At 30.4% G+C, this 94,759-nt stretch carries 86 protein-coding genes, 5 tRNA genes and 3 pseudogenes (2 of these 94 cut by a window edge); 45 read left to right on the forward strand and 49 right to left on the reverse strand.

Annotated features, from left to right (window positions below; translation table 11 throughout):
- Positions 1–1,641, forward strand: partial view of an acyl-CoA dehydrogenase family protein gene (locus PG912_RS10530; RefSeq protein WP_275687500.1) — the 3' portion only. The gene continues 156 nt to the left of window position 1, outside the view; the window shows 1,641 of its 1,797 coding nt (coding positions 157–1,797); the start codon falls outside the window, past its left edge; it ends in the stop codon at positions 1,639–1,641.
- Positions 1,642–1,962: 321 nt separating this feature from the next.
- Here the strand turns inward: PG912_RS10530 and PG912_RS10535 are convergent, their stop codons facing one another.
- Complete coding sequence (locus tag PG912_RS10535) at positions 1,963–2,163, reverse strand: hypothetical protein (RefSeq protein WP_260586805.1); 201 nt, start codon at positions 2,161–2,163, stop codon at positions 1,963–1,965.
- 208 nt (positions 2,164–2,371) lie between these two features.
- Here PG912_RS10535 and PG912_RS10540 point away from each other — a divergent pair, with 208 nt between their 5' ends.
- The 5 genes from PG912_RS10540 (at position 2,372) to PG912_RS10560 (ending at position 6,957) form a co-directional block, all read left to right on the forward strand.
- Positions 2,372–3,001, forward strand: coding sequence for a helix-turn-helix domain-containing protein (locus tag PG912_RS10540; protein ID WP_275687501.1), 630 nt, complete (start codon positions 2,372–2,374; stop codon positions 2,999–3,001).
- 81 nt (positions 3,002–3,082) lie between these two features.
- A complete protein-coding gene (locus PG912_RS10545; RefSeq protein WP_275687502.1) occupies positions 3,083–3,514 on the forward strand; it encodes an amidohydrolase family protein in 432 nt (143 codons plus the stop codon).
- A gap of 80 nt (positions 3,515–3,594) precedes the next feature.
- Positions 3,595–4,395 carry an amidohydrolase family protein gene (locus PG912_RS10550; RefSeq protein ID WP_408648418.1) on the forward strand — a complete coding sequence of 267 codons (801 nt, stop codon included), beginning with the start codon at positions 3,595–3,597 and terminating at the stop codon, positions 4,393–4,395.
- A 355-nt stretch (positions 4,396–4,750) separates the two neighbouring features.
- Complete coding sequence (locus PG912_RS10555; RefSeq protein WP_275687503.1) at positions 4,751–6,595, forward strand: PLP-dependent aminotransferase family protein; 1,845 nt, start codon at positions 4,751–4,753, stop codon at positions 6,593–6,595.
- Between the two features lie 2 nt (positions 6,596–6,597).
- Positions 6,598–6,957, forward strand: a complete 360-nt coding sequence (locus tag PG912_RS10560; protein ID WP_275687504.1) for a cupin domain-containing protein — start codon at positions 6,598–6,600, stop codon at positions 6,955–6,957.
- A 208-nt stretch (positions 6,958–7,165) separates the two neighbouring features.
- Here the strand turns inward: PG912_RS10560 and trxB are convergent, their stop codons facing one another.
- Positions 7,166–8,104: a thioredoxin-disulfide reductase gene (gene trxB, locus PG912_RS10565; protein ID WP_275687505.1), complete on the reverse strand. Its 939-nt coding sequence runs from the start codon at positions 8,102–8,104 to the stop codon at positions 7,166–7,168.
- Between the two features lie 175 nt (positions 8,105–8,279).
- On the opposite strand from trxB, the gene PG912_RS10570 reads away from it, so the two are divergent.
- The 3 genes from PG912_RS10570 to PG912_RS13835 all read left to right on the forward strand — a co-directional run bounded on the left by PG912_RS10570 (position 8,280) and on the right by PG912_RS13835 (position 9,121).
- Positions 8,280–8,354: transfer RNA gene (locus tag PG912_RS10570), tRNA-Pro, on the forward strand.
- Between the two features lie 307 nt (positions 8,355–8,661).
- Entirely contained in the window at positions 8,662–8,886 is a 225-nt protein-coding gene (locus PG912_RS13830; protein ID WP_376741008.1) for an Arm DNA-binding domain-containing protein, read from the forward strand.
- Positions 8,887–8,932: 46 nt separating this feature from the next.
- Positions 8,933–9,121: a phage integrase SAM-like domain-containing protein gene (locus tag PG912_RS13835; RefSeq protein ID WP_408648390.1), complete on the forward strand. Its 189-nt coding sequence runs from the start codon at positions 8,933–8,935 to the stop codon at positions 9,119–9,121.
- A gap of 284 nt (positions 9,122–9,405) precedes the next feature.
- Here the strand turns inward: PG912_RS13835 and PG912_RS10575 are convergent, their stop codons facing one another.
- Both PG912_RS10575 and PG912_RS10580 read right to left on the reverse strand, forming a co-directional pair.
- Positions 9,406–9,552: a hypothetical protein gene (locus PG912_RS10575; RefSeq protein ID WP_275687506.1), complete on the reverse strand. Its 147-nt coding sequence runs from the start codon at positions 9,550–9,552 to the stop codon at positions 9,406–9,408.
- A 314-nt stretch (positions 9,553–9,866) separates the two neighbouring features.
- Positions 9,867–10,001: a hypothetical protein gene (locus PG912_RS10580; RefSeq protein WP_275687507.1), complete on the reverse strand. Its 135-nt coding sequence runs from the start codon at positions 9,999–10,001 to the stop codon at positions 9,867–9,869.
- Positions 10,002–10,392: 391 nt separating this feature from the next.
- On the opposite strand from PG912_RS10580, the gene PG912_RS10585 reads away from it, so the two are divergent.
- From PG912_RS10585 to PG912_RS10605, 5 genes are all read left to right on the forward strand, one after another.
- On the forward strand, positions 10,393–12,813 hold the full coding sequence (locus tag PG912_RS10585) for a TonB-dependent receptor (protein ID WP_275687508.1): 2,421 nt from the start codon (positions 10,393–10,395) through the stop codon (positions 12,811–12,813).
- Between the two features lie 29 nt (positions 12,814–12,842).
- The gene (locus PG912_RS10590) at positions 12,843–14,114 is read left to right on the forward strand and encodes a hypothetical protein (RefSeq protein WP_275687509.1); all 1,272 of its coding nucleotides are present in this window, start codon (positions 12,843–12,845) and stop codon (positions 14,112–14,114) included.
- A 114-nt stretch (positions 14,115–14,228) separates the two neighbouring features.
- On the forward strand, positions 14,229–14,840 hold the full coding sequence (locus PG912_RS10595; protein ID WP_275687510.1) for a DUF4230 domain-containing protein: 612 nt from the start codon (positions 14,229–14,231) through the stop codon (positions 14,838–14,840).
- Complete coding sequence (locus PG912_RS10600) at positions 14,841–15,206, forward strand: MmcQ/YjbR family DNA-binding protein (RefSeq protein ID WP_275687511.1); 366 nt, start codon at positions 14,841–14,843, stop codon at positions 15,204–15,206.
- 1 nt (position 15,207) lies between these two features.
- Positions 15,208–15,756, forward strand: a complete 549-nt coding sequence (locus tag PG912_RS10605) for a 5-formyltetrahydrofolate cyclo-ligase (protein WP_275687512.1) — start codon at positions 15,208–15,210, stop codon at positions 15,754–15,756.
- Positions 15,757–15,806: 50 nt separating this feature from the next.
- Here PG912_RS10605 and rho read toward each other — a convergent pair whose 3' ends face one another.
- Complete coding sequence (rho, locus tag PG912_RS10610; protein WP_275687513.1) at positions 15,807–17,531, reverse strand: transcription termination factor Rho; 1,725 nt, start codon at positions 17,529–17,531, stop codon at positions 15,807–15,809.
- Positions 17,532–17,730: 199 nt separating this feature from the next.
- Between rho and PG912_RS10615 the strand changes: the two genes are divergently transcribed.
- The 4 genes from PG912_RS10615 to PG912_RS10630 all read left to right on the forward strand — a co-directional run bounded on the left by PG912_RS10615 (position 17,731) and on the right by PG912_RS10630 (position 21,764).
- A complete protein-coding gene (locus PG912_RS10615) occupies positions 17,731–18,168 on the forward strand; it encodes a DUF4293 domain-containing protein (RefSeq protein ID WP_275687514.1) in 438 nt (145 codons plus the stop codon).
- Positions 18,169–18,394: 226 nt separating this feature from the next.
- Positions 18,395–19,045 carry a response regulator transcription factor gene (locus PG912_RS10620; protein ID WP_275687515.1) on the forward strand — a complete coding sequence of 217 codons (651 nt, stop codon included), beginning with the start codon at positions 18,395–18,397 and terminating at the stop codon, positions 19,043–19,045.
- A gap of 238 nt (positions 19,046–19,283) precedes the next feature.
- Positions 19,284–19,952, forward strand: a complete 669-nt coding sequence (locus PG912_RS10625) for a hypothetical protein (RefSeq protein WP_275687516.1) — start codon at positions 19,284–19,286, stop codon at positions 19,950–19,952.
- A gap of 528 nt (positions 19,953–20,480) precedes the next feature.
- Positions 20,481–21,764, forward strand: a complete 1,284-nt coding sequence (locus tag PG912_RS10630) for an ATP-binding protein (protein ID WP_275689046.1) — start codon at positions 20,481–20,483, stop codon at positions 21,762–21,764.
- Here PG912_RS10630 and PG912_RS10635 read toward each other — a convergent pair.
- Positions 21,750–22,244, reverse strand: coding sequence for a metallophosphoesterase family protein (locus PG912_RS10635; protein WP_275687517.1), 495 nt, complete (start codon positions 22,242–22,244; stop codon positions 21,750–21,752). The genes PG912_RS10630 and PG912_RS10635 overlap by 15 nt on opposite strands.
- A 167-nt stretch (positions 22,245–22,411) precedes the next feature.
- Between PG912_RS10635 and truA the strand changes: the two genes are divergently transcribed.
- The 4 genes from truA (at position 22,412) to PG912_RS10655 (ending at position 26,101) form a co-directional block, all read left to right on the forward strand.
- Positions 22,412–23,146, forward strand: coding sequence for a tRNA pseudouridine(38-40) synthase TruA (truA, locus tag PG912_RS10640; protein WP_260586829.1), 735 nt, complete (start codon positions 22,412–22,414; stop codon positions 23,144–23,146).
- A gap of 50 nt (positions 23,147–23,196) precedes the next feature.
- Positions 23,197–24,903 carry an ABC transporter ATP-binding protein gene (locus PG912_RS10645; protein ID WP_275687518.1) on the forward strand — a complete coding sequence of 569 codons (1,707 nt, stop codon included), beginning with the start codon at positions 23,197–23,199 and terminating at the stop codon, positions 24,901–24,903.
- Between the two features lie 79 nt (positions 24,904–24,982).
- Positions 24,983–25,345: a hypothetical protein gene (locus PG912_RS10650; protein WP_260586831.1), complete on the forward strand. Its 363-nt coding sequence runs from the start codon at positions 24,983–24,985 to the stop codon at positions 25,343–25,345.
- A 309-nt stretch (positions 25,346–25,654) separates the two neighbouring features.
- Entirely contained in the window at positions 25,655–26,101 is a 447-nt protein-coding gene (locus tag PG912_RS10655) for a hypothetical protein (protein WP_275687519.1), read from the forward strand.
- A 47-nt stretch (positions 26,102–26,148) separates the two neighbouring features.
- Here PG912_RS10655 and cdaA read toward each other — a convergent pair whose 3' ends face one another.
- Both cdaA and folP read right to left on the reverse strand, forming a co-directional pair.
- Positions 26,149–26,931, reverse strand: coding sequence for a diadenylate cyclase CdaA (gene cdaA / locus PG912_RS10660; RefSeq protein ID WP_260586833.1), 783 nt, complete (start codon positions 26,929–26,931; stop codon positions 26,149–26,151).
- A 34-nt stretch (positions 26,932–26,965) separates the two neighbouring features.
- Positions 26,966–27,787, reverse strand: coding sequence for a dihydropteroate synthase (folP, locus tag PG912_RS10665; RefSeq protein ID WP_275689047.1), 822 nt, complete (start codon positions 27,785–27,787; stop codon positions 26,966–26,968).
- 80 nt (positions 27,788–27,867) lie between these two features.
- Here folP and PG912_RS10670 point away from each other — a divergent pair, with 80 nt between their 5' ends.
- The 4 genes from PG912_RS10670 to PG912_RS10685 all read left to right on the forward strand — a co-directional run bounded on the left by PG912_RS10670 (position 27,868) and on the right by PG912_RS10685 (position 30,551).
- Positions 27,868–28,413: a DUF1599 domain-containing protein gene (locus PG912_RS10670; protein WP_260586834.1), complete on the forward strand. Its 546-nt coding sequence runs from the start codon at positions 27,868–27,870 to the stop codon at positions 28,411–28,413.
- A gap of 16 nt (positions 28,414–28,429) precedes the next feature.
- Positions 28,430–29,407, forward strand: a complete 978-nt coding sequence (locus tag PG912_RS10675; RefSeq protein ID WP_275687520.1) for a DoxX family protein — start codon at positions 28,430–28,432, stop codon at positions 29,405–29,407.
- A gap of 64 nt (positions 29,408–29,471) precedes the next feature.
- On the forward strand, positions 29,472–29,843 hold the full coding sequence (crcB, locus tag PG912_RS10680; RefSeq protein ID WP_275687521.1) for a fluoride efflux transporter CrcB: 372 nt from the start codon (positions 29,472–29,474) through the stop codon (positions 29,841–29,843).
- Positions 29,844–29,846: 3 nt separating this feature from the next.
- Positions 29,847–30,551: a crotonase/enoyl-CoA hydratase family protein gene (locus PG912_RS10685; protein ID WP_275687522.1), complete on the forward strand. Its 705-nt coding sequence runs from the start codon at positions 29,847–29,849 to the stop codon at positions 30,549–30,551.
- A gap of 28 nt (positions 30,552–30,579) precedes the next feature.
- On the opposite strand, the gene PG912_RS10690 is transcribed toward PG912_RS10685, so the two are convergent.
- A complete protein-coding gene (locus PG912_RS10690) occupies positions 30,580–31,188 on the reverse strand; it encodes a DUF1684 domain-containing protein (protein WP_260586838.1) in 609 nt (202 codons plus the stop codon).
- Positions 31,189–31,611: 423 nt separating this feature from the next.
- Here PG912_RS10690 and PG912_RS10695 point away from each other — a divergent pair, with 423 nt between their 5' ends.
- From PG912_RS10695 to PG912_RS10750, 12 genes and pseudogenes are all read left to right on the forward strand, one after another.
- Positions 31,612–31,842 carry a hypothetical protein gene (locus tag PG912_RS10695; RefSeq protein ID WP_058884388.1) on the forward strand — a complete coding sequence of 77 codons (231 nt, stop codon included), beginning with the start codon at positions 31,612–31,614 and terminating at the stop codon, positions 31,840–31,842.
- 411 nt (positions 31,843–32,253) lie between these two features.
- Positions 32,254–32,327, forward strand: a tRNA-Thr gene (locus tag PG912_RS10700).
- Between the two features lie 103 nt (positions 32,328–32,430).
- Complete coding sequence (gene udk / locus PG912_RS10705; protein ID WP_260586899.1) at positions 32,431–33,036, forward strand: uridine kinase; 606 nt, start codon at positions 32,431–32,433, stop codon at positions 33,034–33,036.
- Positions 33,037–33,120: 84 nt separating this feature from the next.
- Positions 33,121–33,354, forward strand: a complete 234-nt coding sequence (locus PG912_RS10710; RefSeq protein ID WP_333780656.1) for an FtsB family cell division protein — start codon at positions 33,121–33,123, stop codon at positions 33,352–33,354.
- Positions 33,354–34,703 carry a methylmalonyl-CoA mutase subunit beta gene (locus tag PG912_RS10715; RefSeq protein WP_275687523.1) on the forward strand — a complete coding sequence of 450 codons (1,350 nt, stop codon included), beginning with the start codon at positions 33,354–33,356 and terminating at the stop codon, positions 34,701–34,703. Before PG912_RS10710 ends, PG912_RS10715 begins: the two co-directional genes overlap by 1 nt.
- Positions 34,696–36,758, forward strand: a pseudogene (scpA, locus tag PG912_RS10720) (methylmalonyl-CoA mutase). The gene PG912_RS10715 and the pseudogene scpA overlap by 8 nt, the downstream one beginning before the upstream one ends.
- A 4-nt stretch (positions 36,759–36,762) precedes the next feature.
- Positions 36,763–37,641: an archaetidylserine decarboxylase gene (gene asd / locus PG912_RS10725; RefSeq protein WP_275687524.1), complete on the forward strand. Its 879-nt coding sequence runs from the start codon at positions 36,763–36,765 to the stop codon at positions 37,639–37,641.
- Between the two features lie 106 nt (positions 37,642–37,747).
- A complete protein-coding gene (gene ccsB / locus PG912_RS10730; protein ID WP_275687525.1) occupies positions 37,748–40,894 on the forward strand; it encodes a c-type cytochrome biogenesis protein CcsB in 3,147 nt (1,048 codons plus the stop codon).
- 57 nt (positions 40,895–40,951) lie between these two features.
- Positions 40,952–41,467 (forward strand): DUF2892 domain-containing protein, encoded by a 516-nt coding sequence (locus PG912_RS10735; protein WP_275687526.1) that lies wholly within the window; start codon positions 40,952–40,954, stop codon positions 41,465–41,467.
- A 44-nt stretch (positions 41,468–41,511) separates the two neighbouring features.
- Positions 41,512–43,416 carry a polysaccharide biosynthesis protein gene (locus PG912_RS10740; RefSeq protein ID WP_275687527.1) on the forward strand — a complete coding sequence of 635 codons (1,905 nt, stop codon included), beginning with the start codon at positions 41,512–41,514 and terminating at the stop codon, positions 43,414–43,416.
- Positions 43,417–43,440: 24 nt separating this feature from the next.
- Positions 43,441–44,193, forward strand: coding sequence for a polysaccharide biosynthesis/export family protein (locus PG912_RS10745; RefSeq protein WP_275687528.1), 753 nt, complete (start codon positions 43,441–43,443; stop codon positions 44,191–44,193).
- Between the two features lie 6 nt (positions 44,194–44,199).
- On the forward strand, positions 44,200–46,563 hold the full coding sequence (locus PG912_RS10750; RefSeq protein WP_275687529.1) for a GumC family protein: 2,364 nt from the start codon (positions 44,200–44,202) through the stop codon (positions 46,561–46,563).
- A 41-nt stretch (positions 46,564–46,604) separates the two neighbouring features.
- Here PG912_RS10750 and PG912_RS10755 read toward each other — a convergent pair whose 3' ends face one another.
- The gene (locus PG912_RS10755; RefSeq protein ID WP_275687530.1) at positions 46,605–47,315 is read right to left on the reverse strand and encodes a tyrosine-protein phosphatase; all 711 of its coding nucleotides are present in this window, start codon (positions 47,313–47,315) and stop codon (positions 46,605–46,607) included.
- A gap of 171 nt (positions 47,316–47,486) precedes the next feature.
- On the opposite strand from PG912_RS10755, the gene PG912_RS10760 reads away from it, so the two are divergent.
- Positions 47,487–48,341: an N-acetylglucosamine kinase gene (locus tag PG912_RS10760; RefSeq protein WP_275687531.1), complete on the forward strand. Its 855-nt coding sequence runs from the start codon at positions 47,487–47,489 to the stop codon at positions 48,339–48,341.
- Here PG912_RS10760 and PG912_RS10765 read toward each other — a convergent pair.
- Together PG912_RS10765 and gldJ are read right to left on the reverse strand one after the other, a co-directional pair.
- The gene (locus tag PG912_RS10765) at positions 48,338–49,591 is read right to left on the reverse strand and encodes a UDP-N-acetylmuramoyl-tripeptide--D-alanyl-D-alanine ligase (protein ID WP_275687532.1); all 1,254 of its coding nucleotides are present in this window, start codon (positions 49,589–49,591) and stop codon (positions 48,338–48,340) included. The genes PG912_RS10760 and PG912_RS10765 overlap by 4 nt on opposite strands.
- Positions 49,592–49,651: 60 nt before the next feature.
- The gene (gene gldJ / locus PG912_RS10770) at positions 49,652–51,361 is read right to left on the reverse strand and encodes a gliding motility lipoprotein GldJ (RefSeq protein WP_275687533.1); all 1,710 of its coding nucleotides are present in this window, start codon (positions 51,359–51,361) and stop codon (positions 49,652–49,654) included.
- Between the two features lie 300 nt (positions 51,362–51,661).
- Between gldJ and porV the strand changes: the two genes are divergently transcribed.
- From porV to PG912_RS10795, 5 genes and pseudogenes are all read left to right on the forward strand, one after another.
- Positions 51,662–52,735: a type IX secretion system outer membrane channel protein PorV gene (porV, locus tag PG912_RS10775; RefSeq protein ID WP_275687534.1), complete on the forward strand. Its 1,074-nt coding sequence runs from the start codon at positions 51,662–51,664 to the stop codon at positions 52,733–52,735.
- A gap of 92 nt (positions 52,736–52,827) precedes the next feature.
- A pseudogene (gene cdd, locus PG912_RS10780) lies at positions 52,828–53,311 on the forward strand (cytidine deaminase).
- Between the two features lie 167 nt (positions 53,312–53,478).
- Positions 53,479–54,543, forward strand: a complete 1,065-nt coding sequence (locus PG912_RS10785; protein WP_275687535.1) for a 3-oxoacyl-ACP synthase III family protein — start codon at positions 53,479–53,481, stop codon at positions 54,541–54,543.
- Positions 54,544–54,605: 62 nt separating this feature from the next.
- Positions 54,606–56,141, forward strand: coding sequence for a glutamine-hydrolyzing GMP synthase (guaA, locus tag PG912_RS10790; RefSeq protein ID WP_275687536.1), 1,536 nt, complete (start codon positions 54,606–54,608; stop codon positions 56,139–56,141).
- A gap of 20 nt (positions 56,142–56,161) precedes the next feature.
- Positions 56,162–58,006 (forward strand): amino acid ABC transporter substrate-binding protein, encoded by a 1,845-nt coding sequence (locus PG912_RS10795; RefSeq protein ID WP_275687537.1) that lies wholly within the window; start codon positions 56,162–56,164, stop codon positions 58,004–58,006.
- 51 nt (positions 58,007–58,057) lie between these two features.
- Here the strand turns inward: PG912_RS10795 and rfbB are convergent, their stop codons facing one another.
- The 34 genes from rfbB to PG912_RS10965 form a co-directional block, all read right to left on the reverse strand.
- The gene (gene rfbB, locus PG912_RS10800; RefSeq protein WP_260586854.1) at positions 58,058–59,104 is read right to left on the reverse strand and encodes a dTDP-glucose 4,6-dehydratase; all 1,047 of its coding nucleotides are present in this window, start codon (positions 59,102–59,104) and stop codon (positions 58,058–58,060) included.
- 1 nt (position 59,105) lies between these two features.
- Positions 59,106–59,972 (reverse strand): dTDP-4-dehydrorhamnose reductase, encoded by an 867-nt coding sequence (gene rfbD / locus PG912_RS10805; protein WP_275687538.1) that lies wholly within the window; start codon positions 59,970–59,972, stop codon positions 59,106–59,108.
- A gap of 2 nt (positions 59,973–59,974) precedes the next feature.
- A complete protein-coding gene (gene rfbC / locus PG912_RS10810) occupies positions 59,975–60,529 on the reverse strand; it encodes a dTDP-4-dehydrorhamnose 3,5-epimerase (RefSeq protein WP_260586857.1) in 555 nt (184 codons plus the stop codon).
- A 320-nt stretch (positions 60,530–60,849) separates the two neighbouring features.
- The gene (gene rfbA, locus PG912_RS10815; RefSeq protein WP_275687539.1) at positions 60,850–61,725 is read right to left on the reverse strand and encodes a glucose-1-phosphate thymidylyltransferase RfbA; all 876 of its coding nucleotides are present in this window, start codon (positions 61,723–61,725) and stop codon (positions 60,850–60,852) included.
- A 75-nt stretch (positions 61,726–61,800) separates the two neighbouring features.
- Positions 61,801–62,937: an aminotransferase class I/II-fold pyridoxal phosphate-dependent enzyme gene (locus tag PG912_RS10820; protein WP_275687540.1), complete on the reverse strand. Its 1,137-nt coding sequence runs from the start codon at positions 62,935–62,937 to the stop codon at positions 61,801–61,803.
- A gap of 5 nt (positions 62,938–62,942) precedes the next feature.
- Positions 62,943–63,590, reverse strand: a complete 648-nt coding sequence (locus PG912_RS10825) for an acetyltransferase (protein WP_275687541.1) — start codon at positions 63,588–63,590, stop codon at positions 62,943–62,945.
- A gap of 10 nt (positions 63,591–63,600) precedes the next feature.
- Positions 63,601–64,206, reverse strand: a complete 606-nt coding sequence (locus PG912_RS10830; RefSeq protein ID WP_275687542.1) for a sugar transferase — start codon at positions 64,204–64,206, stop codon at positions 63,601–63,603.
- Between the two features lie 4 nt (positions 64,207–64,210).
- Positions 64,211–65,347, reverse strand: coding sequence for a glycosyltransferase family 4 protein (locus PG912_RS10835; RefSeq protein WP_275687543.1), 1,137 nt, complete (start codon positions 65,345–65,347; stop codon positions 64,211–64,213).
- On the reverse strand, positions 65,340–66,434 hold the full coding sequence (locus PG912_RS10840; protein ID WP_275687544.1) for a glycosyltransferase: 1,095 nt from the start codon (positions 66,432–66,434) through the stop codon (positions 65,340–65,342). The genes PG912_RS10835 and PG912_RS10840 overlap by 8 nt, the downstream gene beginning before the upstream one ends.
- Before the next feature lie 9 nt (positions 66,435–66,443).
- Entirely contained in the window at positions 66,444–68,384 is a 1,941-nt protein-coding gene (gene asnB / locus PG912_RS10845; RefSeq protein WP_275687545.1) for an asparagine synthase (glutamine-hydrolyzing), read from the reverse strand.
- Between the two features lie 13 nt (positions 68,385–68,397).
- Positions 68,398–69,267 carry a glycosyltransferase family 2 protein gene (locus PG912_RS10850; RefSeq protein ID WP_275687546.1) on the reverse strand — a complete coding sequence of 290 codons (870 nt, stop codon included), beginning with the start codon at positions 69,265–69,267 and terminating at the stop codon, positions 68,398–68,400.
- 7 nt (positions 69,268–69,274) lie between these two features.
- A complete protein-coding gene (locus PG912_RS10855; RefSeq protein WP_275687547.1) occupies positions 69,275–70,027 on the reverse strand; it encodes an EpsG family protein in 753 nt (250 codons plus the stop codon).
- A 23-nt stretch (positions 70,028–70,050) separates the two neighbouring features.
- The gene (locus PG912_RS10860; RefSeq protein ID WP_275687548.1) at positions 70,051–70,347 is read right to left on the reverse strand and encodes a hypothetical protein; all 297 of its coding nucleotides are present in this window, start codon (positions 70,345–70,347) and stop codon (positions 70,051–70,053) included.
- An 8-nt stretch (positions 70,348–70,355) separates the two neighbouring features.
- On the reverse strand, positions 70,356–71,465 hold the full coding sequence (locus PG912_RS10865; RefSeq protein ID WP_275687549.1) for a glycosyltransferase family 4 protein: 1,110 nt from the start codon (positions 71,463–71,465) through the stop codon (positions 70,356–70,358).
- Entirely contained in the window at positions 71,462–71,671 is a 210-nt protein-coding gene (locus tag PG912_RS10870; RefSeq protein ID WP_275687550.1) for a glycosyltransferase, read from the reverse strand. The genes PG912_RS10865 and PG912_RS10870 overlap by 4 nt, the downstream gene beginning before the upstream one ends.
- Positions 71,658–72,560: a glycosyltransferase gene (locus PG912_RS10875; RefSeq protein ID WP_275687551.1), complete on the reverse strand. Its 903-nt coding sequence runs from the start codon at positions 72,558–72,560 to the stop codon at positions 71,658–71,660. The genes PG912_RS10870 and PG912_RS10875 overlap by 14 nt, the downstream gene beginning before the upstream one ends.
- Positions 72,561–73,538, reverse strand: a complete 978-nt coding sequence (locus PG912_RS10880) for a polysaccharide pyruvyl transferase family protein (protein WP_275687552.1) — start codon at positions 73,536–73,538, stop codon at positions 72,561–72,563. It abuts the gene before it with no gap.
- Complete coding sequence (locus PG912_RS10885) at positions 73,535–74,812, reverse strand: hypothetical protein (RefSeq protein ID WP_275687553.1); 1,278 nt, start codon at positions 74,810–74,812, stop codon at positions 73,535–73,537. The genes PG912_RS10880 and PG912_RS10885 overlap by 4 nt, the downstream gene beginning before the upstream one ends.
- Entirely contained in the window at positions 74,805–76,319 is a 1,515-nt protein-coding gene (locus PG912_RS10890; RefSeq protein ID WP_275687554.1) for a lipopolysaccharide biosynthesis protein, read from the reverse strand. The genes PG912_RS10885 and PG912_RS10890 overlap by 8 nt, the downstream gene beginning before the upstream one ends.
- 23 nt (positions 76,320–76,342) lie before the next feature.
- Positions 76,343–77,278 (reverse strand): Gfo/Idh/MocA family protein, encoded by a 936-nt coding sequence (locus PG912_RS10895; protein WP_275687555.1) that lies wholly within the window; start codon positions 77,276–77,278, stop codon positions 76,343–76,345.
- On the reverse strand, positions 77,278–78,564 hold the full coding sequence (locus tag PG912_RS10900; RefSeq protein ID WP_275687556.1) for a nucleotide sugar dehydrogenase: 1,287 nt from the start codon (positions 78,562–78,564) through the stop codon (positions 77,278–77,280). The genes PG912_RS10895 and PG912_RS10900 overlap by 1 nt, the downstream gene beginning before the upstream one ends.
- 9 nt (positions 78,565–78,573) lie before the next feature.
- On the reverse strand, positions 78,574–79,557 hold the full coding sequence (locus PG912_RS10905; protein WP_275687557.1) for an SDR family oxidoreductase: 984 nt from the start codon (positions 79,555–79,557) through the stop codon (positions 78,574–78,576).
- A gap of 109 nt (positions 79,558–79,666) precedes the next feature.
- Positions 79,667–79,741, reverse strand: a tRNA-Val gene (locus tag PG912_RS10910).
- 36 nt (positions 79,742–79,777) lie between these two features.
- Positions 79,778–79,852, reverse strand: a tRNA-Val gene (locus PG912_RS10915).
- A gap of 36 nt (positions 79,853–79,888) precedes the next feature.
- Positions 79,889–79,963: transfer RNA gene (locus PG912_RS10920), tRNA-Val, on the reverse strand.
- A 61-nt stretch (positions 79,964–80,024) separates the two neighbouring features.
- On the reverse strand, positions 80,025–81,233 hold the full coding sequence (locus PG912_RS10925; RefSeq protein WP_275687558.1) for a bifunctional folylpolyglutamate synthase/dihydrofolate synthase: 1,209 nt from the start codon (positions 81,231–81,233) through the stop codon (positions 80,025–80,027).
- Positions 81,234–81,252: 19 nt separating this feature from the next.
- Positions 81,253–82,263, reverse strand: a complete 1,011-nt coding sequence (locus PG912_RS10930) for an NAD-dependent epimerase/dehydratase family protein (protein WP_275687559.1) — start codon at positions 82,261–82,263, stop codon at positions 81,253–81,255.
- Complete coding sequence (locus PG912_RS10935) at positions 82,263–83,588, reverse strand: UDP-glucose dehydrogenase family protein (RefSeq protein ID WP_275687560.1); 1,326 nt, start codon at positions 83,586–83,588, stop codon at positions 82,263–82,265. Before PG912_RS10935 ends, PG912_RS10930 begins: the two co-directional genes overlap by 1 nt.
- A gap of 38 nt (positions 83,589–83,626) precedes the next feature.
- Positions 83,627–84,454 carry an energy transducer TonB gene (locus PG912_RS10940; protein ID WP_275687561.1) on the reverse strand — a complete coding sequence of 276 codons (828 nt, stop codon included), beginning with the start codon at positions 84,452–84,454 and terminating at the stop codon, positions 83,627–83,629.
- Positions 84,455–84,516: 62 nt separating this feature from the next.
- Complete coding sequence (locus PG912_RS10945; protein ID WP_260586876.1) at positions 84,517–84,909, reverse strand: ExbD/TolR family protein; 393 nt, start codon at positions 84,907–84,909, stop codon at positions 84,517–84,519.
- Positions 84,909–85,589: a MotA/TolQ/ExbB proton channel family protein gene (locus tag PG912_RS10950; protein ID WP_275687562.1), complete on the reverse strand. Its 681-nt coding sequence runs from the start codon at positions 85,587–85,589 to the stop codon at positions 84,909–84,911. Before PG912_RS10950 ends, PG912_RS10945 begins: the two co-directional genes overlap by 1 nt.
- Positions 85,590–85,729: 140 nt before the next feature.
- A complete protein-coding gene (nhaD, locus tag PG912_RS10955) occupies positions 85,730–87,127 on the reverse strand; it encodes a sodium:proton antiporter NhaD (protein WP_275687563.1) in 1,398 nt (465 codons plus the stop codon).
- A gap of 15 nt (positions 87,128–87,142) precedes the next feature.
- Positions 87,143–88,375 carry a Glu/Leu/Phe/Val dehydrogenase dimerization domain-containing protein gene (locus tag PG912_RS10960; protein ID WP_260586879.1) on the reverse strand — a complete coding sequence of 411 codons (1,233 nt, stop codon included), beginning with the start codon at positions 88,373–88,375 and terminating at the stop codon, positions 87,143–87,145.
- Between the two features lie 197 nt (positions 88,376–88,572).
- On the reverse strand, positions 88,573–89,628 hold the full coding sequence (locus tag PG912_RS10965) for an anhydro-N-acetylmuramic acid kinase (RefSeq protein ID WP_275687564.1): 1,056 nt from the start codon (positions 89,626–89,628) through the stop codon (positions 88,573–88,575).
- Positions 89,629–89,718: 90 nt separating this feature from the next.
- On the opposite strand from PG912_RS10965, the gene PG912_RS10970 reads away from it, so the two are divergent.
- Entirely contained in the window at positions 89,719–90,861 is a 1,143-nt protein-coding gene (locus PG912_RS10970; protein WP_275687565.1) for an acyl-CoA dehydrogenase, read from the forward strand.
- Between the two features lie 285 nt (positions 90,862–91,146).
- Here the strand turns inward: PG912_RS10970 and PG912_RS10975 are convergent, their stop codons facing one another.
- From PG912_RS10975 to pta, 3 genes and pseudogenes are all read right to left on the reverse strand, one after another.
- On the reverse strand, positions 91,147–91,932 hold the full coding sequence (locus PG912_RS10975; protein WP_333780658.1) for a tRNA pseudouridine synthase A: 786 nt from the start codon (positions 91,930–91,932) through the stop codon (positions 91,147–91,149).
- Positions 91,933–91,934: 2 nt separating this feature from the next.
- Positions 91,935–93,116, reverse strand: coding sequence for an acetate/propionate family kinase (locus PG912_RS10980; protein ID WP_275687567.1), 1,182 nt, complete (start codon positions 93,114–93,116; stop codon positions 91,935–91,937).
- A 2-nt stretch (positions 93,117–93,118) separates the two neighbouring features.
- Positions 93,119–94,759 (reverse strand): annotated as a pseudogene (gene pta / locus PG912_RS10985) (phosphate acetyltransferase) (it continues 456 nt past the right edge of the window).

Genomic DNA, 94,759 nt, shown 5'->3' on the forward strand with positions numbered 1-94,759 from the left:
GAAAAGAAAGATTATGCTTTAACCGAAGAGACTATGCGTAAAGCTGGTGCTTTAGGTTTCTTAGGTGTTTCAGTTCCTGAAGCTTATGGCGGATTAGGAATGGGATTTGTTTCTACCATGTTAACTTGTGATTATATTTCAAGTGGAACAGGTTCTTTTAGTACTGCTTTTGGTGCACATACAGGTATTGGTACTATGCCAATTACTTTATACGGTACCGAAGAACAAAAACAAAAATTTGTTCCTGCTTTAGCAATGGGTGAGCGTTTTGGTGCTTACTGTTTAACAGAGCCAGGTGCTGGATCGGATGCTAACTCTGGTAAAACTACTGCTGAGTTAACTGAAGACGGAAAAAACTATAAAATTAACGGTCAAAAAATGTGGATTTCTAATGCAGGTTTTGCAGAAGTGTTCATTGTATTTGCTCGTATTGGTGACGATAAAAATATTACTGGATTTATTTTAGAATATGATAAAGCAAATCCTAACGGGGTAACTTTAGGTGAAGAAGAACACAAATTAGGTATTCGTGCATCTTCTACACGTCAAGTATTTTTTAGTGATACTTTAGTTCCTGTTGAAAACATGTTATCTGTTCGTGGTGGTGGATTTAAAATTGCCATGAATGCATTAAACGTAGGACGTATTAAATTAGCAGGAGCTTGTTTAGATTCTCAAAGAAGAATAATTACTCACGCTACACAATATGCCACTGAACGTAAACAATTTAAAACACCTATTGCAGAATTTGGAGCTATTAAATTAAAATTAGCAGAAATGGCTGCTAATGCTTATGTAGGTGAATCTGCATCATACAGAGCTGCTAAAAACATTGAAGACAGAATTGCTATTCGTGAATCTGAAGGAAACTCTCATCAAGATGCTGAATTAAAAGGTGTTGAAGAATACGCTATTGAATGTTCTATCTTAAAAGTTGCTGTTTCTGAAGATGTACAATCTTGTGCTGACGAAGGAATTCAGATTTTCGGAGGAATGGGATTCTCTGAAGAAACTCCAATGGAATCTGCTTGGAGAGATGCTCGTATTGCTCGTATTTACGAAGGAACTAACGAAATTAACAGATTACTTTCTGTTGGTATGTTAGTAAAGAAAGCAATGAAAGGTCATGTTGATTTATTAGGACCAGCAACAGCTGTTGGTAACGAATTATTAGGTATTCCTTCTTTTGATACCCCTGATTATTCTGAGTTATTTGCTGAAGAAAAAGAAATCATCGCGAAGCTTAAAAAAGTATTCTTAATGGTTGCCGGTGGTGCCATTCAAAAATATGGTCCTGAATTAGAAGAGCACCAACAATTATTAAATGCTGCTTCTAATATTTTAATTAAAGTGTACATGGCAGAATCTGCAATTTTAAGAACTGAAAAGAATGCAAAGCGTTCTGGTGAAGCTTCTCAAAAAGAGCAAATTGCTATGACGCAATTATATTTATATAATGCAGTAGATGTTATCATCAAAAATGCTAAAGAAGGAATCGTTTCTTTTGCTGAAGGTGATGAGCAACGTATGATGTTAATGGGACTTAAGCGTTTTACAAAGTATGCAAACTACCCTAACGTAGTTGAGTTACGTAATACAATTGCAGAAAAATTAAAAGCAGAAAATAAATACTGTTTCTAATAATAAATTACAGTTTACATATTGTAAGCTGTTAAAAAACTTCTATAACTTTATAGGTTTTAGAATTTAGTTGTTTGTTTAAAAGACCGTCAAATTAATTTTTGGCGGTCTTTTTGTTTTGACATATCAAAAACTTATATTACTTTTAAATTCATAAAAAAAACTTCCTATTTAAACTTAAAGCTGAACAAGCTAAAAGTAAATTAAGTGAAATAAAACTAGGCATATAACGTATTATCATTTAATTTCAACTCTAAATACCACTATTATACAATCGATGAAAATCTCATTTTTAGAAATTTTTGCACTTATTGCTATACTTCATTGTTTTACGCTAAGTTTAATTATTTTATTATCAAAATTTTTTAAAAGTCCAAATAATAAATTTTTAGGAATTACTTTGTTAATAATAGCAATTGTAGGATTGAATAATTGGTTTTGGGATATAGGAACCAATCCTGCAATTATAAATATTACAGATTTTCTTCTTTGGCAGTTTCTGTACCCTTTAACATATTTCATTTTTTTTTATAAAACATCAAGTTTGTTTATAATAAAACCTGTCAAATTAACGATTCTATTTATTCCTTTTTTAATTCTTAGTTTATCAAATACTATTATATCTTTTAGTACAGTACTTCATTTATATAATCTCCCTATATTAATTGAAAATAATATTTATTTATTTTACAAGTGTATCAGTCTTATATCTATAATTTTTCCACTTTATATGATTATACTTTCATATAAATACACTTTCATAAAAAAAAGCAATCGAAACGAAAAATGGTTAAAATATCTTTGGATAATATTTTCACTGATAATATTTTATGGAGTATTATTAGAAACATATCGATTTATATATTCAGAGAAACTACCATTAACTTATTTATGGTCCTTTTGCTCGGTATTTATTTATTGGTTAATTTACAAAGGCCTATATCAGTTTAAATTATCAAATGATCAATACGAAATACGTACTATCTTAAAAAAAAGACCAAGTAAATCTTCCGATTTTAAAGTTAATGAAAATCCACATTTTCAAAAATTAGTAATTTTACTTGAAGAAAATAAAATACATCATAACCCTAATTTAAGTAGAGATAAAGTAGCTGAAGAACTTGAGATAAGTAGTGGATACCTCTCTCAAATTATAAAAAGCAATACATCATATAGTTTTACAGAGCTTGTTAACTCTTACCGAGTAAAGAGTGTAAAAGAAATGATTAAGAGTTCAACTTTTAATCAATACAGTTTACTTTCTATTGGTTTAGAATGTGGATTCAATTCAAAAACATCTTTTTATACAAACTTCAAAAAAGAAACAGGGTTAACTCCCAATGAGTTCAGAAATAAATAGGTTCTATATTCTTAAAAGTTACTAAAACCGAACTTCAAAAAATAAATAAGCACTTAATTTTGTCCATAAATATTAAAAATTATGCACACACTTAAGAACAATTTATTTCTCTTATTTTTTATTTCAATATTCATTTGCAATGCTCAGACAAAAGTAATTTCTTTTGAGAACGTGAATGTGATACCAATGAATACCGAAACTATTCTTCTAAACCATAGAGTGATTATAAGTAATGGTAAAATCTTAAAAATAGAACCTGCTTCTCAGAAAACTACAAAAAAGATAGACATTAAAATAGAAGCCTCTGGTAAATACTTAATTCCAGGATTAGTAGAAACTCACTATCATTTACAAAATAATATTGAAAATGAATTTAAACTCTTAATTGCAAACGGTATTACATCCGCCAGAAATATGGCTGAGTACCCTGGTCAAGATCACATTAAAATAAGAGAAAATTCTAAAAAAAGAGAATCTTATCACCTCATTATTATACCACAGGATCGTATCTGAAAAGAAAAGATTTAAGCACAATAGATGCCGTTGAAAAAGTAATTAATCAACATAAAGAAAAAGGTTATGATTATTTAAAAATTGCAGATAATTTACCCAAAAATATTTATTTAAAATTATTAGAACTTGCTCAAAAAGAAAACATTGAAGTTGTAGGTCATGGTCAACGAAGATTGCCTTTAGAATTTTCTTTAAGAATGAAATCTATAGCTCACGTAGAGGAATTTATGAACATTTTTAATAGTGAACAAAAAACCTCAATAGATTTCCTTGAAAAAGCTGTAAAAGAGATTAAAACAAGTGGCATTTATGTATCTCCTACTTTAGGAATCTTCCAAATGATAAGTCGTTATTCAGATAAAAAAAAGTTCTCTATACTTATTGAAGATGACAATTTAAAATACCTTCCGAATCATTATTCAAGTTATTGGAAATCTGACAAAATAAACTATAGAACAAATTCATGGTTTACCACAAAAGAATCATTAGCGAGACTTGAAAAAGAATTAAAATGGCAAAAAGATTTCACATTAAGACTACACAATAAAGGAGTGCCATTAATGGCTGGAAGTGATACTTATGGATTATTTCTTCCTGGTTTTTCACTTCATCATGAATTAGAGCTGATACATAGCTCAGGTCTGTCAACATACGAAACCTTAAAAACAGCAACTGTAAACCCAGCTCGTTACTTAAATACTATTGCTCTAAGCGGTACAATTACTGAAGGAAAACTAGCAGATATAGTTCTTTTGGATAAAAACCCTTTAGAAGATATTAAAAATACAAAAACAATTTTAGGTGTCGTTATTAAAGGAAAATGGCTCAATAGAAAAAAACTAAATGAAATGCTACTAGAAGTTGAAAATTCTAATAATTAAATCTTAACGATACTTAAACTTTCTCTTATTTTGAGGTTTTTTTTCTGTTAAACGAAAATAAAACTCAAAATTTGTTGAAACACCAAGTAACAGCTGTATTGAAAATAATAATTTTATATACACATCACTTAAAGCTTACATTAATTTGTAAGCTTTTTATTTTTTATAAGTCTTCGTCCTACTAAAAAATCAGAAACCACTATTAAAATACACTGTTATAAATGTTAAAGAATTGTAAGTAACTTTCTTTTATTTGACTACTTAAGCAATGGAGAAAAAGTGTAACAAAATATCTAGTAACTTTTTTAAAAAAATCTAATTAACCTATCTTGCCATCTATTAAAAGGCGAATATTATGCGAGACAATAAAATGCTAAATTATATTAAAGAGGTGTTAAAAAACATGCCAACTGGTTGGTTGAGTACAACAACACATCGACTAGATATTTATGATGAAAAACTGGCTAAAACACAGTTTTTAGAACAGTTTGAAATTTTATTTACTAACAACAATTCTGAATCGATCGCATTAAATGAATTACCTACGGCGTATGATTATATTCGATTAGGGCATCCATTATCTTGTGTTTTAGAATGGGGAATTGCAAGCTTAAACAATCTAAAATCAGAAAATGTAATCAGTTTTGACTCTAAAACGATACCTGTTTTAGCTATTCTAAGAAAAAATTTAATTGCCAATAAAAATACACAAATTTGTTATTCGGGTAAATTACCAACTTGTTTCGATACTGAAATAATCAGAAATATTTACGGTTATAAATTTGAGTTAAAAAAAGTTAATAACGCAAATGAGGTTTCTGAATTTAACGGAAGTACTGTTTTTGTTTCTCAACAAGAAAAAATAACAGCAAATGGTCTTAATACAAATGTTGATTTTTTCATCAATATTTATGAAAACCTTGGAAGTACTTTACTTATTAATGGTGAACAAAATAACGCTTACATTTCGGATATTCAGCATGTAAGAAGAAGGGAAACTATTGCCATGACTCCAGCTAATTCTTTGGTTGTTTTACAATCGTTCGTTAAACAAGTTGTTATTAATAATAGTAAAAATACAGTTGACACCAACAAAACAGCTGTTTTAAACTCAATTAACACCATTACTGGCACAACCACAAAAGCACTTGTTGCTTCAAGCGGATTATCCATTCAATATGCTATTTTAATGGGATTGGTTCACGATGCTCTTGAAAAACACGAAGGAAAGACGATTCAAATTATTGTTCCTCCAAATTGTTATGGTGGTACCAATGACCAAGCAAGACGTGTTGCCGCCTGTATAAAAAATGTAACAGTTGTTGATTTACCTGTTGATGGGGATAACGATATGGTGCAAAGTATTGAAATTGTTTTAGCTGAAGCTGCATCTCAAGATGCAATACCATATATTATTGCCGAAATACCTACCAACCCAAGAGTTGAAGTTCCTGACCTTATCAAATTAAAAGAAGTTTTAAGTAAGCAACGTACAATATCTACTGGGGCTATCGCTATAGATCCTGTTTTTATATTAGATCAAACATTTTGTCCGAATGTTCATTTTTTAGGTGAAAATGAAATTCTATCAACAGTAAGAACAATTTCTTTTGCTAGTGGATCTAAATTTCCAAGTGGCGGAAAATGCACGGCAGGTTACTGTGTAGGAAATGAAAAAACTACTACTTTAATTGATAAAATAGCAATTCATCTTACACTTTGCGATAACGAAGCTACAGCGCTTCAATATGAAATATTAGCGAAGCAATTACCATCAATGAATCAACGAATTATTGATGCTTATAAAAACACACGAGAATTTGTGAATTTTATTCAGGATGTTTTACCGGCTGCTAAAATAAATTTTGTTTCAGATGAATTAGCTAGTGAAGGATTTACACCTTCTGTTTTTTCTTTAGATCTTCCAACAAAAGGAAATAACGATGAAGAAAGAGAAATTTATAAAAGGGAATTAAACTTAAAGTTAATCAATTTAATGATTAGTAAAATTCCTACTGAAAGTAAATATTGTGTAAGTTACGGACAGTTAAAAGGTTGTTATTGGACGATTCCTGCTACCTCAACACAAGGAACCACTAAAGAAGGTGATAAAGATTATATTGCTCGTGTAGCGCTTTCGCCAAACATGGATTTAGAATTACATCAAAAAGTTTTCTTAGATTTTGTTAAAAGTATTTAATTATGAATATAAATGAAGAATTTAAAACTATAGAAAATTATTTTTCTCCTAAAATAATATCCGAAGTTAATGATCAATATGTAAAGTTAGCGAAGATTAAAGGAGAAGATATTCCTTGGCATAATCATGAAAACGAAGATGAATTGTTTTATATCTCTGAAGGTTCTTTATTGATGGAAATTGAAAACGAACCGAGTTTTACAATGAACAAAGGAGATTTATTTGTTGTTAAAAAAGGAATAAATCATCGTGTTTCTGCAAAAAATGAATGTTTGATTATGTTGATTGAAAGTAAAACAACAAAACATACTGGCACTATAAAATCTGCTATTACAAAATCATTAGAAGATCAAAATTATTAAACATAAACATTCGTTTTAAGCTATAATAACAACATGATTCTGAATTTATTCCGGAATCTTATTACAATGCTAAATCCTAATTTAGGATGAGAGCCTGAAATGAATTCAGGTTGACAATTCCTATTTGTTACTGATAATCATAATATTCATAAAAAAAGAGCTTTCAAATATGAAAGCTCTTTTTTATCCTTTAATATAACTTAATTCCCTATTCTAAAGCACCTAAATAACGTTCAGCATCTAAAGCTGCCATACAACCTGAACCTGCCGCTGTAACTGCCTGACGGTATTCTTTATCTTGAATATCACCCGCTGCAAAAACTCCAGGTAAATTTGTTTTGGTTGATTTTCCTTTGGTTATTAAATACCCTACTTCATCCATATCTAAAACACCTTTAAATAAATCAGAATTTGGTTTATGTCCAATCGCTATAAAAGCTCCTGTAACAGCTATTTCTTTTTTATCTTTTGTTTGATTGTTTACAACACGAACACCTTCTACAACATCTTTCCCTAAAACCTCATCTAATTCAGTATTATATAATACTTCAATATTTGCTGTTTTATCAACACGATGTTGCATTGCTTTTGATGCTCTCATATGGTCTTTACGTACCAACATTGTAACTTTATTACAAATATTTGCTAAATATGTTGCTTCTTCAGCTGCAGTATCTCCTGCTCCAACAACAATTACATCTTGTCCTTTATAAAAGAAACCATCACAAGTAGCACATGCTGAAACTCCACCACCAATTAAACGTTGTTCACTTTCTAAACCTAAATATTTAGCAGTTGCACCTGTTGAAATAATAATTGTTTCTGCCTCTATTTCAATAGTTTCATCAACAATAACTTTATGAACACCACCAATTTCTGTACTTAAATCAACTTTAGTCACCATTCCAAAACGAACTTCTGTACCAAAACGTTCTGCTTGTTTTTGTAAATCGTTCATCATTGCAGTTCCGTCAGTTCCGTTTGGGTATCCTGGATAATTATCAACTTCAGTAGTCGTTGTTAATTGCCCCCCCATTTGCATTCCCGTATACATAACAGGTTTCATATCTGCTCTTGCAGCGTATATTGCAGCTGTATATCCTGCTGGTCCTGAACCAATAATCAAACATTTAATTTTTTCTGCCATTGTCTAAATTTTTTTGGAATTACAAATGTAATTTTTTTTTAGTTCTATTATCTTTTTTTAATATATATTTTGATTATTAGGCGATAAACTAAAGCTATATTCTTTTCTGAAAATTTTTATTCTTTTTTGTTTCAGATGTATTTATTTTTTATACATTTGCACACCGATAATTATTCGGGGTGTAGCGTAGCCCGGTCATCGCGCCTCGTTTGGGACGAGGAGGTCGCAGGTTCGAATCCTGCCACCCCGACAAAAAGTAATATCAATCACGACTAAAACCTTGTTAATCTTATGATTAACAAGGTTTTGTGGTTTTTAGACTATCATAAGAATTGAATTCATATGGTTTAATTCGGTTCACAATTCGGTTCACACTTTTAAATTCTAAAAAGTGTGAACCGAATAGACACTTAAAATACTGTAATTGAAATAGTTGATTTGACTTTCGTCTAGGTAAATGTTTAACTAAAAGACAACAACTATGAAGTCACAAAACACATCTGCTACACTCTTTTGGGTGTCTAGCACAAGAGTTAAAAATGGACAAGTTTCTGTTTATGCTCGTATTACAAGTAAACATAAGTCTAAAAAGAAAAGTTGCACTTTCTGAGTGGAACTCTTCAAAAGGAAGGGCTCGAGGAACAAAACAAGAATCTAGATTACTTAATCGGTATTTAGACCAGGTTCAAAGTAGGATATATGAGTCCTATGAGCAACTGCGTGCAGAAAAGAAATTAATCTCAGCACAAACAATTAAGGCAAGATTTTTTAGGAGAAGATGACCAAGAGTATTCATTATTAACTTTAGTCGATTACCATAACACTCAAATGTCTGAAACGTTGAATCCAAGCTTCACTACTCAAAAGTATATTAGACTTTTTCTTCAAGAAAAAAGAAAAAAAGATGACATCTATTTATCGAAACTCACATTTCGTTTTGTTGTAGATTTCGAAAAATTTCTTCGTGCACATGTTCCAGAGGACCATCAGAAACCTATGGGAAATATATCTTTTTGAGGGTAAAAAATTTTATTCTTATTGCAAGATATTTTTTTTCTACACAACATCAAACTATTATATTTTTAACTTTCAAGTAATTAGCTTATTTATCTGTATACTCTTTGATTAAGACCTCTAAACATCAATAAAATTAAGATTTACGCTTTGATTATTTAATAATCAAAAATTATATTTCTACAAAAAAAAGTCAATGCACTTATAAATAAAAGGGGATTTACCTGTAGATAATAAACACACAAAAACAACATAAAACAGTATACAAAAATAGCTCGTGCAATTTATCAATCAATGCTTGGTATTATTTTCCAATCTGTTTTAGCTATACCATCTTGAGCCACAACCGTAATAATCATACCTGAAGGATTATTTAAATCTGCTTCTTCTCCTGAATTTACAGAACTGGATGCTCCGTAAGGAATTCTAAACAAAAGATAAAAGGAGAATTAGGATAACCCTTGTTATATTCTTTTGCCCTTTTTAAGAACCTTTGTCATTAAACCTGGTCTAATCTTTTTGGTACCTAAATACGCATCGTATTTTTCGGCAAATAACAAAGCTTCTTCTAAAGTTGCAATTTTAGTGTTTTAAATTGAGTGCCTTTTCAACTTCCGACATCTAAATCTAGCAATTATTTATATGTAGAAGCAATTACATATCCTTGCTCTCTACTTTCTCTATACATTATTGGTTGATCATGAAACAAAACACACACATCCTCTGACATTACATTAACATCGATCTCTCAATATTTTACACCTATTTTAAAAGTTTCCTCTAAACTTAATAAGGTGTTTTCAGGATAAACATCAGGACACCCCCTATGTCCAACAACCTGAGAATATTTATTATCATAATTAATAAGACGGAATACTTGCATTTCCTTTAAACCCCTCCTGTTTTACTTGCTTTAAATTTACTCTTGCTAACAAATAACTTACGATACTTAATATTCTTTTAAATATTTCTGATAAGCGTAACCTATATTAATAAGTTCCTAGATTAAATTAAGATTGTTTTCTGCCTCAAAAAAAAGTAACAATATTGTTTTTTTGCTGTTTTTTTTTTAAACTCTCCTTCTTTTTATGGTTAAAAACCAAATACCTCAACCTGCTTTACGTTGTTATCCTTTTGTTTTAAAACAAATTATTTTTTTTTGAGACCTACGAACTAGCTGTTTCAAAATAAATTAAAATTTTTTTATTTTTAACCAATCTAAATAGTAATAATAATTATATTTACAGCTCTATTTAAATTTAATCTAAATAAAATTGAAGACTTTATATATAATTTCAATCTCCTTTTTCATCAGCTTTAACTGTCTTGGAAAAACATCCGATAATGACAATTTAGTGTCCTTATCTGGTAAAGTAAGTTACAAAAATGGAAATCCCGTAGAACTTGCTTTAATCTATGTCAAAAAAATAAACAGAAGTACATATACTGATAAAAATGGAAATTTTATGTTTTCTGATATACCCGCAGGAAAGTATTCGGTTTTTATAAAAGCTTTTGAAACCGATGGAATTAACATAAATGTAGATTTAAGCCATAAACCAGATCACTTAACTGTTGTTTTAAATAGTAACGAGGCAATTACATTAGATGATGTTACTATAGTTAGTAAATCTAGAGGTCATTTAATAAAAGAAAAAGGTTTTACTGTTGGCATAACAAACACTCAAAAAATGGCCGTTCAGAGTTTACAAGCTACAGAAATTTTAGGCAGAACAGCTGGTGTAAAAATAAGACAAAGTGGTGGACTCGGTTCACATACTCATTTTAACCTCAACGGACTTAGTGGTAACTCTATCCGTATATTTATTGATGGCATTCCGCTTAGAAATTATGGAGAATCTTTTTCATTATCAAGCATTCCACCTGCAATGATAGAACGTATTGAAACCTACAAAGGTGTTTTACCTGCCGAATTAACTGAAGATGCTTTAGGTGGAGGTATAAATATTATTCTTAAAAAAAGTATCGGTACACACCTTAGCGCTTCTTATTCTTATGGTTCTTTTAACACACATCAAGTTAATATAGATGGTGGTTATAGAAACCCTATTACAAATTTTAATGTTGATGTTTCAACTTTTCTTAATAGTACCAACAATAATTATAAAGTTTGGGGAGACAATGTTTATGTAGTTAACCCAAGCACAGGAAAAGTAAAATATGTAAAAGCTGAACGCTTTCATGACAAATATAAATCTAAAGGTATAAAAGCAAATATTGGGTATACTTCTAAAAAATGGGCAGATGAAATTACACTTGGTGTAATGTTATCGGATATGAAAAACGATGTACAAACAGGTCCTGTTATGGATATTGTATATGGTAACAGAAGAAGTGAGCGAAATAGTAAAATGCTTTCTTTTAAATATCGAAAAAAGAATATTCTAGTAGACGGATTATCACTTAACACCTTTAGTTCTTTTTCTCATACAGATCGTACAGTGATTGATACAGTGCCTTATATGTATAATTGGCTAGGTAAAATTATAAGAGATAATAATGGAGATCCTATTAATTGGAGAACTAACGGAGGTGAAGCTGGAGATGCCACTTTAGCTAAAAATAAAGAAATAAGTATTGCTAATAGAACTGGTCTTTATTATCAATTACACCCGCAACACAAAGTAGGTTTACATTATTTTTATAATCAATTTACAAGAGATATTGACGACCCAATGCGTCCGCAAGCAGAAAGAGATTTAACAGATACAAGACACCTTACTAAACAAATTATTAGTTACTCTTATGAAAGTAATTTTTTTGCTAAAAAACTAAAAACAAACCTATTTTATAAACAATACAAACAGCATGTAAAGTTATCTGACCCTAAAAAAGTAGGCGGAAATATTATAGCTTTCGATTATGAAAAAAAAGTGAATCATAGTGGTTACGGTGCCGCTATATCTTACGCTATAACACCAAAAATAATATTATTATCATCTGCAGAAAAAGCTTTACGAATGCCAGGTATTTCTGAATTATTAGGTAATACAAGCGAAAATATTCAACCAACTTATACTCTTTTACCTGAAACTAGTACTAATTTTAATCTTGGTTTTTTACTAGGAACTTATACCGTAAAAAAACACAGTTTTAACCTTGAAACTAACTTTTTTATAAGAGATATAAAAGATATGATTGCTAGAAGTATTAGTGGTAGTATATCTGATACTTATGGCTTTGAAAATTTAGGAAGAATTAAAAGTACAGGTTATGATGTTGAACTAAAATACAATTACAATAAGCGTTTATTTATCACCTCTAACTTTTCTAATTTTAATGCTCGCTACAATTTAAGATACGATCAATTTGGCTCAGAATACATTTATTATAAAGATAGGTTAAGAAATGCACCCTATTTAACCGCTAACACTTATATCGAATATAAATTTAACAATTTTATAAAAGAAAACTCAAAACTATCTATTAATTACAATTTCGGTTATACACATCAATTTTATAGAAACTGGGAAAGTTTAGCTAGCAAAGGAAAAGCTTATATACCTACACAAAGCCTCCACGACATAGGGATTTCGTATACAACTCCTAACAATAAAGCTACCGTAAGCTTTAACGCAAAAAACATTACAAATCAACAAGTTTTTGATAACTGGGCGATGCAAAAACCTGGAAAAGCATTTTATTTAAAACTAACATACACTCCTATTTTTTAAAAATTTTAAATCTAATTATAAATACTATCATGAAAACAAATTTATTATCAATAAGTAAATCGCTGTTATTAACAGCAACAATAGCAAGCACAATATTTATAAGTTGCGACTCTAATGATAATGTAGAAGAGAAACTACCTACAGGAAATCAAGAATTTTACAACGTTGCCTTTGGAGTAGGATCTACAGGAAATTCAGCTACTTTCGTACAAGCTTTTCCTGATTTAAAAGACGGTGCTATTTCTTTTAAAGGAGAAGGCTTTGAAGTTCCCTCTGTACGAACTGCCCGAATTTACGGTTCTCCTTCTGGAAAATTCCTCTACAACTTAAGTTATGGTGGTGGTATGCTTTATAAATATAAAATAAACGGAGCATCAAACTATACGTTATTAGATGAAACAAATGTTCAAATTGCTATGGGAACTGCATATCCTAGATGGAAAGTTCTTAATGAAAATGATGCTTTAGTACATACCATAAATACAGAAAAAATTTACGCAGATGATGTATATACCTATACTGAAGCTAAAGCGGTATTACAAAGAATTGACTTAACTGATTTATCTTTAGCAGAAAACGCAGAAGTTGCAATACCAAGAACGGATGACAATTTACATATATGGAGAATAGACAACCCAACAATTCAAGGAGGTAAAGCTTACTATGGTGTTGCTAAAAGAGGTTACGACCCAAATACAGATGAAAATGTTAGAACTGATGATTACAAAGCTACAACATTAGTTGTAGACTACCCTTCTTTAAAAAATCCTGTTTTATTAGAATCTGAAGTAGCTAAAGGCTCTACTTATGGATATAGAGCACCTGTGTATCACGTAGATGAAAATGGCGATATTTATCATTTAACTTCTAATCCTGCAAAGTTAGTGCGCATTAAAAATGGCGCTTATGATAATTCATATCAAATAGATTTATCTACCGCTTTAGGAATGACTCAAGTTGGTGCAAACGGATGGTATTATGTTGGTAATGGAATTGCTTATGCGCCCTATTATGATGCTTCGGTAGGAAGTGGTAGTGATAAAACAACTCCTTGGGGCGTTACAAGAATTGATTTATATAACAAAACCGCTGTAAAGCTAAACGTCCCTAGCAACTTATGGATGTGGTATTATCAATCTGGTGTTTTAGGAAAAGATGGTAAATTTCATATGGCTATTGCACCGCTTGGTAAAAAAGGAAATATTTATAGTTTCGACCCAAGTAATACATCTGCCAATGGCTTTACAAAAGGTGCTGAGCTTGATAATGGTGCAGACTCGTTTTATTTAGGTGTGTATTAATTAATAATTAAACTCCTTCCCCCTATAAAAAGGCTTAAGATAATTCTTAAGCCTTTTTACTTTATCCACAAAAACCACTTCTCTCTCTACTATATTTTATGTAAATTCGTGTTTATGGAATTACTTTTTTTAGGCTTAGTAGGTGGTGCGATTATCTCTTACTTTATTTTTCTTAAATTCTCGTTTGCAAGCAAAAGAAGCTTAACAGAGAAACAGTCTGTTATTTTGCTAGATAAAATTAAAAAAGTATCTAAATTAATTACTATTGAAGGTGAATTCGCCGAGATTTATCACCATGAAAATACTAAAGAGAAGTTTTTAGGGTTATTTTCTAGTAAAAAAAAGGCAATTATTTTAATTAACGCTAAAGTGCATATTGGCTTCGATTTTAGAAAGATAAAAATGCATACCGATACCAAAAACAAAGCATTAGTTTTATCTGAATTTCCGCAACCCGAAATTTTTTCTGTAGAACCAAACTTACGTTTTTATGATATTCAAAACGGATTATTAAATAAGTTTAACTCAGATGATTTAACTGAAGTAAATAAAGAAGCTAAAGAACATATTCTTCAAAAAATACCCGAAAGTAACCTAATGCAAACCGCCAACAAAGAAGCATTAGAAGCTATTTCTTTAATGGAAAACTTAGTAGAAACAATCGGGTGGAAATTAGATTATTCTACATTAGAGTTACCTCAACCATCTCAAAACCTATCAAAATAAATGCATATAGAACAGCTTAGAGATTATTGTATTACTAAAAAAGGAGTCACAGAACATTTTCCTTTTGATGATGTTACTTTAGTTTTTAAAGTAATGAATAAAATGTTTGCTTTAAGCGGATTAGATACTTGGGAAAAAGGCGAAGCAAAAATCAACTTAAAATGTAATCCTGAGCGTGCTTTAGAATTAAGAGCTGAATATGAGAGCATCAATCCTGGGTGGCATATGAATAAAAAACACTGGAATACAATTACTTTAAATAATGATGTTTCTGATGAACTTGCCTTTCAATTGATCGATCATTCTTATGATTTAATTGTAAGTGGATTAACAAAAAAATTACGCAAAGAATTAAAATCAATGTAAAATGCTAAAAGCTGATCTTAGAAAAATATATAAACAAAAGAGAAAAGAATTAACTGAGCTTGAAAAAACAAAGTTTCAAGAAAGCATATATCAGCAAATTTTCGATTTAGATTTTAACGACATCAATAATGTTCATTTGTTTTTATCAATGCAAAAATTCAATGAAATAGATACACGACCAATTATTGATTTCTTCAGAAAAAAGGATAAAAAAATTATTGTTAGTCAATGTAATTTTAAAGACGATTCACTTTCTCATTTTTATTTAAAAGAAGACACTAAAATTGCTCTAAATAAATTTGGAGTTCCCGAACCAATAAATGCAGAAGAAGTTGCGGTAACAAAAATCGACTTAGTATTTGTGCCTATGCTAATTTCTGATAAAAAAAACTACCGAGTTGGCTACGGAAAAGGATTTTATGATCGGTTTTTAGCCGACTGCAGAAAAGACACCAAAACGATTGGTCTTAATTTTTTTCCTCCAATACAAAAAATAGAAGACACACATACATTTGACGTTTCTTTACATCAAATTATTGTTCCTAAATAGAAAAATCCCACTTTGCAGTGGGATTTTTTTATAAATTATATTTCAGTAAACTATCCGTTCATAGAAATTAAAAACTCTTCATTATTTTTAGAAACTCTAATTCTATCATTAATAAACGTCATTGCTTCAACAGGATTCATATCTGCTAAATATTTACGTAATACCCACATGCGTTGTACTGTTTTCTCGTCTAATAATAAATCATCACGACGTGTACTTGATTTAATTAAATCAATTGCTGGATAAATTCTACGATTAGAAATATTACGATCTAACTGTAATTCCATATTACCAGTTCCTTTAAATTCCTCAAAGATAACCTCATCCATTTTCGAACCAGTTTCCGTAAGTGCTGTAGCTATAATTGTTAACGAACCACCGTTTTCAATATTACGAGCCGCTCCAAAGAAACGTTTTGGTTTGTGCAATGCATTGGCATCAATACCACCAGATAATATTTTACCTGAAGCAGGCGCAACAGTGTTATAAGCTCTTGCTAAACGTGTAATTGAATCTAATAAAATTACCACATCGTGCCCACATTCTACCAAACGTTTTGCTTTTTCTAAAACGATATTTGCAACACGAACATGCTTATCCGCAGGCTCATCAAAAGTAGAAGCAACTACCTCTCCACGTACATTACGCTTCATATCGGTAACCTCTTCTGGTCTTTCATCAATCAATAAAACAATTTGATATACTTCAGGATGATTTGCTGCAATTGCATTGGCAACATCCTTTAATAACATTGTTTTACCAGTTTTTGGCTGTGATACAATCATACCACGTTGCCCTTTACCTATTGGAGAAAATATATCGATAATTCTTGTAGATAATGAACTTCCTCTTTCTGCTAAGTTAAATTTCTCTTCAGAAAATAACGGCGTTAAGTGCTCAAAAGACACACGATCACGAACAATATTAGGATTTAATCCATTTATTTTTGATACTCTAATTAAAGGAAAATACTTTTCACCTTCTTTTGGCGGACGTACATTACCTAAAACAGTATCTCCGGTTTTTAATCCGAATAATTTTATTTGCGATTGCGAAACATAAATATCATCAGGTGATGATAAGTAATTATAATCAGATGAACGTAAGAATCCATAACCATCTGGCATCATTTCTAACACCCCCTCACTTTCTATAATTCCATCAAACTCAAAATCAGGATCCCTATACTTATTACCACTTTTATTATGTGATTTTTTAGTATTCTGATTTTTATGTTGTGGTTTCTTACTTGCTTCTACCTGTGCTCTTGGTCTTGGTGTCGGTGTCGCTTGTTTTTTCACTTCCGTTTGCTGCCCTGATCTAGATGCCTTTTTACTAGCCTCTACCTCTGCTCTTGGCCTTGGCCTTGGTCTCGGTCTAGGAACTGGCTTTACCACTTCAACAGGTTGTTGTTTTTCTGATGCACCTTGGTCTTTAACCTCAGTCTTCTCTACAACTTCTGTACTAATATTAGCCTTTTTTTCTAAAGGCTTTTTAACAGCTTCCTTTTTTTTATCTTTAGCGTTAACCTCAACTTTTTCAACAACCTTTTCTTTTGATTGTTTCGGGGTTTCTTCTGATTTTTCTATCCTTCTTCTTTTAGGTTTTTCCTCCACAGGCTTAGCTACATTCGCACTAGTTTCTGCTTGTGCATCTAAAATTTTATAAACTAAATCTAATTTTTTTAACTGACTTATTTTTTTTAAACCAATCGTTTTGGCAATTACCTGTAAGTCTATTAATTTTTTAGTTTTTAATTCCGAAATCTCGAACATTCGTAAAATAATTAAGTTATATATAATTCTTTATGAAAAAAGAATTTGATTGTATTAAGTTTTATTTGATTGCAATTATATAGGGGCTATATAATTATTACTTGTGCAGTTACTTATACGACAAATATATACAAATATTTTAACTTGTAATATTTCTTCTTTAAAAAAGAAATATTACATTTGCTATCCAATAAAAAACATGATACAAAGAAAACAATCTATATATTTATTAGTTGCAGGAATTATTTCTGCAGGGTTAACTACTGTTTTTAGTCTTTGGACAAATTCACAAAACAACTTACCTATATATATAGTAGATTTATTTTCGGGGGTTTCTCTTTTAGAAAAAATAATTCCAGTATCATTTTTCACTTCAGCTTTATTATCTATTGTAACCTTATTTTTATTTAAAAATCGTCAGTTACAATTTGTCTTAGGGCGCTTAAACATATTGATAAACCTTTTTTTATTAGGCGTGTTGATATATCTGTCACAAACATTATCTGGAGAAGCTTCGGTTTCTGAGAAAGGTATTGGGATGCTTTTTCCTATTATTGTTATTTTGCTGTTAGTTTTAGCGAATAAAGCAATTAAAAAGGATGAAGATCTTGTAAAATCTGTAGATAGATTACGATAAACCTAACATCTTAGTATATTTAGTGCGAAAAAACCGAGATTCTTATCTCGGTTTTCTATTTTTGTCTCGTACTGTTTATCTACTTTTCACAACCAAATGTTAATAAAATGTTAAAGAAAAACGTAATATCCCGTAGGCGCCTACGGGATATTACGTAGATAACATTCAGGGATATTGCGTATTGCACACAACTAGTTTATGTTCTAAATTTGTACATGTAACAATTATGAATTACAAGATTAAAGTTCACATAGCCGATGATCACAAAATCTTAATAGATGGAGTTATCGCCTTATTAAATACTGAAGATGACTTTGAAATAGAAGGTTATTCTTTAACAGGTAAGCAAGTAGTAGATTGGTCTGCTAAAAACAAAGCCGACGTTTTAGTTTTGGATATTAATATGCCGGAAGTGGATGGAATTGAAGTTTTAAAAACGTTTAAACAACGTAATAAAAAAATTAAAACGATAATCCTTTCTAGTTTAAGTGACCCAAAATTAGTACAAGAAATGATACTATTAGGTGCTAATGGTTTTGTTGACAAGAGTTGTGCTAACGACCATATTATTGAAGCTATAAGAAGTGTTTATAAAGGCATACAGTATTTTAGCGATGATGTTAAAAGCAGGTTATTAGAATTGTATGTGACTGAATCTAAAACTAAAGAGATTGTTCAATCTCAAGAAGATTTAACTGAAAGAGAAATTTTAGTATTAGAACAAATCGCTCTACAAAAAAGTACTTCTGAAATATCAGAATATTTATCCATAAGTGTTAGAACAATAGAAACATATAGAAGAAGTTTATATAAAAAATTAAATGTAAAAAATGTAGTAGGTTTAGCGGTGTACGCTGTGAAAAATAATATAGTATAGAAACCCTTCAAATTATTTTCTTTAATGCCCCCACAATAAAGGAAATACTCCCCCAAAGTCTATACATTATAAAAAAGTACATCGCTAACAACTACCATATAAAAAAACAATGAAATTATAGCGATGTGCAAAATAGAAACCCCTTATTTTCATTTCCCTTAACTTTAAAATGTCCCCCGACATTTCTATTTTATGTATATCGCTATTTTAAATCTTAAAATAACTTAAATAATAAACCATGAATAAATTTACTTCTTTTTTATTAGCTATCAGTTTAGTTTTTGCATCATGCTCTTCTAATGAGAATGAGGAATTAGACAACTTCCCACAAGAAAATTTATTACAATCGTACACTCTTAAAAGAGATGCTAGCGGAGCCTACTCTATCGATTTTAACACAACAGATAACACAGCTGTAACGGCCGTTAAAAATATCGACAAATCAAACGAAATCATTTTATCTGAAGCTAAGCACAAAACAACAACGAAGCACAGTAATGATTTTAGCATTGAAAATGAAGAATTAAAAATTGGTTTTTTAGAAGCCAACAAAGGGAAACGTACACAAATATCTGTTGAAGATGAAAACATTACCTTTGCTAAAGGTGGTATTACCGAGTTTTTAAACTCATATAGCATTACGAAAAATGAAGATGGTACGTTCTTACTTAACTTTAAAGTAAACGACAATGTAGCTACTGATTTTATTTATAATGAAGACATAGAAACTTATGAAGTACATTTATCTAATGGTACAGCTAAACAGAAAGACTTTTCGAGAACTATAAATGCTTCTCCTGATAATAATTTGTTAAAAATAGACTTTGTAAATCATAAACATTCAGGAAAGAGTATAGAAACTATTGTCAAGCCAAGAAAACCAAGATTAATATTCGAGGTTATTTAATGATTAAGTTTAAGAAAATATTACCTATATTCCTTACTGTTTTCGTTTTTCAAAACAACATTACAGCCGCCAATATTATTAGTAATAATTACTATATATTGAAAGGTAAAAACAATTCATCTTCTTTCTTAAAAAAAGAAAACAAGCTAATGAATTAAACTTACTCAAAGCAACTGAGCTATTTGAAAAAGAACAATACTCTAAATCTTTAGCGGAAGCACTAAAAACTTTAGTCAAGGCTAAGAACACTAAAAATGAGACGCTTTCTTATTCTTGTAATATCTTAATTGGAAGGATACTAAAAAAAGAAGTAAACATGAAGCTGCTTTAAAGTATTTTAAAGCAGCTCTTCAAATTCTCCTTAAAAATTCTGAAAACTTACTTGATTCTGATAAAAAAACAGATGATTCCATTCTTCTTGCTAAAAACTATTTACTTCTTGGAACGGAGTACTCAGTACTAAAAAAATCTGACAGTGCTAAACAACTTTACTTAAAGGTTATAAATATTGATAGTAAAAACACAGAAATAGCTAAACTTAAAGCTTCTGCTTTCAATAACATTTCAGCTCTTTATACTAGAGATTCAAACTACAAGCAAGCCAAAATTTATGCCTTAGAAGCTATTAATATACATCAAAAAACTAATAATAAAATATCAGAAGCTTCTGCTTTAAGTAACTTAGCTAGTATTTATTTATTAGAATTAAACTATCAAAAAGCTAGAGACCTCTATTTGAAAGGACTAAATCTTATCAATAAAAACAATAGTGATCTAGCCATTAGATACAAAGAGGATTTGTATTATAATTTAGCTTGGACATTCTACCTTTTAAAAGACTATAAAGCTTATGAGTTTCAAGAAAAATCATATTCGATAAAAGACGACCTAAGAGATAGAGAAATCAAGAGAATCGTTAAAGGAGTTTTTGAAAAACATCAAATAGAATTAATTAAGAATCAGGTAGAATTAGAAAAAACACAACAAGCAAAGACATCTATACTTTTTGGTGCTTTAAGTTTATTAGTAATTATAATCTCTGGGGTTGTGGTTTATAATTATAAATTACGTCAAAAAAACCTACAGTTAAAACTATCTGAAAACAATTTAAAACAACAACAAAGTCTTGAAAAGCTAAAATCAGATACGCAAACAAAAATACTGAATGCCACTATAGATGCTAAAGAATCTGAACGAAAACAGATCGCAGAAATTTTGCATGACAATGTTAGCGCACTACTATCATCTGCAAATATGCATTTAAGCGCCACCAAAAAACAGTTTAGCAACAATGCTCCTCAAGAAATAGAAAAGACACAAGCTATAATATTAGAAGCTTCACAAAAAGTTCGTGATTTATCTCACAACCTTATTTCATCTATTTTATTAAAATTTGGTTTAGAATACGCATTAAAAGATGTCGTAAAAAAATATTCAAACAGTCAATTGAAATTTGAAATTTCTGCTCAGAATATAAATAGGTACAATCAGGAATTTGAAATAAAAATATTTAATATTATTCAAGAGCTTGCTAATAACATCTTAAAACATAGTAAAGCTAGCCTTGCCCAAATAATTATAAAACAAGAAAAAAATAAATTAACTATTCTTGTTAATGACAACGGTATCGGCTTTAATACCTCAGCTACCGCTATTAAAAATACAGGTATTGGCTTAAATCAAATAGAAGCTCGATTAGAAATGATGAACGGGAAGCTATCTATCAATTCAGCAACAAATAAAGGAACGAAAATCTCGATAACAATTCCTATTCAACAACAAAAACCTTTTAAACTATCATCGGTGAGCTAATTCTATAACTTCCATATTGGTAATTTCGCCTTTATTTAATTCAAAACGAAGCATTGTTCTTACTTTGTGAAAACCATGTTTTCCTGCTGCGCCAGGATTTAAGTGCAGTAGCTTAAATTTCTCATCATATTGTACTTTTAAAATATGTGAATGCCCACTTATAAATATTTTTGGAGAACAAGCTTTTAACCCTTCCCTTACTCTTTGTTTATATGCATTCGGATATCCGCCTATATGCGTAATCCAAACAGAAACCTCTTCAACTATAAATTTATTATCTAACGGAAATTCTGCCCTAGCATCATTATCATCAATATTACCATAAACTGCACGCAAAGGTTTGTGTTTTTTTAAAGTATCCGTAACCTTTAAATCACCAATATCACCAGCATGCCAAACCTCATCAGCTTGTTTTACAAACTTTAATATTTGATCGTCAATATAACTGTGTGTATCGGAAAGGAGCAGTATTTTTTTCATCAACACAAAACTAATAAATAGTCTATACAAAATAGGCGCTAATATTTATATTCTATATTTTAAAAGTAACTTCTGTATTTTATTATCTAACAAAAACATATTTCTTTGAATAGCCACTGCAACTCAATCTATTATTTCATAATTTAGCCATTTAAATTTCATCATTTTTGAGGTATTTTATTGAACTAGCGTACAAAGGAAAAAATTATCATGGTTGGCAAATACAACCTGATGCAATTTCTATACAAGAAAAAATAAACGACGCTATTAGTACTGTTTTAAGACAAAAAATAGTTATTACAGGTGCTGGCAGAACAGATGCTGGTGTACATGCATCACAAATGTTTGCACATTTTGATACGGATATTGTTTTAGCTGAAAACTTTGCGTTTAGATTAAATGCTATCTTGCCCGACGATATTGTAATATATAATACTAAATTGGTTCATGACGATGCACATGTTCGTTTCGATGCAAGCAGTAGAAGTTATGAATATAAGATTTGGCTTGGTAGAAATCCATTTTCGCTAGACACTTCTTGGCAACTATACAATCAACAATTAAATATCGATTTAATGAACCAAGCAGCCGTTATTTTATATGAATATGAAGATTTTGAATGTTTTTCGAAAGTAAAAACTGGTGTTCACACCTTTAACTGTAAAGTAACGAATGCTTTATGGATTTTAAATGATAATGAATTAACTTTTCATATTAGTGCAAATCGTTTTTTAAGAAACATGGTGCGAGCAATTGTTGGTACTCTAATTGATATTGGAACTGGAAAAACTACTATTGATGATTTTAAAAAAATTATAGAAAGTAAAAACAGAAGTAACGCAGGAACATCGGTACCTGCAAAAGGATTATTTTTAACAAAAGTAGCATACGACTATATATAGTGAGCAAAACAACAGGAAAAGCATTCGATATTAAAATTTTTGTAAGACTTATGAGTTTTGCAAAACTGTACCGTGTACGATTTATTATAGCAGCAACATCAACAATACTATTGGCTGTCTTTGCCGTAATTAGTCCTGTTATTTTAATGACAGCTATCGATGATTTTGTAGCGCATAAAGACTTAACAAGACTATTATATTATACGATAGCAATGTTAGCTGTTTTACTAGTGCAAGTAGTCTTTCAATTTAGTTTTATATACAACGCTAATTGGGTTGGGCAGCATATTATTAGAGACATTAGAACTAAAACATTTCGAAAGATTTTAGCTTTTAAAATGAGTTATTTTAATAATTCATCTGTAGGTAAATTAGTTACCAGAGTTGTTTCAGACATCGAAACAATTGCTAACTTTTTTACGCAAGGTGTTTTTATGATTATAAGTGATGTTTTAAAAATGATCATCGTTATAATTGTAATGCTTTACACCAATTGGAAGTTAGCCATTATCGCATTGGCAACCTTACCAGTTTTAATTTATGCTACAAAAATTTTTCAAATAGCTATAAAATCTACTTTTCAAGATGTTCGTAACCAAGTAGCAAACCTTAACGGATTTGTTCAAGAAAGAGTTACGGGAATGAAAATTGTGCAACTTTTTAATCGTGAAAAAATTGAATATCAAAATTTTGTTGGTATCAACGAAAAACATAAAAAAGCACATGTAAAAACAGTTTGGTATTATTCGATATTTTTTCCAATTGCTGAAATATTATCATCTATTGCCATCGGATTAATTGTATGGTTTGGAGGTCTTCAAGTTGTTGAGGACAATGCAGTAACTGTTGGTGCTATTATTGGTTTTATAAAAATGTCTCAAATGTTATTTAGACCACTTCGTCAAATAGCAGATAAATTTAACCAATTACAAATGGGAATTGTAGCTGGTGAACGTGTATTTAACGTAATTGACACAGAAAGCTCTATTACTAAAAGCGGTACAATAACTACAGATTCTTTGCAAGGAAACATCAATTTTAAAGAGGTTCGTTTTAGTTATATTAAAGGAGAAGAGGTTTTAAAAGGCATTAGTTTTAATGTTAAAAAAGGTGAAACAATTGCTATTGTTGGAGCTACAGGTGCAGGAAAATCGACTATTATAAATTTAATAAATCGTTTTTATGAAATAGATAGCGGTGCTATTTATCTTGATGATGTTCTTGTTGAAGATTATGAAATCAACTCTTTGCGTGAAAAAGTTGCTGTCGTATTACAAGATGTATTTTTATTTTCTGATACTATTTTTAATAACATTTCATTAAAACATCAAAATATTTCATTAGAAGAAGTTAAACAAGCCGCTAAACAAATTGGAATTCATGATTTTATAATGACCCTGCCTAATAATTATGCTTATAACGTTAAAGAACGTGGAGCAATGCTTTCTTCTGGCCAACGACAATTAATCGCTTTTTTACGTGCATATGTAAGTAAACCTAGTATTTTAATTTTAGATGAAGCTACCTCTTCTGTTGATTCTCATTCAGAACAAATGATTCAACACGCTACGGATGAAATTACAAAAAAAAGAACCTCTATAATAATTGCGCATCGATTAGCGACTATAAAAAAAGCGGATACTATCATTGTTATGGATAAAGGAATAATCGTTGAACAAGGAAATCATAACCAGTTGCTTCAAAAGGAAAATGGGCACTATAAAAACCTCTACGATAAGCAATTTCGGAAAGATTAATACTTCATCTGGAAACTAAATTAGTGAATTTTATACGCATCCTTATATACTTGTAGTATAAATATAAACTTAAAAAAACATGAAGAAATTAATTTTAACCTTGTGCTTTGTAGTAGCTTCATTAGCAGCTTCTTCTCAAAACACCAATAAAACAATAACCACAGCTAAGACTAATGTAAAATCTTCAGGCGCTATAAAAGGTATTTCAGATTTCAGTAACCCATTAGCTACCGAATACCTAACAAAATACAATGCTTACGCCGAATTTTATATTAAAAACAAAGGTAAAGTTTTAAGAAATAATGAATTCATGCAAGGACTTCGCAAATTAAGCTCTGATAGAAATGAAATATTAGGTAAGTTAGGTACTCCTGATTCTAAAAAATTTCATGCTATAATGAAGGTTATATATGCTAAATTGGCATCATTCCCAACTACATAATTTTAGTTTTCTTATTAAAAAAACTTCTTTATTTTCATAAAGTCAATAGCCGCCCGAAACAAGGTGGCTATTTTTTTATCTAGCAGCTATAAAACCATACTAGTTGTCACAATATAATTACAAAATAAAAATTATCAAACAAGAGAGTCTTAGCATCTCTCTTTAAAAGGAGGAAGGTTATTATAACAATTAATACTAAAAATAATTTAACGCTAAAATAGTTTCGTAAATAATATCATAAATAGTTTGTTTAGAGCACTCAAAATAATACATTTGCCTTTATCAATCAAAAATTAAAATCATAAAAAAATGAAAAAAGTAATTTTAACTATGTGTGTTGCTGGTGCATTATTAGCAACTTCTTGTAAAAACACTAAAGAAGAAGCAAAAGAAGCAACTGTTGAGGCTGTAGAAACTGCAACTGAAGAAGCTACCGAAGCTACAACTAAAGCTGTAGAAACTACTGAAGCTGCTGTTGAAAAAGCTACCGAAGCTGTAAAATCTGCACTAGAAGGTGTGACAATTCCTGAATTTAAAGATCCTAAAGTTGGTGAATACTTAAAATCTTATTCTGAGTATGCTAAATCTTATATCGATGCAAAAGGAGATGTTTTAAAAAATACTGAATTAGCAACTAAAGCTGCTGAGTTAGCAACTAAAGCTAGTGAAATTACTGCTTCTTTAGACGCTGAAAGCGCTGTGAAATTTAGTAAAGTAATGACTGCTATCCAATCTAAAATGGCTCCTGCTAAATAATTTTAGATTTTTATAAATATTAAAAAGCTCGCAATTGCGAGCTTTTTTTATGCAGTTAAATCTTTTTGTAATTTCACAAATAAATCTTCTGGTGTTTTATAAAACACGAATTCACCATTATTTATATAAGATATTTCTCCTGTTTCTTCTGAAACCAATAAGCAAATAGCATCTGTTCTTTCGGTAACTCCTATTGCTGCTCTGTGCCTTAATCCAAAACGAGCTGGTATTTTAGTACTATCCGAAATTGGTAAAACAACGCGAGTTGCTACAATATAATTATCTCGAATAACAGTAGCCCCATCATGTAATGGACTATTTTTATAAAAAATACTTTCTAAAATAGCTTCATTTAACAACGCATTCATTTTATCACCAGTATTGATCAAAAAATCGAGGTTATTGGTCTTTTCTATAACCAATAATGCTCCTGTTCTGGTTTTAGACATACTTGAGCATGCTTTTAAAATTTTTTCAATATCTATTTCTGAATTAACTTCCGTCTTCATAAACTTCAACTGACTTAATAAACCTTTTTTTGTGGATAAGTTAGTAGTTCCTATCATCAATAAAAACTTTCTGATTTCTTGTTGAAAAACAATAATCAAAGCGATAACTCCACCAGATAATAAGTATCCTAAAATACCACTCACCATCTCCATATGGAGTGCCTGCGTTATCTTCCAAATTAAAAAGATTAAGGCGATACCTATCACAATATTAATAGCAACGGTACCCTTTAACAATTTATATATATAATACAATAATACTGCTACCAAAATAATGTCTAGCACATCAAGAAACGAAAAATCGATAAAATCTAAATTCATTAATTATTTTGAAGTTTTAGTAAAAGTAATCATTTTATCGTAATTGCGATACAATCTTAACAGCTTCAACAGCTTCTTTTACATCGTGAACTCTTAAAATATTTGTTCCGTTCAATAAAGCAACTGTATTCGCTACCGTCGTTGCATTTAATGCATTTTGAGGTGAAATATCTAGCAATTTATAAAGCATTGACTTTCTTGAAACTCCTGTTAAAATAGGAAGTTCTAGATTTTTAAATAACGACAACTTATTTAATAATTCGTAGTTATGTGCTGTTGTTTTTCCAAACCCAAAACCTACATCAGTAATAACATCGTTAACTTTTAGTTCACGAAGCTTAAACAATTGAGCTGTAAAAAACGAAATCACTTCAGTTATTATATCTTTATAAATTGGGCTTGATTGCATGTTTTGCGGAGTTCCTTGCATATGCATCATAATATAAGGTACTTGTAATTTTGCAATTGTATGAAACATTTGTTCATCCATTTTCCCTCCAGAAATATCATTAATCAAAGCTGCTCCAGCATTGATTGAATCTTCCACTACTCGACTTCTAAAAGAATCTACAGAAATAATAATATCCGGAAAATTCTTTACCAACAACATAACAACAGGTACAATTCTTTGCAATTCTTCAGTTTCTGAAATATGTTTTGCCCCTGGTCTTGATGAGTATGCACCAACATCAATAAAAGTAGCACCTTCCTTTAGCATCTTTTCTGTTTGCTTCAAAATATCACTTTCATCCTTGTATCTTCCTCCATCAAAAAAAGAATCTGGAGTAACATTTAAAATCCCCATAACTTTAGGTGCAGTGAGGTCTATTAATTTTTCATTACAATTAATCGTCATCTTCATAAATTTCCAAGTAAAAATAAACGAAAAGCTTGTAATATTTACTATTTTTGAACGAATACTTTTAAATAAAAAAGATGCAGAATACATCCAAACAATACGATGCCGTAGTTGAAGAATGCAGAAACTTGTTTATAAAAAAAATGAGTGACTATGGTAGTGCTTGGAGAATTTTAAGGCTTCCCTCATTAACAGATCAAATTTTTATCAAAGCACAACGCATTCGTCAGTTACAAGAAAATACTGAACGTAAAGTTGACGAAGGTGAAAAACCAGAGTTTATTGGTATTATTAATTACTCAATAATGGCTTTAATTCAATTAGAACTAGGTGTTGTAGAACAGCCAGATTTAAATACTGATAAAGCGACTTCTTTGTATGATAAACATCTTAAAATCACCAAAGAATTAATGGAAAACAAAAACCATGATTATGGAGAAGCCTGGCGAGATATGAGAATTTCATCTTTAACAGATTTAATTCTTCAAAAATTACTACGCGTAAAACAAATTGAAGACAACCAAGGAAAAACCTTAGTTTCTGAAGGAATTGATGCAAATTACCAAGATATGATTAATTATGCTATTTTTGCATTGATTCATCACTCAGAGTTAGATAGTTAAACTTAAACCCCAAAAAATGATTTTAAAAATTTCAACCCATATTTCAAGAATATTAGTAGGTCTTTTATTTATCTATTCAGGATTTGTAAAATTAGTAGACCCAATTGGTTCTCAATATAAATTTCAAGAATATTTTAGCGAAGATGTTTTAAATATGGAATTCTTAATTCCTTATACTTTACCTTTTGCTATTCTATTAATTATCTCTGAATTAGTTTTAGGGGTAATGCTAATCGTTGGCTACAAACCTAAACTTACGGTATGGAGCATATTTGGTCTTAACTTAATTTTTCTATTCTTAACATGGTACTCTTACACCTATAACAAGGTTACAGACTGCGGATGTTTTGGTGATGCCTTAAAACTTACTCCTAAAGAAACTTTTTACAAGAATGTAATATTCATGGTTTTTATTGTTATTTTAATCTTCGGATTAAAATATATCAAACCTTTACTTTCAGATAAATTAGGCGCTATAAAAACATACGGAACAATAATTGTCTCATTATTCATTACCTATTATGTATTAAATCATTTGCCAATTATCGATTTTAGAGCATATTCAATAGGAACTGATATTGCTGAAGGAATGAAGTATCAAGAAGACAGTGATGAAGTACCACCAATTCATGATTTTATGATTGAAACTGATGAAGAAGGTGACCTATTAGAAACAATGTTAGCAAAAGACAAAGCGATGCTTGTTATAATGTATAATTTTGATAAAACAGAAAAAGAAGGAATAACTGCAATCTCTAAAGTAGCAGCAAAAGCGAAAGCAAAAGGATATGAAATTTATGTATTAACAGCTTCTTACATTGAAGATTTAGCTACCTCTCAAAAAGAGTTTAACCTACCATACACCTTCGGATTTTGTGATGAAACAGCCTTAAAAACAGTAATTAGAGCAAATCCAGGAATTGTTACGGTTGAAAAAGGAATTATTGTAGGAAAATGGAATTGGACAGATGCCGAAGACATAATCTTAAAATAAAAATAAAACTTTAGTATTTTAAAACCTCGTAAAATTTGCGAGGTTTTATTATTTTAGCAGTGTTATGAAACAACTTTTATTAGTTTTTATAGGCGGAGGAACGGGTAGTGTTTTAAGATATCTTATTGGCAAACTCTTAAACAACTCGCAAACAGGAATTCCTTACGGAACCTTTACCGCAAATATTATCGGTAGCTTGCTTATCGGATTTATTTTAGGATTCGCAGCTAAAAACGAAGCCATGTCTCAAAGTAATACATTATTACTAGCTACAGGTTTTTGTGGCGGATTCACAACCTTTTCTACCTTTGCTTACGAGAACCATCTATTTTTAAAATCTGGAGATTTCACTTCTTTTGCCTTATACACAATCGCTAGTTTTGTCCTAGGATTTTTAGCTGTTTTCGCAGGAATATATCTCATTAAATTTATTTAACCCATGAACGAATTAGTACAATATACATCAGCAGATAAATATGCAATTATTACCCTTTCAAACGGAAAAGTAAATGCAATATCACATGAAGTAATCGACTCTTTAAATACACTACTAGATAAAGCTGAACAAGAAAAAAAGATTGTTATTTTAACTGGTCAACCAGGCATGTTTTCAGCCGGATATGATTTAAAAAGCATGACAACTTCACATGAAGCTGCATTAGAGTTAGTTACCAAAGGATCTAAACTGTCACACAGAATGTTATCTTTTCCTTTTCCAATTATTGCAGCCTGTACAGGTCATGCTATTGCGAAAGGAGCCTTTTTACTACTTTCTACTGACTATAGATTAGGTACCGAAGGTGCTTTTAAAATAGGATTAAACGAAGTAATGATAGGAATGACCATGCATAATGCCGGTATTGAAATAGCAAAAGGTCGTTTAGCACCTGTTTATTTTGAACGCAGTGTAAACAATTCAGAAATTTACAATCCTAAAGATGCCGTTACAGCTGGATTTTTAGATAAAATTGTTCCTGAAAGCCATTTACTACCAACGGCTATTAAAATTGCCGAAATGTTTGCTTCATTAAACCCAAAAGCACATGCGGCTACTAAATTAAAAGTCAGACAAAACTATTTAGCTTCGTTAGAAGAAGCTATTAAACAAGATCTTGTAGATGGATTACATCCACCTACTAAATAATAAAAAAGCCTGCTATTAGCAGGCTTTTTTATTGCTTTTTATATGCCATAACTCCGGCTTTTATCTCTGTATCTAAATAATTATCTCTTGGAGTAATAGGGCAAGAATATCGATCACTATATGCACAATAAGGATTATATGCTTCGTTAAAATCAATAACAATTGTTCCGTTGCTATTTTCATCAGTAATTAAAACATCTATAAATCGCCCTCCTTCGTAAGAGGATTTTCCGTTCGTTTTATCAAAAAAAGGTAAAAACAAGTGATCTTTATATTCTGCCTTCGGATACTCATCTTTATAAATAGCTAATTCAAAATCTTCATCAGCAATAGAAAAAGAAACTATTCCGTATTTTTCATACGTCACAACCCTATCAGTTGTTGTAGGGAAATTAAACTTAGGGGCATCAGGTGTTTTAACTAATTTTGCAGTTACTTTATATTTAGTATCCAAAGCAAAAAAATCTAATCCTTTAAATTTTTTCAATCCTTTTTTTGTTAAAGGCGATTTAGAAGCATCTTTGAATTTAGCATTCATTTCTTTTTGAAAATCTGAATTTCCAAAGTTTTTTCTTTTTCCCTCAGTAACACAAGACTGAAGCGCAATAATAAAAACTACGACTAAAAATTTTTTCATTTAATTTATACATTTAAACCAATAGTGATCATAAAATCACTTTAAAACAAAAGTAACTTTCTTCCTTTAAAAACACTTTATTATTCGCTTTTTTTGATAATCAAACAGAATATTATGCTCTAAATAAATATTTTTTGTTAAAATTCTACTAATAAACTTGACATATTAATAAAAAAATATTACATTTAACTCAATAGATTATATCTATAATTGATAAAAAAGAGGGAATTATGCCTTAATCAACTATATAAAGAAAATTTATAAATTAATAAAACAATTTGATTGTTTTATTATAGGTTAACAAAAAGATTAATATATATTTGTCGCCGATTTTACTTTATGATTTTACTATTTTGTGTAAAACAAGATCAATTACCAGACTAAAATCTAAAAGATAATTTAATTAATATAAGTAAGTATTTTATGAATTCAGAATTAATTAGTAAAGCAGACGAATTTGAACACAGAAAATTCAAATTTATTACTACTAGTGATAGAATATTAGCTTCAAGAGAGGTAAAGTCTTTAATACTTGAAATAAACGAAGTATATAAAGAGACAAAAGATAGTGCTCTAATGGATGCTATGAAGCGATTAACAGTTGTAAAACAACGAATTGAAAAACGATTAAAAGGGAAACCTTTAACTGCTTAAATTTATTACAACAATAAACGATGTTTTCATTCGTTTACTATAACAATATAGAATGATATTTTCATAATTTATTATTCTTGATATTATTTATTCTTGATAAAAGTTCTAGTATAATACTAGAACTTTTTTTATTATTTGTTTACTTTTTTCAAAAACGACCATTTCTTTCTTCTAAAAATGGTCATTCTATTCCCAAAAAAAAGATCCTCCCCCTCTTTTCGTGTCATTTCTAATTTATTTCCACAATAAAAAAAATATTTTTTCGACATAAAAAATCACTTACTTTTTTATAAATCAAACCTTTAACAAACACCTTTAAAACCCCAACAAATATCCTCTTAAAAAAAATTAAAAAAACTTTTGGCAGATTCAAAAAACATGATATATTTGCATCGCTTTTAAAGGCAACAGGCCGATGTAGCTCAGCTGGCTAGAGCAGCTGATTTGTAATCAGCAGGTCGGAGGTTCGAGTCCTCTCATCGGCTCAATTAAAAACAAAAAGCGCTAACTTAAGTTAGCGCTTTTTTTATGCACATATTTCACTAAATTTGCTTTAACAATTCACCTTAATAAAACTCAATGAAAAATATATTTGTAATCGGTATTGCTGGCGGAACAGGAAGTGGAAAGACAACCGTAGTAAATCAAATAATCAATGAGCTACCACAAGATGAAGTATGTATTATATCGCAAGACTCGTATTACAGTCAAACCGATAACCTTAGCTATGAAGAACGCACAAAAATAAATTTTGATCATCCCAGAGCCATCGACTTCGAATTACTCGTTCATCATTTAAGCGACTTAAAGAACGGTAAGATTATCGAACAACCTATTTACTCTTTTGTTGCACATAATAGAACGAAAGACACCATAAAAACACACCCCAGAAAAGTTATTATTGTTGAAGGAATTTTAATTTTTAATAGTAAAGAACTAAGAAACCTTTGTGACATAAAAGTTTTTGTACATGCTGATGCTGATGAACGCTTAATAAGGCGTGTTCGTAGAGATATAAAAGAAAGAGGTAGAGATATCGATGAAGTTTTAAGCAGATATCAAAGCACCTTAAAACCAATGCATCAACAATTTATCGAACCAACAAAAAACTATGCTGATATTATAATTCCTAACGACAGGCACAATACTGTTGCCATAGATATTGTTAGAACCGTAATTAGCGACCGCCTGTAACATGAATTTAAAATCAATACAAAACAAGCCTTCTTTTAAAATAATAACAAACATATATGTTATTATTTTAACCATATTTGTTGTTTGGATGCTTTTTTTGATGAAAATTCTTATCTTACCCATAGAGAGTTCAACAAAGAAATTGAAGAACTAGAAATTTGGATAAACTATCACAAGAATAAAATTAACAAAGACAAAGAAACTATAAAAAAACTTCAAGACTCTCTTCAACTAGAACGCTATGCACGTGAAAAATACTTGATGAAGAAAGAAAATGAAGATATTTATATTATCGAATTTGATACCATACAAAAATAATGAGTACTTATTTATTTAATGACTTCAAGGAAATCAGTGCTGCCGAATGGAAACAAAAAATACAGGTAGACCTTAAAGGTGCTGATTATAACGACACGCTTCTTTGGAAAACTGACGAAGGCATTACTGTAAAACCTTTTTACACAAAAGAAGATCAAACAAAAACAACAATAGCAACTCCTAAAAAGGGATTTAATATTTGTCAGTCTATTTATATTGAAGACGAGAAAAAAGCAAATTATTTTGCAATCGATTCTTTAAAAAGAAGCGCAAAATCTATAGAGTTTAAAGCAAAAACTAAATTTGATTACAAAACATTACTTCAAGATTTAGATCTTAAAAACACCGTTCTTTATTTTAAAGTAAAGTTTTTAGACGCTAAATTCATTATTGAATTATCAAATTATATAGCTTCAGATAATTGTTATTTTAATATTGATATTATTGGCAATTTAACAAGTACCGGTAACTGGTTTACGAACTTAAATAATGATCACAAAGAATTCGAAAAAATCATAAATAATGTTCCGAATGCTATTTGTATTAATGCTACTACCTATCAAAATTCTGGAGCGAATAATACACAACAACTTGCCTACGCACTTGCGCACGCAAATGAATATTTAAATCACTTTGGAAGTAAAATAGCAAATAACATACATTTTAATTTTTCTGTAGGTAGTAACTATTTCTTTGAAATAGCAAAACTAAGAGCTTTTAGAATTTTATGGGCATCACTTTTAAAAGAGTACGCTATTAAAAACAATACAACGCATTTATTTACACAACCTAGCTTACGTAACAAAACATTGTATGATTATAATGTAAACATGCTTCGTACTACATCAGAATGTATGAGTGCTATTTTAGGTGGAGCTGACACGGTTTGTAATATTTCTTACGATGATATTTTTCATCATTCGAATGAATTTGGTGAGCGCATTTCTAGAAATCAATTATTGATTTTACAACAAGAAAGCGAACTTTCAGATGCTCAGAATTTTGCAGACGGTGCTTATTATATTGAAGCTATCACACAACAATTGGCGCATAATTCTTTAGAAGTATTTAAAACTATCGAAAAAGGTGGTGGATTCTTAAAACAACTTAAAGAAGGAATCATACAGCGAAAAATTAAAGATGCTGCTGAGAAAGAACAAACAAAGTTCGATACTGGTAAATTAGTTTTATTGGGAACTAATAAAATTCAGAACGACAACGATAAAATGAAGAATGATTTGGAGCTTTTTCCGTTTATGAAAATCAGAAACGAAAAAACACTCATCCAGCCGATTATTCAAAAACGATTAGCTGAAAAGCTAGAACAAGAACGTTTACAAGATGAGTAGAAAGAACGTATCAAACATACAATTAGACCAAAGTCAAAAATCACAAGTTGAAAGCAAACAACATGAAGATTTCGTTGCTGGTATTGCTCCGAATTTACGCGGATCTTACTCCACAATGTATGTTCGAAGACCTTGGACTATTCGTCAATACGCCGGATTTTCAACTGCTGAAGAAAGTAATGCTTTTTACAGAAGAAACTTAGCAGCCGGACAAAAAGGACTTTCTGTTGCTTTTGATTTAGCAACACACCGTGGTTACGATTCAGATCATGAACGCGTACAGGGTGATGTAGGAAAAGCAGGTGTTGCAATTGATTCGGTTGAGGATATGAAAATCTTATTCGACCAAATACCGTTAGATAAAATGTCGGTTTCAATGACTATGAACGGAGCCGTTTTACCAATTCTTGCCTTTTATATTGTTGCTGCCGAAGAACAAGGTGTTGCGCCGGAGTTGCTATCAGGAACCATTCAAAACGATATTTTAAAAGAATTTATGGTGCGTAACACGTACATTTACCCACCTACTCCATCAATGAAAATCATTGCTGATATTTTTAAATATACTTCGGATTTTATGCCGAAATATAACTCAATTTCTATTTCTGGCTACCACATGCAAGAAGCAGGTGCAACTGCCGAAATTGAACTAGCATACACTTTGGCTGATGGATTAGATTACATTAAAAAAGGATTAGAATCAGGAATGGACATTGATACATTTGCCCCGAGATTATCTTTTTTCTGGGCAATAGGAATGAATCATTTTGTAGAAATTGCCAAAATGCGAGCAGCCAGAATGTTGTGGGCAAAAATCGTAAAACAATTCAATCCTAAAAATCCAAAATCTTTAGCTTTAAGAACACACTGTCAAACAAGCGGATGGTCTTTAACAGAGCAGGATCCTTTTAACAATGTAGCTCGAACAACTATTGAAGCCATGGCTGCGGCTTTTGGAGGCACACAAAGTTTACACACAAATGCCTTAGATGAAGCAATTGCTTTACCTACAGATTTTTCTGCACGAATTGCACGTAACACACAAATATATTTACAAGAAGAAACCCATATTACAAAAACTGTTGACCCTTGGGCAGGAAGCTATCACGTAGAACAACTAACTGAAGATATTACCAACAAAGCTTGGGAATTAATTAAAGAAGTTGAGGAATTAGGCGGAATGACAAAAGCCATTGAAAAAGGAATTCCGAAAATGCGAATTGAAGAAGCTGCTGCTAAAAAACAAGCAAAGATAGATAGCGGACAGGATGTAATTGTAGGTGTAAATAAATACCAACTGGAACAAGAAGATCCTTTACATATTTTAGAAGTTGATAATGAAGCGGTACGTTTGTCGCAAATTGAAAGACTTAATGACATCAAATCAAAAAGAAATAACGTTGCCGTTCAGCAATCTTTAAACGATTTAACTGAATGTGCCAAATCCAATAAAGGAAACTTATTAGACTTAGCGGTAAAAGCTGCTAAAAACAGAGCTACTTTAGGTGAGATTTCTGACGCTTTAGAAAGTGTTTTTGGGCGTCATAAAGCAGTTCATAAAACAATTTCGGGCGTGTATAGTAAAGAAATAAAAGACGATCAGTTATTTAAAAAAGCAATTGAATTTGCTGATAAATTTTCGGAACTAGAAGGACGAAGACCAAGAATAATGATTGCCAAGCTAGGCCAAGATGGTCATGATCGTGGCGCAAAAGTAGTTGCCACCGGTTATGCCGATTTAGGTTTTGATGTAGATATTGGCCTTTATTTCAAACTCCGCAAGAAGCAACGAAGCAAGCTATTGAAAACGATGTTCATATTTTAGGAATTTCATCATTAGCGGCAGGTCATAAAACATTAGTTCCTCAAGTAATTGCTGAGTTAAAAAAATATGGACGTGAAGATATTATGGTAATTGTTGGTGGAGTAATCCCTGCACAAGATTATCAATATTTATTTGATGCAGGCGCTGTAGGTGTTTTTGGTCCTGGAACCAAAATTGCACAAGCTGCTATTGACATGTTAACTATTTTAATTGATAGTATAGAAGAATAAAACTATGAAAATAAAATTCATCGATAGAAAATCTGGCAATTTAATCACCGAAACTCCGCCTGGTGAAGTTTTCTTAAAACTACTTTACAATAATCCGTTCGGGAAAATGGCTGTTTTACCCGTTGCCAAGCGCAAGTTTTTATCTGCTTGGTACGGTAAAAAGATGAACAAACCTTCTTCTGTAAAAAAAATTAAAGGTTTTGTTAAACAACTAGGCATCAATATTGATGAAGCTGAAAAATCAGTTTCAGAATTCACTTCGTTTAACGATTTCTTTTATAGAACACTAAAACCAAGCGCTCGCCCTATTGAAAACGGATTTGTTTCACCTGGTGACGGAAAAATGTTAGCCTTCGAAAACATTGCAGACATTCATGATTTTTTTATAAAAGGACGAAAATTCACCTTAAAAGAATTTTTAGGAAATGATAAATTAGCGGAAAAGCACAAAAACTCATCACTAATTATTTTACGGTTAGCACCAAACGATTATCATCGTTATCATTTTCCATATAGCGGAACTCCTTCAGAAATGACAAAAATAAAAGGAGATTATTTTTCAGTTTCACCGTACGCCTTAGCATCAAATTTTACCAAAGTTTTTTGCGAAAACAAACGTGAGTACTGCATTTTATCATCCGAAGAAAAAGGAGAAATCATCGTAGCCCCTGTTGGTGCAACAATGGTAGGCACCATTATTGAAACCTACAACGCTAATCAATCCGTAAAAAAAGGAGATGAAATGGGTTATTTTGCTTTTGGAGGATCTACAATTGTACTACTTGTTGATAAAGATAAATTAACAATTGATGCTGACATTATAAAAAACACTAAAAATCGTATTGAAACCTTTGTTAAAATGGGTGAAAAAATAGGATTATAAATCATTCAATTTTAACGTTTACTTTCTTTAAAAATCGCTTAAATCACAGAATTATTAGCGCATTAATCCGTAAATTTGCGAAGTTTTACACTTAGCTGATTTACAGATGAAAAAAATATTAGATATTCTTTACTCTACCCGTTTAACGGCAGTACTATTTTTCGTATTTGCCATCGCTATGGGAGTAGCCACTTTTATAGAAAATGATTTTGGAACACAAACCTCTAAAGCGCTAGTTTATAACACTTGGTGGTTTGAATTGATTATGGGATTTTTTGTAATCAATTTTTTTGGAAACATTTTCAGATACCGTTTATACAGAAAAGAAAAATGGGGGGTTTTACTTTTCCACGCTTCTTTTTTATTGATTTTAATTGGTGCGGGAGTTACTCGTTACATAAGCCATGAAGGAATTATGATTATTGATGAAGGAGAAACGACAAACACTTTTTTTTCTGACATCAATTACTTAAATGTTGTTGTTGATAATAACGAGTTTCAAAAAGAAACCAACAACAAACTACTTCTTTCTGCTTGGGGAAGTAATTCTGCTAAATTTACAGAAACTTTTCAACCTAAAAAAGATGGAAAGCAACACGAAATAACATTTAACTTGGTTGATTATATTCCGTGGTCTGAAAAGAAACTTGTTTTAGATGAAAACGGGGTTGAACATTTATTTTTAGTAGAAAGTTCTAGCGGAAGCAGACACGAACATTATATAAAAAGAGGAACCACTCAAAATATTCATAACATACTTGTTAGTTTCGATGTGCCTGAAAACAATGCTTCTGTTAATTTTTATTACGAAGGAGATAATTTAAAAATGGTCTCTAAAAATAATGGTGATTGGCTTAGAATGGCTGATCAGAAAAAAGGTCAGATTGTTAAAGATAGCGCACAACACTTTCAGTTCTTAACACTACATACCATAAAAGGATTGCAGTTTGTAATTCCGAAATCTCCTGAAAAAGGGATTATGAAAACGCTTGCTGGAGAAAAAGACAATAAAAAATACGATACTGTTATTTTTGACATCACTGCAAACGATGAAACCGAAAGAGTAGAATTTTATGGAGGTCAATTTAATGTTGACAATGTTGAAGAGTTTAGCCTTGGCGATTTAAACTTTAGGGCTTGGTATGGTGCTAAAAAACGATATACGCCTTTTAAAGTGAAGTTAAATGACTTTCAATTAGAAAAATATCCTGGTTCAGAAAGTGCTGCTGCCTACGCAAGTGAGATTACGGTTATAGCTGAAGAAGAAACTTTTGATTTTAGAATTTTCATGAATAATATTTTAGATTACAAAGGGTATAAATTATTTCAATCTAGTTATAAAATTGACGGTGAACATGAACAAACTCACCTATCTGTAAACCACGATTTCGTTGGTACTTGGATTACCTACATTGGATATTTCTTATTATTTTTCGGGTTAATCTGTATACTATTTATTAAAAACACACGCTTTGACGATTTAAAAAAATCATTAGAAAAAGTAAAAGTTAAAAAAGCAGGCTTATCTGTAATTCTATTATTGTTTTCACTTGGTGCTTTTAGTCAACATAATGCGCCACACAAACCAAAACAACTTTCAGAAGTACAAATAGACTCTATTTTAACGAGTAACAAAGCGAGCCTTGAGCATACCACCAAATTCAGCTCATTAGTAATACAAGATGTTGGTGGTAGAATGAAACCAGCCCACACTTTAGCTTCTGAACTGGTTAGAAAAGTAGCACATACCAATAACTTTAAAGGAATGAATCCGACACAAGTGTTGCTTTCTATTACTGAAATGCCGATGCTTTGGCTGAATGTTCCTTTTGTTTATTTAGAAAAAGGAAATACACAAATAAGAGAACTTTTGGGTGTAGCTAAAGATGCTAAATATGCTAGATTTATTGACTTTTACGACACTAAAGGAACTTCTAAAATAGGAAAATTAGTTACTGAGGCGCAAAAGAAAAATGTAAAAAATAAATTTGAAACTGACCTTGTTAAAGTAGAACAAAGAGTTTGGTTATTATCACAAACTTTAGGTGGCGGTATGTTACGTATTTACCCAATACCGAATGATGACAATAATAAATGGGTGTCGCAACCAGAAACTTTAAATGCTGGTTTTAAAGGAACCGACTCGGTTTTTGTTCGTCAATCACTACCTGTTTACATGCAACTTTTACAAGTTTCAAGAAAATCGGGAGACTATACCGAAACAAATAAAGTTTTAGGTGGAATTAAAAAATTTCAGCAAAAATTCGGAAAAGAAGTATATCCATCAGAAGATAAAATTGAATTAGAGATTGCCTATAATCAATTCGATGTTTTTAATCGTTTGATTAAGTACTTCGGATTATCTAGTGTGCTTTTAATTATCTTTTTGATTACTCAAATTTTTTCAACTAAAAAATGGATAAATTCTGTAGTTAGAGTATTAATCGCTGTTATTATTGCTTTCTTTATTTTACATACTTTAGGATTGCTTTCTAGATGGTACATTAGCGGAAATGCTCCTTGGAGTAATGCATACGAGTCTATCGTATTTGTTGCTTGGGCAACTATGTTATTTGGATTGATACTTGGAAGAAAATCAACCTTAACAATTGCTGCGGCTACTTTTATAACTGCTATTACTTTGTTTTTTGCAAGTCAGAATTGGTTAGATCCAGAGATTGCAAATCTTCAACCTGTATTAAACTCTTGGTGGTTAAAAGTACATGTATCAATTATTGTAGCTAGTTACGGATCTTTTTCTTTAGGTATGATTTTAGGAATATTTAGTTTATTCTTAATGATTTTTACCAATGCAAAAAACAAGAAGAAAATAGATCTTCATATAAAAGAATTAACAATCATCAACGAAATGTCTATAACTGTTGGATTGGTGATGTTAACCATTGGTACTTTTTTAGGTGGAATGTGGGCGAACGAAAGCTGGGGACGTTATTGGGGATGGGATCCAAAAGAAACTTGGGCGTTGATCTCAATCATGGTATATGCGTTTGTTTTACACATGCGTTTAATTCCTGGATTAAGAGGTAGATATACTTTTAATTTATGGACGATTATCGCTTTTGCATCAATAATGATGACTTACTTTGGTGTGAATTTCTATTTATCAGGTTTACATTCATACGCCAGTGGTGACAAGGTAATTACACCTACCTCAGTTTATTACTCTATTACTTTTGTTTTTATCCTTGGTTTATTCGCTTGGCTTAAATATAAAAAGTTTTATAAAAAATAAACACCTTATTATTTTAACATAAAAAATGTACTTTTACACGTTTATAAAAAGAAAAACATGTTCAATAAAAATATAAAATTAGGATTTGCAGGATTGATAACTTTATGGGCTATTTACGAGTTTGCTCAAGTTCATATAATGAATGGAATTTCGATCCTTTTACTAGCGGGTATTTTCGTTTTCTTTTATTTTAAAAACGAATTTATATTACTTGCCTTTATGCAACTACGTAAACAGAATTTTGACGGCGCTAAAAAATGGTTAGATTATATTAAAAACCCATCTACCGCGTTAATTCAAAAACAAGAAGGTTACTATAATTATTTACATGGAATTATGTTAAGTCAAACCAACATAACACAAGCAGAAAAATTTTTACGCAAAGCTGTTAAGTTAGGTTTAGGTATGGATCATGATTTAGCAATGGCAAAGTTACAATTAGCAGGAATAGCAATGACGAAACGCAGAAAGCGTGAAGCTACTAATTTAATGACAGAGGCTAAAAAATTAGATAAGCACGGCATGTTAAAAGAACAAATGCAAATGATGAAACAACAAATGAAAAAAATATAAGCTTCATTTAAAATTTTGTATTTTTAACATTTAATTAATAATCTATGCTTAAAAAAATAGTCTTAAAAGCTTTTGAAAGATATACTTCTCGATGGATTGTTTTAATTGTAGATCTCATTTTAATATGTTTCTCTTTTATTTTAGCATATGCTGTTCGTTTTAATGCTAGCTTAAATTTTGATGTTGATAATTTATATTATCAAATTCCATTTATATCAACTATTGCTCTTATTAGTTTTTTATCTGTAGGTTCCTATAAAGGTATTATAAGACATACTGGTACTAGAGATGCTTTTAATGTTTTTATTGGAACTACATTACTCTCTACCATAACTATTAGTACTATTTTAATTAATAATATTTTTAAAATAATTCCAAACTTTACAATACCAAAGTCGATTGTAATTATTCATTATTTAATTTCTGTTTTATTATTAGTTATCAGTAGGTATGTTTTTAAAGCATTCTATGAAATAATATCAACAAAATTAAATACGATTACAAATGTACTTATATATGGAGCTGGAAATTCAGGATTAATAACTTATGGAGCTTTAAATAGAGATACTAAAAACAAATATGAAGTATTAGGCTTTATTGATGATGACGAAAAAAAAGCTGGTAAAAAAATTGATCGAATTAAAATTTACTATGGCAAAAAAATAAATAAAAAATTCATTGAAATTAAACATATTGATGAAATAATTATTTCTATCCAAAATATAAAACCTGAAAAGCTACTTTATTTAACTGATACTTTACTGCAGTTGGGAGTTAAAGTAAAAATTGTTCCTCCTCTCTCAAAATGGATTAATGGAGATTTAGAAGCAAATCAAATTAGAAGTATTAAAATAGAAGATTTACTTGATAGAAAACCAATCTCTATTGATAACCCTATAGTTCAGAGAGATGTTAACGACAAGGTAATATTAGTTACTGGAGCTGCAGGATCAATTGGCTCTGAAATATCAAGGCAACTTAGTTTATACAAGCATAAACATCTAGTTTTAATTGATCAGGCTGAATCCGCTCTATACGACCTTCAACAAGAACTTATTCAAAAAAACAGAAAAAACTTCACTTCTATCGTTGCTGACGTTAGAGATTATATAAGGATGTCTCTAATCTTTGAGCAATACAAACCAGAAAAAGTATTTCATGCCGCTGCCTACAAACACGTTCCTCTAATGGAAATGAGCCCTTACGAAGCTGTTAAAATAAACATTGGAGGCACCAAAAACATAGCAGACTTGGCGATAAAGCATAATGTAGAGCGTTTTGTTATGGTATCTACAGATAAGGCTGTAAATCCTACAAATGTTATGGGAGCAACAAAAAGAGTTGCTGAGATGTACATTAGTTGCTTAAGCAATGCCACCGATCATAAAACTAAATTTACAATAACTCGCTTTGGAAATGTTTTAGGTTCAAACGGATCCGTTATTCCTCTTTTTAAAAAGCAAATTGAAAACGGGGGATCTTTAACTGTTACTCATAAAAATATCACTCGTTATTTTATGACAATACCAGAAGCATGTAGCTTAGTTCTTGAAGCAGGAACAATGGGAAATGGTGGTGAGATTTATATTTTTGACATGGGTAAATCAGTGAAAATATATGAAATTGCCAAAAGGATGATTCATTTATCAGGTTTAATATTCCCTGATGACATTGATATAAAAATAACCGGTTTACGTCCTGGTGAAAAATTATATGAAGAACTCTTAGCAAATGGAGAGAACACAGCTCCTACCTATCATGAAAAAATTATGATTGCTAAAAACCAACAAATTGATGTAAACCTTATTAGTGCTAAAATTTTAGATTTGTGTAACTCTAATAAAAAACATGATAATCAAAAAACAGTGCAACTAATAAAAAGCATTGTTCCTGAATATATATCTAATAATTCAATCTATGAAAAATTAGATATTGTTACAAAAAATTAAATTTGTATTTTCGCAAAAAAAAAGATGCAAAAAGTATCAAAAATAATGTTAACGATTGTTTTGTTAACAATCACTTCATGTGTTTCTAAAAAAAGTATTGTGTATTTTCAAAATGATAATACTACTCAACTACAAACAAATAATACACATAAAACAACTTTAAAGCCTAGTGACTTAATAGAAATCACAATATCAGCTCTTGATCAGGAAGCGGTTAAACCCTTTAACCTACCTGGAGTTGCTGCTAATACACAAAACTCATCACAAGGAAACTCATATTTAATAGACAGTGAAGGTTATATTGAATTTCCTCTTTTAGGAAGAATTAAACTAGGCTCATTAACTAGAGTAGAAGCTATTGCTTTTTTAAAAAGAAAACTATCTCCAGATTATGTTAAAAGTCCTTCTGTAAATATAAAAATATCAAATTTTTCTGTGACTGTTTTAGGTGATGTCAAAAGGCCTGGTAGATTTACCATTCCTAATGAACGAATATCTGTTATCGAAGCCATTGGTTTAGCAGGAGATTTAAATATTTCAGGAATAAGAAATATTGAGATAAAAAGAGAGGAAAATAATAAAATAGTAACATATCTATTAGATTTACGTTCAAATAATATTTTTGCATCTCCTGCTTATTACTTGCAACAAAATGATATAGTTTATGTAAGCCCTAACAAAGCCACATCACAATCAGCTTCTTTTAACAAAAATACTGGACTTTTCATTTCTGTAGGTTCTGTAATAATTTCTCTAATTGCTATTTTAACAAGATAAATTAATATGAATAACAATCAATATTCTTCCAAAATAGATAATAACGATACTATTAATATTAGAGCTGAATTAGAAAAATACCTAGTTCATTGGAAATGGTTTGCTCTAGGGATTATTGCTTCCATAACGTTAGCTTTTTTGAATTTGCGCTATAGTACACCAAAGTATAGTGTATCTACGACTATCTTAATAAAGAATGATCAAAAAGGAGGGCTCTCTGGTGAATTAGCAGCATTTCAAGATTTAGGTATTGTTGGAAACTCTGGAAAAAATATAGATAATGAAATTCAAATAATAAAATCTAGAAAATTAATTTTTGACGTTATAGAAAAATTAAATTTGAATATTAAATATATCTCAGAGGGTAGATTAAAGGAGTCTGAAATTTATAATAAAAATTCAATAAAATTTTTATTTGACACCTCTTCTTCTTCTCATAACTTAAATGCTGTTTTTAATATTCAAATCTTATCTGACCTAAAATTTAAATTATTTGATATAGATGGCAATTTTCTTTCTGACAATTCTTTTAACGAGCCTGTAATTCATCCTAATTTTGGTAGTTTCAAAATTGTTAAAACTTCATTATTTAGTAAAAACTCAATAAATACGAATCTTAAAATCATAATTTCTTCTATAGAAAACACAATAAACTCTTATCAAGGAAGAATATCAGTAGACCCCGTTAGTAGAGGTTCTAGTGTATTAAAACTTTCTCTTCAATCTGCAATTATAGAGAAAGCTCAAGATATACTTGATGAACTTGTAACACAATACAATGAAGATGCAATAAAAGACAAAAAAGAAGTTTCTGAAAAAACAAATAGTTTTATTATTGAACGATTAAGTAACATTGGAAAAGAACTCGCTATAATAGATGATAATATTGAAACTTTTAAAGATCAAAATAATATTACTGACATACAGTCTGAAGCTCAATTAACTCTACAAACGAATACTGAAAATCGTCAAAAATTAATTGAAGCTACCACTGAATTAAATTTAGCAAAATCATTAGATAATGAATTAAATAACAATGACTATTTACCATCAAACTTAGGATTATCTGATTCAAATATAGGACAATCAATCAATCAATATAATCAATTTATCGCTCAATTAAAACGTTTGGAAAAGAGCGCTGGAGCTAAAAACACTGCTCTTATTCAGGTTCAAGAAGAAATTTCAAACCTAAAAAAATCATTAAAACGTAGTCTTCTAAACTCTGTTAGATCTTTACAATTTAGAGTTAATAGCTTACAAAAAGAATCAAATAGATTTAATTCTAAAATTTCTTCAATACCTAGTAAAGAAAGAAAGTTTTTAGATATTGCTCGTAAGCAGCAAATTATAGCTGGTTTATATTCTTATTTGTTAAATAAAAAAGAAGAAACAGCTATATCATTAACAGCTACTGCTGTACCGAACGCAAAAATTATAGATAAAGCTTATGGATCTAACACGCCAATAAGCCCTAAAAGAAAAATAATATATTTATCTGCCCTACTTTTTGGAGTCTTAATCCCATTTATAATTATATATTTAAGAGATTTACTAGACACTAAAGTTCATACTAAAAAAGATATTGAAGAACATACAACAATCCCTTTTTTAGGCGATATTCCACACTCTACAACTAAAGAAAAAATAGTTATCAATGCTGGAGCTCGCTCTAGTACTGCAGAAGCATTTAGATTGATTAGAACCAATTTAGATTTTATGCTCCCTCAAAAAATTAATAAAGGAAAAATAATTTTTGTAACCTCTACAACAAGTGGTGAAGGAAAATCTTTTACCTCTATTAATTTAGCTGCCTCTTTATCTTTATCTGGAAAGAAAGTTATTTTAGTTGGTATGGATCTAAGAGCTCCTAAAATTACTGAATACCTTGAAATTGCAGACAGAAAAGGGATTACTAATTATATTACGAACGAAAGCATTACATTAGATTCTTTAAAATTTAATATTGATGAAATTCCTAATTTAGATATTATAGCTTCTGGTGCGATTCCCCCTAACCCAGCTGAACTACTTATGACGGATAAAATTAGTTCAATTTTTAGTGAACTAGGAACTACCTATGATTATGTAATTATAGACACTGCTCCTGTAAACTTGGTTACAGATACTTTGTTAATTTCTAAATATGCTGATATTGTTTTATATGTAGCCAGGGCAAATTACCTAGATAAAAGAATGTTAATTGTTCCGCAAAGTCTATATAAAGATAAAAAGCTACCTAAATTAGCTATCGTTTTAAACGATACGGATATGAACCGTGGTTATGGATATGGGTATGGGTATGGGTATGGGTATGGGTATGGAGTAGCAGAAGAAGATACAAAACCTTGGTATAAAAAAATATTTTAAAAATTCAGATACTAAAAAAGGAAGCAAAATTACTTCCTTTTTTAGTATCTGAATTTTTTATTATTCTCTAACAAATGTTCAATTTGCTTTTTTGTTTTTGTATTTCCTATGGTATTCAATAACTTTAAGTGCTTATGATGGTGGGTATCTGTACCCACAAAATCATATAAATTTTCTTTTAATAGTTTTTTCGCTGTCTTTTGCACCCCTTTTCCATATTGTGCTGTTAAAGACAATAAGTTTAATTGAAAAACACAACCTGCCTTTTTTAATTTATAATAATCATTAAAATCATTATGGTAAAAACTATAGCGCTCAGGATGTGCTAACACAGGCTTATATCCTTTTAATTGAATTTGATACAGTATATCATACAAGTTATAAGGAGCATTAAAATATGACATCTCTACGAGAATAAAGTTATCTTTTAACACTAGAATATCGTCTTTATTCAAACGCTCAATAAACTGTTCATCCATCATATACTCAGCTGCAGCGTTTATCTTTATATCTTTCAACCCTCTATTATCTAATTCTACTCTTACCTCTTTAAGTTTACCTTGTATTAATTCAGTAGAGTTAGGATATACATCCCCTAAAACATGAGGAGTTGTAATAAAATTTTTTATTCCATAAGAATACATTTTTAATAGTAACGATATAGTATCTTCTAAATCTTTTGCGCCATCATCTATTCCCGGTAAAAGATGAGAATGAATATCGACAAAACCTTCTGGAAAAAACTGTTCCAAAGAAATTTCTTTTTTCTTGAAAAAAAACATAATTATAATTCTCTTATTTAATTACAAATTTAATACAATAAATGTATAACAAACTTTATACCACTACTAATTATATAAACAAATTATATTAAGTATTACTTTTTTAAATTGGTTGTTTATATTTGAAGCAAAAACTACAAAATGATTTTAATTGCAGATGGAGGTTCAACAAAAACAGATTGGATTGCTCTTAATAAAAATGATAAAAAAGAGCTTTTTAGAGCTAAATCATTAGGCTTAAATCCTGCAGTTCTTTTAAAGAATCAATTATTACATCGAATCGATAAAACGCCTGAATTAATTGCTATAAAATCGAAAGTACAAAAGATTTATTTTTACGGAGCAGGTTGTGGATCGCCACAATCTATTCAGATTTTAGAAGCGGTATTACAAATAGTTTTCCCAAATGCAAAAATCACTATTTCAGAAGATCTTTTAGGTGCTGTTTACGCAGCTACTGCTAATAAGCCTGCCATTGTTTGTATTTTAGGAACAGGATCCAACAGTTGTTATTATAACGGAACCTCTATAAACAAAATTCATCCATCACTGGGATATACAATTATGGATGAAGCTAGTGGTAATTATTTTGGTAAACGATTATTAAGAGATTTCTACTATCAAAAAATGCCTAAAAACTTAGCTAAAATATTTGCTAATCAATTTAATCTTGAGATTGATTTCGTTAAAATCAACTTATATAAAACACCAAATCCAAATATGTATTTAGCTTCGTTTGCAGAATTTATGTTCGAATACAAAAATGACCAATACATAAAAAAACTAATAAAGAAAGGATTTCGTAAATATTTCAAATATCAAATATTGCCTTATAACAAAGAATCCTCAACACCTCTTTACTTCATAGGCTCTATTGCTTATTATTTTAGCCATTTTTTAGAAGAGGTAGCATTAAAAAATAATCTAATCATTACCGATATAATACAACGCCCTATTGATGATTTAGTCAAATTTCACCAAAAGAACACTTTTTAACAAAGTGAAACAATTCTCTCTAAAGCCATTCCCCTTGATCCTTTTATCAAAATAATGCTTTTTTTAACCGGGTTATTTAATAGATGTTCTTTCAACTCCTCAAAATCTAAAAACTTAAGATAGTTTGTTTCTGTTTTATGGAAGTGCTCTCCAATAAAAAAGACTGAATCAAATTTAAATTCTGTAGCTAAATCGACTATATTTTGATGCTCTTTAACGCTGTAATCACCCAATTCAAACATATCACCAATGATAATAGTTTTATGTCTACTTTCAAGATCGTTAAAGCTTTCTAAAGCGGCTTTCATACTCGTTGGATTTGCATTATACGCATCAAGAATAATCTTGTTATTATCCGTATCAATTACCTGAGATCGATTATCTGATGGAATAAAGTTTTCAATTGCTTCTTTTATTTTCTCTTTTGATACCTTAAAATAATGACCGATAGTGATCGCTGCGGCAATATTTGAAAAATTATAAGCACCAATTAAATTACTTTGTATTTCTAGTGAATCAAATGATAATTTAACAAACGGATTTGCATTTATATAAACAATAGACTCATTAAATAAAACAACAGTTGCTTTTGTAGTTTTAACTAATTGAATAGAATCTTCTGGATTAACAAAAACTTTTTTTTCATTACTAATTAAGAAATCATACAACTCCGATTTTGCCTTAACAACGCCTTCTAGAGAGCCAAAACCTTCTAAATGTGCACTTCCAAAATTGGTTATATATCCAAAATCCGGATTTGATATCTCTGATAAACAAGCAATTTCATTAGGATGATTTGCCCCCATTTCAACAATACCAATTTCGGTTGCTGCCGTCATAGATAATAATGTTAGCGGCACACCAATATGATTATTCAAATTACCTATTGTTGCTGTTGTCTTATATTTTGATGATAATACAGCATTAATTAACTCTTTCGTTGTCGTTTTACCATTACTTCCTGTTAAAGAAATAATTGGAATCCCTAACATATCTCTGTGATATTTTGCTAATTCTTGGAGTGTTTTTAACACATCTTCAACTAAAATTATATTTTCTGAAGTTTTATATGCTACCTCATCAATAACTGAAAAATCAGCGCCTTTCGCTACGGCTTCTTCAGCAAATTTGTTTCCATTAAAATTTTCTCCTTTTAATGCAAAAAAAATGGTATTCTCTCTAATATTTCTAGTATCCGTATCAACTAAACCATGTTGAATATATAACTTATATAAATCTGCTATCTCCATGTTGTAAAAATAAAAAAACCTCATTGAATTTCAATGAGGTTTTTTATTGTATTATTTTGTTTATTTAGCTTTATCCGGAACAGCTCTTTTTCTTTTATTTAACATCATTGGCCCCATTTTGTCGGTAGCACATCTAAATCCTATGAAGTTAGTTGCCATATATTCTGGAAAGTACCTTCTTTGAGCAGGATCTAACCAATATTCTCTATCTGCCCATGAACCTCCTTTATAAACTCTAGATTTATCACTAACCAACGTAGTTCTTCTTTTAGAGTCGTACTTATAATTATCGATTGCATTCCCTAAAGAATCTCTTTCAGATTCTGGTTTTTGAGGTGAATTATACATTCTTGAAGCACTATCTAACTGATCTTTATCTAAACCATAATCTTTCGAAGAAGATTGATCTCCATCTCCTAAGCTTGAGTTATTTGCTAAGTTATAATTTCTTCTCATATAAGTATCTTCCTTTGTAATTGGAATATACTTAACACTTCCTGGTAAATCTTTAGGTACAATTCTTCCGTTTTCTAGAGTATCATATTCTATCTCCCCCATTTCATCTCCAACAATAACAACCTTACCGTTTTGATCTATTAACTTTTTTGTAAAAACATTTCCTCTGAAATAATTAAAGTCATTTGCTTCAGAATCAATTATAGGACGATACACATCCTCTACCCATTCAGCAACGTTACCTGACATGTCATACAAACCATAAGCATTTGGTGGATAACTCCTAGCTGCGTTAGGGATATCTGACCCATCACTACTCCAACCTGCAATACCACTATAATCCCCTTTACCTTGTTTAAAGTTAGCTAACTGATCTCCTCGCCTTCTCTTATCTCTATCACGTGTATATTTACCGTCCCAAGAATATTTTTTTCTTCCACGAATATTATTATACTCACGATTTTCGAAAACTGCTTTTGCTGCATATTCCCATTCTACCTCTGTTGGAAGTCTAAATTTCTGTGCTAAAATTCCATCCGAAGATGTAACTTGTCTACCTGAAAACTTATCTTTCTCTGGTTTTGGTTCTCCTTTTTTTCTTGGTAATGGAATTCCTTTTTTATAAATTGTTGAGTCTCCTTCAAACAACGCGTATGGATTTGTTAAATAAGTATCCGTATCAAAGTTATTTTTACCTCTAAAACTTAATGAATCTTCTTTAAAGATATTTTTAATAACACCTTTATCCATTAATATTTTTAAATTCACTGCATTTGTACGCCATTTACAGTATTTATTAGCCTGTAACCAACTAACACCTACAACAGGGTACTCTGCATAAGACGGATGTCTCAAATAACTTTCTGATAGTAAATTTGTATTTCCTAATCCTTTTCTCCACACCAAAGTATCTGGTAAGACAGAGTGATAAATATTCTTAAACTGTGGCTCTTCTGGAGGAAATATGTCTTTTGTATATTGCATAAACAAACCATATTCTGCATTTGTAACCTCAGTTTCATCCATATAAAAAGAACGAACGTGCATTTTCTTTGGTGTTGTATTCCAATCAAACATAACGTCATCTTGCACTAATCCCATCGTAAAACTACCTCCTTCAATATGCACCATTCCTGGAGGTACTCCTTTACCATTTTTATCTTCACCTTTTAAATAACCTCCATAATTAGGGTCATTAAAATTCCAACCAGTCAATGAAGATCTACTTGAACTACCACTTCTATTGCTCTTACAAGAAGAAACCAATAACACAGTGACAATCAATAAACTAAATATTTTTAATGTGCTTTTCATGTATTTTCAACTATTTTAGGGGTGGCGCAATTTACAATATTTATAACTCCTTACAACTAATTTATTTATAAATTGAAGTATATAGTGTTGCTATTGCAAGATTACTAACGACCATTATTTAAGTTTAGTATTACGAATTTAAGAAAAAGATTAAATATGCACCATTAAAAATCATTATTTTATACAACACAATATTCAAATTTTTATATCGTTTAGAACTTATACTTAAAAAAAAACATAAAACTTTAGCATTTTTTTAAGAAAACTTTATATTTGCTCAACTAACAATCAAATTATTACATGAAAAAATTATCTTTTTTATTATTTTTTGTCTGTTTTGCCCTTCAAACCAAAGCACAACAAATTACAACAGCAACACCTTTTTTATTAATATCGTCTGACGCACGTGCTGGTGGTATGGGAGACGTTGGTGTCGCAACATCTGCTGATGCATTTTCTATTTTTCATAATCCTGCTAAAACAGTTTTCAATGAAAACAAAATAAGTATTGGCTTAAATTACACACCTTGGTTACGTAATTTAACTGATGATATTTTTGTTGGAAACGCATCTTATGTAAATAGGTTTAAAGAAAATGCTGCTTGGGGAGTGGATATTAAATATTTCTCTCTTGGTCAAGTTCAATTAACAGATTTAGACGGTAATAGTCAAGGAACAATAAACCCGAATGAATTTGCTATTACAGGTATCTATTCTATGAAATTGAGTGAAAAATTCTCAATGGGTGTTGGATTTAAATACATCAACTCTAACCTAGACATTAACAGTAGTAGTATTAATGCGGTAAACTCAATAGCTTTTGATCTTTCTGGATATTATCAATCAGACGAGAAGAACTACGGAAATTTTAATGGTCGTTATCGCCTAGGATTTAATATCGCAAATATTGGTCCAAAAGTACAGTATACTAACGGAGGTTCTGAAAGCTTTATTCCAACTAATGCAAAATTAGGGGGTGGTTTCGATTTTATTTTAGACAGCAAAAACACGTTGGGTCTTAGTCTCGAATTCACAAAATTATTAGTTCCTTCTAGCGGAGCTGATTCCTCTAGAGGTTGGTTCGAAGGAATGTTTACTTCTTTAGGTGATAGAGATTTTAGTGAAGAGCTTAAAGAAACAACTTGGGCGTTAGGTGCCGAATATTCATATAATAATGCATTTGCTCTTAGAGCTGGATACTTTCATGAAAGTGAACAAAAAGGCCTGAGACAATTTTTAACTTTCGGTACTGGTTTTACAGCCAAAGCATTTAATTTAGATTTATCTTATTTAATAAATACATCATCAGTTAATAACCCGCTAGAAAACACTTTACGATTTTCTTTATCATTTGATTTAGGAGAAATTTACTAGGTTTATTAAATTGTAGATTTTTTTTAATAAATTCGTATCATAATACAAAAGCAGTCTAACAGGCTGCTTTTTTTGACCAACACTATTTCTTTATGGAAAAAATAGAATTAAAGACTTCTGCGACTCTTTTTAACAATGTATCGGAATTAGCTCAAGAAGATAAATTACTTATGGATAAAGCCATTGAAGCGAGAGCTAAAGCTTACGCCCCTTACTCTAAATTTAGCGTAGGTGCTGCTTTCTTATTAGAAAACGGTGTAATTATTTTGGGTAACAACCAAGAAAATGCGGCATATCCATCTGGAATGTGCGCTGAGAGGGTTGGAATATGGAAAGTTGGCTCTGAATTTCCTGGAGTGAAAATTAAAAAATTAGCCATTACTGCTGCTTCAGAAAATTTAACAGTAGACAAACCTGTTGTAGCCTTGTGGTGCATGTAGACAAACTTTATCTGAATACGAAATCAATCAAAAAGAACCAATAGAAATACTTTTTATGGGAGAAATTGGCAAGGTTGTAAAAACAACATCGTTACTTTCATTACTTCCTTTTTCTTTCGATAGCTCATATTTATAAACACACTCTAGAAATCACAAGCTCAAAAAAGATAACTCTTTTTTTAAAATATTTAATTATAAAGCCATTTTTTAAGGATTCTACAATTCTTTTAAAATGGCTTTAAATTAATGCTTTAGTGTAATTTAAAATGCTTTATTTGTATCTACAATCCCTAATAATTTAGAATGACATCAGCAGTAATTACAGGTACAGGTTCATACATCCCCTCAATAAAAAAAGAAAATAATCAGTTTTTAGAAAGTTCATTTTTAAATGCTGATGGAACTTCTTTTAAAAACACGAACAGTGTAATTATTGAAAAATTTAAATCGATTACTGGTATTGAAGAACGTCGATATACTACGGATAATTATACGGCTTCTGACCTAGGATATTTTGCTGCGGAAAAAGCAATAGAAGATGCCGATTTAAATGCTGAAGAATTAGATTACATAATATTCGCTCATAATTTTGGAGATGTAAAAAAAGACGCTATCCAAAGTGATATACTTCCTAGTTTAGCTAGTCGCGTAAAACATTTACTCCAAATAAAAAATCCAAATTGTGTTGCATATGATATTTTATTCGGATGTCCAGGTTGGGTTGAAGGTGTCATTCAAGCACAAGCTTTTATAAAAGCAGGGATTGCTAAGAAGTGTTTAGTTATTGGTGGAGAAACTTTATCGCGAGTTGTTGATAAGTACGATCGTGATTCTATGATTTATAGTGATGGCGCAGGCGCTTGTGTTGTTGAATTAAAAGAAGGTAGTGAAAGCGGAATCTTAAGTCATGCCTCACAAACTTTTACCAAAGAAGAAGCGTATTTTTTATTCTACGGAAACTCTTTTAATAAAAATTTAGATAAAGATGTTCGTTATATAAAAATGCACGGACGTAAAATTTACGAATTTGCATTAAATAACGTGCCTAAAGCAATGAAAACTGCGCTAGATAAAAGTGGAATTGAAATTGACGCAGTTAAAAAAATATTCATTCATCAAGCAAATGAAAAAATGGATGATGCAATTATCAAACGTTTTTATAGATTGTATAAAAAGCCAATTCCTGTAGGCATTATGCCGATGAGTATTCATAAACTAGGTAACAGCTCGGTGGCAACCGTACCTACTTTATTAGATTTAGTACTAAAAGGGAATGTCGAAAATCAAGAAGTACAAAAAGGCGATGTAATAATACTTGCGTCTGTGGGTGCGGGAATGAATATAAACGCTGTCGTTTATCGTTATTAAAAAACTTCAAAAAATCTAAATTCAAATACTAAAAGTCTAAAATCTAAGTACTATTTTTGCATATGCAACAACACAACGTACTTATTTTAGATTTCGGATCGCAATACACACAACTTATTGCTCGCCGTGTTAGAGAATTAAACATTTATTGTGAAATTCACCCGTATAACAAAATTCCACAAAACTTAAACGACTTTAAAGCTGTAATCCTTTCTGGTAGTCCAAACTCTGTTCGTTCAGAAACGGCTTTACATCCTGATTTATCAGAAATTAGAGGAAAAAAACCAGTATTAGCTGTTTGTTATGGAGCGCAATATTTAGCCCACTTTTCTGGCGGATTAGTAGCACCATCAAACACAAGAGAATATGGTAGAGCAAACTTATCGTTTGTAAAAGAAGGAGAAGAATTCTTTTCAAATATCTCTGAAGGAAGTCAGGTTTGGATGAGTCATTCAGATACTATCAAAAACTTACCAACAAACGGAATATTATTAGCAAGCACTCACGATGTAGAAAATGCTGCTTATAAAATTGAAGGAGAAACAACATATGCAATTCAATTTCACCCAGAAGTATATCATTCTACTGATGGTAAACAATTATTACAAAATTTTTTAGTTAATATAGCTGAAGTAGCACAAACTTGGACACCAGATTCATTTGTAGATGAAACAGTTGCTGATATACAAGCAAAAGTTGGAACAGACAAAGTTGTTTTAGGTTTATCTGGAGGTGTAGATTCTACCGTAGCAGCCGTATTATTACACAAAGCTATCGGAAGTAATTTACACTGTATATTTGTTAACAACGGATTATTACGTAAAAATGAATATACTGATGTTTTAAAACAATACGAAGGTATGGGCTTAAACGTAAAAGGAGTAGATGCTTCGGCACGTTTCTTGAATGAGCTTGCTGGCTTAAGTGACCCAGAAGAAAAACGTAAAGCTATTGGTAAAGTTTTTATTGATGTTTTTGATGATGAAGCAAATCAGATTGATGATGCAAAATGGTTGGCACAAGGAACAATTTATCCTGATGTGATTGAGTCTGTTTCTGTAAACGGTGGCTCATCAGCAACCATTAAAAGTCATCATAACGTGGGTGGTTTACCTGATTTTATGAAACTTAAAATTGTAGAGCCTTTACGAATGATTTTTAAAGATGAAGTTCGTCGTGTAGGAGCTTCTATGGGAATTGATAAAGACTTATTAGGTCGTCATCCTTTTCCTGATCCTGGATTAGCTATTCGTATTTTAGGAGATATTACCGAAGAAAAAGTACGTATTTTACAAGAAGTGGATGCTGTTTTTATCAACGGATTAAAAGAAGATGGTTTGTATAATAAAGTATGGCAAGCAGGCGCAATTTTATTACCAGTAAACTCAGTTGGAGTAATGGGAGATGAAAGAACGTACGAAAAAGTAGTTGCCTTACGTGCAGTAGAAAGTACTGATGGTATGACTGCCGATTGGGTAAATTTACCATACGAATTTTTACAAAAAATATCGAATAAAATTATAAACAATGTAAAAGGTGTTAACAGAGTTGTGTACGACATTAGCTCTAAACCACCTGCTACAATTGAGTGGGAATAAAATTCTAAAGAAAAAAATAAATGAAAAAGTTACAGTTTTTACTCTTAGTTTGTATTTTAACATTTGCCGTTTCTTGTGGTCAACAGAAAAGGTATGTGTCCTACAAAACTCAAGAAGGTGAAACAATGCGCGATATTGCTAGTCGTCTTAATATGAAAACAAAGGATTTATTACGTTTAAATCCTGATGTTGATAGACGGCCAGATGCTAATACCGTAATTGTTATTCCAAACCCTGAATTAAACAAAGAAAAATCAACAAAAGTAATAGATACTGTTGTTAATGATACTGAAAATGAAAATTTAGAAGATAGCAACGAAACATCTGGAGAAGAAAACGCTTCAGATGTTTTTCAACAAACAATATATGAATACGAAAATCATACTGTAAAAGCAGGAGAAACTGTTTATCGAATTACTAAGCAATATGAGATTACTAAAGATGATTTAATTAAATGGAATCCTGAATTCCCAGGAATCGAACGCAATATTTTAAGTATCGGTCAAGTATTAAAAGTTAAGTCAATTGAAAAAACAATAACAATTGATAGAAAAGAGGTTTTAAAAAGCTTTTTAACACACACCGTTAAAAGTAAAGAAACAGTGTATAGTTTAACTCGTTTTTATAACATTTCGAAAGATGATTTAATTCGTTTAAATCCAGAATACCCTGGAATTGTAAACAATGAATTATCAATTAACCAGTTATTAAAAATAAAACCAATTGAAGAGGTGAATCCGAATGAAAACTTTCTTTTTTACAAAGACAGTATTCAAGAAGATGTCGCTATTAATTTAGCTATTCTACTTCCCTTTAAAGCTGAAGAATATAAAACAATTTCTTCTAAATATATTTTTAGTAAAGACAAAAACAGTTCTGCTCCATTAGCAAACATGGTTCTCGATTTTTACACTGGTGCTGAAATAGCTATCGATTCAATAAGAAAACAAGGCGTACACGTGAATCCAACTATTTTTGATACCGGAAACAGAGGCAATAACATTACTACAATTTTAGCAGAAGATAAACTGAATAATACAGATGTTGTTATTGGCCCATTTTATTCTGATAAAGCTGAAATAGTTGCTAAAAAAATTAATGCACCTGTTGTGTTTCCTCATTTCTCGAATAACCAACATGAATTTTCAGCAAAAAAACTTATTAAATCAGCTCCTGATAAAAATAATTATACCGATTATTTAATTTCTCATTTAAAAGACAATTATAAAGGTGAACAAATATTTGTTGTAGGTGATGGTAAAATACCATCTAATAATAAAATCGTTAAAATTGTTAATCAATTAAAAAGACACGATTCTATTAAAAATATTCATGTTTTAAAACCTGAAAAAGGATACATAAAACGAAAGTTATTTACAGATAAAATGACCGCTAAAAGGCATAATTGGGTTATCATTACTTCTAACGACAATGTAACAATTGCAGATGTTTTAAATAGTATGATTGGTGTTCCTGATGAAGTAACTGTTCAGGTTTTTGCTATTGAAAAGAGAGACTCTTACGATAAAATAGACAACAATAAGTTAGCAAGCGTAGATTTTACTTACGTTTCTAGTTCTTTTGAAGACAACACTTCTAATGAAGCAAAAGTATTTAACCAAAAGTATTACGCAAAAAACAATACCACTCCTTCTAGCTATGCTATTAAAGGTTTTGATATTACTTATGATGTTTTAATGCGATTGGCTTCTGGTAAAAATTTAATGAATACTTTTAAAGAAGGAGTATCACTTCGATTAGAAAATAAATTTGATTATCGTAAAAGAGCTTTTGGTACAACAAGTAACAAAGGACTCTTTATCATTAAATATAATAAAGATTTAAGTTTAACTAGACTTAAATAAAAACAAAAATGGTATGTCATTAACCTAATTTTAGTGACGTACCTTTTTTAATTATTTATACATTTCTTCATAATACTTTTGATAATCTCCACTTGTAACATTATCTACCCATTCTTGGTTTTCTAAATACCATTTTACTGTTTTTTCTATCCCTTCTTCAAACTGCAATGATGGTTGCCAACCTAATTCATTCTTTAATTTAGAAGAATCAATTGCGTACCTAAAATCATGACCCGCTCTATCAGCTACGAAAGTTAACAGCTTTTCAGAAGCTCCAGCATCTCTACCTAAATAAGCGTCAACAGTTTTAATTAATACTTTTATTAAATCTATATTTTTCCATTCATTAAATCCTCCTATATTATATGTATCTCCTAGTTTTCCTTTGTGAAAAATTACATCTATAGCGCGCGCATGATCATTTACAAACAACCAATCTCTCACGTTTTCCCCTTTTCCGTATACAGGTAAAGGCTTATTATTACAGATATTATTTATAAATAACGGAATTAATTTTTCTGGAAATTGAAACGATCCATAGTTATTAGAACAATTAGAAATTACAATTGGCAAACCATAAGTATCATAAAAAGTTCTTACAAAATGATCTGAAGACGCTTTTGAAGCTGCGTATGGAGAATGAGGGTCGTAAGCTGTGGTTTCTGTAAAAAAACCTTCATCACCTAAACTTCCATATACCTCATCTGTAGAAACGTGATAAAACATTTTATCCTTATAATTTCCCTTCCAGGTATTTTTGGCTGCTTGTAACAAACTTAAAGTTCCCATTACATTTGTTTGCGCAAAAGAAAAAGGATCTTTTATAGATCTATCTACATGAGATTCTGCTGCTAAATGAATAACACTATCTATGTTGTATTTTATAAATATTTCTTCCATTAAGTTATGGTCACAAATATCAGCCCTTACAAACGTATAATTAGGTTTCCCATCAAGATCTTTTAAATTCTCTAAGTTACCAGCATATGTTAATTTATCTAAATTAATAATATTATAATTCGGATAATTATTAACAAATAACCGCACTACATGAGAACCTATAAAACCAGCACCTCCTGTTATTAGTATGCTTTTCATTTTATCCTTTTTGTAATTCGTTAATACATTCTTTTAAAGAATCTCTCCAATATGGAATTTCAACATTAAAGTCCTTCTTAATTCTTGATTTATTCATCACAGAATATTGGGGTCTTTTTACCGTTGTTGGATATTCCTTTGTTGTTATTGGGTGAACATTACAATCTGTTTTAGACATTGTCATAATTGCTTTTGCAAAATCATACCACGATGCTACTCCTTCATTAGAATAATGATAAATCTTATTTTTTTTATCAATTTTTTCTTCTTTTACAAGTACATCTATACAGGTCTTAGCCAAATTTTTTGCATATGTAGGTGTTCCTATTTGATCAAAAACAACATTTAAATTCTCTTTTTCCTTTCCTAAACGAAGCATTGTTTTAACAAAATTATTACCATAACTAGAATACAACCAAGATGTTCTTATTATTATCGCTTCAATAGATAAATTTAATAAGGCTTCTTCTCCTGCCAATTTCGTTTTTCCATAAACCCCTTCTGGATTAACCTCATTATTTTCGGTGTAAGGAATAAAACTTTCTCCACTAAAAACGTAATCAGTAGAAATATGAATCAGTTTTCCTCCGTTTTGTTCAATTGCTTTACCTAAATTAAAAACTCCAGTAACATTAATTTGTGTTGCTTTTTTTATTTCTTTTTCGGCAGTATCTACAGCTGTGTATGCAGCACTATTAATAATCGCTGTTATTTTATTTGATTGAATGTATTCATTTACATCATCAAAATTACTTATATCTAAACTTTTTGAGCCTTCGAAAAAAAAGTAAAGTTGAGGATAATTAGAGGACAATTCTCTAATTTCTGAACCTAATTGACCATTTGCTCCTGTAACTAATATGTTCATGATTAATATTTAAATGGACTTTTAAAATCTTTTAAATACTCCAACTTGGTATCTTTATCTGATAAATGTATTTCTGCTGATTCAATTTTCCAATCAATATTTAATTCTTGATCGTCCCATTTTATTCCACAATCATGTTCTGGAGCATACTTATTATCTACTTTATAAGCAAAAATTGCAGTTGCTGACAACACTACGAAACCGTGCGCAAAACCTCTAGGTATAAATAACTGTTTCTTATTTTCTTCTGATAACTCAATAGCTACGTGCTTTCCATAATTCGGTGAGCCAATTCTTATATCAACAGCAACATCCATAATCCTACCCTTAATACAACGCACTAATTTTGCCTGAGCAAATGGTGGTTTTTGAAAATGCAGGCCTCTTAAAACACCTCTTGTAGACATGGATTCATTGTCTTGTACAAAAGTGGTGATTTTAATATTCTCATTAAATTGTTGCTGATTGAATGATTCTAGAAAATAACCTCTTTCATCTTTAAAAACTCGAGGCTCAATAGTTACAATGTCTTGAATTTCAGTTTTGGTAAAAATCATTAGAATTATTTTAATAACGAATCAAATTTACTAATAATAAATGGAGTACAGGTTTCTTTTAAAAATGAAAAAGAGCTCAACGCTAAAGTAAACTTAGTATTGAAATTGATCAGATTCCTGCCTTTGCAAGAATGAGGTTTTTTGATGATGCATTGCTCAAATAAATGCAACCTGTCATTGTTTTAACAATACCGTACTTCACGTCAACCTGAGCTTGTTTCAGGTTCGCATTACTACAATTAGATCTTGGATGCGATGCTGAAATAAATTTAGAATGACTCTACTACACTATTGAGTTATGAATTTAAACGAATATGTTATTACTCTTTTACTAGGTTCAATAAATATTGTCCGTAACCATTCTTACGCAATGGTTCAGCTAGCTTCCTTACCTGTGCCTTAGTAATATAGTCCATATATAAAGCAATTTCTTCTAAACAAGCTACCTTTAATCCTTGGCGTTTTTCTATAGTTTCAATAAACTGACTGGCTTCTAATAAGGAATCGTGTGTACCGGTATCTAGCCAAGCAAAACCACGTCCCATAAGCTGAACTTTTAGCGCGTCATTTTCTAAATAATGTTGATTCACCGAAGTAATTTCCAACTCTCCTCTTTCTGATAGCTGTACTTTTTTAGCGATATCAATAACATTGTTCGGATAAAAATACAAACCTACCACCGCATAGTTCGACTTCGGATGTGCTGGTTTTTCTATGATCGACAAAGCATTACCCTTATCATCAAAATCTACCACGCCGTAACGTTCTGCATCTTTTACGTAATACCCAAAAACAGTTGCTTTTTTAGCATTTGTAACAGCCTCTTTTGCCAACTGTAACATTTCTGGTAATCCGTGACCATAAAAAATATTATCGCCTAAAATTAAACAAACATCATCATTCCCTATAAATTCTTCACCTATAATAAACGCTTGCGCTAATCCATCTGGCGAAGGTTGTTCAGCATAATTTAATTGTATACCTAAGTCTGTCCCATCCCCTAACAACTTCTCAAAATTCGGTAAATCTTCAGGGGTAGAAATAATTAGAATTTCTTTAATACCTGCCAACATCAATACCGACAACGGATAATAAATCATCGGTTTATCATAAACAGGAAGTAGTTGTTTTGAGACTCCTTTTGTTATGGGGTACAATCGTGTTCCAGATCCGCCAGCTAGTATAATTCCTTTCATAAGGTAAATATATAAAGTATTCCTGATTTTTAAAAAATCAGAAATATAAAGCTCAGAAATTACCTGAGCTTTGTTTTATTTTTTTATTAAGTTATAAACCGATTGTTTAATTCGTTCTCTGTCTTCGTTCGTTAAATTTGAACCACTAGGTAAACATAAACCGTTTTTAAACAAATCTTCGGATATTGTTTCTCCATAATATTCACAACCTTTAAAAACAGGCTGTAAATGCATTGGTTTCCATAGTGGGCGAGATTCAATATTATCTTTTTCTAAAGCTAAACGAAAATCTTCAGTACTAAAACCAGTTTTTGTTTTATCAATAACGATAGCACTTAACCAATGGTTAGAGAAATAGTTTTTAGTAGATTCAGTAAATACTGTTATTCCATTAATGCTTTGAAATAAATTTTGATAAAATTGATTATTGGCTCTTCTTAAACCAATATGTTTATCTAGCACTTCCATTTGACCACGACCAATTCCTGCAACAATATTACTCATACGATAGTTGTAACCAACTTGTGAGTGTTGATAATGCGGTGCGTTATCACGTGCTTGTGTTGCTAAGAAAATAGCTTTCTGTTTGTCCTCTTCGTTTTTACAAACTAAAGCGCCACCTCCAGAAGTGGTTATAATTTTATTTCCATTAAATGATAATATTCCAAAATCACCAAAGGTTCCGCATTTTTGATCTTTGTAAGTAGATCCCAAAGCTTCTGCTGCATCTTCAATTAATACAATATCGTATTTATTAGAAACAGCTACAATTTCATCCATTTTAGCAGACATACCGTATAAATGAACAACAATAATAGCTTTTGGTTTTTTATTTTCTGAAATTCCTTTTTTTATTGCTTCCTCTAAAGCCACAGGACACATATTCCAGGTATCTTTTTCACTATCTATAAAAACAGGATTTGCTCCTTGGTATTTAATAGGATTTGCTGATGCTGAAAAAGTCATACTCTGGCAAATAACGTCATCCCCATACTCTACAGCAGATAAAATTAATGCTAAATGTAAGGCTGAAGTACCTGATGCTAAACAAGCAACTTTTGAATTTTTACCTAAATACGATTCTAAATCTTTTTCAAAACCAACTACATTTGGTCCTAGTGGAGCTATCCAATTCGTATCATATGCTTCTTGCACATACTTCATTTCATTTCCTCCCATGTGCGGTGAAGAAAGCCATATTTTTGATTTCATAACTATTAATGGAATTTAATTGGTTTTGCAGGGATTCCTACAGCTGTGCAATTTTCTGGTAACGATTTAGCAACAACTGCTCCAGCACCAACAATTGTATTTTTCCCAATTATTAACTGATTGATAATTTTTGTTCCTGTACCAACATATACCCCTTCTTCTATTTCTACTTCTCCTGAAATATTAACAGAAGGCATAAATGCACAATAATCTTTAATTATTGTATCGTGTCCTACTGAGCACATTAAATTTAAAATAACAAAATCTCCAATCTTAATATTACATGTAATAATTGTTCCTCCGCAAATTATAGAACCTTTACCTATTTCTACATCATCTTTTGATATGGAAGCACCTGGATCTATGATACTAGGATAAACAATGCTTGTGTTTTTTATTTGATTAACAATTAAAGCTTTAACTACAGGGTCGCCAATTGAAATTACCAAAGCTAACTCTCCCTGATCGTAATCATTTAATTCCTTTACTCCTCCCAATACAGGATATCCATTAATAAGATTACCTTTCTTTAAACCATCATCATAAAAACCAATAAACTCAAAGGTATTTGGTGAACTCTCATTAATTTTATCTAAAATTGTTTTTACTTCTCTACCAAATCCTCCTCCTCCAAAAATTGCAATATTCTTCATAATTCTTTTATTAATTGTTTCCATAAAAAGCTTCCATTGTGGCTTGCCCTTCTTGAGAGATTCCTTCTGATTTAAATATTTTTAAAAAAGTTTTAAAAAATATTTTTACATCTAAAAAGAAACTCAAATTGTCTACATAATCTATATCATATTCAAATTTTCTCTTCCAACTAATAGCGTTTCTTCCATTAACTTGAGCTAAACCTGTAATTCCAGGTTTTACACCATGTCTTCTTTTCTGCTCTTCATTATAACGAGGTAAATATTCTACTAAAAGTGGTCTGGGACCTATTAAACTCATATCCCCTTTTAACACATTTAATAATTGAGGTATCTCGTCTAATGATGTTTTACGAACAAAATTACCAAGTTTTGTTAACCTAAGTTCATCTGACAATAAGTTCCCTTCAACGTCTTTTTTATCGTTCATAGTTTTAAACTTAATGACCTTAAATATTTTTTCTTTTTTACCTGGTCTTTGTTGGAAGAAAAAAGGTTTCCCGTTATTATTTATCATCAGTAAAATTAGAACAACAATAAATACTGGACTCAATAATATAAGACCAATTATACTTAATAACACATCAGATATTCTTTTAATAAAATATTTATACATTGTATTATAATAGTTTATATTCAGTCAATAAAGCTTCCCAAACAACTTTTTGTTCGTAACGTTCGCTTATCATTGTTCTTGCGTTTTCTTTCATATTAGTATTTAATACTATTTTTTTCATAGCATCGTATACAGCCTCTTTATTTTTTACTGGTATAATAAATCCGTTTTTATTTTCTTCAATAATTTCATTACATCCATTTATGTTTGAAACTATACTTGGTAAGCCCATTGCACCGGCCTGCATTACTACATTTGGAAAACCTTCTCTATAACTTGGAAATACCAAAGCATTTGCTATTGCAAAAAAAGGACGAACATCATTCATAAAACCAACAGAAATAATTTGCTTGTTATTATTTATTGCTCCTCTTGTACTACTCTTTAATGGATCTAATTCATCTTCAAATGGCTCTACTAACAGTAGTTTTACAGATTCTTTTTCTTTTGACAGTTTATTAAAAGCTTCTACTAGTTCATTAATTCCTTTATCTCCAACAATACGTCCTACAAAGATAAATACAAAATCATCTTTTTTAATACCTAACTGTTTCTTTAATTTGGCATTATCTTCTTTCAGAAACAAACTGGGGTTAAAATGTGTTGTGTTTATTCCATTAGAACTTCCATTAGCAATCACTTTAAGTTTATTGGTGATGGTAAATTTATTTTTTAAAATAATTTCTTGTAATCCGTAAGAATTAGGATAAACTTTGGTTGCACATTTATATGTTAATTTTTCTACAAAATTTAGCACCTTTCTTTTTCCCCCTCTTGCTTCTAAAAGAGGTAAACCTGCTACAGTGTGTAATCTATTTGGCACTCTTGCTAAATAAGATGCTAGCATACCAACAATACCTGCTTTTGGTGTATGTGTATGTACTATTTGTGGTTTTTCTTTTTTTAAAAACTTGTAAAGAAAATAGGTTGCTTTTAAATCTTTAAATGGAGTTATTTTTCTTGTAAGTTTAATATAAAAGGTATCAACATCTTCCTTTTTACCTATTTTTTTTAATTCTTCTCTACCAGAGCTAATTGCAGTAACTTTAAAATATTTTTTCATGAAAGCCATCTGCCCTTCAATCAATTTATCTAAAGACATTGGAACTGTAGTGATTCTTACTAACTTTGGTTTATTCATTTTTCAGTAGCTTTGAGTATACTTTTTCATATGACGAAACCATCTTTTTTATATCGAAATCTTCAGCTCTTTTAAAACACTTATCTGCTATTTTAGTATAAAACTCTTGATCTTCAGTTAATTCTAAAATTAACTTAGTAAGCTCTTTTACATCCCCTACTTCAAATAACAATCCTGCTTTACTTAAAACTTCAGCTAAACCAGAAACATTAGTACCTATAACAGGTTTTCTAACAGCCATACCTTCAATAGCTGCTCTACCAAAGCCTTCCCAATGACTAGATATAACAACTATATCTGACTTTTTTAAAATAGCACCTATGTTTTTCTTCATTCCTAAAAAACTAACTTTTTCTTCAACTCCTAACTTTTTTGTTAAGTTCTTACATGTTTGTATTCGTTCTCCATCTCCAACAAAAAGAACATGAAAGTTATCAGGTAAAACCGCAATAGTTTTTATCACCGTATCTTGATCTTTAGAGACTCTAAAACCAGCAACTTGTACTATTATCTTTTTCCCTTTAATTCTTGTTTTAATATCCTGTGAAAGTTCTTCCTTCGCTTCTTTCTTTACTTTGCTTATATCAACTCCATTATAAATTACACAAACACTATGTTTTCCTTTTAAATGATCTAAAAGATTTTTCTTAGTTTCTGGTGTTATTGCTACAATTTCGTCATACTGCTTATAAATTATTCTGTCAGTAATTTTTAATAAAAAATTGTCTCTTCTTTTGTTATAAGTACTATGCTCTGTATAAATTAACTTAGTTTTTGACCTTGTTATTATTTTAGCTATACCTACCCAATATAATGCAGGAAAAAGACTTACATGAACAACATCATACCTTCGAAGCAGCTTGCAAATTTTTAAGGTAATGAATGGATTATATATATTATTTCCTTCTCCTAATTTTTTTATATTTACATTATTATTTATTAATTCTTCTAAAAAAAATGTTTTAGCTCCATTTAATAACAAAACATCTACAGCAAATCCATTTTTAATATGATAAGGCACATTTCCAGCTACAGATCTTTCTGCACCGCCTATGTACAAGGAATTAATTACCCTTAAAATTTTCATCTGTATCTATTATTTTTTTTGTTCATCTAACCAAGCCTGAAAAACTATGACATCCCATAATTGATTTTCCCAGTTTCTCTTTTTAGATAAATGTTCTTTCCATTTATTCCTAACTATTTTTACATTAAAGAAACCTTCCTCTTTAAGTCTTTTTTCGTTTATTAAATTTTCACACCAATCTTTTAAAGCGCCTCTTAACCATTCAGCTAAAGGAACTGCAAAACCCATTTTTGGTCTTTCAATTAACTTTTTTGGCACATATTTATATAAAACTTCTCTTAACACCCACTTATCAACCCCTTCTCTAATTTTAAAGTTTAGAGGTAAAGACATGGCAAACTCAACAATTCTATGATCTAACATAGGCACCCTTGTTTCTAAAGAGTTAGCCATTGCAGCCCTATCTACTTTTGTTAAATTATTATTAGGCAAATAAGTAATTAAATCTGTAGCCATCATTTCTGCTAAATAAGAATCTACTTTTAAAGATCCTTTATTAAAAGTAGTAGGCACATTTTCGCTATTTAAAACCCAATCTGTTGATTGTAAGTTATGAGACATAAAACCTAAATGATAAAACTCCTCTCTATTTTTAAAACCTAACAGAGGGCTCATTTTTAAAACCTTATCAACTAAATTAATTTCTTTTCCTGTTCTGCTCTTTTTCCCTTTAAAAGGGAATAAACATGCTCCTAATACTCCTTTAGGTGTATTTGTTATTCCTGTTGAAATTCCTTTTCTTATAAAATAAGGAATTTTAGCAGATTTGTTCCATGATTTATTTGCTAACCTATATCTGTCATAACCACAAAATAATTCATCACCAGCATCTCCTGTTAAACTAACAGTTACTTTTTCTTTTGCTATTTTAGACACTAAAAAGGTTGGCAGTAGTGAGGCTTCAGAAAAAGGTTCTGTATAAATTTGAGGCATTTTAGGTACAATATCTAACACGTCTTTATTAGACATATACATGTCGTGATGATTTGTTCCAATATGATCTGCTACCTGTTTAGCATATTCTGCTTCATTATATTCCTTTTGTTCAAAACCTATAGAAAATGTATTTATTTTTTTTTTTGATTGTTTTTGCATTAATGCAACTATGGCACTTGAATCTACACCTCCAGATAAAAATGCTCCTAGTGGCACATCTGCTTGCATTTGTTCTCCTACAGATTTAGTTAATAATTCATCTAATTTAAAAACCGCTTCTTCTGGAGAGCCTTTATACTTAGGTTCTGAATTTTTATTTGCTATTCTTGTAGTAGACCAGTATTCTTTTTTTGAAATATTTTTAGTACTTATATTTATAGTCAATATATGTCCTGCCTCTAACTTAAATACATTTTCATAAATTGAGTATGGTTCTGGAATCGAACTGTGTTTTAGAAAAAGTGCTAAAGAATTTCTGTTTATTCTATTAGAAAAAAGTGGTACAGAACTAATTGATTTTATATCTGACGCAAAAACAAAGTTATTATTTACCCATCCATAATAAAGAGGTTTTTCACCCATTCTATCTCTAACTAGAGACAATTTACCTTTCTTTTCATCTATTAAAGCTATTGCAAACATACCTACCAATTGATCAATAGCAACATCTAGCCCCCACTTTTCTATAGCTATTAATATCGTTTCTGTGTCTGATGTACCTTTCCAATCAATTCTAAACTCTTTATTTAGTTTATTTCTAATTGATAAATGGTTATAAACCTCTCCATTAAAAACAATTTTATACCTATTTGATGGTGAAATCATAGGTTGGTGACCTGTTTCAGACAAATCTACTATAGATAATCTTGCATGCCCTAAACCTACTTTAAAATTTTCATTATAATATATACCATTACTATCTGATCCTCTATGATTCATTTTAGAAATCATAATATTTAAAACATCTGTATAATTAATTATATTACTTGAAATAAACCCAGTAATTCCACACATAATTTTTTACTTTTTACTTTTTATATAAAAATATAACATACCTCCCAAAGGTACTGCCAATAATGTTAATAATATTGGATTCTCTTTTTTTAAAAAATCTATAATCTTTTAGCATTATAGAGCTAGATATAAAATGAATTAAAGCCTTAAACCTAATTTTAAAATATTTAGAGTATTTAACTTCAATTGTTCTTGCAAACCTAAATCCCTTAGGGTGTCTTACATATTGTTTAAATATATTTCTGGTAGATCCATCATCTAAATACTCAACGATACACAAAACCTCATTCATACATAACAATTCGTAATCTTTATCTATCTGAAGAAATAAACTTCCTAATGGCACAAATTTTTCTTCTTTAAATATAGGGTATTTAGGGTACTTTTTTACCACCTCTGTTCTAAATATTAGTTTTTTATCTCCTGGAACCTTATGTTTATAATATAGATCTTCAAGGCTAGAACTTTTAATACTTTTAGGAAATTTTTCACCTAATATCTCACCATTCTTTAAAGCATCTAAACCAACAATACCTGCATATTTATCATCTCCGTTTTTTAACCAAAAATCAATTATTTTTTCTACAGCATCATCTGTCATATAATCATCTGAATCAATACAAACATTAAGTTCTGTATTAATATTAGCATACGCAGTATTATAACCACCATGCATCCCTAAATTATTTTGATAAACATACTCTATAATAATTTTATTTTCTTGACTCCACAAATCAACAAGTTCTTTAGTATTATCTGAAGAACCATCATCTATAATGAGCCATATAAAATCTGTTGATGTTTGTTTACATAAACTATCATAAACTTGATGCAAACAATAAGCTCTATTGTATGTTGGTGTAAATACTGTTAATGTTTTCATTTTAATTTTAATTGATTAGAAACATAAAATATGTAAATCCAAAATATAAAACCATAACTTTAGTTAAGACTTTTGGTTGATTTTTAAAAAATTGTTGTTTAAAAAACGGGTAAAAAATAACAATCGCCATCATAAACCATGATAAGTAAGCAAACCTATTAGAAAAATTTGCTCTAATTACTAATATCCAAAAAGCATTAGCTGCTAAATAAATATTAAATAACATTATATATGTTTTATCTTTAAATTGTTTTTTTATAATAAAAAAATATCCTGCATATACTGCTGATGCGCTATATAAAAGAAAGTCCCATCTAAAACCTGTATATGCAAAATCATCTCCATTTATATTACCCTGAGTTAAATAGCTCACCCTATCATCAAAACCAATTGAGGCAAATAAATTCTCCCAAAAACCACCTAAAATTAATGACAAAGGAATACACAATAACCAGCCCAATAAAAAATGCTTTGGATTTTTATATAATAAAGCAATTAAATATGCTGCTATAGGTATAATTGCACTAGAATGCACAAAGAATGCTATAGTTAAAAAAATATAAACATATTTTTTTTTCTTATTAATTAAAGAAAAAGCTAAAATAATTAAAGAAGTTGCAATTCCGTTTCTTATTCCATTAGTACCATAAGCCCAAAATGAAAATGAGCCCAAAAACATTAAAAAAGGTATATACATCGAATTACTAAACCATTTTTTACAAGCAATATATAGTGGTAATATATATAGTAACGAACACATTAAGAAAAAGGGTTTTGCAGTCATTATTGCACTACAAAACTTAACAAATACTTCCCAAAAAAATCTTTGGAAGTACGTATCATTCCCCCACCTGCATAGTATTCAAACACTCTATTATAAGTTGACATATCTCCGAAATAAGCACCACTTATAGGTCTTAAGCCCATATATAAAAAGACAATGAAAAATAATAAAAAAGAATTATAATTACTTTTACTTTTTTCTCCTTTTATTAAAGTTTTTAAACTGGCTGCAACGATTAAAAAGAGTAAAAACTTATAATATAATACTGTATAGTATTCTACCGGTATTAATGCCATAACGTTTTTTATTTTTTAAAAAGAGTTACCCATTTATCCATAATTATATCTTCATGAAACTTTATCACATTTTTATATGCGTTTTTACTGTACTCTTCTCGTTTTTTTTCATTTGTAATTAATTCGCTTAACTGTTTTGTAAATGATTCTATATCATTGTGTTTTACAATAACTCCATCTTCTTTATTTGAAATTATATTTTTTGGACCATGTGGCGAATTATACGATATAACTGGAAGCCCTGATGATAACGCTTCTAATAAAACCATAGGAAAGCACTCTGTTAAAGAAGTCATTGCGTAAATCGAAGCTTCTTTCATTTTATCTTCTAATTGGTTTGTTACCCCCTTCATTTCTATATTTTTAATCCCTCTTTGCTTTATAGTATCATCCAATTCCTTAACTAAATCTAGGTTGCCTTCTCCATATATATGAACAGACCAATCTTGATGTTTATTATAAAGTTGTTCCCAAACATCAATTAAGTGATCAAATTGTTTAACAGGAGCAATTCTACCTGCTGCTATAACAATTTGCTCTCTCTTACCTGACCTTATACTTGTGTTTTTATTAAAAAGAATAGCATTAGGTATTACTGTTAGGTTATTAGATTTATAATATTGCTTTTCATCATTATTTAACAGAACGACATGTGAATATTTTTTTTCAAAAAAATTATTAACTTTATTCATCATTTTTTTCATAAAGCTAGCGTTAACTATATCTTTTGATGAATAAAACCTAGAAGCATGAAACTCTCTAATTGTTTTTGTTTTTTTTGACAAAAGAGGTATAAAATAAAAATCAAAAGTGTAATTACATATCACAATGACATCCGGTTTTATCTCTTCTAATTTTTCTTTTATGCTTTTAAAGTGTTTTGGAACTTGTTTTAGATTATCTAAACTAAAATAACTTTTAGTTCTTGTATAATTTATACTTAAATCATGAAAATGTAGCTTTTTGTTCATCTCATAACAAAACGATTTTCCTTTTTGTTCACTCGTTATTAAATGTACTTCATATTTTTTATTTATAAAGTAATTAATCTTTTGGGCTAGTACTTTTTCTATTCCCCCATGTAAATATACCTGATCTGTACAGTAAACAATCTTCATATTACTTTATTAAATAACGTATTCCATTGACTAGCTATTTCATAAGAAGAATATCTTTTCACATTTTCTTTTGCTTTAAGCCCCATCCTTAACCTCAACTCTTTATCTTCAATTAATTTAATAAGTGTCTCTGAAAATTCCTCAATATTATTATTCTCAATCAAATAACCATCCTCATTATTCTTAATTATATCACCAGGTGCCATGCGGACAATCGTAAGATACGCACACTACCCCATAACTCATTGCTTCTATCAATACCATCCCAAATCCTTCCGTTCTTGAAGACATTGCAAATATTGAAGCTTTTTTATATTCACTTTCTATATTTTTAATTGGGTCATTCAATTCAATACTTTTATTTAAGTTTAATTTCCGGATTTTTTCTCCTAACTCTTTCTTTAAATTTTGTTTTCCAAATATCTTTAACTTCCAATCAGAGTGTTTTTTGTTTACTTTCTCCCATATATCAATTAATCGATCATAACCCTTATTAAAAGATTGAGTTCCTACAACTAAAACAATTTTCTCTTTTTCAAACGTTTTGTTTTCAATTTTAAAAGGTGATGGATTAGGTATAACAGTACAATTAACTTTTGGCCAATCAATAATGTTTCCTTTTGTGAGTACTATAAATTCATCAAACCTCTTGGCTTCAAATAACATTAGTTTTCGATTAACAAATTCTATACTTTTTTTTAAAATTGAAACTTTATTATTTTCAATAAAATTAAAATTAATTGATGCATGTCTTTCATATACTAATGGCGTTTTTTTTCCAAAAATAACAGGAAAAAGTAACCCTTTTAAACCGTCATCACACACAGAAATCACATTAGGTTTAATTATTTTTATTATTTTTTCAATTCCCTTTTTATATTTAAATAAATAAGAAAATGGGTTTCCTGATATTTTCACATCATAAAACTTAACTTTTGGATTAAACTTGTAAAACGTATTTTTATTTGCAGAATTTAACGTTAAAATAGCAACCTCATAATTAAACTCTTTAATAAGGTCATTTGTCTTAACGGCCAAAACACGCTCTAGTCCTCCAGAACCATGAACTCCATTTGTTATATATAAAAGTTTCATTTACTTTTTTGAAATAAATTTCATACACTTTTCTTTTAAAGGCTTAGCTAAAGAATGGTGTTTTTCAAAATTCTTAATTATTGTTTTCTCAGTAATTTTACCATTTAATTTAAAATTTGCTTTAAACTCACCTGTTTTACTATTAACATCAATTCTATTAAATAATTCTAAGATACCTTCAAACCTACAAGAATCTACAAAACTATCAAAACCGTTTACAAATATAACAGGTGTTCCCATTGCTAGACACGGTAGCGCACAATGAATTCTAGATGTTATTACTAGCTTCGCTTTTGCATATTTTTTTAATAAATCTTCTGCCATCGCAAATTTCTCTTCAGTTGTGTGCGTATTTGCAGGTGGTTCTTGATTTACATAAATAGCCTTATCCAATAAAGATTTGTCTATAATTTGTTTTAAATGTTTTTTCCTTTTTCCTATACTAAATATAGAACCGTTTAATATACTTTTTACAAATCTTTTAAAATTATAAGTAACTTTTTTATAGGTAGTATAACCATATAATGGATCTACAATATAAATATCATTTGTCCTTTGACTATCATCTACTTTATAGCTATCTAATGTTAAGGTTAAACAACCAGTAAAATACGCTTCAATTCCCTTTTCGTTAAGTGTGTCTGCAGTATATTGATCTCTACATCCTATAGGCTCGTGTTTTTTTAAATAAGTAACCCCTTTACTAGTAAGCATATGTGGTGCTGCGGTATTATTTAAATGGAAAGAAACAAATAAAGGTTCTATATTATCAGAAGGAATCCAATTATGAATGTTATGGGTAAACCAACCATTCATAATTAGCTTTATTTTCTCTCCTTTATAATCTGCTAATTTTTCTCTATTAATATACTCGTCTACTATAGGTAAAAATTGTTTTGCTGCTAAGCTTTGAATATTATCTCCTACATTATAAAATTTTTCATTTTCTTCGTATTTTAATAAACCGTATTTAATCATTTTCTTTGTCTTGTTTTTAAATAATATTTAAATGCTTTAGGGAATTTTTTTTGTAATCTAAATTTCACTCTAGCGATTTTTGATGTCTTAACATCAGTATTACTTAAAGAAAATAAAATAGCATTATTTAGTTCCTTAAGTTTTTCTAATTCTAATTCTTCATCTTTTAAGATAAAAAGAGTATGATTCGATTTTATCTTCTCTGAAATTTCCCACCAAAAATACTTAGTTCCCTTGGAAGAAATTCCTTTTTTAAATATCTTTATTATTTCATCATATATTTTTTCATCAATATCAAACCCATATTTAGACGGTGATTCATTATTGAGAAGAATTGCAATGATTGTTCTACAGCACTTTTCACATCTAGAACAATTTACTTTTTTATTTAAAAGAGAATAACACACCCTTAAGTTTGCTGTTTTATTAATTTTCTTAACAAAACCAACTATAAAATCTATTTTATCTTGCCTCTTTAATTCATAACCATCATGTATGATACTTGTACCTCCCCATTTAATATTATTATCTATATCCGGTGTTGAACCCCATGCTATATCAATATTATCAGTATATGACGAAGCTATATAACTTTCTTTGTAACCTTTTACAAATGAAAGAGGAGCAATAAGTCCATTTAAAGCTAATCCATGTTGAACTTTACCCCACCAACCTAAATTAGGTAATAATAAATCTACTTGATGTGTATAAAAAGCTCTCAAGTTTGATTCTATATAATGCTTTGTGTTATTACTTAAAACTTCTTCTCTCTTATTTAAAAATATAATTCTCTCCCATTGTTCTGTATCCTTAATTTCTACATCAGCCCCATGGATTGTTATTAGATCGGGGATTTTATCAAAATTTCTAAAATAAGTAGTATAAGCATCAACTCCTCCACTAAACAACATTGCAGTTTTAGTTGTTTCGTAATTGTTTTTTATTACTTTTTTAACTACAACACCACTTTTAATTGTACTTATTTTGGGGTGTGCTTTAATGAATTCACCTTTTAAAACATTAATAGCTGCCATAAAATCTTCATCCAATTCATCTAAATAAATTTCAAATCCTACAAACCAAGATATTGGAATAATATTTGACAAAAAAGGTATAATTGCAAGACTCTTGGGAGTGCTAGAAACATCAACATCAAAACTACAATAGAACTTTTCCTTTTCATTAAAAAATCTAGACAACTGTTTAGTGTAAGAATAATCATAAATTATTTTCTTACCTGATTCGCTAAATTTTATCCCTTCAATTTTAAACATTTTTTTTTCTATTAAAAAAAGGTAATATGTTTTTTACAATTTCTTTTTCACTTTGATTCATTCCTAAGTGAAAAATTAATGCTGAATATATTATAAGAAAACATACTACTTTCAAAATTAATCCTTTCCAACCATCAATTGTTATAAAAGTAATAAAATAGCTTAAAGCCATTATTAAAATAAAAGTTGGAATAATTTTAGATGCTAATTTCAAAAAGAATAACCCAATTTTTAATTTTATCACCTTATAATAATAGTAATTCATTATAATTTGGCTAATAACCCAGCCGATTGTGGTTCCTACAACCATTCCTTTTACTCCATAATCTTTCACTAAAAAAGCTCCTAAAAGAGTACCTAAACTTAAAAAAAATATATAAACAATCGCCTTGAATGAAAATTTACTTTTTGCTTCTAGAATTAAATGAGCAAATGATTGTACTAAAGCAACAGTATACCCTAACATTATTACTAAAGCTATAAACCATGAATCTTTATATTTATCTCCAATCCATAAATTCACAAAATCTTCTCCAAAGAATATAAACCCCCCTAGTATTAAAAGCAATACAAGGAGTGAGATTCTACCTATCTTAATCATCATTAATGTTAACTCTTCAGCAGAAGATTCATTTACTATCATTTTTGTTGCTCTCGGCAAAAAAACGCTGGAAACAGCTGTTGAAAAAGCACCATAATAAGTACCTAACATAATACCAATAGCGTAAATAGCTACTGTAGTTGTATTTGTTAATGTACCTAATACAACTTGACCAACTTTCCATTGAAATTGGTTAACTAAAGCAAAAATAAAAATCCATATAGAGTAGGCGAAAATTTCTTTTACCAAAAAAAACTCAAACTTATCTACCTTAAAAACAACTTTTAACTTTTTAAACACATAAAAACCATTAAATAATATAACCAAAAGATTCATTATAGTATCTAATATAACCAAACCTATTGCGTCTTCACCTATAGTTAATAAAGCAACAACCATTATAGACCTAACTATATATCTTATTATATTTACAGTTCTTGGGTAAACAAAATGTTCATATCCAGAACAGATTGCTGTAAAAGCTCCTCCTGGTAAAGTAATTGCTAAATTAAATATTAAAATTACAAACATTATTTTTGCTTTCTCAATCTCTTGAAGAGTTAGAGACGATGAAAAAACATATTCTATGTTAAAATACATTACTACACCAATTATAGATATAATAGTTGCAATAACCATGTAAATTAACATTGTGGTTCCTAAGAAATTTTCTTCTCCTATTTTATCTTTTTCTGCTCTATATTTAGCCACAAACCTAACTATAGTATTGTTTAAACCTAAATCTAAGACACTTATATACCCTACAAAAGCACCTATTAAAGTATACAAACCATATTCTGCATCTCCCAATTTTGTAATAATAAAAGGCGTAAGTATTAACCCTACTACATTGGTTAGAATAATTGTAATATAAGATAGTATTGCTCCTTTTTTTAATTGACTCATTCTAAAAACTATAATATATTTTATTACTTTATAAAAGGGTGCCTAATTCCAGAAAAAATTATTTCTTTATTCCTGATGTTGTGTACTATTTCAATAGATTGCCTTGCATCTTGCAATCCATAACCATTTCCTTTTAAAATTTCTTTATAACTATCTGTATGCAATTCTGTAAATCCTCTACTAAATTCTAACTCTTCTCCATCTACAGTTATAGAGCGATAGGTTCTTTGCCCTTTTAACTTAACTTCTTTTGGTAAAGTATTTTCATCGATAGATAAAAACCAACGGACTCTAGCTTTTTCAAATTCTAAATAACCTGCCGATTTATCTTTTTCTTTTACATGAACGATATTCTCTTGTACTTCTCCAAAAATCCATGAAAGCATATCGTAAAAATGGACACCAATGTTAGTAGCAATTCCTCCTGATTTGCTTTCATCTCCTTTCCATGAAATATCATACCAATTACCTCTAGAGGTGATGTATGTTAAATCAACATCGTATTTAGTACCTTTTGCTTCTTTTGCTACTTTTTCTTTTAACGCTATAATACTAGGGTGCAAACGTAATTGTAAAATTGTGTTTATTTTATTTCCCGACTCTTTTTCAATACCCTGAAGTGCATCTACATTCCAAGGATTTAACACTATCGGTTTTTCACAAATAGCATCTGCTCCTCTTCGTAAAGCCATCCTAATATGTGAATCATGTAAATAATTCGGAGTACAAATACTAACGTAATCTAATTGTATGTTTTGCTGACGTTTAATTTTTTCTATATGCCGATCAAAACGTTCAAACTCCACAAAAAAATCTGCATTAGGAAAATAACTATCCATTATACCTACACTGTCAAATTTATCCAAAGCAGCTACCAAATTATTATTAGTGTCTTTTATGGCTTTCAAATGACGAGGAGCTATGTAACCTGCAGCACCAATTAATGCAAAATTTTTCATTATAATGTTTTATCTCTTATGGTATCAGAAAGTATATTTTTCACATCATACACAACCGCTTTTTCTTCCTTTAAAGATAAAAAATCTAAATCTTTAAATTCATTATGTGCAACTGCTAATACAATTGCATTAAACTTTTTAGCGGTTAATTTGTTTATTGATACTAATCCATATTCCTTCATTACTTCTTCTTCACTTGCCCAAGGATCATAAATAGTTACATTTGTGCCATATTCTTTTAAAGCTGATATTACATCTACTGCTTTGGTATTACGCACATCTGGACAATTCTCTTTAAAAGTAATTCCTAAAACTAAGATTTCGGCATCTTTAATACGAACATCTTTTTTAATCATCAACTTTACAACCTCAGATGCTACATAATCTCCCATACTATCATTTAAGCGTCTTCCTGCTAAAATTATTTCTGGGTGATAACCATACTCTTGCGCTTTTTGTGCTAAATAATAAGGATCAACACCAATACAATGCCCTCCTACTAACCCTGGCTTAAATGGTAAAAAATTCCATTTTGTTCCTGCAGCCTCCAAAACATCATGTGTATTAATATTCATTAGACTAAATATTTTCGCTAATTCATTAACGAATGCTATATTTATATCTCTTTGAGAATTCTCTATAACTTTTGAAGCTTCCGCAACCTTAATTGTTGGCGCTAAATGTGTGCCAGCTGTAATAACAGATTTATATAAGTTGTCAACTTTTTTTCCAATTTCTGGAGTTGATCCTGATGTAACTTTTAAAATTTTGTCGACAGTATGTTCTTTATCTCCTGGGTTAATTCGCTCTGGTGAATATCCTCCATAAAAATCTTTATTAAAGATTAATCCAGATATCTTTTCTAATACAGGGATACACTCTTCTTCTGTTGCACCTGGATATACTGTAGATTCATAAACTACGATATCCCCTTGTGATAATACATGGCCAACAGTTTCACTAGCTTTTACCAAAGGCGTTAAAACCGGTCTGTTATTTTTATCTACTGGGGTTGGAACTGTAATAATATAATAATTACAATCTTTTATATCATCTATATTTGTAGAACAAAACAATCCTTTTTTATTTAAAGAAGACTCCTTAACTAAAACAGACTGTAAAACATCATTTGAAACCTCTAATGTAACGTCGTTTCCTGACATTAATTCTGCAACCCTATTTGTATTTATATCAAATCCAACCACTGAGTATTTAGTTGCAAATAACCTTGCCAATGGTAAACCAACATATCCTAATCCTATTACTGCAATTTTTGAGTGATTCATTTGTCTTATTTATAAGTTTTGCCAATACCATTTTACAGCTTCTTTTAAACCTTTTTGAAGCGAAAATTCAGGATTATAATTTAATAATTCTTTAGCTTTTTTTACACTTGCATGCGAATGTGGAATATCTCCATTTCTCTTAGAGCCATATACTATTTCTATTTTTTTGATAGAAGAATCAAATTCAGAAAGATATTCTTTTAAATAACCTACTAATTCATTTAATGTATTTCTATCTCCAAAAGCAACATTATAAACCGTATTTACTGCTACTGTTTTATCAGCTACCAAACTTAACATATTCGCTTGTATCACATTATCTATATATGTAAAATCTCTAGAATATGTTCCGTCGCCGTTTATTATTGGAGATTCACCATTCATTAATTGACTTACAAACTTAGGTATTACTGCTGCATATGCACCGTTCGGATCTTGCTTCCTTCCAAAAACATTAAAATAACGTAGTCCGATTGTTTCTAACCCATATGTTTTTGAAAAAATATCAGCATACAACTCGTTAACATATTTTGTTATCGCATAAGGCGACAAAGGCTTACCTATAATTTCTTCTTCTTTAGGCATTGATTCTGAATCACCATACGTTGATGAACTAGCTGCATAAACAAATCTTCTAACACCTGCATCTCTAGATGCTACTAACATGTTTAAAAACCCAGTTACATTAACATCATTAGATGTTATTGGGTCTTTAATTGATCTAGGTACAGAACCCAAAGCTGCTTGATGTAATACATAATCAACATCTACAACGGCTGCTTTACAATCTTTTATATTGCGTATATCTCCTTCTATGAGCTTAAAGTTCTCATTTAACAATAAATGCGTCAAATTTTCTTTTTTACCAGTAGCAAAATTATCTAAACACGTAACTTCGTTCTTTTTATCAAGCAGCGCCTCACATAAATTCGACCCAATAAAACCAGCTCCTCCAGTCACTAAAACCCTCTTTCCTGTAAGATTTATATCCATATTATAAAGACATTATTTTAACTCTTTTTCAAGAAACAAACCTACAAAAAAAATAACACAAAATATTATAAACAAAAAAAGTCTCATCAAAATTTGATAAGACTTTTTGTGGGCAATGAGGGATTCGAACCCCCGACCCCCTCGGTGTAAACGAGGTGCTCTGAACCAACTGAGCTAATTGCCCGATTTTATTTTAATTCCTTCTCGGTGCGGAATGTTGTGGGCAATGAGGGATTCGAACCCCCGACCCCCTCGGTGTAAACGAGGTGCTCTGAACCAACTGAGCTAATTGCCCGATTTTATTTTAATTCCTTCTCGGTGCGGAATGTTGTGGGCAATGAGGGATTCGAACCCCCGACCCCCTCGGTGTAAACGAGGTGCTCTGAACCAACTGAGCTAATTGCCCTCAATTGCGGGTGCAAATATAGTATTGTTTTAGAAAAAAACAATACTATTCTAATTTAATTTTATAAAATTTCTGCAACAACAAACGTACTTCCTCCTACATACACAACATCTTCTTTACTTGCGCTTAACCTCGCCGCTTCAAAGGCTTGATTTACAGAATTAAACGAATCTCCTATCAGGCTATACTCCTTTGCTGCTTCTTTTAGTGTTTTTTCTGACATGCCTCTAGGAATCGCTGGTTTGCAGAAATAATAAACAGCTTCTGTTGGAAATAGTGGTAAAACATCCTTTAAACTTTTGTCAGAAACTACTCCTAAAACAATATGCGCTATTTTATATTTTTCTTTTTTTAGTTGATTTAAAGTATAACTCAAACCTTCTTTATTATGAGCGGTATCGCAAATTATTTTTGGCTGCTCCTGTAATATTTGCCAACGACCTTTTAAATTGGTATTTTTAACAACGTTTAATAGACCGTTTTTTATGTTTTTTGCTGTTGTTTTAAATTCCTTCAGCTGCTGAATAGCTTTTACTGCTGTTTTTATATTATTGACTTGATAATCACCTAATAAATCGGTTTTATAACTAAAGTCGTCATCCGAAGCAAATAGAATTTCAGCATTACAAGCATCCGCTTTAGCGATAAAAACACTTTCCACTTCTTTTTGACGCTCACCGACAACAACAGGAATTCCGTTTTTTATAATCCCTCCTTTTTCAAAAGCTATTTCGGGCAAGGTTTCTCCTAAAAACTGTGTATGATCTAATCCGATATTGGTTATCACCGAAACCTCGGGCGTAATAATGTTTGTAGAGTCTAATCGTCCGCCCAAACCAACTTCTATAATAGCAATATCAACTTGTTGTTTTTCAAAATAACCAAATGCCATTCCTACCGTCATTTCAAAAAACGACAAATGTTCTGTTTCTAAAAAGATTTTATTTTTTGAAATAAATGCAACGACACTTTCTTTATCTATTTCTTTTCCGTTTATTCGAATACGTTCGGTAAAATTTTTAAGATGTGGTGATGTATATAACCCCACTTTATAGCCTGCTTCTTGTAAAACACTAGCTATCATATGACTTGTAGAACCTTTTCCGTTAGTGCCACCTACGTGAATTGTTTTGAATTTCTTTGCTGGATTACCCAACTCATTACTTAAAGCAATACTATTGGTTAAATCTTTTTTAAAGGCTGTTTTACCTTGATTTTGGTACATTGGGAGTTGCGAAAACATCCAATCTAAGGTTTCTTGATATGTCATTTTATATAACTTCTAAAAATCAACTATAATATTTTTTATACCACGCAACAAATAAGCGAACACCCTCTGTTATAACTACTTTAGGTTTGTAGTTATAATCCTTTATCAAATCATCAATATTTGCCCAGGTTTTTTTGACATCTCCAGCTTGCATTGGCATCATTTCTTTTACTGCTTTAATACCTAAATTATCTTCTAAAGCGGTTATAAAATCTAGTAATTTAACCGATTTACTATTTCCTATATTATATAGCTTATACTTTTCTCTTGCTACAACGGGTTTATCTACAATTCTAGTAATACCTTCAACAATATCATCTATGTATGTAAAATCACGTTCCATGTCGCCATGATTAAATACTTTTATTTTTTCTTTTTTAAGTATGGCTTTTGTAAATAACATCGGTGCCATATCTGGTCTGCCAAAAGGTCCGTAGACCGTAAAAAAACGCAATCCTGTTGTAGGTATGTTGTATAAATGACTATAGGTAAAAGCCATTAATTCATTACTTTTTTTGGTTGCAGCATATAAACTAACCGGAGAATCTACAGTATCATTGGTATTAAAAGGAATTTTTTTATTCATTCCGTAAACACTAGAGCTACTCGCATAAACTAAATGTTTAATTTTATAATCTCTACAGCATTCTAGAATATTTAAAAAACCAACGATATTACTTTGAATATATACATCGGGGTTTTCAATACTATAACGAACGCCTGCTTGTGCTGCTAAATTACAAACTACCTCGAAATTTTCATTTTCAAAAAGCGATCCCATTTCTTTTTTATCCTCCAAGTTCATTCTTGTGAAACTAAAAGAGTACTTGTTATTGCTTTCTGACTGCTTGTAAAATACACTTGCTTCTTTTCGACTTATGCCTAAATCGAACAATCTACTATACTTTAAATCGGTATCGTAATAATCATTAATATTATCTATACCTACAACTTCATGTTCATTCTCTAATAGTTTTCGTATCAAATGACTTCCTATAAAACCTGCAGCTCCGGTAACTAATATCTTCATTAATTCTTTCCTATTTGATAATATTCAAACCCTTGTTCTTCTAAATTAAATACATTGTATTGATTTCTTCCATCAAAAATTATGGGTGTTTTTAATAAATTTTTAATTTCTAAAAAATCAGGAGAACGAAACTCTTTCCATTCTGTTAATAATATCATAGCATCTACCTGTTGTAATGCTTCATATTTTGATTCAGCATACACAATATTACTCACATCTTTTAAATAAAAATGTTTTGCCTCATCCATTGCTTTAGGATCATAAGCTACAATATTTGCTCCTCTTTCAACTAACTCTTTTATTACATATATCGCTGGAGATTCTCTCATATCATCTGTCCCTGGCTTAAATGCTAAGCCCCATATCCCAAACGTTTTTCCTATTAAATCTTCTCCAAACCTTTTAACAATTTTTTCAGATATAACATATTTCTGACGGTTATTTACATCTTCTACCGATGTTATTAATTGTGCTTTATAACCATTTTTTTCAGCAATTTTTCTTAAAGCTTTAACATCTTTTGGAAAACACGATCCTCCATAACCTGCACCTGGATATATAAAACTATACCCTATTCTTGAATCAGATCCGATACCTACCCGAACATTATTAATATCTGCTCCTACTCGTTCACAGATATTGGCCATTTCGTTCATAAACGAAATCTTTGTTGCCAACATTGCGTTTGCCGCATATTTTGTCATTTCAGCCGAACGAACGTCCATTGCTATAAAGCGATCATGAGACATTGTAAAGGGTGTGTAAAGTTGTTTCATTTTATCAAAAGCATGTGCTGTTTCTGCTCCTATAACAACCCTATCTGGCTTCATAAAATCATTAATTGCATCTCCTTCTTTTAAAAATTCAGGGTTCGATACTACATCGAAACTATAAGAAACGTTTCTTTTATCTAGTTGATCTTGAATTGTTTTTTTTACTTTATCTGCGGTACCTATCGGAACAGTTGATTTGTTAACGATAATTAAATTGTGCGTCATTTTCTGTCCAATCTCTTCTGCCACACCCAATACATATTGTAAATCTGCAGAACCATCTTCGCCCATCGGCGTTCCAACAGCGATAAAAACTATTACTGCATTTTGAAGCGCTAAATTTATTTGAGTAGTAAAAAACAGGTTTTTGTTCGCTATGTTTTTTAGCACCATTTTTTCTAAACCTGGCTCGAAAATAGGGATATTTCCTTGATGAAGTTTATCTATTTTTTTTTGATCGATATCTACACACGTGACTTTGTTACCCATTTCTGAAAAACATGTTCCTGATACTAACCCGACATATCCCGTGCCTATTACTGCTAAATTCACTCGTTTTTGTTTAAGATGATATTTATAACAAAGATAAGTTATTTAGACAAAGAAAACTTGTAGATAATGGTTCCTCTTTGTTTTGAAGGCGCATTTACTGCTGCATTCCATTTTGTTCTTAAAGCAGCTTCTTTTGCTGGCTTTAATAAACATGCTGCTGTATTTGTTGATCCTTTTACTCCCGGAATAGCTTTGATTACTTTTCCGTTTTGATCAACTTCAATACTTACGACCACAGTACCTTCTTCTTGGCAATCTGGTTTTTGTATCGGTTTAGAAACTGCAGTTCTTCCTTTTAAATTATAATTCCCTCCAGAACCACTTCCTGAATTCCCATAATATTTACTAGAATTCGGATCACCTTTTTCATTTCCTTTTACACCCGATCTATCATCATCTCCCTCTCCTTTTGTTGCACCATCTTTCGATGTTCCGTTTAATAAACTATTTAACGCATCCGTTGTTTCTTTTGATGGTGTAGGTTTTGGTTTCTTTTTAGGTGTTATTTTTTTAGGGACTTCTTTTACAACTTCTTTTACAACTTCTTTTGATTTTTCTATAACCGGAACCTCTTTTGTTGTTTCACTTGTAAGCACTTCTTCTGTTACAGTTTCTTGTGGTATTTCTTTTACGGGTTCTTCCGCTACTTCTTCTTGTGGTTTCTCTGGTGCCGATTGTGATTTTGTTTTTTCAACAGGTTCACCACTACCAACTTCTGAATTACCAAAATTAATAGCCAATCCGTACTCTATTGGTGGATCTAAATATTTCATTCCGAAATTAAATACTCCAACAATTAAAAGCATCAGAATAACAGCCGTAATAATTGCTGATTTACGTTTATGTTCGGTTTCAAATATTTTCATTTTACTAATTTATCCATGCTGATTTTAATACCCCTCGAAAAACAACTCGAAGTAACATTAAATTACTTGCCTTTTACAGCTAAAATCATTTTTAATTTATTCTTGTTCGCAATATCGATAACTTTCATTACGTTTTTATAAGGCGCATTTTGATCGCCTCTAATAACAATGGTTTTCTTTTTGTCTGCCCCAACTTTTGTTAGAATTGTTCGTTCTAAATCTGCTGAATTCACCTTAGTCTTATCAATATAAAAAGCAGCTTTATCGGTAATGGTAACAGCTACCACTTTACTGCTTTCTGTTTTACCGCCTGCTTTTGGTAACAAAACATCAATGGCACTTACTGTAACTAATGTTGATGTTAGCATGAAAAATATTAATAACAAGAAAACAATATCCGTCATAGACGACATATTAAAACTTGGATCAACTTTATTTCTTCCCTTTAAATTCATTAGGCTGGTTCGTTTAATAAATCTAAAAACTCGACAGATTTTGCTTCCATTTGATACACTACTTTATCAGTACGAACAACTAAATGATTATACGATATATAAGCTATAATACCAACTATTAAACCTGCTACAGTTGTTGTCATTGCAGTGTATAATCCATCAGAAAGTAATTTTATATCTATTTGTCCGCCAGAATTTGCTATTTCATGTATGGCAACAATCATACCTATTACGGTACCTAAAAATCCAATCATTGGTGCAGCACCTGCAATTGTTGCTACTACAGAAACGTTTCTTTCTAATTGATAGACTTCTAATTTTCCGGCATTTTCTATTGCCTTATTAATATCATCTAATGGTTTTCCTATTCTAGAAATTCCTTTTCCAATTAAACGAGCTGTAGGAGAATTAGTATTTGTACACAATGCTTTTGCACTTTCTATCTTTCCGCTTATAATATGATCTCGTATTTGATTCATGAAGTTTTTATCGACTTCTGAAGCTGCTTTAATTGCAAAAAACCGTTCAAAATAAATATATAATGCCACCGCTAATAGCACAAAAAGTAGGCCTATAATAATTTGACCTCCTAAACCACCATCTTTAATTAACTGAAGTATAGATAGTGTTTTTTCTTCGGATACTGTTCCTTCTATATTTTCTTGAATAAATAATAACATCAACTTATTTTTTAAGTGCTTTTAATACTAACGACTCTTTTATGCTTTAATTGTTTAAAAAAATCATCCTGAATATCATAAAGCATCTTTAAAAGAGTACGTTATGTATTCAAAATGATTTTTTTTATTTTACTATACTATTATAAAATGATACTTCTCATTATCACGAAAGCAATTGAGCCTACTAAAAAACCTACAAAAGCTAACCAAGATATTTTTTTTAAATACCAGAAGAAATCAATTTTTTCCATACCCATTGCTACAACTCCCGCAGCAGAACCTATAATTAACATAGAACCTCCTGTTCCTGCCGAGAAAGCAATAAAATGCCATAACGGATTATCAATTGGCTCAGAAAACATTCCTAATGAAGCCGCTACTAAAGGTACATTATCAATTACTGCTGATCCTACACCTAATAAAACAACCACTAAATCAGATACATGAGTTCCTTCTAATTCACTCCCCATTAACGGAATACTCTGCTTTAAACTATCTGCAAAATTAAATAGAATACCTAATGATTCTAAAGCCGCTACTGCCATTAAAATCCCTAAGAAAAACAAAATACTTGGCATTTCTATTTTTGATAAAGATGCGTGAACAGGACTATGGTGCGCATGCGCATCAGACTCTTCACTATCAAAATCTGTTAATGAAAACTTTGATCTACTATAAATTTCAGCAAAGGTAGCAACCACTGCTAATGATAACATCATACCTACATAAGGTGGTAAATGTGTTACGGTTTTAAAGAATGGTACAAATACAATAGCTCCTAAACCTAAATATAACATTTTAGCGCTATGCGGACTTTTACTACCTTCTTTATCATTTTCATCCGATTCAATATTTCCTTTAAATGCAGGTAAAAAAGAAGCGATAAAAGTTGGTACAATCATACATAATACTGATGGTATAAATAAATACGCTACTAACATTTGCGTGCTTACTTTTTTACCAATCCATAACATGGTTGTTGTTACATCTCCAATAGGAGACCATGCTCCACCTGCATTTGCTGCAATAATAATTAAACCTGCAAACCAAATTCTATCCTCTCTTCTTTTTACAATTTTCTGTAGAATAGAAATCAATACAATTGTTGCTGTAAGATTATCAATAATTGCTGATAGAATAAATGCTAAGATTCCAAACATCCACAAAATTTTCTTTTTGCTTTTTGTTTTTACATAATCTTTAATTGTAGAAAATCCGTCAAAATAATCAATAATTTCAACGATAGTCATTGCGCCTAAAAGGAATACTAATATTTCAGCTGTTTTACCTAAATGATGTAATAAGGTTTCTTCAACCAAATGCAGTTTATCAGTATGTGCTAAATCTCCAAACCCTTCTACTAAAGCGTGCTTTGACGAATCAAACCAATTGGCAAAACTATCAACTCCTAATGCTACTAATGCCCAACAAATAGCCATCATTACTAATGCCGGAATTAATTTATCTAACTTTATATTATGCTCTAAAGTAATGGCTAAATACCCCATTACAAATATTAAAATAATAGCTACTTCCATTGTTTTAATTTATTTTTATATCAATTCTTTTAACGCTATTTCAAATGCTGTCGAACAAATTTTTGTTTTTGATGCACTTTTTGCAAACGCTCTTTGTAATGCCTTTTTAATAATGTTTGATGTATCATCAAATATTGCTTTATCTTCCATTGGTAAGGCTACTTTAGCTTCCATTAAATAAGCAAAAACTCTTGCGATACCACAATTAGAAATAAAATCTGGCAATAAACTTAAATGCTTATCCGTATATTCCATAATTGGTCCGAAGAAAATTTCTTTATCTGCAAAAGGAACATTCGCTCCTGGAGATATTACCTCTAAACCAGTATCTATCATTCGCTGAACTTGGTCTTGAGAAACTAATCTTGAAGCTGCTGCTGGAACAAATATTTCTGCTGGTAAACTCCAAATTTTACTGTTAATTTCATCAAAAGGAATCATATCACTAGCAACTAATTTGTTACCATCTTTTGCTAAAAATAAATCCTTCATTTCATCCATAGAAAATCCGTTTTCATTTATAACTCCTCCTTCTCTATCAATAATACCAACAACTTTTGCTCCTAACTGCGTTAAATAATATGCTGCTGCTGAACCTACATTTCCAAAACCTTGAACAATGGCTCTTTTACCTTCAATATTTCCGCCGTAAATATTATAATAATGCTTTACTGCTTCGGCAACACCATAACCAGTTAACATATCTGCAACGGTGTATTTTTTAGATAAATCTGGCGAAAATTGCTCATCTTCAATAACTTTAATTACACCTTGACGTAATTGTCCGATTCTGTTAATTTTATCAGCTTCGGTTGGCTTAAAATGCCCATTAAAAATACCTTCTTGCGGATGCCAAACTCCACAGCTTTCTGTAATCGGAATTACATCTTTATCTGCATCAACATTTAAATCTCCTCCTGTTCCGTAGTAATGTTTTAATAACGGAGTAACTGCTTTATACCAACGCTCTAAAACGCCTCTTTTTCTTGGATCATTCGGATCAAAGTTAATTCCCGATTTTGCACCACCAATTGCGGGTCCAGATACCGTAAATTTAACTTCCATTGTTTTTGCCAAAGATAAAACCTCGTTCTTGTTTAATCCTTTACGCATTCTTGTTCCACCACCGGCAGCTCCACCTCTTAAAGAATTGATAACCGTCCATCCTTCTGCATCAGTTTCTTGATCTTTCCAATGAAAAACAATTTCTGGTTCTTTTTCTTCGTATATTTTAAGTAAATCTTTCATAATATGTTTTTAATAAATTCTCAACTTTAATTCGTTATAATCTTTAAAATAATCTGTGTAAAATATTCTCACTAAGAGAAGCTAAAGTTGTCTCATTTAAAAAAATTTTTGTTTATTTAATTTATGTTTAAAAAACACACTTTCACAAAATTACCATAAAAAAATGATAGGTCAAATTTTTTAATTTAAAATTACGATCAATTAAAAATAACACCAGACGAATGATCTTTTTTTGCTCCTGTAACACTTCGCAAACAATTAACCTGATTTTCAACACGTAACATACCTAAAAAAGCAAAAATTAAAGCTTCTTTATAATTAATGAGTTCGGTGGACTGTATTTTGATTTTTATTTCTGCATAAAATTCAATTCTACCCATTAAAAAAGAATTAAAAACACCCCCGCCAGTTATTAAAATGGATTCATTGTTACGTATAATTTTTCCTATTTGAATTGCCGAGTGCTCAATAAATGTTCTTAAAATGATTGGAATATCATGCTCCATTTTATCTATCAACGGAAAAATAGTTGATTGCACCCATTCTAATCCTAAAGATTTAGGTGGATTTTTATCATAAAAATCCAACGCATTTAATTTTTCTAATAATTCTTTGTTTATTTTTCCTTTGGATGCTATTTTACCTTTATCGTCATATTCAAATCCGAGTTTTTGTACATAATGATTTAACACAATATTTACAGGGCAAATATCAAAAGCAATTCTGTTTTCATTTTCTTTAAACGACACATTTGCAAAACCACCAAGATTTACACAATAATCATAATTAGAAAACAATAACTCATCGCCAATAGGAACTAACGGAGCTCCTTGCCCACCATAATTAACATCTTGCGTTCTAAAATCACAAACCACTTTTTTATTCGTAATTTCAGAAATCACTTTGCCGTTACCTATTTGAAGCGTTATTCCATCATCTGGCTGATGTAGAACTGTATGACCATGAGAAGCAATAAAATCAATATTTTTTATCTTATTTTTTTTGATAAATAAATTAATCTCAGTTCCCAATAACTCACCATATTTAGCATCTAACTTTAGTAAATATTCTTCAGGAAAATGAATTGCAGTTTGCAACTTTTCTTTCCAATAGTCTGTATAAGAAATTGTATCCGCAGTAAGTATTCTAAAGTTTTTATAATCCTTTTTATCAAACTGAACATATACTAAATCTATTCCGTCTAATGATGTTCCAGACATCAAACCTATTACAAAGTAAAAATCGTTATTCATAGTCTGTAAAAATAATAAAAGCTTATTGAAAATATGCTACGAAAACGATATCTTTGAACTCATTTTTTACGAATATAATAATCATATACAATGGATTTTAGTTTAACAGAAGAACACATAATGATTCGTGATGCAGCGCGTGATTTTGCACAAAACGAATTATTACCAGGAGTAATTGAAAGAGATAATGCACAAACCTTTCCAGACGAATTAGTTCGTAAAATGGGAGAAGTTGGCTTTTTAGGTATTATGGTAGATCCTAAATATGGAGGAAGCGGAATGGATGCTATTTCTTACGTGTTAATTATGGAAGAACTTTCTAAAATTGATGCTTCTGCCTCTGTTATGGTTTCTGTAAATAACTCTTTAGTGTGTTATGGTTTAGAAGCTTATGGAACTGAAGAACAAAAACAAAAATATTTAACAAAATTAGCTACTGGTGAGCAAATCGGTGCATTTTGTTTATCTGAACCTGAAGCTGGTTCTGATGCTACTTCTCAAGCAACAACTGCCGAAGATAAAGGAGATTACTACTTATTAAATGGTACCAAAAACTGGATTACCAATGGTGGTCGTGCTGGTGTTTATTTAGTAATTGCACAAACTGATCGCAGCAAAAAACATAGAGGTATCAATGCTTTTATTGTAGAAGCAGGGATGGAAGGTTTTCACGTAGAGCCTAAAGAAGATAAATTAGGTATTCGTGGTTCTGATACACATACTTTACAATTTAACGACGTAAAAGTACCGAAAGAAAACAGGATTGGTGAAGACGGTTTTGGTTTTAAATTCGCTATGAAAACATTATCTGGTGGTCGTATTGGTATTGCTGCTCAAGCATTAGGTATCGCTTCTGGATCTTACGAATTAGCCTTAAAATACTCTAAAGAACGTAAAGCTTTCGGAACAGAAATCTGTAATCATCAAGCAATCGCATTTAAATTAGCCGATATGCATACTGAGGTTGAAGCTGCAAGAATGTTGGTTATGAAAGCTGCTTGGGATAAAGACCAAGGTAACAGTTACGATATGTCTGGTGCAATGGCAAAATTATATGCCTCTAAAGTGGCTATGGAACAATCTGTTGAAGCGGTGCAAATTCACGGTGGTAACGGTTTCGTAAAAGATTATCATGTAGAGCGTTTAATGCGTGATGCAAAAATTACTCAAATTTACGAAGGAACTTCAGAAATTCAGAAAATTGTAATTTCAAGAGGTGTTATTAAAGGATAAAACCTATCTCTTCAAATACCGTCGAGAAATCTAAATATAAAGTCTAACATTAATTTGTTAGACTTTTTATTATTTATACCCCATATAACTTTTCAACCTAATTTAAATCTATAAACAAATCAACTCTGACTCACCTTTTTCCAAAACCCATTACCTTTCATCATTCACCTTTTACCTTTTTATATGTGCGTTACCACAAGGGTCGCGCTTTCCGTACTCGCTTTTTGTTCGTACCTCACAAAAGAGCTCAAACAAAACTTCAATCGCTAACGCGTGTACTTATAATTACAAGTCTTTAAATTCTAATTTATGTAAATGCAAACCAGAAGCCGGAGCAATATTTTTAATAAACTCAATGTCAGAAGTAGGATTCAAACTTTCTTTAATAAAATCTAAATCAAACTCACCTTTTCCTAAATCATACAATGCTCCCATTATTAATCGAATCTGATTTCTTAAAAAACCTTCACCCCTAACAATTAAAACAAAACTTTCTTTCGGAAAAAAAGAAGCCGTCAATTCAGTATTTTTTTCAATCCTACAAAACACAATCTCTCTTTCAACTTTAGTTTCTTCCGTTGGTTTTGTACAAAAACGCTTATAATTATGAAAACCTTCAAATAATTTAGCACCTTCTTTCATTAAATCAACATCTAATTGCTCTCTAAAACGCGTTAAAAACGGCGCAGCATACGGATGATTTTTTTCTCCGTATGAAAAATAATAACGATACTCCTTTAACTTCGGATGCTGAATAATATTAAAATTATTTTCAATATTTTCAATCCTCAACGCTCGCATATCTCCTGGAGCATTGGCATTAAAATCAATCATAAATTGATCAAAATCTACACTTTCATCAATAAATAATTGAAACGCAAAATGAGTTGCCGAAACTCTTGCGTCAGTTCTACCAACACCTAAACTTTTAAGACGAATTCCTTTAAAAATAAACTTTAGGGTTTTATCTAAAAAAAGATGCCCAGTTTTTAAATTTGGTTGCTTTTGCCATCCATGAAAACGGAAACCTAAATATTGAATGGTAACTAAATATGTGTGCTTGTAATTCATCATTATAGTAAATCGTATGATTGCTTTGCTATTTCTAATTCTTCATTTGTAGGAATCACCAATATTTTTACCTGCGATGTTTCTTTATGAATTTCTGTTAACTTTTTGGCTCTCATATCATTTTTAGCTTCATCTAATTCAATACCAAAGAAATCCATAGCATTACAAACTAATTTTCTTATTAAAACAGAATTCTCACCAATTCCGGCAGTAAAAACAATTGCATCTAAACCATTCATTGCCGCAATATACGAACCTATGTATTTTTTAATTCGATACGCATTCATATCTAAAGCTAACTGACAATTTTCATCTCCTTTTTCAGCTGCCGCTTCAATATCTCGTAAGTCACTATGTCCTGTTAAACCTAACATTCCGCTTTCTTTTTGTAACATGTTGTTTACATAATCAGCATCATATCCTAAATTATTTATCAAGTAAAAAATTAACGAATGATCAATATCTCCAGAGCGAGTTCCCATAATTAAACCTGTAACAGGACCAAATCCTAAACTATGGTCAATACTTTTTCCGTTTTCAATAGCGGTAATACTACATCCATTACCTAAATGAACCGTAATTATTTTAGACTTTTCTTTATGTAAATATGCAATTGCTTTCTCTGAAACATATTTATGACTTGTTCCGTGAAAACCATATAATCGAATTTTATCTTCTTCCAAAAATTTATTCGGAATTGCATATTTATAAGCTTTCACTGGTATCGATTGATGAAATGCTGTATCAAAAACTGCTATTTGTTTTGCTTTTGTAAAAATAGCTTCAGCAACTTTAACTCCTTCTAAATTTGCAGGATTGTGTAATGGTGCCAACGAAAATAATGCTTCAATTTTATTCTTAACTTCATCAGTTATTAAAGTTGTTTCTGTGAAAGCACTTCCTCCGTGTACCACTCTGTGTCCGACTATCGCTATTTCATCTGTCGAAGAAATTACTCCAACTTTTTTAGCTAACAATAAATCAACTACTTTTTCTAATCCTGCTTTATGATTTTTAATTTCAAGTACTTCTTCAATATCATTACTTGCTGATTTGTAATGAATATTCCCTATTTCTAAACCAATTCTTTCTATCAGCCCTACACAAATAACTTTTTGCTGAGGCATTTCAAACAATTGATATTTTATCGATGAACTTCCTGAATTTATAACTAATACTTTCATATTTATATATCTTGTGCTTGAATTGCTGTTAAAATAATGGTATTAAAAATATCTTCAACCGTGCATCCTCTACTCAAATCATTTACCGGTTTATTCAATCCTTGCAACATTGGCTTCAATTGCCAAAGCACCCGTTTCTCTTTGTACAGCTTTGTATGTATTATTACCTGTATTTAAATCAGGAAAAATTAACACATTTGCCTGGCCAGCAACTTCAGAATTTGGTAGTTTCTTTTTTCCTACGGATGCATCAACTGCTGCATCATATTGAATTGGCCTTCTATTTTTAAATCAGGACGTTTTTCTTTTACAATTTCAGTTGCCATTCTTACCGTTACAACATCCTCCCCTTTTCCGGAAGCTCCAGATGAATATGATAACATTGCTATTTTCGGGTCAATACCAAAGGAAATACTAGAATCCGCAGATGATATTGCAATCTCTGCTAATTCTTCTGCCGACGGATTCGGGTTAATAGCACAATCACCAAAAACAGAAACTCTATCTTCTAAACACATAAAAAATATTGAAGAAACAACTGAGAATCCTGGTTTGGTTTTCACAAATTGTAACGCTGGTTTTATGGTGTGCTGCGTTGTATGAGCTGCTCCAGAAACCATTCCGTCTAACAAACCTTTATACACCATCATTGTTCCGAAATAAGAAACATCTGCCATTAAATCTTCCGCCATTGCGGGACTTAATCCTTTATGTTTTCTCAACTCATATAATGTATTAGAAAAATCAGCAAAATAATCAGATTCAATCGGATTGATTATTTCCGTTTTATCAAAATCAAAAGAAATATTTAATCTTTTTATTGATGCTTCAATATTTACTCTTTTTCCTAAGATTGTTAAATCAACTACATCTATTTTCTGAAGTTGAGAAGCTGCCATTAAAATTCTGTCATCATTCCCTTCAGGTAATACAATGTGTTTTTTTACTTCTTTTGCTTTTTTCAATAAATTATATTGAAACATTCTTGGTGTAAGAATATCAGAACCTTTATAAGTTGTTAATTTTTCATTTAATGCAGTAACATCTACATATTTTTCAAAAATATTTATAGACATTTTAATTTTATCTACATTTTCTGCATAAATATGCGATCTAACATTTCCTAACTTAGTTGTAGTACCAAAAGTTCCTTCCTTAACCCACAAAATCGGAACTATTTTTTCAAGACCTTCAATTAGTTTAAGTATTGATGAGTTTAATTTAATTCCCCCGGTTAAAACAATACAAGAAATTGTTGGATAATTCGTTGAGATATTTGCCTGTAAAGTTCCTAATAAAATATCAGATCTATCGGCAGGCGTAACAACCACACTTCCTTCTGTTAAATGATGTAAAAAATGGGATAATTGCATTGCTCCAACCTTAATATCACCTGTGGTATTATTTAAAAATTCTTTTCCAAATAAAATATCAGCATTAATTTCATTCAAAAATTCCTTAACCGTTGGGTTATTTAAAGTTTTATTAATTGGTATTGCGTTTATTGAAACAGATTTTGGTAAATTCTCTCCAACTTTCTTTATAATAGTTTCAATATTAGATTCTTCTATTTTATTTGCAACTACAGATATTACCTGAACATCTTTATTAACAAACGAATCATATGTTAACCTCAAACTTTG

The organism is Tenacibaculum retecalamus (genome assembly GCF_027941755.1).
Classification (GTDB): Bacteria; Bacteroidota; Bacteroidia; order Flavobacteriales; family Flavobacteriaceae; genus Polaribacter; species Polaribacter haliotis_B.

Bases quoted from the DNA above. Each gene is read 5' to 3' on its own strand.
- PG912_RS10535 (WP_260586805.1), bottom strand. From the start codon at position 2,163: ATGAAATATGTTAAAGGGTACAGAAACTGCCAAAGAAGAAAATCTGTA.
- PG912_RS10540 (WP_275687501.1), top strand. From the start codon at position 2,372: ATGATTATACTTTCATATAAATACACTTTCATAAAAAAAAGCAATCGA.
- PG912_RS10545 (WP_275687502.1), top strand. From the start codon at position 3,083: ATGCACACACTTAAGAACAATTTATTTCTCTTATTTTTTATTTCAATA.
- PG912_RS10555 (WP_275687503.1), top strand. From the start codon at position 4,751: ATGCGAGACAATAAAATGCTAAATTATATTAAAGAGGTGTTAAAAAAC.
- PG912_RS10560 (WP_275687504.1), top strand. From the start codon at position 6,598: ATGAATATAAATGAAGAATTTAAAACTATAGAAAATTATTTTTCTCCT.
- trxB (WP_275687505.1), bottom strand. From the start codon at position 8,104: ATGGCAGAAAAAATTAAATGTTTGATTATTGGTTCAGGACCAGCAGGA.
- PG912_RS13830 (WP_376741008.1), top strand. From the start codon at position 8,662: ATGCTCGTATTACAAGTAAACATAAGTCTAAAAAGAAAAGTTGCACTT.
- PG912_RS13835 (WP_408648390.1), top strand. From the start codon at position 8,933: ATGTCTGAAACGTTGAATCCAAGCTTCACTACTCAAAAGTATATTAGA.
- PG912_RS10580 (WP_275687507.1), bottom strand. From the start codon at position 10,001: ATGCAAGTATTCCGTCTTATTAATTATGATAATAAATATTCTCAGGTT.
- PG912_RS10590 (WP_275687509.1), top strand. From the start codon at position 12,843: ATGAAAACAAATTTATTATCAATAAGTAAATCGCTGTTATTAACAGCA.
- PG912_RS10595 (WP_275687510.1), top strand. From the start codon at position 14,229: ATGGAATTACTTTTTTTAGGCTTAGTAGGTGGTGCGATTATCTCTTAC.
- PG912_RS10600 (WP_275687511.1), top strand. From the start codon at position 14,841: ATGCATATAGAACAGCTTAGAGATTATTGTATTACTAAAAAAGGAGTC.
- PG912_RS10605 (WP_275687512.1), top strand. From the start codon at position 15,208: ATGCTAAAAGCTGATCTTAGAAAAATATATAAACAAAAGAGAAAAGAA.
- rho (WP_275687513.1), bottom strand. From the start codon at position 17,531: ATGTTCGAGATTTCGGAATTAAAAACTAAAAAATTAATAGACTTACAG.
- PG912_RS10615 (WP_275687514.1), top strand. From the start codon at position 17,731: ATGATACAAAGAAAACAATCTATATATTTATTAGTTGCAGGAATTATT.
- PG912_RS10620 (WP_275687515.1), top strand. From the start codon at position 18,395: ATGAATTACAAGATTAAAGTTCACATAGCCGATGATCACAAAATCTTA.
- PG912_RS10625 (WP_275687516.1), top strand. From the start codon at position 19,284: ATGAATAAATTTACTTCTTTTTTATTAGCTATCAGTTTAGTTTTTGCA.
- PG912_RS10635 (WP_275687517.1), bottom strand. From the start codon at position 22,244: ATGAAAAAAATACTGCTCCTTTCCGATACACACAGTTATATTGACGAT.
- PG912_RS10645 (WP_275687518.1), top strand. From the start codon at position 23,197: ATGAGTTTTGCAAAACTGTACCGTGTACGATTTATTATAGCAGCAACA.
- PG912_RS10650 (WP_260586831.1), top strand. From the start codon at position 24,983: ATGAAGAAATTAATTTTAACCTTGTGCTTTGTAGTAGCTTCATTAGCA.
- PG912_RS10655 (WP_275687519.1), top strand. From the start codon at position 25,655: ATGAAAAAAGTAATTTTAACTATGTGTGTTGCTGGTGCATTATTAGCA.
- cdaA (WP_260586833.1), bottom strand. From the start codon at position 26,931: ATGAATTTAGATTTTATCGATTTTTCGTTTCTTGATGTGCTAGACATT.
- folP (WP_275689047.1), bottom strand. From the start codon at position 27,787: ATGACGATTAATTGTAATGAAAAATTAATAGACCTCACTGCACCTAAA.
- PG912_RS10670 (WP_260586834.1), top strand. From the start codon at position 27,868: ATGCAGAATACATCCAAACAATACGATGCCGTAGTTGAAGAATGCAGA.
- PG912_RS10675 (WP_275687520.1), top strand. From the start codon at position 28,430: ATGATTTTAAAAATTTCAACCCATATTTCAAGAATATTAGTAGGTCTT.
- crcB (WP_275687521.1), top strand. From the start codon at position 29,472: ATGAAACAACTTTTATTAGTTTTTATAGGCGGAGGAACGGGTAGTGTT.
- PG912_RS10685 (WP_275687522.1), top strand. From the start codon at position 29,847: ATGAACGAATTAGTACAATATACATCAGCAGATAAATATGCAATTATT.
- PG912_RS10690 (WP_260586838.1), bottom strand. From the start codon at position 31,188: ATGAAAAAATTTTTAGTCGTAGTTTTTATTATTGCGCTTCAGTCTTGT.
- PG912_RS10695 (WP_058884388.1), top strand. From the start codon at position 31,612: ATGAATTCAGAATTAATTAGTAAAGCAGACGAATTTGAACACAGAAAA.
- PG912_RS10715 (WP_275687523.1), top strand. From the start codon at position 33,354: ATGAGTACTTATTTATTTAATGACTTCAAGGAAATCAGTGCTGCCGAA.
- asd (WP_275687524.1), top strand. From the start codon at position 36,763: ATGAAAATAAAATTCATCGATAGAAAATCTGGCAATTTAATCACCGAA.
- ccsB (WP_275687525.1), top strand. From the start codon at position 37,748: ATGAAAAAAATATTAGATATTCTTTACTCTACCCGTTTAACGGCAGTA.
- PG912_RS10735 (WP_275687526.1), top strand. From the start codon at position 40,952: ATGTTCAATAAAAATATAAAATTAGGATTTGCAGGATTGATAACTTTA.
- PG912_RS10740 (WP_275687527.1), top strand. From the start codon at position 41,512: ATGCTTAAAAAAATAGTCTTAAAAGCTTTTGAAAGATATACTTCTCGA.
- PG912_RS10745 (WP_275687528.1), top strand. From the start codon at position 43,441: ATGCAAAAAGTATCAAAAATAATGTTAACGATTGTTTTGTTAACAATC.
- PG912_RS10750 (WP_275687529.1), top strand. From the start codon at position 44,200: ATGAATAACAATCAATATTCTTCCAAAATAGATAATAACGATACTATT.
- PG912_RS10760 (WP_275687531.1), top strand. From the start codon at position 47,487: ATGATTTTAATTGCAGATGGAGGTTCAACAAAAACAGATTGGATTGCT.
- PG912_RS10765 (WP_275687532.1), bottom strand. From the start codon at position 49,591: ATGGAGATAGCAGATTTATATAAGTTATATATTCAACATGGTTTAGTT.
- gldJ (WP_275687533.1), bottom strand. From the start codon at position 51,361: ATGAAAAGCACATTAAAAATATTTAGTTTATTGATTGTCACTGTGTTA.
- porV (WP_275687534.1), top strand. From the start codon at position 51,662: ATGAAAAAATTATCTTTTTTATTATTTTTTGTCTGTTTTGCCCTTCAA.
- PG912_RS10785 (WP_275687535.1), top strand. From the start codon at position 53,479: ATGACATCAGCAGTAATTACAGGTACAGGTTCATACATCCCCTCAATA.
- guaA (WP_275687536.1), top strand. From the start codon at position 54,606: ATGCAACAACACAACGTACTTATTTTAGATTTCGGATCGCAATACACA.
- PG912_RS10795 (WP_275687537.1), top strand. From the start codon at position 56,162: ATGAAAAAGTTACAGTTTTTACTCTTAGTTTGTATTTTAACATTTGCC.
- rfbB (WP_260586854.1), bottom strand. From the start codon at position 59,104: ATGAAAAGCATACTAATAACAGGAGGTGCTGGTTTTATAGGTTCTCAT.
- rfbD (WP_275687538.1), bottom strand. From the start codon at position 59,972: ATGAACATATTAGTTACAGGAGCAAATGGTCAATTAGGTTCAGAAATT.
- rfbC (WP_260586857.1), bottom strand. From the start codon at position 60,529: ATGATTTTTACCAAAACTGAAATTCAAGACATTGTAACTATTGAGCCT.
- rfbA (WP_275687539.1), bottom strand. From the start codon at position 61,725: ATGAAAGGAATTATACTAGCTGGCGGATCTGGAACACGATTGTACCCC.
- PG912_RS10820 (WP_275687540.1), bottom strand. From the start codon at position 62,937: ATGAAATCAAAAATATGGCTTTCTTCACCGCACATGGGAGGAAATGAA.
- PG912_RS10825 (WP_275687541.1), bottom strand. From the start codon at position 63,590: ATGAAGAATATTGCAATTTTTGGAGGAGGAGGATTTGGTAGAGAAGTA.
- PG912_RS10830 (WP_275687542.1), bottom strand. From the start codon at position 64,206: ATGTATAAATATTTTATTAAAAGAATATCTGATGTGTTATTAAGTATA.
- PG912_RS10835 (WP_275687543.1), bottom strand. From the start codon at position 65,347: ATGAATAAACCAAAGTTAGTAAGAATCACTACAGTTCCAATGTCTTTA.
- PG912_RS10840 (WP_275687544.1), bottom strand. From the start codon at position 66,434: ATGAAAATTTTAAGGGTAATTAATTCCTTGTACATAGGCGGTGCAGAA.
- asnB (WP_275687545.1), bottom strand. From the start codon at position 68,384: ATGTGTGGAATTACTGGGTTTATTTCAAGTAATATAATTAATTATACA.
- PG912_RS10850 (WP_275687546.1), bottom strand. From the start codon at position 69,267: ATGAAAACATTAACAGTATTTACACCAACATACAATAGAGCTTATTGT.
- PG912_RS10855 (WP_275687547.1), bottom strand. From the start codon at position 70,027: ATGTGTTCGTTACTATATATATTACCACTATATATTGCTTGTAAAAAA.
- PG912_RS10860 (WP_275687548.1), bottom strand. From the start codon at position 70,347: ATGGCATTAATACCGGTAGAATACTATACAGTATTATATTATAAGTTT.
- PG912_RS10865 (WP_275687549.1), bottom strand. From the start codon at position 71,465: ATGAAGATTGTTTACTGTACAGATCAGGTATATTTACATGGGGGAATA.
- PG912_RS10870 (WP_275687550.1), bottom strand. From the start codon at position 71,671: ATGGCACCTGGTGATATAATTAAGAATAATGAGGATGGTTATTTGATT.
- PG912_RS10875 (WP_275687551.1), bottom strand. From the start codon at position 72,560: ATGAAACTTTTATATATAACAAATGGAGTTCATGGTTCTGGAGGACTA.
- PG912_RS10880 (WP_275687552.1), bottom strand. From the start codon at position 73,538: ATGATTAAATACGGTTTATTAAAATACGAAGAAAATGAAAAATTTTAT.
- PG912_RS10885 (WP_275687553.1), bottom strand. From the start codon at position 74,812: ATGTTTAAAATTGAAGGGATAAAATTTAGCGAATCAGGTAAGAAAATA.
- PG912_RS10890 (WP_275687554.1), bottom strand. From the start codon at position 76,319: ATGAGTCAATTAAAAAAAGGAGCAATACTATCTTATATTACAATTATT.
- PG912_RS10895 (WP_275687555.1), bottom strand. From the start codon at position 77,278: ATGAAAAATTTTGCATTAATTGGTGCTGCAGGTTACATAGCTCCTCGT.
- PG912_RS10900 (WP_275687556.1), bottom strand. From the start codon at position 78,564: ATGAATCACTCAAAAATTGCAGTAATAGGATTAGGATATGTTGGTTTA.
- PG912_RS10905 (WP_275687557.1), bottom strand. From the start codon at position 79,557: ATGGATATAAATCTTACAGGAAAGAGGGTTTTAGTGACTGGAGGAGCT.
- PG912_RS10925 (WP_275687558.1), bottom strand. From the start codon at position 81,233: ATGACATATCAAGAAACCTTAGATTGGATGTTTTCGCAACTCCCAATG.
- PG912_RS10930 (WP_275687559.1), bottom strand. From the start codon at position 82,263: ATGAAGATATTAGTTACCGGAGCTGCAGGTTTTATAGGAAGTCATTTG.
- PG912_RS10940 (WP_275687561.1), bottom strand. From the start codon at position 84,454: ATGAAAATATTTGAAACCGAACATAAACGTAAATCAGCAATTATTACG.
- PG912_RS10945 (WP_260586876.1), bottom strand. From the start codon at position 84,909: ATGAATTTAAAGGGAAGAAATAAAGTTGATCCAAGTTTTAATATGTCG.
- PG912_RS10950 (WP_275687562.1), bottom strand. From the start codon at position 85,589: ATGTTATTATTTATTCAAGAAAATATAGAAGGAACAGTATCCGAAGAA.
- nhaD (WP_275687563.1), bottom strand. From the start codon at position 87,127: ATGGAAGTAGCTATTATTTTAATATTTGTAATGGGGTATTTAGCCATT.
- PG912_RS10960 (WP_260586879.1), bottom strand. From the start codon at position 88,375: ATGAAAGATTTACTTAAAATATACGAAGAAAAAGAACCAGAAATTGTT.
- PG912_RS10965 (WP_275687564.1), bottom strand. From the start codon at position 89,628: ATGAATAACGATTTTTACTTTGTAATAGGTTTGATGTCTGGAACATCA.
- PG912_RS10970 (WP_275687565.1), top strand. From the start codon at position 89,719: ATGGATTTTAGTTTAACAGAAGAACACATAATGATTCGTGATGCAGCG.
- PG912_RS10975 (WP_333780658.1), bottom strand. From the start codon at position 91,932: ATGAATTACAAGCACACATATTTAGTTACCATTCAATATTTAGGTTTC.
- PG912_RS10980 (WP_275687567.1), bottom strand. From the start codon at position 93,116: ATGAAAGTATTAGTTATAAATTCAGGAAGTTCATCGATAAAATATCAA.